Here is a 110,758-nt window from a genome sequence, read left to right as displayed (position 1 = left end):
CAAGGTGGACCATATTCTGCTGGGCGAAGGCCGCTTTCTGTATGCACTGGCACTGATGGAGGGCGCTGAGCCCTTGAAACGCATCGTGGGCTGGCAAGGCGAGCTGGCCTTTGCCGATCCCAATGGCTGGGCGGCCTACCAGCAGCGCTTTCCGCAGATCACGCAGATTCCGCTGATTGGCCGCAGCTCGGAAGACAGCGTCAGCTACGAAAAATCGGTGTCGACCCAGCCCGACATCGCCATCTTCGGCCTGGGTGGCCATGGCCCGGGCCGCCAAAGCAGCCTGGTGCAGGCACTGGAGAAGTCGGGCGTGCCGGTGGTGTTCATCGACTTTCGCGCCCAGCCGGTGCGCAACACCGCCAAGAGCATCCGCATCCTGGGCCAGGCAGTGCATCGCGAGGCGCAGGCCAATGCCTATGCCGATTTCTACGAGGCGCATCTGCTGCGGGTGCAGTCCCGGGTCAAGGACATCCCTGCGCAGCAGCGCCCGCTGGTGTTTGCCGAGCTGCTGGCCGGTGTCTGGGATGGCTGCTGCCACACGGCGGGCAAGGGCAACGTCGGGGAGTTCATTGACGCCGCTGGCGGCATCAACATCGCGGCAGGCAAGATCCCCGGCGCGATCGGCGACCTGAACCAGGAAGCACTGATCGCCCAGGACCCGGCCATCTACATCGCCACCGGCAGCCGGCCCCAAGGCAGCCGCCCCATGGTGCGGGCGGGCGAAGGGGTGAGCGCCGCGCAGCTGGGCAGCAGCCTGCGCGAACTGGCCCAGCGCCCCGGTTTTGAGATGCTGAGCGCCGTGCGCTCGGGCCGCGCCCATGGCCTGTGGCACAACTTCTACGATGCGCCCACCAATATTTTGGCGATCGAGGCCATGGCCAAGTGGTTCTACCCCGAGCGTTTTGCCGATGTGGACCCGCAGGCGACGATGGCCGAGATCAACCGGCGCTTCTTGCAGGCGCTGCCGATGCAAGGCGCGTACTGGGGCGATATCGCCCCCTTGAAGGCCAAGCCATGAGCGTGTCCCTGCCGCCGCTCGCAGCCACTTCGGCTGCGCTGGGCGTAGATGCAGGGCAGGCTGGCCAGCACGCCAAGGCCTACCGTCGCTTGACGGGCTGGCGCCTGCTGGTGCTGGCGCTGCTGGCTGGTGCCATTGTCGCGGCCCTGCTGTTTGACTTCACCACCGGCCCATCGGGCCTGGCGCTGCGGCAGCTGCTGCAGACCCTGTACACGCCCGATGCCGCGCCGCCGGCGCTGCGGGTGATTGTCTGGGATATCCGCCTGCCCTATGCCTTGATGGCGGTGGCCGTCGGCCTGGCGCTGGGCCTGGCGGGTGCCGAGATGCAGACCGTGCTGGCCAACCCGCTGGCCAGCCCTTTTACCTTGGGGCTGTCGTCGGCCGCCGCCTTTGGCGCAGCGCTGGCGATTGTGCTGGACTGGAGCCTGCCGGGCGTGCCTGCATCCTGGGCGGTGCCGGCCAATGCCTTTGTGTTTGCGATGGCCTCGGCCTTGCTGCTCGATCTGGTGGCCCGCTGGGGTGGCATGAGCGCCACCGGCGTGGTGCTGTTTGGCATTGCGCTGGTGTTCAGCTTCAATGCGCTGGTGTCCTTGCTGCAGTTTGTGGCCACGGCCGAGGCCTTGCAGGGTCTGGTGTTCTGGACCATGGGCAGCCTCTCGCGGGCGACCTGGCCCAAGCTGGGTGCGCTGGCATTGGCCTTGGCGGTGGTGCTGCCGCTGTCCATGCGCAATGCCTGGCGGCTGACGGCGCTGCGCCTGGGGGAGGACCGCGCGGCCAGCTTTGGTGTGGATGTGCGGCGCCTGCGCCTGGGTGCGCTGCTGCGCATCAGCCTGCTGGCGGCCCTGTCGGTGGCCTTTGTCGGCAGCATCGGCTTTATTGGCCTGGTCGCACCGCATATTGCGCGCCGGCTGGTGGGCGATGACCACCGCTTTTACCTGCCGGCCTCGGCCTTGACTGGCGCGCTGGTGCTGTCCTTGGCCTCGGTGGCATCCAAGGCGCTGGTGCCGGGCGTCATCGTGCCGGTGGGCATTGTCACCTCGCTGGTGGGCATTCCCTTCTTTCTGGCCATTGTGCTGCGCACCCGGGGGCGGGCATGAGCGGCGGCGGTTTGCAGATCAGCGGACTGCATGTGGCCTATGGCCGGCGCGTCGTCATTCCTTCGTTGTCGGTGGCCGATCTACAGCCGGGCACGGTCACCGTGGTGCTGGGCCCCAATGGCAGTGGCAAATCGACCTTTTTGCGGGCGCTTGCGGGGCTGACCCGTGCCAGCGGCCAGGTGCGCTTGCAAGGGCAGTCGCTGGACCAGGCCAGCCTGGCCGAGCGCGCCCGGCGCGTGGTCTACCAGCCCCAGGCCTTGCCGGCGGCGGTGCATTTGCGCGTGATCGAATCGCTGATGGCGGCGCGCAAGGCCTCGCCCCACAGCCTGCATGCAGGTGCCGAGCCAGCCCAGGATGCGGTCATGCAATGCGCTGCTGTGCTGCAGCAACTGGGCATTGACCACCTGGCGATGCGCCACCTCGATGAGCTATCGGGCGGCCAAGCGCAGCTGGCCGGCCTGGCGCAGGCGCTGGTCCGCCAGCCCCAGGTGCTGATGCTCGATGAGCCGCTGTCGGCGCTGGACCTGAACCACCAGTTCCATGTGATGGCGCTGGTGGGCGAGCAGACCCGGCGCAGCGGCATGGTCACCCTGGTGGTGCTGCATGACCTGGGCCTGGCGCTGCGCCATGCCGACCGCGTGCTGGTGCTGCAGAACGGCGAGCTGCAGGCCGATGGCCTCCCCAGCGATGCGATCAACCCCGAGCTGCTGGCCCGTGTCTATGGCGTGCAGGCCCGTGTCGAGCCCTGCTCGCGCGGCATTCCGCAGGTGATGGTGGACGGCCTGCTGGCCTGAACGGCTAGGCATGCACCGCCTCAGCGCTGATTTCCTCTTTCTCAACGACCCAAGCGACCAACCATGAAGATCTCTCTGCACCACCTCGCCCTTTGCGCCGCCACCCTGGGCGCCAGCAGCGCCGCCTTCACGCAGCCCGCCGCACCCGCATCGGCGCCAGTCTGTGAAGCTCATGTCAAAGGCCAGCCCGGCAAAAAGTTTGACCTGACCGAGCTGCGCGTGAGCAAGCGCTGCGCGCAGTTCACCGTGCACCTGCTGCACACCGGCAAAAAGCCTTGGCAGGAAGCGGGCCACAACTGGGTGCTGACGCGCAGCCAGGACACCGAGGCGGTGATCCGCGAAGGCCAACGCTCCGGCCCTGAGCGCGCCTGGCTCAGCCGGGGCGATGCCCGCGTGCTGGCTGCCACCCAGATGCTGTCGGGCGGTGAGCATGCCTCGGTGAGTTTCCCGGTCGAGCGCCTGAGCCAGGGCGAGGACTACACCTATTTCTGCTCCTTCCCCACCCATGCCGAGCCTATGCGCGGCAAGCTGGTCGTCATCGACTAAGAGCCGCTAACACAACCCTTGATACGTCGTTGCCTCGCCGGCCGCGCCCTGCCTTGTCGTACTACTGTACTGCCTGCGGCTTGACGCCTAGTCTCAACCGCAAACCTTCGGTTTGCTGGGTCGTGTTACCGGCTCTAAACCGCTGAAACAGCGGCCCAGCCTCAGCTGGGCATGCGGTAGGCCAGCACCTTGAGCGCCCGGTCGGGCGAGACATCGGCAAAGATCGCGGGGTTGGCCACCTGCTCGATGAACTCCAGCGCCGGCGCCAGCTCGGCCATCTGGTCCTGCAAGAAGGCCAGCGGCAGCTCGGGGGCGTTCAGACACAGCAGCGCAAAGCCGCCCGGCGCCAGCAGGTCGGGCAGACGCTTGATCAGGCGCGCGTAGTCCTTGGTGGCGACAAAGCTGCCCTTTTGGTAGCTGGGCGGGTCCATGATCACCAGCTGGTAAGGCCCGGTGCGGGTGATCTTGCCCCAGCTGCTGAAAATGTCATGGCCCCAGAACTGGCCGCCGGCCAGCTGGTTGAGCCGGTGGTTCTGCTGGCCGCTGGCCAGCGCAGCCTTGCTCATGTCGATATTGACCACCTGGCCGGCGCCCGCCTGCAGTGCTGCGACCGAGAACGCGCAGGTATAGGCAAACAGGTTGAGCACTTTGCAGCGCTCTGGGTCCGGCTGGCGCGCTATGAACTGGCGCACCCAGCGCCTGCCCTCGGCCATGTCCAGAAACAGGCCATGGTTTTGCCCGCGCAGCACATGCACCAGATAGCGGGCATCGTCCTCCTGCACGGTATGGGGCTCGGGCAGGCAGCCCTGGACCAGGCGGGTCTCGGCCGCGCCCAGCGCCCGGCATTGGTAGACCCAGGTGAGCGGCTCACCCGGGTAGAGCTGCTGCCAGCGCTGCTGCAGCGCCTCGCCCACGCTGTGCAGCGCCTCGTCGGCCAGCGGCGCAAAGCTGGTCAGCACCACGGCCGGCGGGTACAGGTCCAGCGACAGGTGTTCGCAGCCCGGAAACAGGCCGCCTCGGCCATGGAAGAAGCGTTGCGCCTGCTGGCTTGCGGGCATGGTGGCGATGGCCTCAAGTAATGCTTGCATGGATTCAAATGTCGGGAAGAGAAACGGGGGTGCAGTGCTGGACCAGAAATGTGGGCTGCGGGATACTTCTTACAAATATTCCCCGGCCCGCCCTCCAATTGTGCGGCTGCTCGGTTAGATTTCTTGGGTTATGAGTTTCGACAGATCACTGGTGGATCACCGCCAGGATTGAGGAGGAGGTTTTCATGTTCAGTAGCGCCAATGACATCAAGCCCCTGGTGACCGCCATCAACAACTGCCAGGACGAGGAAAGCATGATCAACCCGCTGACGGCAGCGCAGTGGGAGATCCTGGCCCCATATCTGACGCAGACCCAGCTGGCGGCATCCCAGGTGTTGTTTCAGCAAGGCACGCAGGAGCGCACCTTGTTCTTCGTCGAAAGCGGCAGCCTGAGCGTGCATTTCGAGGACGAAAAGCAGCGCATTCGCCTGGCCATCGTCGGCGCGGGCTCCATTGTCGGGGAAGGCGCGTTCTTCTCGCACCAGCCGCGCAATGCCACCGTGCAGGCGGTGGCCGGTTGCCGCCTCTGGGGGCTGTCCAGCATCCGCTTTACTGAGCTGTGCAACCGCCAGCCCACCGTGGCCGTCGCGCTGGCGATGGCCGCCGGATCGGTGCTGGCCAAGCGCCTGGGCAACCGCAAACGCCGCGTCGCCGCAACATAAAAGCTTGGCATGTGTCAAATGGCACGCGCTTTTCTGACAAGTGTATGCAATACTCCATCCCTACAATTACAAATGCCTGTTGCATGGTGAAACGGGTGACCGTTTTGCATTCTGATCAGGGTAGGGAGTGGCATGTCTATATTTGCCAAATGGTTCAGTCGACCAGAAAAAAAACCGGCCGTGGCTGCCTTTGGGCCGCAAACAATGTTCGCCGAGCCGTTGGGCCACAGCCAGCACGATATGCTGGCCGCCCAGAGCCCGTTGGTGGGCGCCAAGTCCATGGCTGCGGCGTCCCCGCACGACAGTGCCGCGCCGCGGCCCGGTGAGCGTTCGGCCCGGCGGGAAATGGTGTATTCGGCGGTGCGCGAGTCCATGGTGCGCTCGGGCATTCTGTCGGCAGCTTACAAATTCAAGGTGCTGGCGCTGGACAAGCGCGCGACGCAGTTCATTGTGATGGTGGACCTGGCGCAGCAGCACTGCGCCTCGCCGGACAAGCTCACCCAGATCGAAGCCTTGATCGCCTATTCGGCCAAGACCCGTTTCGAGATCGTCATCACCTCGGTGTACTGGCGCCTCAATGCCCAGCTCGGTGCCGTCAGCAGCAAGGCACCCCGTGTCGCCAGCGCTGGCGCCGCGCCGTCCCAGGCGCCGATGGCACCGGTGCCGCTGGGCATGGACCCGGTCGATGAGGCAGAGATTGCCGCCTTCAAGAAGGCCTTGCTCGACGCCGCGATGAACCCGGTGCCGGCGCTGGAGGGGGCACCGGCCAGCCAGCGCGCCGCGACCAGCACCGCGCCACGGCCGGCGCCGATTGTCCCGCCCGCACGCCGTGCCACTGATCCGACCCAGATCGCACGGGAAGCGGCCCGCCGGGGCGGCGCGCCTGCGCCCACCGCCGACACCAGTTTTGGCGGCCTGAGCAATACCCAGTACGGCGATCTGCACTGAGCGTCCACGCCGCTGCAGCGCTGCAGCGGAGGCTCAGTGGCCCGCGAAATCCACCAAGGTGAACAGCGGCAGGCCTGCGTCGGTCAGCCGCTTGGAGCCCCCCAGCTCGGGCAGGTCGACAATGGCAGCGCCCTCCATCACCTGGGCGCCGAGTTTCTCCAGCAGGTTCTTGCCGGCCATCATCGTGCCGCCGGTGGCGATCAGGTCATCGACCAGCAGCACCTTGTCGCCGGGCTTGACCGCATCGGCATGCAGCTCCACCGTGGCGCTGCCGTACTCCAGCTCATAGGTCTCCTCCACCGTGGTGAAGGGCAGCTTGCCTTTTTTGCGGATCGGCACAAAGCCCACCTTGAGCTGGTAGGCAATGACGGCGCCGAGGATGAAGCCCCGCGCATCGAGCCCGGCCACCACATCGGGGCGCATGTCGCGCGACATGTAGCGGTGCACAAAGGCGTCGATCAGCACATGGAAGACCTGCGGGTTCTGCAGCAGCGGGGTGATGTCCCGGAACTGCACGCCCGGCGCTGGCCAATCGGGGACGGTGCGGATGTGGTGACGCAAAAAGGCGTTGACGTCGGGAGCGTGCATGGTGGGGCCGGAGAAGGGGAGAGGACCCGCCATGGTAGTGCATGTGCGGTTGTTGCAGTCCAGCGGCGGTGCTTTGTTAAGCATGTTTGGCAATGACCTGCGTCCGCCGGGGCGCGGGCGCTCCGATAAAATCGGTCTCCATGAGCACCCTACAGCCCAAGCGCCCCCTCGAAGCGGCGCAGATTCTGCGCCTGGCGGCGTCCACCTTCGCGATCGAGGCCGAAGCCATTGCCGCGCTGACACAACGCCTGGACGACAACTTTGTCCAGGTCGTGCAGCGCATGCTGGAGATTCCCGGACGTGTGGTGGTCACCGGCATGGGCAAGAGCGGGCATGTCGGGCGCAAGATTGCCGCGACCTTGGCATCGACCGGTACGCCCGCATTCTTTGTGCACCCGGGTGAGGCCAGCCATGGCGACCTGGGCATGGTGACCGGCCAGGACCTGGTGCTGGCCATCTCCAACAGCGGTGAGAGTGGCGAGATTTCGGTGCTGCTGCCGGTGCTCAAGCGCCTAGGCGTGCCCATCGTGGCGATGACGGGCAACCTGCAGTCCTCGATGGCCCGCCACGCCGACTGGGTGCTCAACACCCAGGTGGACAAGGAAGCCTGCCCGCTGAACCTGGCCCCCACGGCCAGCACCACGGCGCAAATGGCGATGGGCGATGCGCTGGCCGTCGCGCTGCTGGATGCGCGCGGCTTCAAGGCCGAGGACTTTGCCCGCTCCCACCCCGGTGGCGCGCTGGGCCGCCGCCTGCTTACCCATGTGGCTGACGTGATGCGCAGCGGCGATGAACTGCCTACCGTATTGCCGAGCGCCAGCTTCAGCGATCTGATGCGCGAGATGAGTGCCAAGGGCATGGGCGCGGCTGCCATCGTCGATGCAAACGGGCTGCTGCAGGGCGTCTTCACCGATGGCGATCTGCGCCGCCGTATTGAGGCCGGTGCCGATTTGCGTGGCCTGACTGCGGCCGAGGTGATGCATGCGGCGCCGCGCCAGATATCGGCTGACGCGCTCGCGGCCGATGCCGCCGCGATGATGGAGGCCTACCGCATCACCAGCGTGCTGGTCACCGATGCGGCCCGGCGCCTGGTAGGCATCGTGCATGTGGGCGATCTGATGCGGGCCAAGGTGATCTGATGGCCAGCACCCTGACCTTGCCCCCCATCACCCCCGCCCAGCAGTGGCCCGCCGGGTTGCTGCTGCGTGCCCAGGGCATCAAGATCGTGTTTTTCGATGTGGATGGCGTGCTCACCGATGGCGGCCTGTACATCAGCGAGCAGGGTGAAACGCTCAAGCGCTTCCACACGCTCGACGGCCATGGCCTCAAGATGCTGCGCGAAGCCGGCATCGTGCCGGCGGTCATCACCGGGCGTGACTCGGCGCCGCTGCGCCACCGCCTCGCGGCATTGGGCATCGCGCATGTGCGCTATGGGACCGAGGACAAGCTGCCCGCCGCCCAGGCCATGCTGGAGGCGCTGGGCCTGGACTGGCACCAGGCCGCTGCCATTGGCGATGACTGGCCGGATCTGCCGGTATTGCGCCGCTGCCAGCTGGCCTGCGCCCCCGCCAATGCCCACCCCGAAGTGCTGGGCGTGGCACACTGGGTGACCACCCGCCACGGCGGCGCAGGCGCCGCGCGCGAGCTGTGCGATGCTGTGCTGGCCGCCAGCGGTGCCTATGTCAACCTGCTCGATCGGTACGGACAATGAAATCTCGTGTGCGACGCCTCATGGACCTGTCGTCCATCTACCTGCCGGTGATCCTGATGGGTCTGCTGGCGCTGGGCACCTGGTGGCTGGTGCGCAATGCCCCCAAGCCGCAGAGCGTGCGTGAGGCGGTGGTGCCCGGCCACGAGGTGGATTACTACATGAGCGATTTTTCAGTGCGCAACTTTGATGGCACCGGCGTGCTGACCAGCGAGATCCTGGGCAACAAGATGCGCCACTTCATCGACACCGACACGCTGGAGATCGATACGGCCACGATGCGCTCGCTGCGGCAGGATGGATCCACGACGGTGGCGACGGCCGACCGCGCGCTGTCCAATGCCGATGGCTCGGAAGTGCAGCTGTTCGGCAATGCCAAGGTGGTGCGCAGCAGCAACAAGCCGGGTGTGCCGCAGATGGAGTTCCGGGGCGAATTCCTGCACGCCTTTGTCAATGAAGAGCGTGTGAGCTCGAACAAGCCAGTCGAGATCATCCGGGGCAAGGACCGCTTCACGGCCGATTCCATGGTCTTCAACAACATCACCCAGGTGGCCGAACTCAAGGGCCGGGTCAAGGGTGTCCTGCAGCCCGCACGCTGAGCGCCCATGGCCACCCCCCTGAGCGACGCACCGCTGGTGCTGATCACCGGCGCCTCCAGCGGCATCGGCCAGGCGCTGGCCTGGCGCTACTACCAGGCCGGCTACCGGCTGGCGCTGGTGGCCCGCCGCAGCGCAGTGATGCAGGCATGGGCGCAGGCACAAGGCATGGACAGCAGCCGCTATGCCATCTATGGCGCCGACGTGGCCAATCAGGACCAGATCATTGCCGCCTGCGCGCAATGCCTGCAGCAGCAGGGCCTGCCCGATGTGGTGGTGGCCAATGCCGGGGTGAGTTACGGCATCGACACGGCAGAGCGCGAGGACCTGGACGTCATGGCCCAGACCTATGCCACCAACGTGATCGGCATGGCCGCGACCTTCCACGCCTTTGTGCGGCCCATGCAGGCGCGTGGCAGTGGCAAATTGGTGGGTATTGCCAGTGTGGCCGGCATACGCGGCCTGCCCGGCCACGGCGCCTACTGCGCCAGCAAGGCGGCGGTCATCAGCTACTGCGAGAGCCTGCGGGTGGAGCTGCAGCGCAGCGGCGTGCAGGTGGTCACGATCAGCCCGGGCTTTGTGGCCACGCCGCTCACCAGCCACAACCGCTACGGCATGCCGTTCCTGATGCAACCCGAGGCCTTCGCCGACAAGGCCTTCGCGGTGATTGCCAAGGCGCGCAGCTATGCCGTCATCCCCTGGCAGATGGGCTGGGTGGCCAAGCTGTTGCGCTGCCTGCCCAATGCGCTGTATGACCGCGCGCTCGCCAACCGTCCGCGCAAGCACCGCCACCGCGAACGGGTGCAAGAGCTGCCGCCAGGCCGGGATTGACGCAGGTCTGCGCCGGCCATGAAAAAAGCCCCTGGCGGGGCTTTGTCGTTGCTGGAGGCGCACCGCCAGGGTGTGCCTGCAGACATCAATAATCGTCGTTGTTGTCGTAGCCTTGGTTGCCGCCGCGGTTGCGCGAACCATTGCCGTAGGGGCTGCGGAAGCCGCCATCGCGGTCGCCGCCACGATCACCGCCACCAAAGCCACGGTCATTGCCGCCACGGCCGCCATCGCGACCGCCACGGTCGCCATAACCACCGCCGCCACCGCCGTAGCCGCCACGGTCACCGCCGCCGCCGTATCCACCACCACCGCCGCCGCCGTAGCCACCGCCACCACCGCCGCCGTAGCCACCACCGCCGCCACCGAAGCCGCCGCGGTTACCGCCGCCACCGAAGCCACCACCGCGTGGGCCGCCAAAGCCACCACCGCCGCTGCGGGGAGGACGGGGCTCCATCGGACGCGCTTCGTTCACGACCAGATTGCGGCCGCCCAGAGGCTGACCGTTCAGACCGTTGACCGCTGCTTGGGCTTCGTCATCGCTGCCCATTTCTACAAAACCGAAACCCTTGGAGCGACCCGTGTCGCGTTCCATCATCACCTTGGCGCTGGTTACGCTGCCAAACTGACCAAAGGCCTGTTCCAGATCGTTGTCGCGAACCTGGTATGGCAAATTACCGACGTAAAGCTTGTTGCCCATTTGAGGGACTCCTGATAACTCTTAAATAATGCGATAGCGCCCTGTAGAACACCGGTCATTCATCGCAGTAGCCCGATGGAGGAATACTCCATCCTTTATTTTCTGGCATAAAAACCGACAATGGCATAGTTCCGCCCCTCAGTTGTGGCGCGGAAGCTGCAACCAGATGCAAAAAAGGCCTCAAAGAGGCCTTTTTTTCGGGAAAACCCGTCATCTAACCGTCAAAACCCGTAAGAGGTTTTGGAGGTGAGGTGTTTAGTAGCTGCCGCCACCGTAGCCACCACGGCCACCGCCGCCGAAGCCACCGCGATCGCCGCCGCCGAAGCCGCCACGGTCACCGCCGCCGAAGCCGCCACGGTCACCGCCGCCGAAGCCGCCACGGTTGCCACCACCGAAACCACCGCTGCGTGGAGGACGGGCTTCCATGGGACGGGCTTCGTTCACAACCAGGTTACGGCCGCCGTAGCCTTGGCCGTTCACGCCTTCGATAGCAGCTTGTGCTTCAGCGTCCGAACCCATTTCCACAAAGCCGAAGCCCTTGGAGCGGCCGGTGTCACGTTCCATCATGACCTTGGCGCTGGAGACGGTACCGAACTGGCTGAAAGTGCTTTCCAGATCGCTGTCACGGAAAGAGTAGGGCAGGTTGCCCACGTAAAGTTTGTTGCCCATTTGAGGACTCCGAAAAAAGTAAAAAAAGCGATGGAGCCTGATGCAATCAACAAACCTGTGACAACTTCCAAGACGGATCACCGCGCGCTGTAGTGTACCCGGGGGCACATTGAGCTTCACCATTATGGGTGAATCGCCTTACGCTGTGTTGACAGTTCCCGCAAGCGGGGCTTGGTATTTTCCCTGGCGGCAGTGGGTGTTGCGGCGCAGCATCGCTTTTGGGCGTATGATGCGCCAGTCTTTGGGGAGTAGCCTGCCGGGCGTGCAATGCGCCGCGGAGTGTGCGTCAACAAACTTGGGCCTTCGCGGCCTATGGCGTACACGGCACCTTGTGATGAGGATGCTGGGCGAGACCATTGACCACGTTGCGATCCAATGCCGGAGTCGCGATGCGGTCAATGCTGTCTTGCTATATCCGGCTGCAATAACGATCCCCACTCATGGAAGCCTTTCTCCTCTCGACCGCTGTCGTCGCCCTTGCCGAAATGGGCGACAAGACACAGCTGCTATCGCTCGTCCTTGCTGCCAAATACCGCAAACCCTGGCCCATTGTGCTGGGCATCTTTGTCTCGACCCTGGTCAACCATGCGCTCGCCGGCGCCGTCGGTGCCTGGATCACGACAATGCTGGGCCCTGATGTGCTGCGCTGGATTCTGGGCGTGTCCTTCATCCTGATGGCCGGCTGGATGCTGATTCCCGACAAGATCGACGAGGACGAAGCGGGCAAGAGCAGCGGCCGCTGGGGCGTGTTCGGCACCACGGTGCTGCTGTTCTTCCTGGCCGAGATGGGCGACAAGACCCAGCTGGCCACCGTGGGGCTGGCCGCCAAGTACCCGGCTTCCTATTACTGGGTGGTCGCCGGCACCACGATCGGCATGATGCTGGCCAATGCGCCGGTGGTCTGGTTTGGCGACAAGATCACCAAGAAGCTGCCGATCCGCTGGATCCACCGTGTCTGTGCGGTGATCTTCCTGGTGCTGGGCGTGGCTGCGCTGTTCACCACGATGGACTGACGGCGCTGGCGGCGCCAGCAACACCGGCAACGCTCAAACGCAAAGGGCTGGGGATCCTGCGATCTCCAGCCCTTTTTGGATGGGGCGGCGCCCCAAGTCTCAGCCTCAGTCCAAGGTCATCAGGCTCGCATTGCCGCCCGCTGCTGCGGTGTTGATGCTGATCGCATGCTCGGCCAGCAGGCGGAACAGTGGCACGCTGCCATCGGCGGCCTGGGCGGTGATCGGCACAATGGCGCCGGGGCGGCCCGCCAGGCTGCTGCCGGTGGGCAGCCAGCCGCTGGCGGCATCGGCGATCAGCGCATCGAAGGCTTCGGACTGCAGGAAGGCCTGCGCGCTGTGCGCCGACAGTTGCACCGAGGCACGTACCGATGCGGGCAGCTGTGCCAGCAGGCTGGCGTACTGGCTGTTGGCGGGCCACACGGCGGTGGAGCCAGCCGCCAGCACGGCGGCGAGCTGGGCCAGCAGCAGGCTTGTGGTGCTGGCCACGCAGCCCACGCGCTCGCGGCCGCTCAGCACATACAGATTGCGCTCACCGGTCGGGCCGGGCAGCTCGGCCGCAAAGCCATTGCCGGTATGGGCAGCATAGCGCTGGCACAGCGCTGCCAGCTCGCCCTGGCCTTGCTGGCTGGCCCAGCTTTGCAGCGCATCCAGCGCAGCGGCCGGGGCGGCATCGGCCTGCTCCAGGCCATGGGCATGGCCGCGCTGGCCAGTGGCGGGCGCGGGCGCCTCATTGCCCGCCATGCGGGGCAGGTGGGCCAGCGCATCGACCGTGGCCGTGGCCGGCATGCGGCTGAGCAGGCGCAGCATGTACAGCGGGCCGCCGGCCTTGGGACCCGTGCCCGACAGGCCTTCGCCGCCAAAGGGCTGCACACCGACGACGGCGCCGACGATGTTGCGGTTCACATAGATATTGCCGGCATGCGCAGCAGTGACCACCTGGCTGATGGTCTCGTCAATGCGGGTGTGGAGGCCCAAGGTGAGGGCGTAGCCGGTGGCATTGATGTCGGCCAGCAGCTGGGGCAGGTTCTCGCGGCGGTAGCGCAGCACATGCAGCACCGGGCCGAAGACTTCGCGCTTGAGTTCGGACAGCTGGCGGATGGCGATCACCGTCGGCGGCACAAAGGTGCCCTGCGCGCTGGCGCCGCCGTTTTGCCAGACCTGGTGGCCGGCGGCCTGCATGCGGGCAATGTGCTGGTCGATGACGCCCTTGGCTTCGGCGTCGATGACGGGGCCTACATCGGTCTTGAGCTGGCAGGGGTTGCCGACCTGGAGCTCCTGCATCGCGCCGCGCAGCATGTGCAGCAGGCGATCGGCGGCCTCTTCCTGCACGCAGAGCACGCGCAGCGCCGAGCAGCGCTGGCCGGCCGAGTCAAAGGCCGAGGACAGCACATCGACCACCACCTGCTCGGCCAGCGCGGAGGAGTCCACGATCATCGCGTTCTGGCCGCCGGTCTCGGCCACCAGGGTCACGGGCTGGCCCTGGGCATCGAGGCGCTGGGCCAGGGTCTTTTGCAGAATGCGGGCCACTTCGGTCGAGCCGGTGAACATCACGGCCTGCACGCGGCTGTCGCCCACCAGGCGGGCACCCACGGTCTCGCCGGTGCCCGGCAGCAGCTGCAGCACATCGTGCGGCACGCCCGCCTGCCACAGCGCCTGCACGGCAGCGGCGGCGATCAGCGGGGTCTGCTCGGCCGGTTTGGCCAGCACGGTGTTGCCGGCAGCCAGCGCGGCAGCAATCTGGCCGCTGAAGATGGCCAGCGGGAAGTTCCAGGGGCTGATGCAGACCACCGGGCCCAGGGCCTGGTAATCCGCCTGGCCCCAGCTGCGCACCTGGGCGGCGTAGAAGCGCAGAAAGTCCACCGCTTCGCGCACTTCGGCAATCGCGTTGGAGCAGGTCTTGCCCGCCTCGCGCACCAGCACGCCCATCAAGGTGGGCATATGGGCTTCGAGCAGGTCACCGGCCTTGGCCAGGCAATCGGCGCGCTGGGCCGCCGGGGTGGCCTGCCAGCGGGCGGCGGCGGCCTGGGCAGCAGCCAGCGCAAACTCCACCTGATCGGCCGATGCCTGCGTGACCGTGCCGACCTGGTCGCTGTGGTCGGCCGGGTTCAGCACGGGCTCGCTCGGCTGGGTAGAGGCGGGGGCGCCGTCTGCCAGCAGGGGCTGGGCATGCCAGGCCATCTGTGCGCTGGCCTGCAGGTCGTGCTGCAGCGCGCGCAGGCGGTTGTCGTTGGACAGGTCCAGCCCGGCCGAATTGCTGCGGCTTGCGCCATACAGCGCGCGCGGCTGGGCAATGTGCGGGTTGGGCAGGCCGAGCTGGCCTTCGCTCTGTGCCCATTGCTGGGCGGTGGTCACGGGGTTTTCCACCAGCTTGGCCAGGGGGATGTCCTGGTCGGCGATGCGGTTCACAAAGCTGGTGTTGGCGCCGTTCTCGAGCAGGCGGCGCACCAGGTAGGCCAGCAGGGTTTCATGCGTGCCCACGGGGGCATAGATGCGGCAGGGGCGGCCCAGGTTTTCGCTGGCCGTGCGGCCCACCACCTGTTCGTACAGCGGCTCGCCCATGCCGTGCAGGCACTGGAACTCGTACTGGCCGGGCTGGTAGCGGGCCGGGTCGGCCAGGTGGTAGATGGTGGCCAGGGTGTGGGCATTGTGCGTGGCGAACTGGGGGTAGACCGCATCGGGCGCGGCCAGCAGCTGGCGCGCGCAGGCCAGGTAGGACACATCGGTATAGGCCTTGCGGGTGTAGACCGGGTAGCCTTCGAGACCGTCGATCTGGGCGCGCTTGATCTCGCTGTCCCAGTAGGCGCCCTTGACCAGGCGCACCATCAGGCGGTGCTGGCTGCGGCGGGCCAGGTCGATGATGAAGTCCAGCACATAGGGGCAACGCTTTTGGTAGGCCTGCACGACAAAGCCGATGCCGGCAAAACCGGCCAGCTCGGGCGCAAAGCAGAGCTTTTCCAGCAGGTCCAGCGACAGCTCCAGGCGGTCGGCCTCTTCGGCGTCGATATTGAGGCCGATGTTGTAGCTTTTGGCCAGCACGGCCAGCTGCAGCACCACCGGGTAGAGCTCGGCCATCACGCGGTCATACTGGGCGCGGCTGTAGCGCGGGTGCAGGGCCGACAGCTTGATCGAGATGCCCGGGCCTTCGTAGACGCCCCGGCCATTGCTGGCCTTGCCGATTGCATGGATCGCGTTTTCGTAGTCGCGCAGATAGCGCTTGGCGTCATCGCTGGTCATCGCCGCTTCGCCCAGCATGTCGTAGGAGTAGCGGAAGCCCTTGGCCTCCAGGCGCTCGGCGTTCTTCAGCGCTTCGCCAATCGTCTCGCCGGTGACGAACTGCTCGCCCATCATGCGCATGGCCATGTCCACGCCCTTGCGGATCAGCGGCTCGCCGCCCCGGCCGATCAGGCGGGTGAGCGACTGGCCCAGCGAGCCTTCGCTGTGCGTGGCCACCAGCTTGCCGGTCAGCACCAGGCCCCAGGCGGCGGCATTGACGAACATCGACGGGCTCTTGCCCACATGGGCCTTCCACTGGCCGTGGGCGATCTTGTCGCGGATCAGCACATCGCGCGTGGCCGTATCGGGGATACGCAGCAGCGCCTCGGCCAGGCACATCAGCGCAATGCCTTCTTGCGACGACAGTGCGAACTCCTGCAGCAGGCCTTGCACCAGGCCGGAGCGGCCGCTGTCGGCCTTGCGCTCGCGCAGCGTGCGGGCCAGCTGCAGCGCCAGCGCATCGCCGGCCTGGGCGATGGCGGCGGGTGGCGTGGCCTGGGGCAGCAGTGCTTGCAGCGCTTCGGTCTCGGGCTTGCGGTAGGCGGCAGTGATGGCCGCCCGCAGTGCCGAGGCGGGCTGCAAGGCCGACACCAGCTCATTAAAAACAGGAGCACTGGCACCAGATGGGCTGCTGCCCGTGGCCGAAAATGGCGAGTTGGTGGAGGGCTGGTTGTCAACAACGGCGTTGGCAGTCATGGCGGGCTCGTGTTCAGAGTAGATAGTGAATGCCGCCAGTGTGATCGTTTGTGGTTTGAATTTCTCTCCATAATGTGGCCCATTCTTAGTGAAAAATTCTGCCCATGACCGCCATCATCGACCCGCCGGACGACCTCGACCGCATCGATCTGCGCATTCTGGCCGTGCTGCAGCGGGACGGCCGCATCTCCAACCTGAAGCTGGCCGAGGCGGTATCGCTGTCGGCCACGGCCGTGCTGGCCCGGGTGCAGCGCCTGACCAAGGAGGGCTATATCACCGGCTACGAGGCGCGGCTGAACCCGCAAAAGCTGGGCGCGGCGATGCTGGTCTTCATCGAGGTGCTGCTGGACCGCACCACGCCCAATGTGTTTGACGAGTTCAAGGCGGCGGTGCAGGTGCGGCCCGAGATCATGGAGTGCCATATGGTGGCCGGCGGCTTTGACTACCTGGTGAAGATCCGCGTGGCCGACATGAACCACTACCGCCACTTTGCCGGTGAGGTCTTGTGGCAATTGCCCGGCGTGCGCGAGACCCGTACCTACGCGGTGATGGAAGAGGTCAAGAGCTCCAACCGGCTCTACCTGGGCGGCAGTTGACGCAGCCCATGCGCGGCCGATTTGCAGTACACTCAGATTTCACGGCGCCGATTTGCTTCAGCTTGCGGGCGCTTTATAAATCCAGCTAAAGACTCGGTAGGCGACTGCATTCCATCGACCCGGCCTCGTTTTTAGCGTTGCCGGGTTTTTTATGTCATTCGTTGCGACACCCCAATCAATGCATTTCCCGGAGGCGCTCCCTCTTCAAAGTGGCGCCTCCATCCGCGACTACCATCTGGCCTACGAGACCTACGGCCAGCTCAACGCCGACCGCTCCAACGCCATCCTGGTCTGCCATGCACTCAATGCCTCCCACCACGTGGCCGGCCACTACGAGGGCCAGGCCAAGAGCGAGGGCTGGTGGGACAACATGATCGGCCCGGGCAAGCCGGTCGATACCAACCATTTCTTTGTCATCGGCGTCAACAACCTGGGCTCCTGCTTTGGCTCTACCGGGCCCATGCACCTGAGTCCGGACACCGGTGCTGTCTACGGCGCCGATTTCCCGGTCGTGACGGTGGAGGACTGGGTCAACGCCCAGGCGCTGCTGCTGGACCGGCTGGGCATCCGCCAGCTGGCCGCCGTGCTGGGTGGCAGCCTGGGCGGCATGCAGGCGCTGTCCTGGACCTTGCAGTACCCCGACCGCATGCGCCATGCGGTGGTGGTGGCCAGCGCCCCCTGTCTGTCGGCCGAGAACATTGCGTTCAACGAGGTGGCGCGCCGCGCCATCGTGACCGACCCGGACTTCCATGGCGGCCACTTCTACAGAGAAGGCGTGGTTCCCAAGCGCGGCCTGCGCATTGCGCGCATGATCGGCCACATCACCTACCTGAGCGACGATGTGATGAACCAGAAGTTCGGCCGCCAGCTGCGCGAAGGCCTGGACTTGAAATACAGCACCCAGGATGTGGAGTTCCAGATCGAGAGCTATCTGCGCTACCAGGGCGACAAGTTCAGCGACTACTTCGATGCCAATACCTATTTGCTGATCACCCGCGCGCTCGACTACTTCGACCCGGCCAAGCCGTTTGGCGGCGACCTGACCCAGGCGCTGGCCGGCGCCAAGGCGCGCTTCATGCTGGTGAGCTTCAGCACCGACTGGCGCTTCTCGCCAGCGCGCAGCCGCGAGATCGTCAAGGCCTTGCTCGACAACCGCCGCACCGTCAGCTACGCCGAGATCGACGCGCCCCATGGCCACGATGCCTTCTTGCTCGACGATGCCCGCTACATGGGCGTGATGCGCTCCTATTTTGAAAACATGGCCCGCGAACTGAGCGCCGGCCTGCCCCGCAGCCAGGAGGCCGCATGACCGAGTCTTCTTCCACCTTCCAGGCGATTGCCAACCTGGTACCCAAGGGCGCCCGCGTGCTGGACCTGGGCTGCGGCGACGGCAGCCTGCTGGCCTACCTGCAGCGCGAGCGCGAATGCAGCGGCTATGGCATCGAGTTTGACGACGCCAATGTGCTGGCCTGCGTGCGCCGGGGCGTGAACGTGCTGCAGCTGAACCTGGAAGACGGCCTGGCCATCTTCGAGGACAACAGCTTTGATGTAGTGCTGCAGATCGACACCTTGCAGCATCTGCGCAATGCCGAGGTGATGCTGCGCGAGACTGCGCGCATCGGCAAGCAAGGCGTGGTCGCCTTCCCCAACTTTGCGCACTGGCCCAACCGCCTGTCGATCCTGCAAGGCCGCATGCCCGTGACCAAGCGCCTGCCCTACCAGTGGTACGACACGCCCAACATCCGCGTCGGCACCTTCAAGGATTTCGAGGTACTGGCGCTCAAGAACAAGCTGCACATTCTGGACAGCTTTGGCCTGCAAAACGGCGAGGTGCGGCGCTGGCTCCCCAATGCCCGCGCCGGCACGGCGGTGTTCCACTTCGAGCACGCCTGAGCCCACGGCGCGCCACGCGGCGGGCTCTGCGCTGTACAAAGGCAGCAGGGCTTTGCCGCAGGCGATAGCCGGGTGGCGCCTGCGCTGGTACGCTTATGCCTGCGGCTGCCCTTTTCGTGGCAGCACCTCCAGGAGATTCGCCCATGAACGCCCGCCTCGACGCCGCCCAGCTGCAAGCCGATGCTGCCCTCAGCCATATCAGCCAGCAGTGGGACCGCGATATTCTTCGCCAGCTGACCGACTACATCGCCATCCCCGCCAAGTCGCCGGGCTTCGATGGCAACTGGGAGCAGCATGGTTTCATCGACACCGTGGTGCGCAATGCCGCCAGCTGGATTGAGGCGCAGAAGGTTGAAGGGCTGAAACTGGAAGTGGTGCGCGTGCCGGGCCGCACGCCGGTGCTGTTCTTCGAGGTGCCTGCGACCCAGGCCCAGAGCGAGCAAACCGTGCTGATGTACGGACACCTGGACAAGCAGCCCGAGTTCTCCGGCTGGCGCAATGACCTGGGCCCCTGGACCCCCAAATACGAAGACGGCAAGCTCTACGGCCGGGGCGGCGCCGACGACGGCTATGCCACCTACGCCAGCGTGGCCGCCATCCAGGAACTCAAGCGCCAGAATGTGCCGCACCCGCGCATCGTCGGCCTGATCGAGACCTGCGAGGAAAGCGGCTCGGGCGATCTGCCGGTCTACATCGACATGCTCAAGCCCCGCCTGGGCGATGTGGGCCTGGTGATCTGTCTGGACAGCGGCGCCGGCAACTACGACCAGCTGTGGCTGACCACCAGCCTGCGCGGCATGGTCGCGGGTACCTTGAAGGTCGAGATCCTCACCGAAGGCGTGCACTCGGGCGATGCCTCGGGCGTCGTGCCCTCGTCCTTCCGCATCATGCGCCAGGTGCTCGACCGCCTGGAAGACAGCAAGACCGGCCGCCTGCTGCCCGAGAGCTTCCACTGCGCGGTGCCGGCAGAGCGCCTGGCCCAGGCGCAGGCCACGGCCGGCATTCTGGGCGATGAGCTGTACAAGCGCTTCCCCTGGGCGCATTTTGATTGCAATGGCTCCAGCCTGTTTGCGCTGCCCACCACCACCGACCCTACGCAGGCGCTGCTCAAGCGCACCTGGGAGCCGACCCTGTCCGTCACCGGTGCCGAGGGCCTGCCCGCGCTGCAGGATGCCGGCAATGTGCTGCGCCCCTATACCGCCTTCAAGCTGAGCCTGCGCCTGCCCCCGCTGGTCGATGCCACGCAGTGCATGCAGGAGCTCAAGACCCTGCTCGAAGACAACGCGCCCTACCAGGCCAAGGTCACCTGGGAAGGCGCCAGCGGCGCCAACGGCTGGAATGCCCCCAACACCAGCGACTGGTTCCTGAACGCGCTCAACCAATCGAGCCGTGCGCACTTTGGCGCGGACTGCGGCTTTATCGGCCAGGGCGGCTCGATCCCGCTGATGGGCATGCTCAGCGCCGGCTTCCCCAAAGCGCAGATGATGGTCTGCGGCGTGCTGGGCCCCAAGAGCAATGCGCACGGACCCAATGAGTTCCTGCATGTGCCGTATGCCAAGAAGCTCACCGCCGCCGTGGCCCAGGTGATTGCCAGCATGCCCACCAAGGCGGCCAGCGTATAACGGCCACCAGCCCACCGGGCAGCTGCCGCGTGCACCCGCGCACGCAGCGGCTGCCTTTTCTTTTTGACGACCACAACCACGACAGCGCGCCCGCCATGACCGAGCCCACCGCCCCCACCATCTTGTTTGACGGCACTGAACCGCTGGGTGCCAGCGCCGACCTGCAGGACAACGGCAAGCCCTTTTTCTTCCAGCTGCCCAACGGCCAGAAGGCCTTTGTGATCCGCTGGCAGGGCCAGCTGCACGGCTGGATCAACGAGTGCCAGCACGCCAGCGTGGCGATGGACTTTGATGGCGACATTCTGGAGAGTGGCCGCCAGTTCATTCTGTGCCCCTACCACGGGGCCATCTACCAGCCCGATACCGGCAAATGCGTCGGCGGCCCCTGCCGGGGTGCCAGCCTCGACGCGGTGGCGGTGGAAGAGCGCGATGGCGCGGTGTGGCTGAAGCAGGGCTGAGCGCCTGCCAGGTCACCATGCCCCAGCGCGCGCCCCAGACATCGCTTTGGCGCGATACTGGCGGCCTTCAAAAATGAGCGGCCGCGCCTGCCGGACCGCTCGCGCAGCGCCCCCGCCATGAAATCCCCGATCCGAATCGTTGATGTTGACCGCCTGGAGACCTGGACCAAGTACAAGGCCGGGCTCTGCGACAGCTGCGCAGCCAACTGCTGCACGATGCCGCTGGAGGTGCAGCTGCCCGACCTGGTGCGGCTGGGCCTGGTCGATGCCTTCGAGGTCGACAACATCGCGCACAAGCTGATCGCCAAGCGCCTGCTCAAGGCCCGGCTGATCGACCATTACAACCCCAAGCACAATATCTTCACGATGGCGCGCCGCGCCAGTGGCGATTGCCAGTTTCTCGATCCGGTGGCGCGGCGCTGCACCGTTTATGAAAAACGGCCAGAGACCTGCCGCCTGCATCCGAAAAAAGGGCCCAAACCGGGTTATTGTGCATATGGGCACAAAGATTTGCAATAAATGCCGCGCCCCTGATGATCCAGCGCTGTGCGGAGCGGACTGTTGGCTCAGCGCCCGGCCTGGCTTATACAGAGGCTTAATACTCCTCTAGAATGGCTCGCGCACCTGCCGCAGGTGCTGCCCGGTCCCTGCAAACGCAAGGCTGGGGCACTACTGAGCCAACTAGCCGATGCAAAAATCAAAAATTTTCTGGTCTTTGGGCGTGCTGGCGCTCCTGGCCGCCGTCTTCACGATTTATGGCCTGGGCCTGCACAACAGCCTGGTATTTGACGACGGACGGCTGTCAGACGGCACCATTTTTGGCCGTTATGGCAGCCTGATCGAGCCCAAGGTGCGGATGCTGTCCTATGGCAGCTTTGTCTGGATACAGTCGCTGTTCGGCGAGAGTATGGCCGTGCAGCGTGCCTTCAATATCGTTCTGCACCTGGCCACCTGCTATGCCATTTGGCTGCTGGTGACCGAACTGTTCAGGCACACCGCGTTTTCCGATGAAGCGCGGGCCGAGCCGGGTTTTGACACCCATATCCGCATCGCTATTTTTGCCGCCGTCGCGCTGTTTGCGGTGCATCCCGTGGGCGTCTACGCAGTAGGTTATCTGGTCCAGCGCAGCATGGTGATGATGACCTTGTTTTCCGCGCTGGCCTGCTGGGCCTATATCCGCGCGTTGGCCGGTGCAGGCCTGCAATGGGCGGCGCTGGCGGTGGTCTTCCTGCTCTGCGCACTGGTCAGCAAGGAGCATGCGGTGGTACTGCCGGCTCTGGCCTTGCCGCTCTATGTGTTTGTCAAACGGCCGTCCTGGCAAAAGCTGCTGGCGATTGGCGCGGCGATCGTGGTGCTCATCGGCGTGCTGACCGCGCTGCTGTGGACGCAGCTGGGCGCCTTTGTCGGCGCTGTGGCCACCGATGACACCTCCTGGGCCTATGTGCGCCAGCTCGAGCAGCTCTACCCGGGGATCACCGCGTCGATCTACCCGCTGAGCCTGCTCAACCAGGGCAAGCTGTTCTTCGAGTACGGCCTGCTGTGGCTGCTGCCCAATGTGCAATGGATGGCGTTGGACCTGCGCCCGGTCTTCCCGCTGGGCTTTGGCAGCCTGCCCCATCTGCTGGGGGGCTTGGGCTACGTGGCGCTGGTGATCGGCAGCGCGGTGCTGCTGCTGCGCAAGCGCGATGCCTGGGGCCTGGTGGGCCTGGTGCTGCTGTGTACGGCGCTGCTGTTCAGCACCGAGTTTGTCACCAGCTGGTTGCAAGACCCGTTTGTGCTGTACCGCAGCTACATCTGGGCGATGCTGCTGCCGGCCCTGCTGGCACTAGTGCTGCTGCTCTTTCCGCGCAAGCTGATGGTGGCGCTGGCCTGCGCGGCCGGTCTGGTGCTGACGGCGCTGGCGGTAGAGCGCAGCCTGAGCCTCAAGACCGAATACAGCGCCTGGAGCGATGCGGCCCAGAAGGTGGACCTGCAGGCGCCATTCAATGCCTTTGGCCGCTGGCGCCCGTTCATCAACCGGGGCGCCTACCTGCTCGAGAACCTGAACTACGAGCAGGCGCTGCAGGATTTCGAGAAGGCCGTTGCGCTGCAGGAGCCACTGGGCTCTGCGCAGTTCAACCGGGGCATGGCGCTGGAGCTGCTCAAGCGCTACCCAGAGGCCATCACTGCATTCGACAGCGCCCAGAAGCAGGGCTTTGACAATGCAGCGCTGGCCTACCACCAAGCGACAGCCTACAAGATGACGCAGCAGATGGAGCCCGCGTTCCAGGCTTACGCCAAGGCGCTGAGCATGCAGCCCGAAGCGGTGCTGTTGCCCAAGATTCTGCTCGAGCAGGCCGAGGTGGCCATCCCCTCGGGCCACTACGATGTGGCCATTGCCAATTACCAGCGCCTGCTGCAGATGTCGCCGGGCAACACCCGCCTGGAAGTGGGCCTGGGCATCGCATTCATCGGCAAGCGCGATTTTGCGCAGGCCCTGCAGATCTTTGATGCATCGCTGGCACGCCAGCCCAACCCGCCGGCCTACTACGGCAAGGCCCTGGCCTACCGCGAGCAGGGCGACCGGGCCCAGGCCATTGCCAACCTGCAACGCGCCAGCGCCATGGACCCGGCCAATCCGGTCTACCAGCGGCTGCTGCAGCAACTGCAAGGCGGCCAATAACATGCGGCGCAATTGGTGGCGCCGGCCTGGCGCCGAGCCCTTGCATGTACCGCCCGAGCAGACGCCGCAGCGGGTGCTGCATGTGGGCAAGTTCTATCCGCCTTACCGGGGCGGCATGGAATCGTTTCTGGCCGATCTGATCGAGCAGCAGCGTGCCAACGGCATCGATGCCCGCGCGGTGGTGCATGGCGACCCCTTGCCCGATGACCCGCCCTGGCTCATCCGTGTGCCGGTGCAGATCACCCTGGTGTTCGCGCCGATTGCGTTGGGCTTTCCGCTGGCGTTGCACCGGGCCATACGCGCCTTCAAGCCCGATGTACTGCATCTGCACATGCCCAATAACGCGGCATTCTGGGCCCTCATCATGCCGGCCGCGCGCCGCGTTGCCTGGGTGACGCACTGGCACTCGGATGTGCTGATCTCCCAATGGGACCGCGTGCTGCAGCTGTGCTACCAGATCTACCGGCCGTTCGAGACCAAGCTGTTGCGGCAAAGTGCGGCCATCCTGGCCACGTCGCCACCGTATATGGCCGCCAGCGTTCCACTGCAGCGCTGGTTGTTCAAGACACTGGCCATTCCGCTGGGCTTGAAGCCTTTGCACCAGGAGGTGCTGGAGCAGGCCCAGGCCGAGGCGCCGCAACTGCAGCTCTGGGGCGATGCGCGGCTGCGCGTGCTGTCGGTGGGCCGTTTGACCTACTACAAGGGCTTTGACACCCTGATCTCGGCGGTGGCCGGCTTTGCCGATGTGCAGCTGATCATTGCCGGAGAAGGCGAGCAGCGCAAGGAGCTCGAAGCGCTGATTGCGCGCGAGCGTGCGCAGCAAGGCTGCGCCCATGTCGAGCTGCTCGGCCAGGTCAGCGAAGCGCAAAAGCATGCGCTGTTCAACAGCTGCGACATCTTTGCGCTGGCCTCGCGCGAGCGCACCGAGGCCTTTGGCCTGGTGCTGATCGAAGCCATGCAGCATGGCAAGCCCTGCATTGCCTCCGACCTCGATGGCTCGGGCATGTCCTGGGTCGTGGGGCAGTCGGGCAGCGGGCAGTGCTATGCGCCCGACCAGGTCCAGGCCTGGAAAGAAGCGATCCGCCAGGCGCTGGCCGCCAAGGCGCAACTGGCCGAGCGGGGCCTGGCGGCGCAGCAGGCGGCGGACGCCTATTTCACGATCGGCCAGTGCGAGCGCCGCATTGCCGAGGTCTACGCCAGCATCCGGCCTGCCACGGAGGGGCTGCCCATTCTGCGCCCGCCAGCGGCAGCAGCCCGGCCCCTGCAGGTGGCCGTGGTGCAGCAGGCCGCGCAATGGCCGTTGCTGCAGCGGTGGCAGGCTGCCCATCCCGGAAGCCTGCTGCTCTGCGTCGATGCCAGCGGCCAGCGCAGCCCGGATCCGCAAGCGCTGGGCGGCCTGGCGTATGTGTCACTGGCCGAGCTGGGTTGGTCCGATGTGGTGGCACTGATCCAGCGGCTGGCCGGCGAGCAGGTGCTCAGTGCGCTGTCCATCCGGGCGGCTGCCGATCTGCTGGGCGAGACGGGCAGTGAGCCGCCCCAGGCAGCACCAGCGGGCATCTGGCAGCGCTGGCTGGCGCGGCGCGGTATCCGCCACCTGCAGTTGGGGCGCACCGCCTTGCTGCTGCGCGGTGAGGAAGTGGCCGCCTGGGCCCGCGCACGCCATGCGCTGGTCGGCCGGCATTTGTTTGTGCGTTAGGGGTGCCTGGGCGCTGCTGGCTCAGCAGCCCAGCAGCATCGGCGGGCGCACGACGGCCAGCACACTGGCGGCCATGCCCGCGCCCAGCAGCAAGCCCCGGCGCCAGCGCGGCCAAAGGCGGGTGACATGCTCCATGCCCAGCGCAGCGGGCGCCGCGGCAAAGAAGATACCGTAGTTCAGCACGCGCAGCATCCAGTTGGTGTCCAGCAGCCACCACGAGGCGGCAACGGCCAGCAGGCCCAGCAGCGCAATGCCCGCCAGCACACAGACCAGGAAACGCGCCATGCCGGGATCGATGCGGTGGTGGTGAAAGCCGCCCAGCCAGCGGCCGGCGCCCACCAGCAAGAACCCGGCAAACAGCAGATTGCCGGACTGGAACAGCACAAACCGCAGCCAGGAGCCGCCATAGGGCGCCCAGGCCGCAGGCGGCAGCAGATAGGCCTGCATCGTCAGCATCAGCAGCGCAGCGATGCACAGCGACCATCCCGCAGCGCGCTGGTGGCGCAGCAGGCCTGCCACTGCGGCCGTGGGCCAATGGATGTCGCCGTGCCACCAGCGGCGGCTGGCCCAGGCCGCTGCCGCCACGGCCACCAGCATGGCCAGGAAGGCCGGCAGGCTCAGCGGCCAGTGCTGGAAATGGGCCTGGCGCAGGTCGCGCAGCATATCGGTATAAGGCCCGCCGGGCCAGGCATAGACGGCAAAGCTGGCGATGCACAGCACGGCAACGGCCAGGTGGCGCAGGCTCCAGCGGCGCTGCGCCATGCCATGGGCTGCCACCAGCACCAGGCAGAGAAACACCAGCACCGCATGGCTCAGGATATGGGTGAAGGCCACCCCCGGCAGCGCCAGGAAGAAGGCCAGGCCGCCCCGGTGCTGCAGCCAGCGCCAGGCCGAGATGGTGCCCAGAAACACCGCCAGCTGCCCCCATTGCTGCGGGCGTGCCTCCATCAGCGGTGCCCAGAAGTAGCTTGACAGCGCCAACGTGGCAAACACCGGCACCAGGCTTTTGAGTCCCAGGCGGTAGTAGCCCCAGCTCAGGCCGCCGACGACGATAAACACGCCGCAGACCCCCATCCAGGGCATCACTTGCGCATGGCTGGAATTGGTCACCCATGCCGCCTGGCGCAGCGTGTTCACAAACGCAGGCCCGGAGACCGGCCAGGCAACGCCCTGGTCGAGCTGCTGGGCGATGCCGATCCAGTTGCGCTCGTCGTTGACGCACATGGGGTAGTTCAGCAGCATGCGCATCGCGCAGGCCAGCAGCGCAAACAGCGCCGCCCAGGCCAGCAGCGACCAGACCCGGGTGCGCAGTGCCAGATAGGGCAGAGGAGGGGCGCCGACGGGCGTTGTCAGGGGCTGGCTGGTCAAAGGCATCAGCGCTGCAGTGTAGAGCGCATCAGCCAATATGGGAGAAATCTGGGCGTTTTTGTTGCATTAATTGGTACAGCGCCTGCGCCACCAGCGACAGGCTGGGCTCGCGCCTGCGCACCATGTAGATCTGGCGGTCCCTGCCGGGCAGATCCAGGGGCCGGGTGACCAGGCCAGGCTGCACAAAGTGAAACAAGGTCAGGGCCGGCACCACGCTGATCCCCAGGCCGGCCTTGACCAGGCCCATCACGGTGGCCAGCTGCTCCACCTCCACCAGGGTCTGCATGGTCTGGGGGAAGAAGGCGGCATCCAGGTACTGGCGCACGCTGCTGTGCCGGGCCAGGTGCACAAAGGGCCAGGCGGCCAGGTCGGACAGCTGGACCTCGTCCCGCGCAGCCAACGGGTGGTCCACCGGGCAGACCAGGTGAAAGCGGTCGCTGCAAAAGGGCTCGGCGCGCAGATCGGGCGTGTCCGCACGGATGGCGGCCAGTGCAAAGTCTGCATCGCCATTGGCCACGGCGGCAATGCAGGGCTCGGACAGCACATCAAGCACCTGCAGTTGCACGCCTGGGTGCTGGCCCGCAAAGCTGCGCAGCACCGGGGGCAGCCAGCCCGCCGCCAGCGACGGCAGCAGCGCCACACTCACCCGGCCCTGGGCGAGCTGGGCGGTATCACGCATGGCTTGTTCGCAGGCAGCGAATTCGGCGGCCAGCCGCTGGGCCGACAGCAGGAACTGCTCGCCCTCAGGCGTCAGCAGCACATGCCGGGTGCTGCGCTCGAACAGGCGCAGGCCCACCGTGGCCTCCAGCGCGCGGATGAGCGCGCTGAACGCCGGTTGGGACAGGTGGCACAGGCTGGCTGCGCGGGTGAAGTTCTTCTGGCTGGCCAGCGCCAGAAAGGCCTGGATATCGCGGTGGGAGAGATTCATTTGCGTTGCAGATTAATCAATCGCAATTATCGATTTCACAACATAGAGCCTATTTTCTATAGTGGCCTGCAGGAGATGCTATGCAGACAGACAAGACACCGAGTGCGCCGATGCTGATTGGCTGCGCAGCCGGTTTTTCGGGGGACCGGGTGGATGCGGCAGCGCCGGTGGTGCAGGCGCTGATCGCGTTGCAGCAACCCGCGTTTCTGATTTTTGAAACCCTGGCCGAGCGCACCTTGGCGCTGGCCCAGCTCGCCCGGCGCGATGACCCCGATGCCGGCTATGAGCCGCTGCTGCTGGAGCTGCTGCGCCCGGTGCTGGCCGATTGCCTGGCGCACCGCATCCGTATCGTCAGCAATTTTGGCGCCGCCAACCCGCAGGGCGCTGCCCGCGCCATTGCCGCGCTGGCCCGCAGCCTGGGCCTGCGCGCGCCCCGTATTGCCGTGGTGCAGGGCGATGACCTGAGCGGCCCGGCCCACCGGCCCATGTTGGCCCAGGCCCTGGGTGCGCAAATGCCAGAGCAGCCGCTGGTCAGCGCCAATGCCTATATTGGCGCGCGGCCGATTGCTGAGGCCTTGCAGGCGGGCGCCGATATTGTGGTCTGTGGCCGCGTGGCCGATCCTTCACTGGTGCTGGGCCCGGCAATGGCGCATTTTGGCTGGGCCTGGGACGACTGGGACCGCCTGGCCCGCGCGACGATGGCTGGGCACCTGCTGGAATGCGGCACCCAGGTCAGCGGCGGCTATTTTGCCGACCCCGGCTACAAGGACGTGCCCGGCATGGACCAGCTGGGCTACCCGATCGCCGAGATCGACGACAGCGGCCACTGCAGCATCTTCAAGCCCGGGGGCACCGGCGGCTGCATCACCACCGCCACCGTCAAGGAGCAGCTGCTCTATGAGATCCACGACCCTCGCAGTTACCTGACCCCCGATGTGGTGGCCGACATCAGCCAGGCCCGGGTGTGGGCCGAGGGCGAGAACCGCGTGCGGCTGGAGGGCGTCGTCGGCCATCCGCGCCCGGAGGCACTCAAGGTCAACGCCTGCTATGCCTCGGGCTGGTTTGCCGAGGCCGAGATTTCCTACGCCGGCCCGCGTGCGGCCGAGCGTGCGCGGCTGGCCGCGCAGACCGTGGCCCAGCGCCTGCGGGGCATTGCGCCGCTGCGCAGCGACCTGATCGGTGTCACCAGCGTCTGGGGCAACGATGCCAGCGACTGGCTGGCGGGCGCCGACCTGTCGGCCGCATCGCCCGATGTGCGCCTGCGCATGGCCTGGCAGCATGCCGACAAGGCCACTGCTGCCCGCCTGCCGCGCGAGATCAATGCGCTGTACTGCTGCGGGCCCGCCGGTGGCGGCGGCGTGCGCAGCCATATGCGCCAGCGCCTGGGCATGGTCTCCTGCCTGGTGCCCCAGGCACTGATTGCCACGGGCTTCGTCTGGGCCGCACAAGAGGAGGCCGCCGCATGAACGACCACGTCACCGTCCCGCTGTACCGCCTGGCCCATGGGCGCACCGGCGACAAGGGCAACCGCTCCAACATCAGCGTGATCGCCTGGCACCCGGCGCTGTGGGATGTCCTCTGCGCGCAGGTCACCGAGGCCGCCGTTGCCGCGCTGTTTGCCGACCGGCACCCCCGCCAGGTGCAGCGCTATCTGCTGCCGCAGCTGCAGGCCATGAACCTGGTGCTCGACGAGGTGCTGGACGGCGGCGTCAACGACGCGCTGAACCTCGACAGCCATGGCAAGACCCTGTGCTTTCGCGTGCTGCAAATGCCGATCATGCTGCCGCTGCATTTGCAGACCCATCTGGTGGGGCCGGCCGATGCGGCCCTCCCAGCCCCCACGGAATAAGAAACCAACCGGAGACAAAAAGATGAAATTTTCCACCCGCCGCCACCTGCTGGCCTGTGCCTCGGCCCTGGCCATCAGCCCGCTGGCCTTCGCGCAAGCGAGCTTCCCGTCCAAGCCCATCACCTTTGTCGTGCCCTTTGCGGCCGGCAGCGCCACCGACCAGCTGGCCCGTGCGCTGGGCCAGGCGGTGACCGAGCAGACGCACCAGCCGGTGATTGTCGAGAACAAGGCCGGCGCCAGCGGCATGATTGCGGCGCAGGCGGTGGCCAAGGCCCCGGCCGATGGCTACACGGTGCTGATCACCACCAACACCACGCATGCGGCCAATATCCACCTCTACCGCAAGCTGTCCTATGACCCGGTCAAGGACTTCACGCCGATCACCGGCCTGGGCAAGGGCGGCCAGGTGCTGGTGGTGCCGGCCAATGCGCCTTACCAATCGGTGGGCGAGCTGCTGGCCTATGCCAAGGCCAACCCGGGCAAGCTCAGCTTTGGCAGCGGCAGCTCGTCCAGCCGGGTCGCTGGCGAGATGCTCAAGCAGCTGGCCGATGTGGACATCCTGCATGTGCCCTACAAGAGCAATCCGCTGGCCGTCACCGACCTGCTGGGCGGGCAGATCAACCTGATGATCACCGACGTCTCCACCGGCGTGCCGCAGATCAAGGCCGGCAAGCTGCGCGCGCTGGGCTACTCGACGCAAAAGCGCAGCGCCCAGCTGCCCGATGTGCCGACGATTGCCGAGGCCGGTGTGAAGGGCTATGACATGGGCTACTGGTTTGCCGCCTATGCGCCAGCCAACGTGCCCGCTGCCGTCAGCGCCAGGCTCAACCAATTGCTGGGCCAGGCGGTGGGCAGCGCCGCTGCCAAGTCCTTCTTCGAGATGTCGGGCTCGGACCCCTGGACCACCAGCCAGACCGAGCTGGCGCAGTTCCAGGCGACCGAGACCACCAAATGGGGGCAGGTGATCAAGGCGGCAGGTATTACGCCGGAGTAACCCGCGCTTCATAGAGCCACTAACCCGGCCCAGCAAACCGAAGGTTTGCGGTTAAGGCTTGGCGCCCCCGACGAGGCGCACTGCCGCAGACAGTACGGTAGTACGGCAAGGCAGGGCGCGGCCGGCGAGGCAACGACGTATCAAGGGTAGTGTTAGTGGCTCTCAGAGAATCCAGCGTTTGGGCAGCATGCGTTTGATTTCTGCCTTAGCCAGGTCGATGAAGGGCTTGAGCACCAGGGTAGAGGCATGGCGGTTGGAGACCACCATCGAGTATTCGCAGGGCACGGCGGGCTCGAACAGCACAAACTTCACATCGGGCCCGTGGTAGCTGCAGGCGGTCAACGGGTCGATGATCGCCAGCCCGGCGCCGGCCTCGACCAGCTTGATGGCAGCGTACGAGATCTGGGTCTCGATGTTCACGCGGCGCTGCACGCGGTTGACGAGGAACAGGCTGTCGAGCTTGGTACGCGTCTCCATCATCGTCGGCAGCGACACCAGGGGTTCATCGACAAAGTCGACCGGTGACAGGCTGCTTCTGCGGGCCAGCTTGTGGCCGGCGGGCACGGCGACCACCAGCTTGCCGATCACCAGGGTCTCCAGCCCCTTGAAGCGGGTGTGGTCGGGCGAGAGCATCACAAAGCCGATGTCGCAGCGCTCGGCCTGCACCATGTCCAGTGCGGCCGGCGAGGCCTGCATGTGCAAGGTGACCAGGGTCTCGGGGAACTGGGCGCTGAACTTGGCAATGGCGCTGGGCAGGAACGAGGTCGCCATCGCCGGTGCGGCTGTCACCTCCAGCCGCTGCAGACGCCGAAAGCGCACGTTCTCGGAGATGTTGCGGATGCGCTCGATGCCCATCAAGGCCTGGTGCACGTCTTCCAGCAGCAAGGTCGCAGCCGACGTCGGCTGCAGCCGGCTCTTGACCCGCTCGAACAGCGGCATGCCGATGCGCGCCTCGAATTCGGCGATCAGCCGTGTCACCACGGGCTGGGTCACTTCCAGCGACTGGGCCGCTGCGGTGACCGAGCGGCGCAGCATCAGTGCGCGAAACGCCTCCAGATGGCGAAGTGTGATCTTCTTATCCATGTTGTAAAGACATGAGTTAATGGCCTAATGCAATCGAATAGTCTACAAAATTACTAATTTTGTCGTTATTTCAATGGCTTATCGATTGAGAAATTTCCATCCCATTAAGGCATTGAAGCAGGAATCCACCGATTCAATTTTGCCTGCAGATGCCTATCATTGGCTACCAGACAGATTGAATTCCACTTGGTTCCCATCTACTTTCTGGAGGTAATTTCGATGACTGCATCCCGTCTGGCTCTCTCCCTGGCCGCAGCCTTTGCTGCCACCGCTGGCATCGCCCATGCTGAAGACATTTATGTCGGTGGTTATGGCGGCTCTACCGAGACCGCTTTCAAGCAAAAGATCATTCCGGCCTATGAGAAGCTGACCGGCAACAAGGTCATCTATGTGCCCGGCAACTCCACCGACACCCTCGCCAAACTGCAGGCCGAAAAGAACAACCCGCAGTACGACGTGGCGCTGATGGACGACGGCCCGATGGAGCAGGCGGTGCAGTTCGGTTTCTGCGGCGACATCGAGGCCGCACCGGTCTACAACGACCTCTACCCGATGGCCAAGACGGCGGGCAACAAGTCGCTGAACCTGGGCGTCATCGCCACCGGCCTGTTCTACAACGAAGAGGCCTTCAAGAAGGCCGGCTGGGCCGCTCCCAGCTCGTGGAACGACCTCAAGGACAAGAAGTTCAAGAGCAAGACCGTGATCCCGCCGATCAACAACGGCTACGGTCTGCAGACCCTGCTGATGTTTGCCGAAATGAACGGTGGCGGCGCCAACAACATCGACCCCGGCTTCCAGGCGCTGATCAAGGAGGTGGGCCCGAATGTGCTGGCCTGGGAACCGTCGCCGGGCAAGATGACCGAGCTGTTCCAGAACGGCGATGCCGTCATCGGCGTCTGGGGCAGCGGCCGTGTCAAGGCGCTGGCCGATACCGGCTTCCCGGTGAAGTTCGTCTACCCCAAGGAAGGCGCGTTTGCGCTGTTCACCTCCGTCTGCCCTGTCGCCAAGAAGCAGCCCAAGGCGGGCGCGCAGAAGTTCGTGCAGTTCCTCTACACCCCTGAGGCACAAACCGCGCTGGCCGAGACCCAGGCCTGGGGCCCCATGAACAGCAAGGTCAAGCTCGACGACAAGGTCGCCAAGCAAGTGCCTTACGGCCCCGAGCAGATCGCCCAGTTGAAGACCGTGGACTACAAGATCGTCAACGTCAAGCGCTCCGAATGGACCAACCGCTGGAACCGTACGGTAGAGCGTTAAACCTTCATCCCTGGCCCCACTCAGGACGTCAGGGATAGGCGTTCACCCGCCAGCAGTCATACACAGGCCTGCCGCGCCGCCCCACGCGGGCTGCAGGCCCCGGAGTTTCACATGAGTTTTCTACGTATCGAGGGCCTCGCCAAGAGGTTCGGGGATTTTGTTGCCGTCAAGGACTTCCACCTGGACGTTCATCGCGGTGAGTTCGTATCGCTGCTCGGCCCTTCGGGCTGCGGCAAGACGACCACGTTGCAGATGATTGCCGGCTTTCTGGATCCCAGCCAGGGCCGCATCGTGCTCGACGGCAAGGACATCACCCAGCTGCGCCCCGAGCAGCGCGGCATGGGCGTGGTGTTCCAGAGCTATGCGCTCTTCCCCCACATGACGGTGGAGCAGAACATCTCCTTCGGTCTGGAGATGCGCAAGCTCAGCCGTGACGTGATGCAAAAGCGCATCCAGGACGCGCTGGCGCTGGTGCGCCTGCATGGCCTCGGTGCCCGTTACCCGCGTGAACTCTCCGGCGGCCAGCGCCAGCGTGTGGCCATTGCCCGTGCGTTGGCGATCCAGCCCGAGGTGCTGCTGCTGGACGAACCCATGTCCAACCTGGACGCCAAGCTGCGCCAGGAAATGCATGTCGAGATGCGCGCCATCCAGCGCCAGTTGGGCATCACCACCATCCTGGTGACGCATGACCAGGTCGAAGCGATGACGATGAGCGACCGCATTGCGGTGATGCACAACGGCCAGATCGCCCAGGTCGATACGCCGCAGAACATCTACGACAAGCCGAGCTGCGACTTTGCCTCGGTGTTCCTGGGCAAGACCAACCGCTTCGAAGGCCGGGCCCAAAGCCGCGAGACCGTGAAGATTGCCGACATGGTGCTGGGCGCGCCCAGCCCGGTGGACAGCGGCCCGGTCGTGGTCTACCTGCGGCCCGAGCGCATCGCGGTGGCCCCGGCCGGCGAAGGCGGCCTGCCCGGCACGATCAAGACCTTGCTGTTCCTGGGCAGCCAGTGGGTGGTCAATGTCAGCACCGCGCTGGGCGACATCCACATCAGTCTGCCCAATGCGCGCCGCGCTGCGTTGCATGAGGGCGATGAGGTGGGCCTGAACTGGTCGCCCGACGATGTGCGCGTGCTGACCCAGCAGGAGGCCAGCCGTGGATAGCAAGAACCGCTGGAAACCCTGGGCCATGTCCGGGCCCGGTCTGCTGGTCTTTGTGACCATGCTGCTGGCGCCGCTGGCATTGACGGCCATACTGTCGCTGAATGTCTTCAATGGCATGGAAGGCATCCAGAAGGTCTATTCGCTGAAGAACTACCTGGAGATCTTCAGCGACAGTTATTACCTGGAGATCTTTGGCCGCACCGCGCTGATGTCGGCCATCGTCACCGTGCTGTGCGTGGCGCTGGGGGTGCCCGAGACCCTCATCATCTCCCGCATGCGGGGCCGCTGGCGTGGTGTGTTTCTGCTGATCATCCTGGCACCGCTGCTGATCTCGGTGGTGGTGCGCACCCTGGGCTGGTCCATCCTGATGGGCAACAACGGCCTCATCAACAAGGGGCTGATGCTGTTCCACATCATCGATGAGCCGCTGCGCCTGGCCTTCACGATGACCGGCGTGACCATCGCAATGGTGCATGTGATGGTGCCCTTCATGGTGATCTCCGTCTGGGCCTCGCTGCAAAAGCTCGACCCCCAGGTCGAGAACGCCGGCCTCTCACTGGGTGCCAGCCCGCGCACCGTGTTCCGCCGTGTGGTGCTGCCCCAGCTGCTGCCGGGCATCCTCTCGGGCAGCATCATCGTCTTCGCGCTGTCGGCATCGGCCTTTGCCACGCCGGCACTGCTGGGCGGGCGCCGCCTCAAGGTGGTGGCCACGGCCGCCTACGACGAGTTCCTCAACACCCTGAACTGGCCGCTGGGCGCTGCCATTGCCGTGGTGCTGCTGGTCGCCAATGTCGTCATCATCGTGGGCTGCAATCGCTGGATCGAGCGCCGCTTCAAAGCTGTTTTCGAGGGTTGAGCCATGCAAAAAAACAGTCCTCTGGCGCTGGTCTACCACGCGCTGTTCATCACCTTCATCCTGGCGCCGCTGGCCGTCGTGGTGGCGGTGGCCTTTACCGACAAGGGCTTCATCTCCTTCCCCACCGATGGCCTGTCCTTGCGCTGGTTCCGCGCCATCCTCGACGCGACCGAGATCAAGTCGGCCTTCTGGTTCTCGGCCAAGCTGGGCCTGGCGTCGGCATCGATCGCCATCGCGCTGGCGGTGCCCGCTGCGCTGGCCATCACCCGCTACCGCTTTGCCGGCCGCGAGGTGCTGATGGCCTTCTTCATGTCGCCGCTGATGATCCCCCACGTCGTGCTGGGTGCAGCCTTCCTGCGCTTTTTCAACATCGCCGGGCTGTCGGGCTCGTTCTTCTGGCTCATGTTCACCCATGTGATCTGCATCATGCCCTATGCGTTGCGCATGGTGCTGGCTGCGGCCACCGGCATGAACCGCGAGATCGAGCATGCCGGCCTGTCGCTGGGCGCATCGCGCAGCACCGTCTTCATGCGCATCACCGTGCCGATGCTGATGGCCGGTATCGCCGGCGGCTGGATGCTGTCCTTCATCCAGAGCTTTGACGAGCTGACCATGACGGTGTTCGTGGCCACCCCCGGCACGATGACCTTGCCGGTGGCCATGTACAACCACATCGCGCAGACCATCGACCCGCTGGTGACCTCGGTCTCCACCGTGCTGATTGTTGGCACGCTGGTACTGATGGTCATCCTGGACAAGCTGGTCGGCCTGGAGAAGGTCCTGATTGGCAAAGGTTGAGAGACAACAATGAACAACAACACACATAGCAGCGATGTCATTGTGATCGGCGGTGGCCTGGTGGGCAGTTCCGTGGCTTACGGGCTGCTGCGCCAGGGTCTGTCGGTCACGGTCCTCGATGGTGCGGACGACACGATTCGCCCTTCGCGCGGCAATTTCGGCCTGGTCTGGGTGCAGGGCAAGGGCCACGGCATGGCGGACTACGCCCGCTGGAGTTTCGGCTCGGCCCGCCAGTGGCCTGCGCTGCGCGATGCGCTGCAGGCGCAGACCGGCATCGACGTCGAGCTGATGCAGCCCGGCGGCCTGCACATCTGCCTGAGCGAGGAAGAAATGGCCCAGCGCGTGGCCAAGCTCCAGTGGCTGGAGTCCGAGGTGGGCGACCCCGGCTACCGCACGACGGTGCTGAGCCGCGACGAGGCCGCGCAGCACCTGCCGGGCCTGGGCCCGGAGGTCGTGGGCGCCACCTACTCGGCGATGGACGGCCACTGCAACCCCTTGAAGCTGCTGCGCGCGCTCTACAGTGCCAACATCGCCAACGGCGCACGCATCCACAACCGCATGCAGGTCAGTGCGATCCGGCAGGAAGGGGGCATCTTCCATGTCAGCGCGGGCGCGCATGTGTGGCAGGCGCCGCGCATCGTGATTGCCGCCGGCCATGCCACGCAACAGCTGTCGGCGATGGTGGGCATGTTCGTGCCGGTGCGGCCCAACAAAGGCCAGGTCTTCATCACCGAGCGGGTGCAGCCCTTTTTGCCGCACCCCACCAACTATGTGCGCCAGACCGATGAGGGTACGGTGCAGATCGGCGACTCAATGGAAGAGCTGGGCTTTGACGACATGGTGCGCGTGCCGGTGAACGCCAGGATTGCGGCGCGCGCGGTCAAGTGCTTCCCGGCGCTGGCCAACGCCCGCGTGGTGCGTACCTGGGCCGCGCTGCGGGTGATGTCGCCCGATGGCTTCCCGATGTACCAGGAGTCCGAGAGCCACCCGGGCGCGTTTGCCGTGACCTGCCACAGCGGCGTCACCCTGGCGGCCCAACACGTCTTTTGCATCGCCCCCTGGGTGGCCACGGGCCTGCGGCCGGCCGCCATCGAGGCATTCCCGGCAACCCGATTTACGCCGGAAACGGAAGTGAAACCCTATGGCATCTAAAGCCCTTTTCAAATACCTCCCTGGCCACCAGGCCGGGGCCGCTGGCACGGTGTCGGTGCTGGTCAACGGCACCGTGGTGCGCATGTCGCCGGCCGCCAGCCTGGCCGCTGGCCTGTTGGCGGCCGGCATCACCGCGGTGCGCGTCTCGCCGGTGGGCCAGGGCGCCCGCGCGCCGTACTGCATGATGGGCGTGTGCTTTGAGTGCATGGTAGGCGTCAATGGCCGGCCCACCCAGCAGGCGTGCCTGATCACCCCCGCAGACGGCATGGAAGTGACCACCATGCAGGCGGCGCCCAGCCTGCTGGACGCGCAGGAGGCCAAGCATGTCTAACCCCGCTATCCCTTTGAACGACGCGCCCGGCCAGGTACGCGACCTGGTCGTGATCGGCGCCGGCCCTGCCGGCATGGCCGCCGCGCTGGCGGCCCAGCGGCGCGGCCTGGATGTGCTGCTGCTCGACGAGCAACCCCAGGTGGGCGGCCAGATCTACCGCAGCATCACCGAGACCGATGGCCAGCGCGAGCGCATCCTGGGCGCGGACTATGTCTACGGCAAATCGCTGGCCGGGCAGGTCCGCGCCAGTGGCCTGGCGCACTGGGCGGGCGCATCGGTCTGGCAGATCGACCCCGACAAGACCGTGCATGTGCTGCGCAATGACCGCACCATCCGCATCGAGACCCGGTCGCTGGTGATCGCCACCGGTGCGATGGAGCGGCCCTTCCCGGTGCCGGGCTGGACCCTGCCCGGCGTGATGACCGCCGGCGCCGGCCAGATCCTGCTGAAGAACGCCGCCGTCGTGCCCCAGGTGCCGGTGGTGCTGGCCGGCTGCGGCCCCTTGCTCTATCTGCTGGCGGCGCAGTACCTGCGCGCCGGTGTGGACATCCGCGCGGTGCTCGACACCTCGGCGGGCACCGACTGGCGTTTGGCGATCCGCCATGCCTCGTCGCTGCTGGCCGGCTGGGGCTATGTGCGCAAGGGCCTGGGCCTGCTGCGCGAGATCAAGTCGGCCGGCATTCCCTTCTTCAAGGATGTGGGTGGCTTGCGCATCGACGGGGATGACGCGGTGCGGCAGGTGGGCTTTACCAGCGCCGGCCGCGCCCAGCAGATCGACTGCGAGCTGGTGCTGCTGCACCAGGGCGTGGTGCCCAACACCCAGGTGTCCTGGTCCTTGCGGGCCGAGCACCGCTGGGACGATGAACAGCTGTGCTGGGTGCCCGTGCTCGATGGCTGGGGCCAGACCAGCCTGCCCGGCATCTATATCGCCGGTGACGGCGCCGGCATTGGCGGCGCGCTGGTGGCCGAGCTGCAGGGTGCGTTGGCCGGCATAGCCGTGGCCAACAGCCTGGGCTTTGGTGCGAGCGAAGACGGTGCCCAGCAGCGCGCCCAGATTGCGCAGCACCTGCGCATCCGCCCCTTCCTGAACCAGCAGTACCGGCCCAAGGACGAGTTCCGCATCCCGGCCGACGAGGTCGTGGTCTGCCGCTGCGAAGAGGTGACCGCCGGCGCGATCCGCGAGCAGGTGCAGCTGGGCTGTGTGGGCCCGAACCAGACCAAGTCCTTCAGCCGCTGCGGCATGGGCCCCTGCCAGGGCCGCCAATGCGGTTTGACGGTGACCGAAATCATCGCCAGGGAAGCGAAGCTCTCGCCGCAGGACGTGGGCTACTACCGCATCCGTCCGCCCCTCAAGTCGCTGTCGCTGGCCCAGCTGGCCGCAGGCGTGTGACATGGGCGGCATAGCCAGCCCGGCATCGGGCAGCAGCGATGTGCTGGTGATCGGGGGCGGCCTGCAAGGCCTCTCCAGCGCCTTCCAGCTGGCCAAGGCAGGTTTGCGCGTGCGCCTGCTGGAGGCCGAGTACTGCGGCCGCCATGCCTCCGGCGTCAATGCCGGTGGCGTGCGCACCCTGGGCCGCCATGTGGCCGAGATTCCGCTGGCTTTGGCCGCGCGTGAGCAGCTCTGGCATGGTCTGGCCGACATCATCGGCAGCGACGGTGGTTTTGTGCCCTCGGGCCAGCTGCAGGTGGCCGAGAACGAGGCCGATGCCATCAAGGCCAAGGCACGCGTGGCCATGCTCAACGGCCTGGGCTTTTTCCACGAGCAATGGGTGGACCAGCAGCAGGTGCGCGAGCTGGTGCCCAGCATCTCGCCCCATGTGGTGGGCGGCATCTGGGCCGACCGCGATGGCTATGCGCTGCCTTACAAGGTGGCCACGGCCTACCGCCTGGCGGCAGAAAAACGGGGCGTGCAGATCGCCGAGCAGGCGCCGGTGCTGCGGGTGGACCACCAAAGCGGCATGTGGCAGGCCAGCACCGCGCAGGGCGCGTTCCATGCGCCCTGGCTGGTCAACACGGCGGGCGCCTGGGCGGCCGATTTTGCCGCGCAGGTGGGCGACCCGGTACCGATGGTGGCGGGCGGCCTGATGCTGATGGTGACCCAGCGTGTGGCCCCTTTCGTCAAACCCGTGCTGGGCGCGATGGGCCGGCCGCTGTCGTTCAAGCAGTTCGACAATGGCACGGTGGTGATTGGTGGCGGCCTGCGCTGCGAGGCCGATGCCAGCCAGCGCCATGCGATGGTCGACCTCAACCGCATGCCCAAGAGCGCGCAGACGGTGATCGACCTGTTCCCGCATCTGCGCGATGTGAGCATTGCACGGGCCTGGACCGGTATCGAGGGCTTCATGCCCGACGAGATTCCGGTCATCAGCCCGAGTGCCGGGGCTGATAACCTCGTGCACGCCTTTGGCTTCTCTGCCCATGGCTTTGAGCTCAGTCCGATTACCGGCTGCATTGTGGCCGAGCTGGTGACCCAGGGCACCAGCACCTTGCCGATTTCGGCGTTTCGTGTGGACCGCTTTGCTACTGCCTAGCTGCAGCGGTCGTATTTTTATCTCAGGGAGTAAATGATGAGCAACGACATCCAACGTATCGACAGCAATGAACGCCTCAGCCGCATCGTTGTGCACGGCGGCGTGGTCTATGTGGCGGGCGTGACTGCGGGCGATATCTCGGGCGACATTGGCGCCCAGACCCGCGACGTGCTGGCCAAGATCGACGGCTACCTGCAGCAAGCCGGCACCAGCAAGTCGCGCCTGCTGACCGTGCAGATCTGGCTCAAGGACATCGACAAGGACTTCGCCGGCATGAACCAGGTCTGGGGCGAATGGGCCGACAAGGCCAACATGCCCACCCGCGCGACCTGCGAAGCCAAGCTGGCCCGCCCGGAACTGCTGGTCGAGATCATCGTGAGCGCAGCCGTCTAAGAGTCGCTAACACAGCCCTTGATACGTCGTTGCCTGGCCGGCCGCGCCAAGCCTTGTCGTACTACTGTACTGCCTGCGGCTTGGCGCCTCGTCGGGGGCGCCTAGTCTCAACCGCAAACCTTCGGTTTGCTGGGCTGTGTGAGCGCCTCCTGGCTGCCACACAGCAAAATGCCAGCCCTCGGGCTGGCATTTTTTTGCTTAAAAACAAAGCAGATCAGGGGATCAGCAAACCGCGCTGCACGGCCGGACGCTGCAGCCAGTGGCTGAGCACGCGGCTGACTTCGGGGTACTGGCCCCAGCCGATCAGGGCCTCGGCGTTGTAGCGCACGATCATGTTGCGGATCCAGGGGAAGATGGCCATATCGGCAATCGTGTAGGTATCGCCGGCCACCCATTCCTTGCCCGCCAGGTGCTTGTTCAGCACGGTCAGCAGGCGCTTGGATTCGTCCACATAGCGGGTCAGCGGGCGCTTGTCCTCAAAATCCTTGCCGGCAAAGATGTTGAAGAAACCGACCTGGCCAAACATCGGGCCGATGCCGCCCATCTGGAACATCAGCCACTGCAGCGTCTCGTAGCGCAGCACCGGGTCCTGCGGCAGGAACATGCCGGTCTTCTCGGCCAGGTAAATCATGATGGCACCGGACTCGAACAGTGCAATCGCCTGGCCGCCCGGGCCGTTGGGGTCGATGATGGCCGGAATCTTGTTGTTCGGGAAGGTGCCGACAAACTCGGGCGAGGTCTGGTCGCTGCTCTCGAAGCTGATCTTGTGCACTTCATAGGGCATGCCCAGCTCTTCGAGCAGGATGGAGACTTTGACGCCATTGGGCGTGGGCAGCGAATACAGCTGCAGCAGGTCGGGCCGGGTGGCCGGCCATTTGCGGGTGATACTGAAATCGGCAAGGGTGCTCATGGGGGAATCTCCAGACGATAGGCAGGCGGTTGGCAGGTGTGCGCCCTGCCAGCAGCATAAAGCAGATTGTGCGCGGACCTGTCGGCCTACTTCGCGTCCTGGGGCTTCACAAATTCGATGCGCAGGCCTTCGGCGGTGACCTGGAAGGTGGCAGGCAGATCGGCCGCCTTGTCCAGCCGGTCGAGGTCTTCCTGGCGCAAGGTGTGCACGACCACATCCTCCATCGCATGCTCGGCTGCGCGGGGCGCATAGGCATGCAGCATCGCTTCCATGGCCTCGGGCAGGCCGTTCATCTGCAGCGACTGGACCTGCACCTGGGTGGCGCGCAGGCTGTGGTCGGCGGGCGAGTAGCGCAGTGCAAAGTCCAGCACCATCGTGCCATCGAGCCGGTGGGGCAGCACCTTGCCCGACATCTCGGCGCGCATCGTCGCCTGGATGCGGTTGGTCTCGGGCAGCAGCTGCAGGCTGGGCGCCTGCACATCAAGCTGCAACAGGCCGAGCAACGGATAGGAGCGGGGGAAGGACTTGGCCACAATCGTCTGCAGCTCGGCGGCAGACAGCGTGTAGCTCGGAGGGGCAAGCAGGGAGCAGGCGGCCAGCAGGCTGGCGGCGAGCAGGCTGGAGGCCAGAAAAAGGCGGCGGCGCATAGGGAGTGGAAAGCGTATTGGCAGAGGTCGGGTGGAGCGCATCGTACCTATCGGAGGCCGGGCGCTGGGCTGGATTTTCCCACCCACAGGGATCGCATTGTTGCGCAGCTTGCATAACATTGTGTGTTGCACGAACAATAAGCTTTGATTAATTCCCATCTCCTTGTTTTATTGGGGTAAATGCCCACTTTTCGCAGTCTGCGTGCGCGTGAGTCGATGTAATTTTCGTGTGAGAATTCGCAGGCTTTCCGGCTGCGGACGATGGCGCACGCGGGTGCGCCATCGTCCTGCCTTCCGGCTCGAAAGCGCTGCCTGCGGGCAGTGCTAGCCAAGATCCCAAGGACAGACATGAATTTCGCATTGAACAAGCGCGCCCTGGCGCTGGTGGGTGCCTCGCTCATTGGCGCAGCCCACGCCCAACACCTGACCATCGCCCTGGCCTCCGAGCCGACAGCGGCCGATCCCCACTACCACAAGATGACGACGAACGACTCGTTCTCGGCGCATGTCTATGACTCGCTGGTGGGCCGTACCGCGAGCATGGAGCTGGTGCCGTCGCTGGCCACCTCGTGGAAGAACCTGGACGACCTGACCTGGGAGTTCAAGCTGCGCAAGGATGTGAAGTTCTCCAACGGCGCGCCTTTCACGTCGCAGGACGTGCTGTTCACCATCTGCCGCACGTTGAACAACGAGACCAATGTCTCGCAGTCGTACATGGATACGACCAAGCTGATCACCGATGTGCAGACCCCCGATGACCTGACGGTGATCGTCAAGACCGCCGAGCCGGTGCCGCTGATCCCGGCCGAATTTGCACGCAACCTGCCCATCATCTCCAGCAGCATCGTCAAGCACGACAAGCTCAGGTTCGCGCCCAAGGAAGGCTGCGGCTACAAGGGCCCCTGGCCCACGGTGGCCGACTTCAACAGCGGCAAGATGGCCATCGGCACCGGCCCGTTCAAGCTCAAGTCCTATGTGAAGGGCAATGCCATCACCCTGGAGCGCAATGACGGCTACTGGGGCGCCAAGCCTGCCTGGCAGACCGTCAAGATGGTGGCCGTGCCCAATGCGGGCCCGCGCCTGACGGGTCTGATGTCCGGTGACTACGACCTGATCGAGAACCCGGCCGCCCGCGACCTGGCCCGCATCAAGGACGACAAGAAGCTGGCCTTTGTTGCCACGCCGTCGACCCGCCTGGTGTTCTTCCAGCCCGATATCGGCCGCGACAAGTCGCCGTTCGTGACCGCCCCCGATGGCAAGAACCCGCTGCAGGACCTGCGCGTGCGCAAGGCCATCAACATGGCGATCGACCGCAAGGCCATCGTGCAGCGCCTGATGGACGGCATGGCCACCCCCGCCTACCAGTACATGCCCGATGGCATGTTTGGCAGCGTGAAGGCCCCCGAGATCAAGTTCGACCCCGAAGGCGCCAAGAAGCTGCTGGCCGAAGCCGGCTATCCCAATGGCTTCGAGATGACCCTGTCGTCGACGAACGACCGCTACATGAACGATGCGCAGATTGCGCAAGCGGTCGCGCAGTACCTGACCCGCATCGGCATCAAGACCAAGGTCGATGCGATGACCGCGTCGATCTACTTCCCCAAGCGCGCCAAGCGTGAGTTCAGCTTCCCCATCGGCGGCTGGCCTTCGGAGAACGGCGAGGCCTCGGGCCTGTTCCAGCTGTGGGTGGCCAGCACCGATTCGCCCAAGGGCCTGGGCACCAGCAACTACGGCGCGTTCAGCAATGCCGAGTTCGACAAGGTCTACATTCCGGCTGCCAAGACGGTGGATCCGGTCAAGCGCAAGGCCATGCTCGAGCAGGCCACGCAGATCGCGCTGGACAACGTACCGCTGATCCCGCTGCACTTTGAAAGCAGCATCTGGGCCTTCAAGAAAGAGCTGAGCTACGAAGGCCGCCGCGACCAGTACACGCTGGCAACGTCGGTCAAGCCGGCGAAGTAAGAGGGCGCTGAAGCAGCCGGGGGCGCAGTCCCCGGCCTGTGGAGCGGATGGGTTGCTGTGGCATGGCATTTGCATGGCCTGACCGCAGAGGCTTTTCACCAAGGAGGAACGACCTGTGTCTATCAAGAAGATCTCGCGCCGCACACCCTTGTCGCTGGCCAGCCTGGCTGCGTTGGCCCTGCCTGCGGGCATGGCCGCCGCCCAGTCGCTGACCATCGGTCTCGCCTCCGAGCCCACCGCCGCTGACCCGCATTACCACAAGGTCACCACCAACGACGCGTTCTCGGCCCATGTCTTCGAGTCGCTGATCAACCGCAATGCGCAGATGGAGCTGGTCCCGGGCCTGGCCCAGTCCTGGCGCGCCATCGATGACAACACCTGGGAGCTGAAACTGCGCCAGGGTGTGAAGTTCTCCAATGGCGAGCCCTTCACCTCCAAGGATGTGCTGTTCACCCTGTGCCGCGTGCTGAACAACGAGACCAATGTTTCGCGCTCCTACATGGAGCCGGCCCAGAGCTTCAGCGATGTGCAGACGCCCGATGACTACACCGTCATCATCAAGAGCGAGCGGCCCATCCCGACAATGCCCAATGAGCTGGCGCGTTCGCTGCCCATCATCTGGAGCGGCATCGCCAAGTTCGACAAGCTGCGCTTTGCGCCCAAGGAAGGCTGCGGCGTCACCTCGCCCTGGCCCACGGTGGCTGATTTCAACACCGGCAAGCTGTCCATCGGCACGGGTCCGTACAAGCTCAAGTCCTATGTCAAGGGCACTGGCATCGAGTTGGAGCGCAATGAAGGCTACTGGGGCAGCAAACCGCACTGGAAGACGGTCAAGATGGTGCCCGTGCCCAATGCCGGCCCGCGCCTGACAGGCCTGATGTCCGGCGACTACGACATCATCGAAAGCCCCGCTGCGCGCGACCTGCCGCGCATCAAGGACAACAGCAAGCTCGACTTTGTCGCCACGCCATCGACCCGGCTGGTCTTCTTCCAGCCGGACGCCGGCCGCGCGCAAAGCCCGTTTGCCAAGGCTGCCGATGGCAAGAACCCGCTGCAGGACCTGCGTGTGCGCCAGGCTATCAACATGGCCATTGACCGCAAGGCGATCGTGCAGCGGCTGATGGATGGCATGGCCACCGTCGCCAACCAGTACATGCCCACCGGCATGTTCGGCAGCCTCGACCAGCCGACCGAGATCAAGTTCGATCCCGAAGGCGCCAAGAAGCTGCTGGCCGAGGCCGGCTACCCGCAAGGCTTCGAGCTGACTCTGACCACCACCAATGACCGCTACATCAACGACGGCCAGATCGCGCAGGCGGTGGCCCAGTACCTGACGCGGATCGGCATCAAGACCACGGTGGATGCGCAGGCGGCAGCCATCTATTTCCCCAAGCGCGCCAAGCGTGAGTTCAGTTTCGCGATCGGCGGCTGGCCCTCGGAGAACGGTGAGGCCTCGGGCCTGTTCCAGTACTGGGTGGCCACCACCGACAAGGACAAGGGCCTGGGCACCAGCAACTACGGCGGCTTTAGCCTGCCCGCGTTTGACCAGGTGTTTGTGCCGGCGATGTCGCAGATGGACGCGAACGCACGCAAGGCCGCCTACCAGCAGGCCACGCAGATTGCGCTGGCCAACGTACCGCTGATTCCGCTGCACTTCGAGAGCAGCATCTGGGCATTCAAGAAAGGGTTGAGCTACGAAGGCCGACGCGACCAGTACACGCTGGCCATGTCGGTCAAACCGAAATAGCAAGTTGATGCCACACCGGGCGCAACGCAAGGCCCGGTCCCTGGCATGGCCCGCATCCAGCTCCAGTGGTGGGGCCATGCGGGCTTTGTGATTTTGTACGCCCCCCGATGAAAAGACTCCACAGAGGGCGACAACCATGCAGGTGACAGCGCATGGCATTCTAATTTTGAGGACGTAATGTGATCGTCTATATCCTGCGCCGCATGGTGCAAAGTTTTCTGGTGCTGCTGGCGGTCTCGCTGGTGGTGTTCATGGCGGTCTACGCGGTGGGCGACCCCATCGAGCTGCTGGTGAGCGCCGAGGCCAGCGATGCAGACCGCCAGGCGATGATCCAGCGCCTGGGCCTGGACCTGCCGGTCTGGCTGCAGTACTGGAGTTTTCTGACCCGCGCCTTCCAGGGTGACCTGGGCACCTCGTTTGTGCATGGCATTCCTGCGATCGAGCTGATCGTGCAGCGCTTTCCGGCCACTTTCGAGCTGGTCGTGGTGGCCATTGGCCTGACCTGCCTGATCGGCATTCCGCTGGGCCTGGTGGCCGGCCTCTTCAACGACAAGCCACTGGGCCGCAGCCTGATGGGCGGCTCGGTGCTGGGCTTTTCGTTGCCCAACTTCTGGCAGGGCATGATGCTGATATTGATGTTCGCCGTCTGGTTGCAATGGCTGCCGTCGTCGGGCCGGGGTGACACGGTGAATGTGCTGGGTGTGCCGCTGTCGCTGTTCACCGCCGATGGCTGGAGCCATGTGATGCTGCCGGCCATCAACCTGGCGCTGGGCAATATCGCGCTGGTGCTGCGGCTCACCGCCACCGGCGTGATGGAGGCCAAGACCCAGGAGTATGTGAAGTTCGCGCGCGCCAAGGGCATCAGCGAGCGCCGCATCCTGACCCGCCACATCCTGCGCAACATCCTGATCCCCGTGGTCACCGTGATCGGCATGGAGTTCGGCACCCTGATCGCCTACTCGACTATCACCGAGACCGTCTTCGCCTGGCCCGGAATGGGCAAGCTTTTGATTGACAGCATCTACAAGCTCGACCGCCCGGTGGTGGTGGCCTATGTGATGCTGGTCACCTTCATCTTCGTGATGATCAACCTCCTGGTGGACCTGGCCTATGCCGTGCTGGATCCGCGCGTACAGCTGCAGGAGGCCCCATGATGCAGCCCGACAAATCCCTGATGACCATCGATCCCAGCAAGCGGGCCCAGCCCCTGCAAGACACGCCCCAGCGGCGTGCCATCCTGAAGAAACTGCGCAGCAAGCCCTCCGTCAAGGGTGCGGTGATTGCCCTCGTGCTGCTGCTGGCCGTGGTGCTGCTGGCGCCGTTTCTGTCGCCGCAAAACCCCTATGACCTGGGCGCGCTCGACCTGATGGACGGCCGCCTCAAGCCGATGTCCGAAGCCGCTTCGGGCATGACCTACTGGCTGGGCACCGATGACCAGGGCCGCGACATGCTCTCGGCCATTCTGCATGGCCTGCGCATCAGCCTGATGGTGGGCCTGAGCGCCGTGGTGCTCGCCACCATCATCGGCAGCCTGGTGGGCCTGGTCGCCGCCTATTTTGGCGGCTGGGTCGATACGGTGCTGATGCGCATCGTCGACTTCATCCTCGGCTTTCCCACCATCCTGGTGGCGCTGGTGCTGCTGGCCATTCTGGGCCGGGGCGTGGATAAGGTGGTGATCGCCATCGTGATGGTGCAGTGGGCGCATTACGCGCGCATCATGCGCGGCCGTGCCCTGCAGGAGCGCAAGAAGGAATACATCGAGGCAGCCAAGAACCTGGGCTTCCCCGGCTGGCGCATCATGACGCGCCACCTGCTGCCCAACTGCATGGGCCCGGTGATGGTGTTTGCCACCATCCAGATTGCCAATGCCATCGTGCTCGAAGCCACCCTGTCCTTCCTGGGCGTGGGGGTGCCGATCACCGAGCCCTCGCTGGGTCTGCTGATTGCCAACGGCTTTCAGTACCTGATGTCGGGTGACTACTGGATCAGCATGTTCCCCGGCCTGGCGCTGCTGGCCCTGATCCTGTCGATCAACCTGATCGGCGACCGCCTGCGTGAAGCTCTGGACCCGAGGAAGTAATGACTATCCCTTTGCTTGAAGTACAAGATCTGCAGACGGTGTTCCACACCGAAGAGGGCGCATGGCCCGCCGTCAGCGACATCGATATCCGCCTGGAGGCGGGTGAAATCCTGGGCCTGGTCGGTGAATCCGGCTCGGGCAAGTCGGTCACCGGCTTCTCCATCTTCGGCATGATCGATGCGCCCGGCGAAGTCACCCAGGGCAAGGTGCTGTTCAAGGGCCAGGACCTGCGCGTGCTGTCGGCCGAGTCCATGCGCCAGCTGCGCGGCGACCGCATCGCGATGATCTTTCAGGATCCGCTGATGACGCTCAACCCGGTGCTGCGCATCGAAGAGCAGATGCTCGAGGCCATCGACGCGCACCAGAAGCTGCCCAAGGCGCAGGCGCTGCAGCGCTGCGTGGAGGCGCTGGCGATGGTCGGCATCCCCGCGCCGGAGAAGCGCCTGCGCAGTTACCCCCATGAGTTCTCGGGCGGCATGCGCCAGCGCGTGGCGATTGCGATTGCGATGCTCAACCGCCCCGACCTGATCATCTGCGACGAGCCCACGACGGCGCTGGATGTCACCATCCAGGGCCAGATCCTCTACCGCATGCAGCAGATCTGCCAGGCCCAGGGCACGGCACTGATCTGGATCACCCACGACCTGGGCGTGATCGCCGAGCTGGCCGACCGGGTGGCCGTGATGTATGGCGGCCGCATTGTCGAGACCGGCACCGTTGCCGAGGTGCTGGATGCACCGCGCCACCCCTACACCCAGGGCCTGCTCAATTCGCTGCCCGCCCAGGCCACGCCAGGCGAGCGCCTGACGCAGATCAATGGCATGGCGCCCAGCCTGTCGGGCCGCGTGCCCGGCTGCGCCTTTGCGCCGCGCTGCAGCCGTGCCATCCCGCGCTGCGTCGATGAGCAGCCCCCCGTCACTACCATTCCCGGCCGCGCATTCCGCTGCTTTGTACCGCTGGAGGCACCTGCCGCATGACCGCGATGACTACCCCTGTGATTGAACTGCGCGATGTGCACAAGCGCTTTGTCAGCGCGCCCGATCTGCTGCAGAAAATCGTCGGCGCCGTCGCCCGGCAGCCCGCGCAGACGCGCACCGTGCATGCCGTCAACGGCGTCAACCTGCAGATCGCCAAGGGCGAGGTGCTGGGCCTGGTGGGCGAATCCGGCTGCGGCAAGTCCACCTTGGGCCGCGTTGTGGCCGGCCTGCACCCTGCGACCGAAGGCCAGCTGCTCTACCAGGGCCAGGACGTGAGCCAGCTGGGCGGCCAGGACAAGCTGGCCTACACCCTGGGTGTGCAAATGGTGTTCCAGGACCCGCAGGCCTCGCTCAACCCGCGCCAGAAGCTGCACCAGATCCTGGGCGAGGCACTGCATGTGCACAAGCTGGCCCCTGCGGCCGAGGTGCCCGCCAAGGTCGATGCCGCGCTGGCCGAAGTGGGCTTGGCCAGCGAGTACCGCGCCCGCCTGCCGCACCAGATATCGGGCGGCCAGCGCCAGCGCATCGGCATTGCCCGCGCGCTGATGGTGACGCCGGAGTTCCTGGTCTGCGACGAGCCGGTGGCCGCACTCGATGTGTCCATCCAGGCGCAGGTGATCAACCTGTTCATGGACCTGCGCGCCCAGCGCGGCCTGACCTACCTGTTCATCAGCCATGACCTGGGCGTGGTGCGCCACATCTCCGACAAGGTGGCCATCATGTACCTGGGCAAGATCGTCGAGATGGCGCCCACCGCCGAGATCTTTGGCCAGGCCCAGCATCCCTACACCCAGGCGCTGCTGGCCGAGGTGCCCGATGTGGGCCGGCGCAAGCGCGTGTTCACCCCTATCAAGGGCGAGATCCCCTCGCCGCTGAACCCGCCCTCGGGCTGCACCTTCCACCCGCGCTGCCCGCATGCGATGGAGCGCTGCAAGCAGGAGGTGCCACGCCTGCGCGAGACGGCAGCCGGCCATGTGACCGCCTGCCATTTGTTGGACTGACCGCCTGGACGGCTACAAGGAACACCACCGCATGGACTGGCAACGTTTTACCCGGCAGCACGGCCGTTTTGCAATCGACTGGCAAGCCGGCGACGGCGCGCTCTATCTGCCGATCACCCTGAACTGCTACCGCCCCGAAGGCGTGGCCGCCGATGCGCCGGTGGTGCTGGTGCAGCACGGCGTGCTGCGCAATGGCGACGACTACCGCGACTTCTGGATGCCCGCTGCGGACCGCTATGGCCTGCAGATCATCGCGCCGACCTTTGGCAACGCGCACTGGCCGGGGGTGGAGAGCTACAACAACGGCAGCGTCTGGAGCGAAGAGGGCGACCTGCAGCCGCGTGACTACTGGGCCTACCAGGCGGTAGTGAACCTGGCCCGGCAGCTGCGCGATGCCGGGGTGGTGCAGCAGCAGCCGCTCTACCTGTTTGGCCATTCGGCCGGCGGCCAGTTTGTGCACCGCCTGGTCAGCACCCTGGGCGCCGACGGTTTTGCCGGCGTGGCGGCGGGCAACCCGGGCTGGTACACCTTGCCCGATGCCCAGCAGGACTTTCCGCAAGGCCTGGCCGGCATTGGTCTGGCCGATGGGGCGCTGGCCCGGCTGCTGCGCACCCCGCTGGTCATTTTGGCGGGCGACCGCGACACCGACACCCAGGACCCCAACCTGCCGGCCGAGCCCGCCGCGCTGCGCCAGGGCCCGCACCGCTTTGCCCGCGCCCGCCACTACTACGCTGCCGGCCTGCAGGCAGCGGCCCGGCTGGGCATGCCGCTGGCCTGGCAGCTGCATGAGGTCGCAGGCATCGGCCACGATGGCGAGGCCATGAGCCATGTCTGCGCCCATCTCTGGTTTGAAGGGCGCATGCCCGATGCGGACTGGCTGGCCCCCTGGGCCGGCCGCGTGACCGCCTGACTCCCACCGATCACTTTTCGACAAGACCCAAGGAACAAGGATGCAAGCAACAACGCAACAACTGGTGGACGGCATCTCGGAATGGATGCGCTGCGAATCGCCATCGAACAACCCCGCATCGATCGCCCGCATGGTCGAGATGATGCGCGCCCAGGCCGCAGCGGCGGGCCTGCGTGCCACGGTGATCGAGACCCAGGCCGAGGGCAAGCATGCGCCCGGCCCGGTGCTGCCCGTGCTGCACATCACCAACCGCGCCGAGGGCGATACCCGTGAAGGCCTGCTGATCCTGGGCCACGCGGACACCGTGCACCCCATCGGCATGCTGGCCGACAACCCGATCCGCATCGAAGGCGACCGCCTCTACGGCCCCGGCGGCTACGACATGAAGGCGGGCATCTACCTGGCACTGACCGCACTGAGCGCGGTGGCCACGCCGGGCAGCACCCCGCTGCCGGTGGACCTGCTGATCGTGCCGGACGAGGAAACCGGCAGCCACGCATCGCGCAAGCACATCGAGGCCTTTGCCCGCCATGCGCGCTACTGCCTGGTGGCCGAGCCCGCACGCGCCAACGGCGGCCGCTGCGTGACCGCGCGCAAGGGCACCGGCATGCTGCGCCTGGGCGTCAAGGGCCTGGCATCGCATGCCGGCGTCGCCCATGACAAGGGCCGCAGCGCGATCCGCGAAATGGCGCACCAGATCCTGGCGCTGGAAGCGATGACCGACTACCAGCGTGGCGTGACCGTGAGCGTGGGCACCATCGAAGGCGGCACCACCACCAACACCGTGCCCGCCTTCTGCAAGTGCGTGGTCGATTTCCGCCTGCCCGATTTGCAGGCTGCCGATGAGCTGGTGGGCAAGATGCGCGCACTGCGCCCTGTCGGCGAAGGCCTGGCGCTGGATATCGATGTGGAGGTGAACCGCCCGCCAATGGTCAAGGACGCGCGCGCCGAAGCGCTGCTGGCCAAGGCCCAACAATCGGCCCGCGAGGCCGGCTTTGCACTGGAAGAAGCGCCCCCTACCGGCGGCGGCAGCGATGCCAACTTCACCTCGGCCATGGGCGTGCCATCGCTGGACGGCCTGGGTGCCGACGGCGACGGCGCCCACACGGTGTACGAGCACATCCTGGTGTCGACTCTAGAGATGCGGGCGCGCTTCTGGCTGCACCTGCTGACCCACCTGGATTAAGACCAGGGGCTGGCCCCAGTTGCAGTTCAGTCGGGGTCGCGCGGCGATCCCTTGAACTGCACGGGCTGGGTGCGCCCACCCTTGCGGCGCACCACCACGGTGCCCGCGATCTTGTCGTGCCAGCCCTGCTTGCGCGGGTCAAAGGCCACCCAGATGAGGCCCAGGCAGAGCGGGATGATGGACACAAAATAGCCGAGGTAGCGGACCACTGATTGGCCCAGGCTCATCGCCTCGCCAGTCCCGGCATCCACAATCTCGGCCCCAATCAGCATCTTGCCTGGTGTGGCCCGCAGCTTGTGCCACAGCCAGATGCAGGCCACAGCGGGCAGCACCCAGCTGATCAGCACATCGGCCGGGCCCTGCACCAGGCCTTCCGCCATGAAGTACTCCCAGCCGTAGATGGCCACCAAGGCCGGGGTGATGATGACGAGCAACACCACGGTGTCGATCAAGGCCGCACCGACGCGCGCCCAAAAGCCTACATATTCCAGATCGCTGTTGTCCATTTTTTGCTCCCACGGGATGGCGCCATCTTAGGCCGCGCAGGTAAAGCTTGCGTAAGCCGGACCTCGCGTTGCCATGGCAAGATGCGGCTTTCTCCACTGCCCGAGAGCGCACCATGGCACCCCCCAATCCCGAGCTCCGCATGGCCCCCGATATGTGGGCCTTTGAAGCGCTGTACGCCCAGCCCGCAATGCTGGATGGCGAAACCCTGCGCGCCGCGCTGGCAGAGCGCCTGGGCGCGGTAGATTTGGTCGCAGACGGCGACACCATCTTGCTGGCGCTGCGCGACTACTGCGTGGACTACAGCGACAAAAAGGGCGTGCCCAGCGAGATCGCGATCATCCGCGCAGGCGAGCCGATGGACCCCACAGACTACGCCAGCGCGCTGGAGCAGACCTGGGACTGGCCCGAGAAGGAGAGTGCGCTGGCCCAGTGCCAGCACTGCGTGCTGGTGAGCGAGTTCATGGGTAGAGGTCTTTCAGCGCCCGAGCGGCTGGAGATTCTGCAAGCGGTCATGCATGTGCTGATCGAGAACGGGGGCGTCACGGCGATCAGCCAGACCAATGCCGGCTGCCTGCTGAACCCGCAGCGCTACCTGCAGGCCCATGCCGAAGGCTTTGTCTACTACGGCGTCGTCAATGTGCGCTTTTTCAACATCAGCAACCGCCCCGGCGAGATGCTGATGGACAGCCTGGGCGGCGCCACCTTTGGCGTGCCCGATGTGCAGCTGCTGTTCTCCGAGCTGGACCCTGCCGAAGTCTCGCGCTTTGTGTTCAATACCAGCGTCTACCTGGTCGAGCACGGCGATGTGATCGCCGACGGCCACACGGTGGCCGGCATCGATGGCCACAGCAAATGGGCCTGCAAGCACCTCGATGCGCTGGTCGAGCCGGAGCGGCTGGTGGTCGATATCGATCCACGGCCTGCTGACGGGGCCAACCAAGCGAACTGAGGTTTAGAGTCGCTAACACAACCCAGCAATCCGAAGGTCTGCGGTTGAGACTAGGCGTCCCCGACTAGGCGCCGAGCCGCAGGCAGTACAGTAGTACGACAAGGCTTGGCGCGGCCGGCCAGGCAACGACGTATCAAGGGTTGTGTTAGCGACTCTCAGACCGGTGCGTAGCTGCCGGTGCCGTTGGGCCAGGTCGTCAGCACCTCATGGCCATCGGGCGTCACGGCCACCATGTGCTCCCACTGTGCCGACAGCGAATGGTCCTGGGTCACGACGGTCCAGCCATCGGCGAGGGTCTTGACCTGGCGCTTGCCGGCATTGAGCATGGGCTCGATCGTGAACAGCATGCCGGCCTCCAGCACCAGGCCCTCGCCCGGGTTGCCGTAGTGCAGCACATTCGGGGCATCGTGGTAGGTCTGGCCAATGCCATGGCCGCAGAACTCGCGCACCACGCCAAAGCCCGCGCGCTTGGCCACCGTCTCGATCGCATGGCCGATATCGCCCAAGGTGGCGCCCGGCCGCACCTGGGCAATGCCGGCACGCAGCGCCTCGTAGGTGGTCTCGACCAGGCGCTTGGCCAGAATGCTGGGCGTGCCGACAAAGTACATGCGGCTGGTGTCGCCAAACCAGCCATCCTTGATGACGGCGACATCGATGTTGACGATGTCGCCCTTTTTCAGCACCCGGTCCTCGGACGGAATGCCGTGGCAGACGACATGGTTCACCGAGGTGAGGATGGTCTTGGGGTAGCCCTGGTAGCCCAGATTGGCCGGCACCGCCTTTTGCACGTTCACGATGTAGTCGTGGCAGATGGCATCGAGCGCCGCGGTGCTGACCCCCGGCACCACATGGGGTGCAATCATCTCCAGCACCTCGGCCGCCAGCTGCGCCGCCTGGCGCGCACTGGCCAGCTCGCTGGCGGTATGCACAGGCGTGATGCGCTGCGTCATGCCGCCATCCTTGCCTTGGCCACCAGCGAATGGATATCCAGGCCGCCGTCCAGCTCCGCCTGCACCAGCACCTGGCAGATTGCCCGGTGGTCCATATCGGGGTACATCTCGGCGAGCATGCCGACCCGCATCCAGTGCTCGGCCTGCGCATTGATCGAACGGCTCAGCGCCGCGCCCGCGACCCGCAGGTTCTCATGCATCGGGTCGGAAATTTTGACGATGCCCATGGTTATCCTCTATAAAACATATGCGAATTGTATATGTTTTATATATTTTTCGTTGACGCGCGGTCTGTGTGGCGCTGTCGGCAACGGCAGTAAAGATATATCTTTACAAAAACCGGCTTGAAATCTTTGATTGAAAGATATATCTTAGATGCATCTTAGTAAAGGAACACAGATGCCACATCCCCATCACCACTTTCAGCACCACCACCACCTGCACAGCCCCCGTGGCCGCCATATGGGCGAAGAGGGCGGCCCCGGCCGGGGCCCACGCCACCATGGCGATGGTCCGGGCCACGGTCCGCACGGCCATGGCCACGGGCCGGACGCTGCGCGCCACCTGGCGCACAAGCGTGAGCGCATGTTCGAGGCTGGCGGCCTCAAGCTGCTGGCGCTGCATTTGATTGGCCAGCAACCCAGCCATGGCTACGACGTGATCCGCGCCGTGGGCGAGCTGGTCGGCGGCGACTACCAGCCCAGCCCCGGCACGATCTACCCCACCTTGAGCTACCTGGTGGACATGGGCCATGCCACGGCCAGCGAATCCGAAGGCGGCCGCAAGCGCTACACCATCACTGCCGAAGGCGAGCAGGCCCTGGCCGAGCAAGCCGATGCGCTGCAGCTGCTGCTGACGCGCCTGGCCCGTGGCAAGGACCGCGATGCCCGCCAGCGCCCGCCGCAGCTGGTGCGTGCGATCGAGAACTTCAAGATGGCCCTGCGCCTGAAGATGGCGGGCGACGGCGAGACGGCGCTGTCGGCCGAGCAGATCGACAAGATCGCTGCGCTGCTCGACGAGGTCGCTCTGAAGATCGAAAAGGCCTAGGCTGTTGCGCTGCCGCAGCAAAGCTTGCGCCATCGCCTGGCGCAGGCTTGGGGCCAAGGTATGCTTGGTGGATCGCCACAGCCGTGGCCCCCTTCAGCGAGCAAAACCATGCAACGACGCCACTTTGTAGCCGCCACCCTGGTCATGGGTAGCGGCTCCGTTTTTGGCCTGGCCGGATGCGCATCCCGCCAGTCTGCCCATCCCCGTGCCGACCGTGCGCTGCACAAGGCGCTGACCCTGATCGAAGCCCAGAGCGGTGGCCGCCTGGGCGTTTATGCGTTTGATGCCGAGACCGGTGGCGAGGCCGGTTACCGCAGCGATGAACGCTTTCCGATGTGCAGCACCTTCAAGACTTTGCTGGCCGCCCATGTGCTGTACCTGGGGCAGACCGGTGCGCTCGACCTGGGCCAGCAGGTGCTGGTGACCTCGGCCGACATGGTGCCCTATGCGCCGGTGACGGAAAAGTACAAGGACCAGCCTGGCGGCATCAGCCTGCTGGAGCTGAGCGAGGCGATTGTGGTGCTGAGCGACAACGTCGCCGCCAACCTGCTGCTGCGCGCCAGCGGCGGGCCCGAAGCCTTGACGGCCTGGCTGCGCACCCTGGGCGACAAGGCGACACGCCTGGACCGCATCGAGCCCCTGCTCAACACGGCCGAGCCCGGCGACCCGCGCGACACCACGACGCCGCGTGCGATGCAGGCGACCCTGCAGGCACTGCTGCTGGGCGATGTGCTCAAGGGCTATGGCCGCGCGATGCTGCAGCAATGGCTGAGCGACAGCCGCACCGGCGACAAGCGCGTGCGCGCGGGCCTGCCATCGGAGTGGCGCGTGGGCGGCAAGACCGGTGCCGGTGCCCACAGCACCGCCAACGACTGCCTGATCGCCTGGCCCCATGCGGCCTCGGAAGGCCTGATCATCACCGCCTACCTGACCGGCGGCGAGCGCACGACCGCGCAAAGCGACGAGGTGATGGCCAAGGTGGGCGCAGCGATTGCGCAATGGCACGCCGCGCTGTAAGCGAGCCTGCTCCTACGATTTGGCAACTGGCTGGCGTGGCCCGGCCAGCAAGCCCTTGCACAGCTGCAGCAGCGCCCAGACCAGCACCAGCGGTATCACCAGGGTCTGCAGCGCAAACACCACCATCAATGTCACGAGCCGTTCCACCTGCTGGTCGAGTTGCTGCTGCAGCTCGCCGAGCTTGTCGCGCAGCGCATCGCCCGGGTTGCGCACGAGATCCTGCACCCCCGATGCCGCCTGGCTGGCCGATTGCTGGGCCTGCTGCCCCCATAGTTTGAAGCGCTCCCAGAGGCTGGATGACGGCGCCACGGCGGGGCTGGCCGGCGGGGTGGGCGTGGCTGCGTCCGCAGCTGGCGCCTTGGCCGGGGCGCGCACATCAAACTGCTGCAGCTGGCCCACCGCACCTTCGGTGGCGATCTGGTTTTCCTGGTAGGTCTGCGCGATGAAGTGCTGGAACAGCGCCTCGCTGCCGATGATGGTGACGGGCATCACCAGCCGGGTGAACAGCAGCACCACCAGCAAGCGGCTGAGCCAGGTCGGCACCGCCTGCTGGCGCCAGCGCAGCAGCAGCCAGGCCAGTGCGATGAGGCTGAGCAGCCCCGTCACGCCATAGCTGCCACCCATCGACAGCAGCAGCTTTTGCAGCCCAAACGCAATGCTGGCCCAGAGCATCCAGTCGGCAAACTGGGCGACCAGGTCGCTAATGGGGGCCAGCACCTGGCCCAGGGTCAAGGTCAGGCCCACGCCCATGGGCTGCACGGCCAGCTCGGTGCCCTGCAGCACCGAGACGACGCTGTGCAGCGCACGGGCAGTGGCAAAACTGAGCAGGGAGCGTTGCAGGCCGTCGTCCACATAGCGGTCGGCCATGGTCTGAAAGGCCGGCAGCCAGCACAGCAGCACGGCCAGCACCAACAGGCTGGCCAGTGTGATCTGGCGGGGTGTCCAACGGAAGGCGCCCGGCGGGCGAGGGGAGGAGGGAAGATTGTTCATCGGCTGGCGGCTCATAGTGGAGCCTTAGGTCGAAGGAACAACCGATTATTCCAGATACATCTGCGCGAGCTTTTGCTGGGCTTTTGCATCTACGCCCAGCACCTTTTCCACATAGTTGGGGATGCTGCCGTAGTCTTGCAGCACCGGCTGGATCGCGGCGGTCAGGAAGGGCTCCTGCACCCGCCACAGCACCTGCAGCACGTCCTCGGGGATGTGGGCGGCAGCGGCCACGGCTTCGGCCGGGCGGTGGTAGTAGTCGTTGGTCAGCAGGTAGTCCTGCAGCACGACATCCTGGGGCACGCCCAGGGTGGTCAGCAGCAAGGTGGCGGCCCAGCCGGTGCGGTCCTTGCCGGCGGTGCAGTGGAAGACGATGGGCGCATCGCTGTCGAGCAGCATCTCGAAGAACTGCGCAAACGGGGCCGCATGGTCGTGGATGAAGCTGCGGTAGGTGTCCTGCATCAGCTCCACCGTGTGGGCCGGGGTCAGACGCTGGCCTTGCTGCATCAGGCTAAAGGCGCGCTGCACCAGGGTCGGCTCGATGGCCAGCGAGTGGTGCTGGAGGCCGTCGATCGCATAGTGGTCCACCGTCTGCTCGCGCTGGCCACGAAAATCGGCCGAGCGGGCCACGCCCAGCTCGCGCAGCAGCTGCAGTTGGGATTCGGGGCTGAGCAAGGCCAGGTGGTCGGAGCGGAACAGCTTGCGCCAGCGCACCGTGCGGCCGTCCAAGCCCTGGTAGCCGCCCAGGTCGCGGAAATTGGTGGTGCCCGCCAGCGGCAGGTGGCGGGTGTAGGCCTCAGCGGTGGCCTCGGGGGTAAGCGCTGCAGATTCGGCTTGGATGGGCATCCTTTGTTTATAGCCCATCTGCAAGACCGGGGTACGACGCCAGGGCGTCTTGGGCAGGCGCTGTTGTGCAGGGCCGGGCCGCTCTGTCTCAACTGTGACGGCCTGGCACGCGGCGCATGGCACCATTTGCGGGCCCCCTTACCCGAAGACCGCACCATGGATTTTTCCCTGACCCCCGAACTGCTGGCGCTGCGCGACAAAACCCGCGCCTTTATCGCCGAGCAGGTGATTCCGCTGGAGAGCGATGCCCGGCAAAGCCGCCATGGCCCCGATGAGGCGCTGCGCCGCGAGCTGGTCGGGCGCGCCCGCGCGGCCGGCCTGCTCACGCCCCATGCGTCGCGCGAGCTGGGCGGGCTGGGCCTCACCCATGTCGAGAAGGCGGTGGTGTTTGAAGAGGCCGGCTACTCCTGGCTGGGCCCGACGGCGCTGAACATCCATGCGCCCGATGAAGGCAATATCCACCTGATGGAGGCGGTCGCCACCCCGGCCCAGCAGGCGCGCTGGCTGCGCCCGCAGGTCGCGGGCCAGCTGCGATCCTGCTTTGCGATGACCGAACCCGCACCGGGTGCCGGCTCCGATCCGGCGGCGCTGGCCACGGTGGCGGTGCGCGATGGCGATGACTACCTGATCAGCGGGCAGAAATGGTTCATCACCGGCGCCGAAGGGGCGGACTACGCGATCATCATGGCCCGCACCGAAGACGGTGGCGCCACGATGTTTCTGAGCGATATGGACCAGCCCGGCATCACGCTGGAGCGCTCGATGGATGCGATGGATGCCTGCTTTACCGGCGGCCACGGCGTGCTGCGTTTTGACAAGTTGCGTGTGCCCGCCAGCGCCATTCTGGGCGAGGTCGGCAAGGGCTTTCGCTATGCCCAGGTGCGCCTGGCGCCCGCGCGGCTGACGCACTGCATGCGCTGGCTGGGCCAGGCCCGGCGCGCGCAGGATGTGGCGCTGGCCTATGCCCGCCGCCGCACGGCCTTTGGCAAGCCGCTGTCATCGCACGAGGGCGTCGGTTTTATGCTCGCCGACAACGACATGGACCTGCACACCGCGCGCCTGCATATCTGGCACACCGCCTGGCTGCTGGACCAGGGCGAGCAGGGCAGCTATGAATCGAGCCGCGCCAAGGTGGTCTGCTCCGAGGCCGAATGGCGCGTGGTGGACCGCTGCGTGCAGATCCTGGGCGGCCAGGGCGTGACCATGGAGACCCCGGTGATGCGCATCTTCATGGACATGCGCGCCTTCCGCATCTACGACGGCCCCAGCGAGGTGCACCGCTTCAGCATGGCGCGCAAGCTGGTGCAGGCGGCCGAGAAGGATGCGCAGGCCGAGCGCGGCGTGCCCGCGATTATCCAGGCGGTGCCCGCAGCACCGCGCCCGCTGTGAACGCCGCCAGCCACAGCCCGCAGGCGCTGGCGCAGCGGCTGCAGCCCTATCTGCACGGCCTGGGCCTGTCGAAGGGTGAGCCGGTTGCCGTCAGCGTGCTGGCGGGCGGCCAGTCCAACCCCACCTACAAGCTGCAGGTGGGCGGGCGGCAGATGGTGCTGCGCAAGCAGCCTGCTGGCAGCCTGGTGGCCGGTGCGCATGCGATTGACCGCGAGCACCAGGTGATGCAGGCCTTGGCCGGCACAGCCGTGCCCGTGCCCCGCATGCTGGCCTATTGCGACGATGCCGGGCTGCTGGGCACGCCGTTCTACCTAATGGATTTTCTGGACGGCCGGGTGCTGGTGGACCCGGCGTTGCCCGGGATGGAACCTGCCGAGCGCGGCGCGTTGTATGGCGAGATGAACCGCGTGATTGCCGCGCTGCACCAGCTGGACCCGGCTGCGCTGGGCCTGGGCAGCTATGGCCGCCCGGGCGGCTATGTGGCACGCCAGACCAGGCGCTGGAGCCAGCAGACCCAGCAGTTGCGGGTGCCGGTAGACCCTGCGATGCAGCAGCTGATGGACTGGCTGCCCCGGCATCTGCCGCAGGCCGAGGAGACCACCCTGGTGCATGGTGACTACCGGCTGGACAACCTCGTCTGGCACCCCAGCGAGCCGCAGATCATCGGCGTGCTGGACTGGGAGCTGTCTACCCTGGGCGATCCGCTGGCCGACCTGGCCTACCACGGCATGGCTTGGCGCGTGCCGCCCGCGCTGTGGCGCGGCATGGGCGGCTGCGATCTGGCGGCGCTGGGCATCCCCGACGAGCGCCAGTACCTGGCGCTGTATGCCGAGCGCACGGGCCGCGACCCAGGGCCTCTGTGGGAGTACTACCTGGCCTTCAACCTGTTCCGCATGGCCGCCATCCTCTACGGCATTGCGCAGCGCGCTGCCGATGGCACGGCCGCTGCTGCCGATGCCGTGGCAACGGGCGCCAAGGCCGGCCCGCTGGCAGCGCTGGGCTGGCAATGTGCACAGGCTTTTGAGCGCGGCTGATCAGCTTTGAGGCGGCTGCACGCCCGGCGGCAGCGGCGGGCGTGCAGGCCCCTTTCAAACGCAGCACCCAGGCGGCCGGTGGGCAGCCTGGGTGGCCAGGTTCAATGCTCAGGCATGGCCTTGGGCGGGGTGGTTCACCGACAGGAAATGCTGGACCACCGGGGGTTCACTGCCTTGGTGGTACTGCGCCACTTCGCTTTGCACATCGGCATCGCTATGGGTCACCCGCTTGTGCTGGCGCAGGTGCTCGGCCCAGGATTCCACCTGGAACCACTCCATGAAGTGGTCCTCGGAAGCGGTGTCTTGCACGATGCCCCAGGCATAGGCGCCATCGCGGCGGCGGGCGGCAGACAGGCGGGCGAGGGCCTTGAGGAAGGGGGCGTGGTTGTCCTTGGCCACGTGGTAGCGGATCTGGATCATCACCGGGCCCCGGTCCTTGTCGACCGGGTGGGCGGTCAGCGGCTCGGGCCAGTGGTTGGACGGCACCAGGTCGGCCTCGCCTTCGGGCAGCTTGATGCGGTGGGCAATGAGCCCCATCACGACCAGGCCGGCAGCACCCACCAGCAAGGTGTTGGGCACTCCCAGGGCCTTGGCGGTAAAGCCCCAGCTCAGGCTGCCGAAAGTCATTGCGCCGTTGAACACGGTCAGGTAGACGGCCAGCGCACGGCCCCGCACCCAGTTGGGCAGAATGGCCTGGGCGGCACCGTTGAGCGTGGTGAGCGCGGTGATCCAGGACTGGCCCAGCAGCAGCAGCGCCAGCACAGCAGCCCATTGGGGCGGCGACACCGCCAGGAAGGCCATCACGGCAGCCGAGACCAGGGCCGACATCAGCAGCAGGCCATCGGACGACAGGCGGGCACGCAGCTTGGGCAGCAGGAAGGCACCGCCAATGGCACCGACACCAACGGCGCCCAGCAGCACACCGTAGAAGCCGGCACCACCGCCCAGCAGCTGGCGGGCCACCAGGGGCAGCAGCGCCCAGACCGAGCTGGCCAGTGCAAAGAACAGGAAGGCACGCAGCAGCACCACATGCAGCTCGCGGCTGGAGCGGGCATAGCGCAAGCCGGCACGGAAGGCGCCTGCAAAGCGTTCGCTCAGGTCGTCCTGCTCGGCCTTGGGCCGGGGCCACCACAGCAGCGCCGCAATCACAAAGGCGTAGCTGATCACATCCACCCCGTAGGTGACCGAGGCACCCAGGCCGGCCAGCACCACACCACCCAAAGCCGGGCCGATGGCGCGGGCAATGTTGATGCCCAGCGAGTTGAGTGCCACCGCTGATTTGAGGTCGCGCTTGGCAACCAGCTCGGGCACGATGGCCTGCCAGGTCGGGCCCATCAGCGCGGCACCAATGCCACCCAGAAAGGTCAGTGCCACGAGCGAGCCCACCGTCTGCATGCCCATCGCCGACAGGGTCATCAAGCTGATGCTGACGCAGGCCAGCAGCACCTGGATGGCAATCAGAAACTTGCGGCGGTCCAGGATATCGGACAGCACGCCTGCCGGGATGGCCAGCAAAAAGGCCGGTGCCGAGGCTGCCGCCTGCACCAGCGCGACGGCCGTTGGCGAGGGCGAGAGGTCGGTCATCAGCCAGGCGCTGGCCACATCGCGCACAAAGCTGCCGGTGTTGCCAACGACGGTGGCGATCCACAGCACGGCAAACAGCTTTTGCTGCAAGGGGGCAAAGCTGCCGCCGGCAGGCGGGGCCGGGGCAGCGGGCTGCGCCGGGGGATGGTCGGGGTGGGAGTGGTTCATGGCGGGTCTCGGATCAGCAGAAATGGATAGGGTGGGCAGACCGCTCAGGACATCCAGCAGGAGCAGCCCAGCGCGCCAAAGAAACCTTGCATGTCGGAGGCCGGCACCTTGGAAGCCCAGGCATCGGCATGCTGGTGGCCGTGCATGCCGCAGTGGCTGCCGCAGCCGCAGGCAGCAGCCAGGCTGCGGTAGCGGGCGGGGTTCAGCGAGTGTTTGCCGGCACCTTCGGGCTCGCCCCAGGCGCCATAGCCACCAAAGCGGCGCACGGGCGACCAGTCGGGCATCGCTGGGGGCAGCGGGTTGGCGTCATGGTGGGCAAAGCTGCCTGCGCCGTACACCACCCGGCCACCGACCACGGTCAGGTCCGAGGTGAGGAAGGAGATTTCATCCTCGGGCACCTGGAAATAGTCCTTGCTCGGCACGATCAGGTCGGCAAACTGGCCCACCTGGATGCGGCCACGCGCACCTTCCTCGTTGGAGAACCAGGCCACGTTCTCGGTCCACATGCGCAGCGCGGTTTCGCGGTCGAGCAGGTTGCGCTCGGGGTACATCTGCATGCCGCCGACGGTCTTGCCGGTCACCATCCAGGACAGCGACACCCAGGGGTTGTACGAGGCCACGCGGGTGGCATCGGTACCGGCGGAGACCTTGACGCCTTTTTCCAGCATCTTCTTCACGGGCGGCGTGGCTTCCATCGCCTGGTGGCCATAGCGTTCGGCAAAGTACTCGCCCTGGTAGGCCATGCGGTGCTGCACGGCAATGCCGCCACCGAGCGCGGCGATGCGGTCGATCGAGCGGTCGGAGATGGTTTCGGCATGGTCAAAGAACCAGTTCAGGCCGTTGATGGGCGTTTCCTGGTGCACCTTTTCGAAGACATCGAGCGCGCGGCTGATGGTCTCGTCATAGGTGGCATGCAGGCGCCAGGGCCATTGGTTCTGCACCAGCACGCGCACCACGTCTTCGAGCTCGGTCTCCATCTGCGGGGGCATGTCGGGGCGGGGCTGGCGAAAGTCTTCAAAGTCGGCCGCCGAGTACACCAGCATCTCGCCAGCGCCGTTGTGGCGGAAGTAGTCGTTGCCCTGCTTGTACTTGACCGACTGCGTCCACTGCAGAAAGTCGTCCTTTTCTTCCTTGGGCTTTTGCGTGAACAGGTTGTAGGCCAGGCGCACGGTGATCTGGCCTTGTTTGTTGAGTTCTTCGATGACCTGGTAGTCATCGGGGTAGTTCTGCGAGCCGCCACCGGCGTCGATGACCCCGGTCACGCCCAGGCGGTTGAGCTCGCGCATGAAGTGGCGCGTGGAGTTGACCTGGTACTCGAAGGGCAGCTTGGGGCCCTTGGCCAAGGTGGAATAGAGGATGGTGGCATTGGGCTTGGCCAGCAGCAGGCCCTGCGGGTTGCCCTGGCTGTCGCGCACGATTTCGCCACCTGGTGGCTGGGGCGTGTCGCGGTGGTAGCCCACGGCACGCAGCGCCGCGGCGTTGAGCAGGGCGCGGTCATACAGGTGCAGCAGGAACACGGGGGTGTCCGGCGCAATCGCATTGATCTCGGCCAGGGTCGGCAGGCGCTTTTCGACAAACTGGTGCTCGGTAAAACCGCCCACCACGCGCACCCACTGCGGTGCGGGTGTGATCGCCACCTGCTGGCGCAGCATCTCCAGCGCATCGGCGAGCGAGCGCACGCCGTCCCAGCGCAGCTCCATGTTGAAGTTCAGACCGCCGCGAATCACATGGGTGTGGTTGTCAAACAGGCCGGGCAGCGCACTGCGGCCTTGCAGGTCGACCTTGCGGGTGCCGCTGCTGGCCAGCGCCAGCACCTCGGCATCACTGCCCACCGCGACAAACTTGCCATCGCGGATGGCCACGGCGCTGGCCGTGGGCTGGGCCTTGTTCAACGTAGTGAAGCGGCCGTTGTGAAAAATGGTGTCGGGGCTGGAGGTGGTCATGGCAGTGGCGTGCTGGGTGGGTGGTGAGGGGTGGCGGCGGTGGGAGTCTGGGCCTGCGTGCGAAGACGCCAGCCCCCACCTGGAAGCAATTAAACAGCAGGCTTGGGGCCGATGGTGTTGCCGTGCTGTGCACGCTCGGGCGCCTTGTGCACCATCGTGTAGGCATAGTCCACGCCCATGCCGTAGGCACCGGAGTGTTCGCGCACGATGTCCATCACCGCGTCATAGGTCTCGCGCTTGGCCCAGTCGCGCTGCCATTCCAGCAGCACCTGCTGCCAGGTGACGGGCACCACACCGGCCTGCACCATGCGCTGCATGGCCTGGTTGTGCGCTTCGAGCGAGGTGCCGCCCGAGGCGTCGGCCACCATGTAGATCTCGTAGCCGGCGTCGTGCATGGCGCTCAGTGCAAAGGTGGTGTTGCAGACCTCGGTCCACAGGCCGGAGACGATGATCTTCTTGTGGCCCTTGGCGACGTTGGCGGCCAGCGCATCACGCACATTCTGGTCGTCCCAGGAGTTCATCGAGGTGCGCTCCAGGATGGGGTTGCCGGGGAACACATTCAGCAGCTCGGGGTAGGTGTGGCCGGAGAAGCTGTGGGTCTCGACCGTGGTGATGGTGGTCGGCACGCCGAACACCTTGGCCGCCTTGGCCAGGCCCACCACATTGTTCTTCAGAGTCTGGCGGTCGATGGACTGCACACCGAACGCCATCTGTGGCTGCTGGTCGATGAAGATCATCTGGCTGTTGGCGGGGGTCAGGACTTCGAGGAATCGTTTGTTGGTCATGGTGCGTGCTCCTGGAAAAGTGAAAACGGGAAAGGCGTGTGTTTAAAAAAGGAATCTGGGCTGACTTAGTTCAGAGCCGGTGCATCCACCAGCACGATTTCGGTCTCTTCGGTGGCAGTGATGCGGATCGTGGTTTCGCCATGGATCGCGGCACCATCGCGGCTGGACAGCGCCACACCATTGACCGAGGCACTGCCCTTGGCAAGGACCAGGTAGCCATAGCGGTCGGCATGCGCAAAACCGTAGTCCAGGCTTTCGCCGGCCTTGATCGTGGCACCCAGCACCCGGGCATTGGCACGGATGGGCAGCGCATCGCCATCACCGTCCATGCCGCTGGCCAGGGTCACAAACTTGCCGCTGCGGTCGCCCTTGGGGAAGGGCTTGGCGCCCCAGCTGGGCTTGTCGCCCTGGCGGTCGGGCAGGATCCAGATCTGGAAGATGCGGGTCGTCGTGGACTCCAGGTTGTATTCCGAGTGGCGCACGCCGCTGCCGGCGCTCATCACCTGCACATCACCGGCTTCGGTGCGGCCCCGGTTGCCCAGGCTGTCTTCGTGGGTGATGGCACCTTCACGGACATAGGTGATGATTTCCATGTCGGCATGGCCGTGCGGTGGGAAGCCGGTTTGCGGCGCGATGGTGTCATCGTTCCAGACCCGCAGAGCGCCCCAGTTCACGCGCTGGGCGTCACGGTAGTCGGCAAAAGAGAAGTGGTGCTTGGCATCGAGCCAACCGTGGTTGGCACCGCCCAGGCTGTCAAAGCTGCGTCGTTCAATCATGTCTTTCTCCAGGTGTTTGTCGTCGATGAAGAAAGTGTAGGCCGCGTTGAATATGATTAAAATAGAAAATATAGAAAAGCATTCATTCCATATTTGATGTGATCGAGAAAGCGATGAAGCAATGAGCAAGCTGCCTGACCTGGAGGCCTGGGCCATTTTTGCGAAGGTGGCCGAGACCGGATCGTTCGCGCGCACCGCTGCCGAGCTGGCGCTGTCGCAGGCAACGGTGTCCAAGGCCATCACGCGGCTGGAGGGCCGCATGAAGACCAGCCTGTTCCACCGCACCTCGCGCCGCATGGCACTGACGGACGCCGGCAGTAGCGCGCTGGAGCGGGCCACGCGCATCCTGCAGGAAGGCGAGGCGGTGGAGGCCGATATCACCGACCGATCCACCAGCCTGCGCGGCCAGATCCGCATTGCCGCGCCGATGTCGTTCGGCATTGCGCGGCTGTCGCCGATCCTGCCCCGGTTCATGGCGATGCACCCGGATGTGGAGCTGAACCTGCACTTTGCCGACGAGCAGGTGGACCTGATCCGCGACCGTTTCGACCTGGCGCTGCGCATTGCCAACCTGAGCGATTCGAGCCTGATTGCGCGCACCTTGTGCAAGGTGCGCATCTTGCTGGTGGGGTCGCCGGCCTACTTCGAGCGCTATGGCCGCCCGGTGCACCCGCGTGATCTCGCCAGGCACAAGGGCCTGCAGTACAGCCTGGCGCGCTATGGCACCAGCTGGCGCTTTCGCCATGCAAGGCATGGCGAGTACACGCAGGTGATGCCGATACAGATGCAGGTGAACAATGCCGAGGCGCTGCAACCGGCGCTGCTGGCCGGCATGGGCCTGGCCTTGCAGCCCTCGTTTCTGGTGTGGCAGGAGCTGCGCGATGGCAGCCTGCAGACGGCCATGCCGGGCTGGGAGGCGGATGTGCTGTCGCTCAACATCGTCACCCCGCCGGGCCGCAGCCGGCCCGCGCGCGTGCAGGCCTTCATGGACTATGCGGCCCAGCAGTTCATCAACGAGCCCTGGGCGGAGCTGCCGCCGCAGCTCAACGAGGATCCGCTGGCCGTGTGACGCCGGCTTGGACCTTTAGCGCGCTGCCGCTGCAACCGCCACCGCACGCGGTGTGCGCCGGCCCCAGTTCATCACCACGGTGCCGGCGATGGCCATCGCGCCACCCAGCAGCATCGAGGCATCGATCTGCTCGCCCAGCCACAGGGCCGAGCAGGCCACGCCAATCACCGGCACCAGCGTGATGTAGCCGGATGCGGCACCGGCGCCCAGCGCCTTGACGCCATCAAAGTACCAGGCGTAAGCCAGCGCCGTGGAGCCCCAGGCCAGGAACAGCAGCGCGCCCCAGGCGGGCAGGCCGGCATCGAAGGCCCGGGCCATGCCCTGCGGCCCTTCGGCGACCAGGCTTGCGGCCAGCAGCATGACCGCGCCGATGGTGGCGGTGACCGCAGTGGTGGACAGCGCATCAACCCCGGCCAGTATCGCCCGGCCCAGCAGGGTGTAGCTGACCCAGCAGGCCACGCAGCCCAGGATCAGCAGCTCGCCCTGGCCCAGGCCGCCGGCCAGCAGCTGGGCCGGATCGCCGTGCGAGATGACCAGCACGGCCCCCAGCGCTGCCAGCGCCATGCCCAGCGCGATGGTGCGGTTGATGCGCTCACGAAAGATCCAGGCGGCCAGCAGCAAGGTGAGCACCGGGTTGAGCGTGATGACGAGCGCCGCCTTGCTGGCGGGCAGGTACTGCAGACCGCTCAAAAAGCAGGCGGCATAGCCAAACACGCCGGTGGCTGCAGCGGCCACCATGCCGAGCCAGCGCTTGGGCGACCATTGCCTGAGCCCGCGCATGCCGCCTGCGGCATAGAGCCAGACCAGCAGCACCACGGCGGCCAGCACAAAACGCAGGCCTGACGCCGCCAGCGGCGGCATGTGCTGGGCGACGATGCGGCCGCTGGGCCAGGAGGCGCCCCAGAGCAAGGCCATGCCGATCAAACGCAGGTGCGAGGCGGCCTGCGGGCCGAAGGTATTTTGTAAATTCATGTGTGGATTGCCCGGCCGAACCCGGCACGCACAACGCACCCCAGCAGGCCCGGGGGCGACTATAGCGACTGTGCGGGCTGGGGGGGTGGCAGGCCGGCGACAGGTGACCAGAGCGAGGGGCTAAGCAGTGGCGCTGGCACAGCCCGGCACTGTTGTGTGTTGGCTGCAAACCGGCAGCGATGATGGTGGATACTGCGCGACAAGCGTGCGTTTTCTGCCGCCTGGCAGCGCCGCTATAGTGGCGGCTGCCCGACCGACCCCCTTCTTTTCCCACCCCTGCAAGGAGACTTTCATGTTCAGCCACATCATGCTCGGCACCAGCGATCTGGAGAAATCACGCCAGTTCTACGATGCCTTCCTCGCCGAGCTGGGCGTGTCCCCGGGTGCTGCCAACAAGAACCGCTATTTCTGGCGCGGCAATGGCGGCACCTTCAGCGTCAGCACCCCCATCAATGGCGAGGCAGCCAGCATCGGCAATGGCAGCACCACCGGCTTTGCCGCCAGCAGCACCGAGCAGGTCGACAAGGCCCATGCGGTGGGCGTGGCCCATGGCGGCGTGGCCTGTGAAGACCCACCGGGCTGGCGCGGCGAGGGCCCTGCAGCCCTGTACCTGGCCTACCTGCGCGACCCGGATGGCAACAAGCTCTGCCTGGCCTACCGCCAGCCCAAGGTTTAATCCGCCCCCCGTAAAAACGCCCCGCAGCTGCGGGGCGTTTTTCGTTGGCGGGTGTCAGACCTTTGCGCCGCGCCGCCCGCCCAAGGTGATCCAGGTCAGCAGCACGCCACACAGCGCGCCGGTGGCCATGCCCACCACCATGGGCAGCGGTTTGCCGCTGGAGAACACGCCCACAATCTGCATCGCCACCGCACCGGTCAGCATCTGCAAGGTACCCAGCAAGGCCGACGCGGTGCCGGCGATCTGGCCATGCGCCTCCAGTGCCAGCACCGAGGTCGTCGGGATCACCAGGCCCATCAAGCCGCTGGCAACAAAGTACAGGCCAATCAACACGGCGAGCTGGTCGCCGCCCATCAGGTAATAGGCCAGCAGGCAGCACATCACCACGCCGCTGGCGGTGGCGGCCAGTTTGACAACGGGCACCAGCCCAAAGCGTTTGCCCAGCATGCCGGTGAACTGCGCCGCACCAATGAACGCAATCGCATTGAACGCAAAGGCCATGCTGTACTGCGTGGTGCTGAGGCCATAGTGGTTGATCAGCACAAAGGGCGAGCCCGCCAGGTAGACGAAGAAGCCGGCCATCGCGCAGGCGCCGATGAACACCAGCCCCAGGTAGTGCCAGTCACGCAGCAGCAGGCCATAGGCTTTGAGCACGCCGCCGAGGCTGCTGTCCACCCCATGGCTGGCCGCGCGGGTCTCGGGCAGGCCACGTGCCATCGCGACCATGCCGATGAGGGCGGCAGCGGCCACCACCCAGAAAACCATGCGCCAGCCGCCGACCGCAATCACCCCGCTGCCGGCCAGCGGCGCGAGGATTGGCGAGACGCTGAAGACCAGCATCAGCAGCGACATCATGCGGGCGGCTTCATGGCCGGTGTGCAGGTCACGCACCACTGCACGCGGAATGGCCATGCCCGCTGCCGCGCCCAGCCCCTGGATAAAGCGCAGCACCACCAGGGTGTGAATATCCTGCGCCAGCGCGCAGCCGACACTGGCCAGCACGAAAATGGCCAGGCCCAGGTAGAGCGGCTTCTTGCGGCCCCACATGTCGGCCAGGGTGCCAAACAGCGGCTGGCCCACGCCCAGCGCCAGGAAGAAGGCCGTCAGGCTGGCTTGCACGGCACCGACGGGCGCTTGCAGGCTGGCGCCAATCTGCGGCAGCGCCGGCAGGTACATGTCGATGGCAAAAGGGCCAATGGCCGATAGCAGGCCCAGGATGAAAACCAGGCGCAGGGAGATGGCTGAAGACATACGCGTTACAGACACGCAGGCCGTGGGCCTGCGGTCGTTCATAGGGTTCGGTGTCGGAAAAGGCCTGTGGGTGCGGAACGCGAGGGTTCAGGCACCCAGGCCGGATGCAGCGTGTGCATCGAGAAGGATCTGCATTATTGCACCAGGCCGCCGCCATCGTCCGTTGCAAGGCTGCTTGGCAGCACCTGCCTCTGCCCCCATGCCGGCTAGGGGGTGGCGGTCTGCGCGCTGTGCTGTGCCAGATGCCGGGCGGCATAGGCCTCGTACCAGGGCAGGCAGCCAGGGTTGGCCATGGTCTGGGGGTTCAGCACCTTGCCCGCAGGCTGGCCCAGGAGCAACTTCTTGATCGGCAGCTCCAGCTTTTTGCCGGTGAGGGTGCGCGGCACTTCGGCCACCTGCACGATGGTGTCGGGGATAAAGCGGGGCGACAGCGCGGTGCGTATCGCCTGCGCGATGCGGTCCTGGAGGGCGGCATCGAGCACCAGGCCCTCGCGCAGCACGACAAACAGCGGCATATAGCTGTCGCGGCCCAGGTACTCCAGGTCGATGACCATCGAATCCTGCACCTCGGGCAGCGCCTCGATCGCGTTGTAGATTTCGCTGGTGCCCATGCGCAGGCCCTGGCGGTTGATGGTGGCATCGCTGCGGCCATAGATCACGCAGCTGCCGTCGCTGTTGATCTGAATCCAGTCGCCGTGGCGCCAGATGCCGGGCCAGTGGTCGAAATAGCTGTCCAGGTAGCGCTGCTTGCCCGGGTCGTTCCAGAAGTACAGCGGCATCGACGGAATGGGCCGGGTGCAGACCAGCTCGCCCACCTCGTCGCGCACGGGCTGGCCCTGCTCGTTCCAGGCCTCGACCGCATGGCCCAGCCAGCGGCATTGCATGCGCCCGGGTGCCTGGGGCAGGCTGCGGTTGCCGCCGATGAAGGCGCCGCAGAAATCGGTGCCGCCCGAGATATTGCACCAGAACACCTCGGCAGCCCCCGCAGCCGCCAGCTGGGCGCTGCCCCAGCGCTGCACTTCGGGGGCGAGCGGCGAGCCGGTGCTGCCCAACGTGCGCACCTGTTGCAGGCCGGCGATGGCGCTGACGTCCAGACCGGCTTTCATGCAGTTGCTGTAATAGGCGGCCCCTGCGCCAAAGATGGTGGTGCGATGCCGGGCCGCAAAACGCCACAGCACCCCCCAGTCGGGCTGGCTGCTGCTGCCTGCCGGATGCCCGTCGAAGATGGTGATCGTGGTGCCAAACAGCAGGCCGCTGACCTGGATGTTCCACATCACCCAGCCGGTGGAGCTGTACCAGAGAAAGCGCTCGCCGGCATGGCTGTCGCTGTAACTGGCGCCCAGGTCGTTGTGCAGGCCCGCCACATGCAAGGCGAGCAGGATGCCGCCAGTGCCGTGCACGATGGGTTTGGGCAGGCCGGTGGTGCCGCTGGAGTAGACGATCCAGATCGGGTGGTCAAAGGGCAGCCATTCGGGCTCGAAGCCGGCCACAGCCTGCGCATCCTGGCCGGTGGTGGCCCAGTCCCAGTGGTGGCTGCCCACGGGGGCGGCCGCATAAGGGGTCTGCACGGTCAGGCAGTGCTGCACCGTGGGCAGCTCGGCCAGCAAGGACTGCACCACGGCACTGCGGTCCAGCGGCTTGCCGCCGTAGTACACACCGTCGACGGCGATCAAGGCCTTGGGCTCGATCTGCTTGAAGCGGTCCACCACGGCAGCCACGCCCATGTCGGGGGCGCAGACGCTCCAGACCGCGCCGAGGCTGACGCAGGCCAGCATCGCGACCACTGTCTCGGGGATATTGGGCATGTAGGCGGCCACGCGGTCGCCCCGGCCAATGCCCAGGCTGCGCAGCGCCACTGCCACCGAGGCCACCTGGCGCTGCAGCTCGGGCCAGGCCATCTCGCGCACCTGGCCCAGCTCGTTGTCGCTGACGATCGCCGGCACCCCGGCTTGATGGGCTGCTGCCGCATGGCGCAGCAGCTGGCGCGGCAGGCTGACCTGGGCACCGCTGAACCAGCGCGCATCGGGCATCGGATCGGCGCTCAGTACCTCGGTGATCGGCGTAGGCGATTCGAGTTGGTAGTAGTCCCAGATGCTGCGCCAGAAATCGGCCAGATGCGCCACGGACCAGGCGTGCAGGGCCTCGTAGTCCTCAAACTGCAGGCCATGCTGCTGGCTGAGCCATTGTTCGTAGTGCTGGATCTGGGGCAGGGGGGAGGAAGCAGAGGTGGTCATGGCAGATGAGAAAGCTTTTGCCGAGCGTACGCAAAGCGGGGCCCGCTTGCACGAGGGGAAGCACGCAAGCTGTCACCCTGGCAGCAGGGACTGTTTTTCACAGGGATGGACCCGCCGCTGCTGCTTTGCAATGTTATTTTTTGTCAGCCTGCTCAAGCCCTTTGCCGGCGCAGCAATTGGCTTGCTGGCACAATTCGCGCCCGGGTGCTGACGGGCGCCTTTCGTTTTTTCCTACACAGTGCTGACCTGCCTGCAAGCGATCATCACCACGCAGGCGCTGCATGTCGTGCAGCGCAGGCAGAGGCCCCGGGCGCAGACCCCGGGAGCCAGGCAAGGCAGAGGGGATGGAAGGCGAGGAGCCCGCGTGCTGCGTCCGAGGACGCAAGCGCTGCACGGTGACTGCAAGATGCATGCAATTGCACTGCATTGGTCACAAAATAAAGCATCCACGCTGGAACTTACTCGATAGGCTCGGGTTCTCAATCGTCGCGCTTTGGCGCATGGTTGGTCTTCCCTGCATGCCCTGGAAACCAGCGGCAACGCGGGAACCGCAAAGCCCGATGGGTCAGCTTTCGTGCCGCTTGGCGCGTTAAGCACAGATGTTTAATTCCCAGCAAGCACTGCTGGGGGCGGCCTTCGGGCCTGGCCCCGGCAGCGCAAAGAAACGACACCCAGTCTGGGAGCGCAGCAACGGCCATGGGGCCTGCTGCGGTTAGATGGAGATCATTGGTTTTGTCTGGATTCCGTATGAAATACAACCCTGCGCTGGACGGTATGCGCGCAGTGGCAATCGTCCTGGTGTTTCTGTCGCACGCCCATGCGCCGATGTTTGATGGCGCTTTCTTTGGCGTGGATCTGTTCTTTGTGCTCAGCGGTTTCCTGATCACCTCGCTGCTGCTCAAGGAGCACCAGCAATCGGGCCGCCTCGACTTCTGGCGCTTTTACAAGCGCCGCTTCCTGCGCCTGGGCCCGGCGCTGCTGCTGTTCCTGGCTGCCTACTGGCTGTTTGCGCCGCTGATCTGGCCGGGCCTCGATGATGTAAACCAGGATGTGGTGGTCTCGGCGCTGTACCTGGCCGACTACGGCATCGCCTTCTTTGACAGCCCGGACACCCTGCTGCACATGTGGTCGCTGTCGGTGGAAGAGCACTTCTACCTGATCTGGCCACCGCTCCTGGTGCTGCTGCTGGCGCATACCGCGCGCAAGCAGCTGTGGCGCCCGGTGCTGCTGCTGGTGGTGCTGATGTTTGTCTGGCGCGCCTACTGGGTGGCCCAGGGCCAGCACTTCTATGAAATCTTCTTCCGCTTCGACACCCGCGCCACCGGCATGCTGCTGGGCAGCGCGCTGGCCGCTGTCGCCGTGCACCGCCCCGAGTGGATGGATGCCCTGCATGCCCGCCAGAAATACCTGCTGTGGCTGCTGCCGGTGCTGCCCTTTGCGGTGATTGGCTACGGCTGGGACGACGCCGGTGCGCTGCTCTGGGGTTTTGCGCTAGTCGAACTGGTCGCCGCCGCCATCATTGTTGCGGTGAGCAAGCAAAAGGGTGTGTTGTTTGACATGCTGAGCCTGCCGGCGCTGGTCTGGGTCGGCAAGATGTCCTACGGTATCTACCTGTGGCACTACCCTGTGGTGCGCCTGCTGCGCGCCCATACCGACTGGCAGTGGGTGGTGATTTTGGGCCTGCCGATCTCGGCTGCCTTTGCTGCGCTGTCCTTCTACACGATCGAGCGCTGGGCACTGGGCCTGCGTGACCGCTCCGGCAGCAGCAAACCGGTGGCGCAGCCAGCGGGCTCGCGCACCGCATAAGCGGCCGTCTCTCCCCACAAAGCCGGGCCTTGCCCGGCTTTGTGGTTCTTGCAAGGCACTCCTGCATGGTAAAAAAGCGGGGTTTGATTTACACAGGCCTTGCCATGACCTCAGCGTCCCCCTCAGCACCCATCGCCTCATCCGACGAGGTACTGCAATTCTGGTTGGGCAGCACCCGCCCCAGCAACGGCGAGGCCTTGCAGCACAAGCAGCAATGGTTCAGCAAGTCCGATGCATTCGATGCGCGCATTCGCGAACGCTTTGGCACGACCGTGCAGGCGGCGTTGAGCGGCGAGCTGCCTGGCTGGACCGATGGCGTCTGGGACACGCTGGCCCGCATCCTCTTGCTCGACCAGTTCACGCGCAATATCTACCGGGGCACGCCGCAATCCTTTGCCGGGGATCCGCAGGCGCTGCAGCTGGCCCTGGGCTTGTGCGACAGCGGCCTGGACCAGCAACTGCCGGCAGTGGTGCGGGTATTTGTTTATCTGCCACTCGAGCATGCCGAGGATGCGGTATTGCAGCAGCGCAGCGTGGATCTGTTCACCCGATTGCGGGACAGCCACCCCGAACCTGCCGAGCTGCAGACCTACCTGCAGGGCACCTGGGACTATGCGCTGCGCCACCAGGACGTCATCGCCCGGTTTGGGCGTTTTCCACACCGCAATGCGGTCCTGGGCCGCAGCAGCACCGCCCAGGAGCAGGCCTATCTGGCCCAGCCCGGCGCCGGCTTCTGAACTTTTTGCGCAAGCACTGTAGACCTTGTCTCACAGACGCGGACGGTGTGGGCGCGTACCTTGTCAGGGTAGTGTTCAATAACAGCCACCCCCAAAGGAAGCCGCGATGCTAGACAAAACCCGCACCCCGCTGGCGCTTGATACCAAGCGTCTCGACGCCGCCAAGAACAGCCTGGAAGAAGGCGCCGTGCTGCCGGATGACACGCCTTTCCGCGAGGACATCATTCGCCTGCTCAACGATTCTCTCGCCACCGAGCTGGTCTGCGTGCTGCGCTACAAGCGCCACCACTTCACCGCCACCGGTCTGGAATCGCCTGCGATTGCAGAGGAGTTTCTGGTGCATGCGCAAGAAGAGCAGGCCCATGCCGACCGCATTGCCACGCGTATCGTGCAACTGGGCGGCGAGCCGGACTTCAATCCTGACAGCCTGAGCGGCCGCAGCCATGCCGACTACAACGACGACATGGACCTGCATTCGATGATCCGCTCCAACCTGGTGGCCGAGCGCGTCGCCATTGAGGCCTACACCCAGATGGTCGATCTGATCGGCGACAAGGACCACACCACGCGCCGCCTGATCGAGCAGATCCTTGAGCAGGAACAGGAACATGCCGATGAGCTGTCCGACTGGATGAAAAAGGCCCAATAAGGACCACCACCCGAGCCGCAACCGAGTTGCGGTTTTTTTATGCGATGGAAAACGACAGGGATGACCGATACCGAAGCAACACGCAAGAATGCCAAGCACCTGCTCTACCTGATGGTCAATGAGGAACTGCTGCGCGCAGGCGATGGTCTGGACGCGGAGTCATTGGGCAACGTGCTGGAACGCCATGGCGTCGGCGCCGCCGAGCAGCAACCTGCACTGGACTATGCCTGTGAGCAAGGCTGGTTGCAGAAAGGCGAGGACGGCCAGCTGCAGATCACCGAAACCGGTTTTGCATTGGATTGAAAGCCGTGAGCGCAGCCCAGCAAACCGCAGGTTTGCGGTTGAAGCTGGGCGTCCCCAATGAGGCGCCCCTACTAGGCGTCCCCGACTAGGCGTCCCCGACCAGGCACCGAGCCGCAGACCGTACGGGCGTACGACAAGGTGAGGTGCGGCCGGCCAGGCAACCACGTGCCGAGGCTGGTGGTCGCGGCGCGAGACGTAAAAAGACCACTGCCGGCGAACCGGCAGTGGCTACCAAGAGCACGGCCCAGACACAATGGGACAAGGTCTGGCCGGGCTACGCACTAAATGCGTTTCTGTTGTGTGGCGGGCGATGCCCGCTGTCATCCTTCTCCAGGCCTCAGCTTCTACAGAGAGCCTGGAATCTGACCGCTCTGCCAGCATCTGCCTGGCAGAGCGATTTTTTCACTTATTCGCCGAAGGACTCGCCTTCAGGCAAGGTGCCAGCAACCAGGGCGTCATGGGCTTGCTGTTGCACCTGGGCGCGGCTCAGGGTGGAGGGGGCGCTTTCCGCACGGAAGGTGTTCATGCGGTCACCGATCACGGCCATCGAGCCATTGCGCTGGGCTTCGGTTACCTTGGCCTGCACTTCGGCGCGGGTCAGGGTGCTTTGGGCGGCAGGGTAGGCGGGGTAGTCCGAGCCATTGCCCACAGGGGCAGTTGTGGCGGCGCTGGCAGCACCGGCAAACACCAGGCCAGCGGCCATCATCAAAGCGGACATATTGTGTGCAAACATGGTTTCTCTCCACGGACCCGCGCTGCTGGCAAATCGCTGATTTGCGCTGTGGGAGCGGCGGCGTCCAAAAAATAGGTTGTTGATTCGGAATTCGGGGGTTGGATGCGAGAGCGGCCTGCGGCCCACTCTCAGCGCGGTTGCCTGGGCTTATTCGCCGAAGCTTTCGCCTTCAGGCAAGGTGCCGGCAACGCGGGCGTCGTGGGCGGCTTTCACCACTTCGGCGCGGGACAGGTTGCTGCTGCCCTTTTCAAAGGCATTGGCCTGCAGCTGGTCACCCTTGAACAGCAAGGTGCCGTTCTTTTGGGCTTCGACGAACTGTGCTTGCACATCGGCGCGGCTCACGGCGCTGGTGGCAGCCACGGGGGGCGCAATCGAGCGGTCACCTTCAAAGGGGTTGGCCTGGGCAACACCGGCACCCAACATCAGAGCAGCTACACCGGCGATCGAGAAAATACGTGCGTTCATTTTTAACTCCTGGAGAACTCCAGCGACTCACCATGAGGGGCTGGTTCGCTCAACGGGTGGTGCGGTGCACCTTGTGTGGTTCTCGTTGATCGATGTAGTCAGTGTATGCAGTGGGCCGCCGCCGATAAATAGCCTAAATCGGAATAGATTGTTCTGAAATACGATCTAATTTTTTTGGCGCTGTGTAATCGCCCCTAGCGGCTGGAGTGTGCCGTCTCCATGCCGGAGAGCCGCTCACGTAGGAGGATTCCGGCAGATATGGGATTTTGCGGGGCGGGAGAACCCAACGGCAAACCCTGTCAGGGTTGACCCGAGATGCTGGCTGCCATAGCAACCAGATTAGCTTGTTTTATACGACAGTGACAGCGCTGTCACAGCCCGTTTTTGCAGGCGCTGGAGCTGCTGGTGGGCCGCGCTGTGCCAGTCGGGCGGCAGCTGGTGCTTGGCCTGCAGGTAGTGGTGGGTGTAGATGTCCAGGTAGGTTTCCAGGGTCTGCGCTGCCCGCTGGTCGCCGGCGAGATCCAGGCACAGAGCAGCGACCTCGGCGGTGCAGAAATGGTCGTCGCGGCGCGAGCGCCGCAGCTGGTAGCGCGAGATCTGCTCGGGGTGCAGGCTGAGCACCGGAAGGCGGTCCAGGTAGGGGCTCTTGCGGAACATCTTGCGCGCCTCGGGCCAGGTGGCGTCCAGCAGGATGAACAGCGGCCTGCGATCCGTGCCCTGCTGCGCGGAGGGCGCCAGTTGCTGCACGGCGCGGCCGGGCTCATGCACAAACTCCTGCGGAAAGACGACATAGGGCTGCCATTGCGGATCGGCCAGCACGGCCTCCAGCCCGGCATCCATCTCCGTGCGCGACCAGCCAAAGGCCCAGGTCTGCGCCACCACGTCGGCGATCAGCCAGCCGGTGTTGCTGGGCTTGAGCGGCTCGGCATCGTGCATCAGCAGGCACATGCCTGCCGTTGTGGCCTGCGTGGGCCGCAGCGCGCAAAGGCAGTGGCTCGGGCGCAGGCGGCAGCCTTCGCAGCGCTCGCCCTTGGGGCCGCCCCGCGCCAGAAAAGGGCGGGTGCTGCGCTGCAGCCGTTCGGCGCGCAGGCGTGAGACGGCATGGGGGACAACGGCGCCAGCGGTGCTGGCAGCGGCAGAAGATGGGGAAGAAGACACGGGCGCTATTGTCGTCGCCCTGCCCAACCCAGCAGCGCAGCGGGTTTAGCGCTGCCCTTGGCGCGGCTCAGTGCTGCAGTGCTTCGAGCGCGAACAGCGGCACATCGGCGCGTTGGCTCAGCCAGACGCCGCCGCCCAGCTCGGTAAAGCCCTGGGCCAGACCGCGGCGGTAGAGCTCGGCGCGGTGGCGGTACAGGCGCGGGTCGGTCAGCTCGTCGTCGATGATGTCGCGCTCATAGTCTTCGCGGGCAACGGCTTCCACATAGAGCGCGCCCCGGCTCAGCCGCGCCAGATTCGCCAGCGCCAGCTTCAGGTCGGCGGGGCTCAGATACGGCAGCACGCCTTGGCAGATCACCAGGTCAAAGGGCTGGCCATCGGCCGGCGCATAGTCCACGACCGAGCCCCGCTCCCAGCCGTAGCGCTGGCACAGGTAGTCGCTGTACTCCACGCCGTGGTAGCTGGCCTGCGGAAAATGCTGCGCAATCGCATCGCGCCACAGGCCGATGCCGCAGCCGACATCCAGCACACGCTGCACCGGCACGCGCACATACTGCAGATAGCTGCAGACAAAGGCGCCCAGGCGCGCGGCATGGGCAGGGTCGACCACGCTGGTTTTCTTGTCGAAATAAAAGCGCTGGTAGTACGCCTCGTCAAACCATTGCCTGTCCGCTGATTGCACGCATGTCCTTTATCGATGCCATGCAGCACCACGCTGCATTGCGCAGGCAGTATCGCGCAGATGCTGCGCACCGGTGAGGCGCTGCGGTATTGCGGCGGGCCGTTTCAGCGCGGGATGACGGACAGGTTCTCCGGCACGAGCTGCTCCTGGCTGCCTGCCGGGCAGGGGCCGTCGGTGTAGATGGTCTGGCCGTTCAGCTGGCATTTGCGCGGCACGGCAGCGGGGTGTGTGTGGCCGGTGCCGCCGTCGGGTGCCGCACGCCGTGCCTGGCCGCGTTGCAGCGCTTCGTCGCTGGGGGGTGGAGGGGCCGAGGCCTTGCGCCACAGGGCGCTGGCGGCCTGCTCGGCGTCGCCAATGATCGCCGGGCCACGCCAAGCGTATAGCGCAGCAGCGCAGGCAGCCACCAGGGCCAGCCAGATCAGCCGGCGGTAGGCAGGGCGCAGGTACATGGCGGTGGTAAAGGGCGTTGGGGCATTCCAGGCACTGTATCAGCCTCCTTGGTAGAAGCGCACATCCAGGTACAGCAGCAGGAAAGCCAGCAGGCTGATGCCCCTGTTCAGGCGCCGGGCCAGCGGCAGGTAGGCCGCGCTGAAATACCACTGCCGGTGCGCGGGCAGGTGGCGCAGGATGTAGAGCAGCTCCATCTCCTGCATATTGCTGAAATGCGGATGGCTGTCCTTCTTGAGCTTCTGGATGATGGAGGCATCGCAGAGCATCACCACCGACAGCACGGTAGCGATGAGGACCGCGCCGAGCAACCACTGCTGCCAGGGCTGCGCATGCGGGCCATTCAAGCCGAGGCTGAACCAGTGGCTCAGCATCAGCACCGCAAGCACTGCAAACAAGCGGTAGAAGATGGCCCGCCAATGCGCAGGGCTGGGCTCGGCCGGTTGGCCTTGGCGGCGCGCCTCGCGGTCAATGATGCGGGCGAGCAGCCAGGCCATGCCATGAAAGCTGGCCTCCAGCAGCAGGTAGATGCCCAAGGCCAGCGCGAGCAACTGCAGCGGCTCGCCCTTGGCCATGCTCAGCACGTCTGGCAGGTCCGGCGGGCGGTGCGGTGGTGCTGCATCCCGGCGCTCAGCTCACATGCTTGCCAACAATGCCGGCGATCTCGAACATGCTGATCTGGTCCTTGCCAAACAGCGGCTGCAGCTTGGCGTCGGCGTTGATCGCGCGCTTGTCCTTGGCATCCTGCAGACCGTGGGCCTTGATGTAGTCCCACAGCTTTTTGATGACCTCGGGGCGCGAGGTGGCCTCGCTGCCGATCACCGCTGCCAGTGCGGGGCTGGGGGTCAGCGTCGCGGCGACCTTGCGGGGCGTTTTGGCGGCGGTCTTGGTGGCCGACTTGGTAGCGGTTTTGGCCGCCGTCTTCGTGGCCTTGGCAGCGGTCTTGCTTGCGGTCTTCGTGGCAGTCTTGGCCGCCGTCTTGGCGGCCGCGCCCTTGCGCGGCGGGAACTTGCTGTCGCGCGGCTCGAACTCGAAGTTCACCTTGCCGGCCTCCTTGTCCCAGGCCAGGAAGGCCTTGAAGCTGCGGCGCGTGCGGTTGGAGACGAACTTGTCGAGCAGGTCGGTCTTGCCGGTCGCCAGCAGCTTGGCCATCTGGTCGCGCTCGATGGGCTGCTGCAGGATGATCTGGCCGCTCTTGAAGTCGCAACTGGGTGTGGGCTGCTGGGCCGTGGGCACGGCTTTGCTGCAGACATAGTTGGCGCCGTGCTCGAACACCGGAGCGCCGCATTTGGGGCAGGCGCCCAGAGTGTTCTGGCTGCCAAAGTCCACCAGCTCGCCCGATTCCTCATCGGACTTGTTGTCTTCGAACAGGAACTCGAACTTGAAGTTGTTGTTGTCCTCGTCGCGCACGATGGCCACTTCGGCAGCAAACGGCCAGCCGGCCTTGGAGCGGAAGCCGTCGAGCGGGCCCAGCTTGCGGTCGCGCAGCAGCTGGTCGGCCTCGGCGGTCTCGAAGGTGCGGCCCGCAGGCGATTTGGTGAACGAGAAGCCGCAGCCCTCGCCATTGCCGCCCACGCCGGTGCAGGCATAGCGGCGGTAGTTTTCCTTGACGACGCCGCCGCAGTTCGGGCAGGGCGCGGACAAGGTGGCGTAGTCGCCCGGAATGGTGTCGCGGTCGTATTCCTTGGCCTTCTTCACCAGGCGTTCGGTCATCGACTGGATCTCGGCCATGAAGGCTTCGCGCGAGAGCTGGCCCTTTTCCATCTGTGCGAGCTTGTACTCCCACTCGCCAGTCAGGTCGGCGCGCGAGAGCTCTTCCACCTGCAGACCGCGCAGCAAGGTCATCAGCTGGAAGGCCTTGGCCGTGGGGATCAACTCGCGGCCTTCGCGCAGCATGTATTTCTCGGTCAGCAGGCCTTCAATGATGGCTGCGCGCGTCGCAGGCGTGCCCAGGCCTTTTTCCTGCATGGCTTCGCGCAGTTCGTCGTCGTCGATCTGCTTGCCGGCGCTCTCCATCGCGCCCAGCAGGGTCGCTTCCGAGTAGCGGGCGGGCGGCTTGGTCTTGAGGCCCTTGGGGTCGACCGGGTCGGCCACCGGCTTCTCGCCAGGCTGCACCGGCACCAGGTTCTGGCCCTTGTCGCCTTCCTTGGCGTCTTCCACTTCGTGGGCCGCTTCCTTGCCGTAGATGGCCAGCCAGCCGGGCTTGACCAGCACCTTGCCTTCGGTCTTGAAGTGGTGCTCATCGACTTGACTAATACGGGTGGTGACCTGGTACTCGGCGCTGGGGAAGAACACCGCCATGAAGCGGCGCACCACCAAGGTGTAGAGCTTGTGCTCGGCCTCGCTCAGCGCGCCGGGCGCCTGCGTGGTCGGGATGATGGCAAAGTGGTCCGACACCTTGCTGTTGTCGAAGATGCGCTTGTTCGCGCGGATGTAGTTGGCGCCAATGGCCTGCTGCGCAAACGGCGCGAGCTGCTGCATGCTGCTGTGGGCCAGCATCTCGAAGGTCTGGCGGGCGACCGGCAGGTAGTCTTCGGGCAGCGCGCGCGAATCGGTACGCGGGTAGGTCAGCGCCTTGTGGCGTTCGTACAGCGCCTGGGCCAGTGCCAACGTGGTCTTGGCCGAGAAGCCGAACTTGCTGTTGGCCTCACGCTGCAAGCTGGTCAGGTCAAACAGCAGCGGCGATGCCTGGGTGGTGGGCTTGGACTCTTCGGTCACCGTGGCGGGCTTGCGGCGCACGGCATCTGCAATGGCTTGGGCCTCTTGCTGGGTCCAGACGCGGTCGGCCTTGGCCTCGGCGTCGTCGCTCTTCTTCCAGCCCGGGTTGAACCACTTGGCCGGGTAGGCGCCCGCCTGGGCGTTGAACTCGGCGTGGATTTCCCAGTAGTTGCGGCTGACGAACTTGCGGATCTTTTCCTCGCGCTCGACCACCAGCGACAACGTGGGCGTCTGCACGCGGCCCACGGTAGTCAGGAAGAAACCACCATCGCGCGAGTTGAACGCGGTCATCGCCCGCGTGCCGTTGATGCCGACGAGCCAGTCTGCTTCGGAGCGGCTGCGGGCGGCATCGGCCAGGCCCAGCATCTGGTTGTCCGAACGCAGCTTGTTGAAGCCGTCGCGGATGGCTTGCGGCGTCATCGACTGCAACCACAGGCGCTGGATCGGCTTGCCCAGGCCACCCTTGGCACCGCCGGCATATTGCTCGATCAGGCGGAAGATCAGTTCACCTTCGCGGCCCGCGTCACAGGCGTTGATCAGCGCCGTGACATCCTTGCGCTTGGCCAGCTTGACGACGGCATTCAGGCGCGTCTTGGTCTTGTCGACCGGCTTGAGTTCAAAGTAGGGCGGGATGACCGGCAGATGGGCAAAGCTCCATTTGCCGCGTTTGACATCGAATTCTTCGGGGGCCTGGATCTCCACAAGGTGACCCACCGCGCTCGTCACGATGAAGTTCTCGGCTTCAAAGTAGTCGTCGTGTTTGGCAAATTGGCCTGCCACCGGCGTCAGTGCACGGACGATGTCCTGTGCAACGGACGGCTTTTCTGCAATGACCAGGGTCTTGGACATGGGTTCACTCTCATCAAACTGGGGTCTGCCAGCACTGTGGGTTGCTGGCTCTCTGAGCACGCTCTTACAATGCACGCTTTACGCGCATGTGCGCGGGCGCCTGCATGTGTACGTGTGCGCACATGCGCATGTGCTTATTTTTAAAGTAGCAGAAAAAATCCCATGCCGAACCATGTTCCCCATTTTTCAACAGGTCGTCGTATCCAGGTACGGCGTTCGGGCGTGCACGGCAGGGGCGTTTTTGCGTTGCAGGATATCGCAGAAGGCGAAGTCATTGTCGAATATGCGGGCAAGGTCATCAGCTACGAAGAAAGCCAGCGCCGCCACCCGCACGACCCGGACCACCCCAACCACACCTTCTTTTTCCAGATCGATGGCGACCGCGTCATCGACGGCGGTGATGGCGGCAACTCGGCCCGCTGGATCAACCACAGCTGCGCCCCCAACTGCTTTGCCGAAGAAGTGGATGACCGCATCTTCATCAGCGCGCTGCGCAATATCAACGCCGGCGAGGAACTGGGTTATGACTATGGCCTGATCATCGAAGAGCGCTACACCGCCCAGCTCAAGGCCGACTACGCCTGTCACTGCGGCGCGGCCGAATGCCGGGGCACAATGCTGGCGCCCAAGCGCGGCTGGAAGCCCAAGGTGCCTGCATCGGATTTGCCCGAGCCGGTGCTGCCCAAAAAGCGCAAGGCCAAGGCGGCCGCCGATGGCGCAAAGCCCGCCAAGCCTGCCAAAGCGGAAAAGCCCAAGGCCAAGGCAGCAGACAAGGCACTGAGCAAAGCCAAGGACAAGAAAAAGAGCGGCCAGAAAGCCAAGACCGGCAACAAGACCAAGGGCCAGAAGACGGCCAAGGCGGGCGCATGAGCGACACACCGAACATGCCCATCCGCTGGCCGGCCGAAGCCATCTGGGAAGCGGTCGAGCCGCAGTTGCCGGGCTTCACGATCGAGGTGCTGCCCAGTATCGACTCGACCAACACCGAGCTGATGCGCCGCGCCCGTGCGGGCCGCCAGGAGCCCATCTTGCTGGTGGCCGAGCAGCAGACCGCAGGCCGTGGCCGCATGGGCAAGCCCTGGCGCAGCGAGGCCGGTGATTCGCTGCTGATGTCGCTGGGCCTGCCGCTGGCGCCGGCCGACTGGTCGGGCCTGTCGCTGGCTGTTGGCGTGTCGGTGGCGCAAAGCCTGCAGCCGCAGCTGCCCGAGCCCGGCTCCAGCACGCCTACCATCGGCCTCAAGTGGCCCAACGACCTGTGGCTGACCGGCGACCACAAGCTGGCCGGCATCCTGGTCGAGACCGCGAGCTTTGTTTCGGCCCGCACGCATGCGGGCGATGGCCAGCAGCAGGCCGAGCGCTATGTAGTGATTGGCATCGGCATCAATGTGCGGGCGCCGCAGGCCGAAGGCCTGTCGACCATCCCGGGCAGCCTGCAGATGCTCGACAGCCGCTGGGACGCGCCGCAGGCGCTGCAGGCCGTGGTGCCGCCGCTGGTCGCTGCGATCCTGGCTTTTGCGCAGCAGGGCTTTGCGCCGCTGCAGGCGGCCTATGCGGAGCGCGATGCGCTGGCTTGCCGCGAGGTCGGCCTGAGTGACGGTACGGCCGGCCTGGCCATGGGTGTAGGCGCCGATGGCGCGTTGCGCGTGCAGACCGCTGCGGGTGTGGTGGATGTGACCAGCTCGGAAGTCAGCGTGCGGCCCAAGGCCGGCGCGGCCTGAGTGCGCTGCAGGACCAGAGAATGAAGAGACAGGAGCGGAGATGATTCGTTTTGCCATCGTGCTGCTGCTGCTGGCCAACGCCGGCTACTACGCGTTCTCGCAAGGCATGCTGCGCAGCCTGGGCTGGGGCCCGGAGGACCCGTCCGAGCCGGAGCGGGTGCAGCAGCAGGTCAAGCCCGATGCGCTGCGCATTCTGACCCCGCAAGAGGCCCAGCAGGCCCAGCAGCAGCCGGCGCGTACCGTGCCTGCCGAGCCCGCCCCGGCACCGGTGGCGGAGCCGGCTGCCCCGGCCGCTGCCGAGCAGCCCGCAGACCCTGCCGACAAAACCTCCGCCGATGCGGACAAGCTGGCTGCCAAACCAGCGGACAAGCCCCAGGACAAGCCAGCCGAAAAGCCGACTGAAAAGCCGGAAAAACTGGAGAAGGCGGAAAAACCGGAGAAAAAGGAATGCCTGGTCGCCGGCAGCTTTGATGCCAAGCAGGTCGAGGCGCTGCGCCTGCAACTGGCCAAGCTGCCCGAAGGCAGCTGGCGCCTGGACAGCAGCACCAGCGCGGGCCGCTGGATGGTCTATGTGGGCAAGTTCAGCAGCCAGGAGGCGCTGGATACGCGGCGCGACGAGCTGCGCGCGCTCGATATCAGCACGGACCGCGCCCGCATTGCCAGCCTGGAGCCAGGCATCTCGCTGGGGCGCTTTTCCAGCGAGGAGGCGGCCGAGCGCCATTTGGCCACTATCGGCAAAAAAGGCGTGAGCGGCGCCAAGGTGGTGGTCGAGCGCCCCGAGACCGTCAGCTACACCGTGCGCCTGCCCAAGCTCGATGCGGCGACCAAGAAGCGTGTGCAAAGCTGGCATGTGATGGACGGCAAGGACCTGCGCAGCTGCTCCTAGACCTGGGGCTGCGGGGCCCGTGTGGTCGGAAAGCAGACGCTGAACACCACGCCGCGCTGGGCCTGGCGCGGGTGGGCATCTTCCAGCCCCACGGTGGCGCCATGCTGGCGCGCAATTTCCTGCACGATGGGCAGGCCCAGCCCCGAGCCATCGACCTCGCTGCCCAGCACGCGGTAGAAGGGCTGAAAAATACGTTCGCGCTCTTCTTCGGGAATGCCGGGGCCGGAGTTTTCCACCTGCAGCACGATCACATGGCCAAAGGGGTCGGCCATCAGCCGCACATTGATGATGCCCGGCGCGCCGGCGCTGGAGGGCGTGTAGTTGATGGCATTGTCCAGCAGGTTGCGCACCAGCTCGCCCAGCAAGGTGGCATTGCCGTTGACCCATACCTCGCGGTCATCCACCTGCATGCCGTCGTAGCCCATGTCGATGTGCTTGGCCAGCGCCCGGTCGATGCCGTCATGCATGGCATCGAGCACGATCTCGGCCAGGTTGCAGGGCGTGCGCTGCAGCAGCGCGCTGGGGCCTTCGGCGCGCGCCAGTGACAGCAGCTGGTTGACGGTGTGGGTGGCGCGCATGCTCGAGCGCCCGATCTGCTGCAAAGACAGCTTGAGGTCGTCCTCCTTGGCATCGGCGCGCTGGGCCATCTCGGCCTGCATGCGCAGGCCGGCCAGCGGTGTCTTGAGCTGGTGCGCGGCATCGGCGAGAAAGCGCTTTTGCGTCGCCAGCGAGTGGTTGAGGCGCTCCAGCAGGCCATTGACCGAGTCGACCAGCGGCACCACTTCCAGTGGCACATCCTTGTGGTGGATGGGCGAGAGGTCTTCGGACTTGCGCGCGCGGATGCGCTCTTCCAACAGGTGCAGCGGCTTGATGCCGCGTGCCAGCGCCAGCCATACGAGCAGCACCGCCAGCGGCAGGATGACGAACTGCGGCAGCATCACGCCCTTGATGATTTCGGTGGCCAGCACGCTGCGTTTCTCGCGCGTCTCTGCGACCTGGATCAGCGCCAGATTCGGCTCGGGCAGCGACAGCTGCACCCAGATCCAGGCGATGCGCACATCCATGCCGCGCAACTCGCCATCGCGTAACTGCACGACGCCGATGCTGCGCTCGAGGTCCTTGGCAGGCATCGGCAGCGCCGATTCACCGGCGAGAAACATGCCCGCCGGCGTCGTGACCTGGTAGTAAACCGTGTCGGCATCGTCGGCCCGCAGGATCTCGCTGGCTGGCTGGGGCAGGTTGAAATAGGTCTTGCCGCCCTGCACGCCGACGAGCTGCGCCAGTGCATGGGCGTTGTATTCCAGCGCGCGGTCGAAAGGCTTGTTGGCCAGGTCCTGGGCCACCAGCCAGGTCAATGCCAGCGATACCGGCCACAAAAGCAGCAGCGGCGTGAGCATCCAGTCAAGGATCTCACCGAATAAAGATCGCTGCTCGCTGCGAAACAGGGCCAAGGCTGTCCTTGCGTGATGGGGGCCGGGGGCGGCCATCGCCCCGCAGTCGCCCGGTGGTGGATGCTCAGTGTGCTGCGGGCGGGTGGATTTTTTCCAGGCAGTAACCCAGGCCGCGCACCGTGGCTATGCGGATGGGGCCCTTCTCTATCTTCTTGCGCAGGCGGTGGATATAGACCTCGATCGCATTGGTGCTGACCTCTTCGCCCCATTCGCAGAGGCGCTCGACCAGCTGGTCCTTGCTGACCAGGCGGCCCGAGCGCTGCAGCAGCACTTCCAGCAGGCCCAGCTCGCGCGCCGACAACTCCAGCATGCGGCCGTCGAAGGTGGCCACCCGCCCGGCCTGGTCGTAGGCCAGCGGGCCGTGCTGGATCAGGCTGGTGCTCATGCCCACGCCCCGGCGCGTGAGGGCACGCACCCGCGCTTCCAGCTCGGACAGCGCAAACGGCTTGGCCATGTAGTCGTCGGCGCCCAGATCCAGGCCTTGGACCCGGTCGTCCACACTTTCGGCGGCGGTGAGGATCAGCACGGGAATGGCCGAACCCCGGGCGCGCAGCTTTTTCAGCACCTCCAGACCATGCATGCGGGGCAGGCCCAGGTCGAGGATCAGCAGGTCAAACGCATTGTTGGCCATCAGCGCCGCATCGGCTTCGGTGCCGCTGGCGACATGGTCGACCACGGCGCCGGAGTTGCGGAGACTGCGCAGCAGGCCATCGGCCAGCACCTGGTCGTCTTCGGCAATCAGTATTCGCATGCGGTCTCCTATCGCTGTTGTAGTGGTGATACGTGCTGTGCCAATGATTCTAGGACAGGCCATGACCCTGATGGCGGCACTGGGATAGATCACTGCCAGAAGGCGCCAGCGCGGGGGCATGCCGCTGGTGAGCGCCGTCATTTTTGTTGCAGAGACGTAAAACACCCGCAGACGTCACCAAAGTGCCGCATCGCTCACGTAGGATAACGCCTCGTCTTGACGGCGTCGCAAGGGCAGCAGGCCCGTGGCTGGGGGCGGCGTTTGGCAACCCATCGTGATGAAAGCAGGTTCAACAGTGCGCAAAGGATCGCAGTCTTCGGTACGGCAACGCCGCTGGGTGGTGGTGGCGGCCCTGGTCGTGCTGACGGCGCTGTACCTGCAATGGCACCACATCGTCGCGATGCCCGGCCATGCCCATGCCTGGCAATCGCCACCCCCGTCGGCGCCGGCGGCCCACTTGCCGCACTACCTGGCCAGCATCGATGCCAAGGCGGTCAGCGGCATTGCCGACAACCTCTCGGGCCTGACCTACAACCCGGAAACCAAGACCTTGTTTGCGGTGACCAACCGGCCGCCCCAGATTGCCGAGCTGACGACCGATGGCGCGCTGCTGCGCCTGGCCTCGCTGCACGGCGCCAGGGATACCGAAGGCATCGCCCATATCCAGGGAGACTGGTTCGCGATTGCCGATGAGCGCAACAACCGCATCCACTGGGTGCAGTTTGGCAAGGGCGTGACGGAGGTCTCGCTGGACAACAGCCCCTATGTGCAGCTGGGCGATATCGCCATCAAGAATTTTGCACTGGAAGGCCTGGGCTGGGATGCTAAGCGCCAGCAACTGGTGGCGGTGACCGAGAAATGGCCGATGCAGGTGCTGATGATGGAGGCGCCGCTGTCCAGGCTCAAGCCGGGCCCGGTCGATCTGAAGGTCAGCGTCTGGGACGTGCCGGCCGTGGAGGACATGCCCAGCACCGACCTGGCTGCCGTCGAGGTCGACCCGCGCAGCGGCAACCTGTTGCTGCTCGGGGAAGAGTCTTCGGTGCTCTACGAATACAGCCGTGCCGGTGACCTGCTCAGCGTGATGCCGCTGTGGGCCGATATGGCCGGGCTGGCCAACCGCATCCCGCAGCCCGAGGGGCTGGCCATGGACAACGGCGGCAATATCTACATCGTCTCCGAGCCCAACCTGTTCTACAAGTTCGAGCGCAAGCGCGGCTGAATGCTGCACATGCAGCCGCTCAGCTGTCGGCCCCATACACTTCCAGCCCGAGTTTGACCACGGTAGCGACCTGCTCGCCCACTTCAGCGCGGAACTCCGCCTCGGCCTGGGTGACCGCCCGCTCGAATGCCTGCAGCCACAGCAGGCCCGTCTCGGTAAAGCGCACGATGCGGGCGCGTGCATCGCGGGGGTCGCGCTCGCGGGTCACCAGGTTCCAGGCTTCGCACTGGTCCACCAGCTGGGCCATCGCCTGCTTGCTCATGCCCGCACGCTCGGCCAGGTCCACCAGGCGGTCGCCTGCCAAGGACAGGTGCCGGGTGATATGGATATGGGCGGCGCTGACCTGGTCGCGCTCGGCCAGATGCGACAGCGCCAGCGGCACGGCGTCATCCCGCACCATCAGGTGCAGCACGCGGGCGTCGAAGCGGCGCATCGCATGGCCCAGCAGCCGGCCCATGTGGGTCAGGCGCCAGCTGTCATCGGGCAAATGGGGCAGAAGTGTCGGCATGATGGGCGCTCCCGAGGGTGTTGTGCAGCTTTTTCAGTATGCTGCATTTAGTCAAGCAAACTGACTAAAAAAATGCTTTTATAAAATATACCCATCCCCTAAACTACTGTTCAAGCATCCAGGCTGTATATGCAAACAGCAGGATCCCAGACCCAAGACATGACTATCAAACGCAAGGAGAAATCCATGAACGCCACCGCAACCAAGCCCGAAGCCAACAGCGAAAAAGCCAAGGCGCTGGCCGCCGCACTGGCCCAGATCGAAAAGCAGTTTGGCAAGGGCACCATCATGAAACTCGGCGAAGGCGAGGCCGTCTCGGACATCCAGGTGGTGTCCACCGGCTCGCTCGGCCTGGACATTGCGCTGGGCGTTGGCGGCCTGCCGCGCGGCCGCGTCATCGAGATCTACGGCCCTGAATCCTCGGGCAAGACCACGCTGACCCTGCAGGTGATTGCCGAGATGCAGAAACTGGGCGGCACCTGCGCCTTCATCGATGCAGAACACGCACTCGATACCGGCTATGCCCAAAAGCTGGGCGTGAACCTGGGCGATATTCTGATCAGCCAGCCCGACACCGGAGAGCAGGCGCTCGAGATCGTTGACAGCCTGGTGCGCTCCGGCGCGGTGGACCTGATCGTTGTCGACTCGGTGGCGGCCCTGACCCCGAAGGCCGAAATCGAAGGCGAAATGGGCGACCAGCTGCCCGGCTTGCAGGCCCGCCTGATGAGCCAGGCGCTGCGCAAGCTCACCGCCACGATCAAGAAGACCAACTGCATGGTCATCTTCATCAACCAGATCCGCATGAAGATCGGCGTGATGTTCGGCAGCCCAGAAACCACCACCGGCGGTAACGCGCTGAAGTTCTACGCCTCGGTGCGCCTCGATATCCGCCGTACCGGCACCATCAAGCGCGGCGACGAAGCCATCGGCAACGAAACCAAGGTCAAGGTGGTCAAGAACAAGGTATCGCCTCCGTTCAAGACGGCCGAGTTCGACATTCTGTTTGGCGAAGGCATCTCGCGCGAAGGCGAAATCCTGGACATGGGCGTCAATGCCCGCATCATCGAGAAAAGCGGTGCCTGGTATGCCTACAACGGCGAGAAGATCGGCCAGGGCCGTGACAACTCGCGCGAGTTCCTGCGTGAAAACGCCGACCTGGCGATCGAGATCGAGAATAAGGTGCGCGAGAGCCTGAACATCAGCCTGCGCCCCGCTGAAGACGGCGTGGTCGATGGCCCTGCGGCCAACGGCACCGAGGGCTGACCGCTTCTGAAGCGAGAACGCTGAGATAGCTGCTTGTGCACAGATGCTGTGCGCAAGCAGCTATTTGTTTTATAGCAATGAGGATGAATGTCTTTTAGCAAACTCTCCCTCAAAGGCCGTGCGCTGCGCTATCTGGCGCAGCGCGAGCATTCGCGCGCTGAACTGCAGGGCAAGCTTGCCCCCCATGTGGAAGAGGGCGAGGACCTGGCGGCCATCCTCGACGAGCTCGAAGCCAAGGGTTTCATCAGCGCTGAGCGTTTCGTCGACAGCGTGATCCACACCAAGGCCGCCCGCTATGGCGCCAGCCGGGTGCTGCAGGAGCTGCGCCACAAGGGCGTGGATGCCGAGCTGATAGCAGATGCCCGGGAGCGCTTGCGCAGCACCGAGTTGCAGCGGGCCCGCGAGGTCTGGCAACGCCGTTTTGGCACACCGCCCGACAGCCCGCAGGAGCGCGCCCGGCAGATGCGCTTTCTGGCCAGCCGGGGCTTTGGCGGCGATGTGGTGCGTAAGGTGCTGCGCGGCGGGGACGGGGACTAGCCCGGCGCTATGCCGGTTTGTTATAGCTGTTAGTGGCGTGTGGCACTGCCTCACAGCGCGGCGTTGGCCCATAGTCGGTCTCCTCAGGAGACCCATGATGCAAAGACGACAGTGCAGCGCCGCGCTGCTGGCGCTGGGCGCGCTACCGTATACAAGCGCGGCGCAGCCGCGGCTGCCTTCACGTCCGATCCGCCTGGTGGTGCCGTTTGGCCCCGGCGGTGTTGCCGATCTGATGGTGCGTATCGTGTCGCGGACCCTGAGCGAGATGCTCGGCGGCCCGCCCATCGTGGTGGACAACCGGCCTGGTGCCGGTGGGGTGCTGGCGGCCGAGCAGGTGGCCCGCGCCGCGCCGGATGGCCAGGTACTGCTGCTGATGTCCAACGCCAATGCGGTGGCCGAATCCTTGTTCGCATCGCTGACCTACAGCACCGTCCGCGATTTTGCGCCGATCTCGCTGCTGGGGCGCTTTGACCTGGCCATGGTGGTCGCACACACCAGCCCGCTGCTATCGTTCCAGGGGCTGCTGGCACAGGCCCGGGCCCGGCCAGGGCAGCTCAACATCGGTACGTTGTACAGCGGCAGCACACCCCATCTGGCGGCAGAACTGCTCAAGAGCACGCTGGGTCTGGATGTGCAACTAGTGCCCTACAACAGCTCCGCCGCGCTGTTCCATGCGCTGCGGGGCCAGCAGGTGGATGCCGCGGTAGACATGCTCGCGCCGGTGCTGGCGCATGTCGAAGGCCGGTTGCTCCGGGCGCTGGTGGTCATGGGCGGCAGGCGTGCAGCGGCCTTGCCTGGCGTTCCGACGGTGAGCGAAAGCGATCCAGCGGCCAGCGGCTTTGATGTGACCTCGTGGAATGGACTGGCGGCACCCGCCAATACCGCCCCTGCGACCATTGCCAGGCTCAGCGCGGCTGCCAATGCAGCGCTGGCCTCGGCCGATGTCGCTCAGCGGCTGCAGCGTCTGGGCGTGGTGCCAGAAGGCAGCACCCCGGCGGAGCTGGCAACGCTGCTGCAGCGCGACATACAGCGCTGGGCGGGCGTGATCGCGCGTGCCGGTATTGCCAGGCCCTGAGCGCCCAACGGCCCTGCCGGGATCGCCGCAAAAGGCCCGCTAGGCCTGCTGCCGGTGCGTGCTCGGCGACAATGGCGGCCATGAGCAATGCCGAACAGCCCAACAATCCTCTCCATGGCCTTACGTTGGAGAACCTCCTGAACGAGCTGGTCGCGTACTTTGGCTGGGAAGAGCTGGGCGAGCGCATACCGATCCGTTGCTTTTGCCTGGACCCGAGCATCAGCTCCAGCCTGCGGTTTTTGCGCAAAACGCCCTGGGCGCGTGAGAAGGTCGAGAGCCTGTACCTGTTCATGCTGCGCGAGAAAAGGCGCAGCGGCGGCTAAGGCCTGACCGCCGGCAGCGGGCTGCCCGTCGCCGTGCAGCGCTGTCCTACTTGCAGGCGGGCCGTGAGCCGCTAGGCTGGTCGTCTGTGCAAACAGGAGACCGATGATGACCGCGAAAAATACCGTATGCCTCTGGTACCGGGGTGATGCGCTGGAGGCCGCGCAGTTCTACGCCCAGACTTTTCCCGACAGCTCGGTAGGCGCCGTGCACCGCGCGCCGGGCGATTACCCCGATGGCAAGCAGGGCGATGTGCTGGTCGTGGCGTTCCATGTGGCCGGTGTGCCGTGCATAGGGCTCAACGGCGGCCCGCATTTTCAGCACAACGAGTCCTTTTCCTTCCAGATCGCCACCGACGACCAGGCCGAGACCGACCGCCTGTGGAACGCCATCGTCGGCCATGGCGGGCAGGAAAGTGCCTGCGGCTGGTGCAAGGACCGCTGGGGCATCTCCTGGCAAATCACCCCGCGCATGCTGACCGCTGCACTGTCCGACCCCGACCGCGCAGCCGCCAAGCGCGTCTTTGAGGCGATGATGGGCATGACCAAGATCGATATCGCCGCGCTGGAGGCAGCGCGCACAGGCTGAACGCGCAAGCGCGCAGCCGTTTTACTTGCTGCGGGTACACCACCAGCAGATCAGCGAGCCGGCGGTCACCAGCACCACCCCTTGCCAAAAGCTCCAGGAGGGCTGCACCTGCAGCCAGACGGTGCCGACCAGCGCCGACAGCACGGGGGTGAAGTAGGAACCCACGGCCATCACCGTGAGGTTGCCGGCGCGCAGGCCGTGGTCCCAGCAGCTGTAGCCCAGGGCGGTGAGGCCGCTGAGCATGCACAGCTGAGCGGCGGCGGGCAGCGAGAACTGCAGCGCCGGCTCTGCGCTGAGTGCGTACTTGACCCACAGTACCGCCCCGACGGCCCAGAGAAATGCAGGCAGCGCATTGGCGCCATGGGCATAGCGCTTGGCCATGACCGAGTAGCAGGGCCAGAGCCAGGCGGCCGAAAACGCCAGGCCATAGGCGAGCGGGTTGCTTTGCACATTGGCCCACAGGCTGGCGATGGACAGCGCGCTGTCCCCCTTGAGCACCAGCACAATGCCGGCCATGGCCAGCAAGACCCCCGGCACCAGGCCGGCGCGAAAGCGCTGCAGCCCAAAGGCGGTCGCCAGCACGATCGTCAGGCTCGGCCAGAGGTAGTTGATCATCCCCAGCTCCAGGGTCTGGCTGCGGTTGCTGGCAAAACCCAGCGACAGCGACAGCGCGATCTCATAGAGCACAAACAGCAGGCCGCAGCCCCAGAGGTAGGCCGGGTGCATGGCGCGCAGCTGGGCCAGGCGCGGCCGGCCAAAACGCAGGGTGACCAGCAAGGCCCCCAAGCTAAACACCGCCGCGGCCCCGCCAATGGGGCCCAGGTGCTCGGCCACGCTGCGGAACAGGCCCACCGACGTGGACCAGCACAGCACGGCCGACAGGCCAATCAGGGTGGCGCGCTGCGAAGGGGCCTGGGGAGCGGGAATCGGAGAGGAAGACATGGATGCGGGCAGGTGCAGAGGGAGCGGAAGGCGCCCTGCATCCTAGCCGGAAAAGCGCAGCGCTGCAGCCATGCTACCGCACCGCGGTGCCAGGCGGGCGGGCGCAGTGGGGCGTTGGGCTGCGGTGTCTTTAAACGATGTGGCTGCCAAAGACCAGGGCGGCGGCGATGGTGGCTACGACGGTCAGCGCCGCAAATGCGATCAGGCCGCGCAGCTCCAGGCGCTTTTCGGCCTCTTGCTCGGCGGTGGTGGGGATATGGTTGGGGCGGGTGTAGTCCATGGGCAGTCCGGAAAAAACGCGGGCAACCCGCCCACTATAGTGCGGTGCCCGCCGTTGGCGATGGGGCGCCGCCTAGGTGTTTGCATGTGTATACAAGGGCTGGCGATGCTGCCCGGCCCGGGTGATGTGCGCGCAGTGCTGGACGGCGCGGGGCCCTCAGCCCGCCAGCTTTTTGATGTCGGCCGGCGCCGGGCTGCGGGTGGTCCACCAGCAGACCAGCGAGCCCAGTGTGACCAGCAGCACGCCTTGCCAAAAGCTCCACGATGGCTGCACCTGCAGCCAGAGGGTTCCCACCAACGCAGACAGCACCGGCGTGAAGTAGGAGCCCACGGCCATCACCGTGAGGTTGCCGGCGCGCAGGCCGTGGTCCCAGCAGCTGTAGCCCAGGGCTGTCAGGCCGCTGAGCAAGCCCAGTTGCAGCAGTGCCGGCAGCGTAAAGCGCAGCGGTGGTTCAGGGCTGAGCGCGTATTTAATCCAGAGCACGGCGGCCACGGCCCAGAGGAAGGCCGGCAGCGCATTGGCGCCCTGGGTGTAGCGCTTGGACACCACCGAATAGCAGGGCCAGAGGCAGGCTGCACACAAGGCCAGCGCATAGGCCAGCGGGTTGCTTTGCACATTGGCCCAGAGGCTGGCCAGCGACAGCGCATTGTCGCCCTTGACCACCAGCACAATGCCCGCCATCGACAGCAGCACCCCCGGCACCAGGCCGGCGCGAAAACGTTGCAGGCCCATCACGGTGGCCATCACCAGGGTCAGGCTGGGCCAGAGGTAGTTGATCATGCCCAGCTCCAGGGTCTGGCCCCGGTGGCTGGCCCAGCCCAGCGACAGCGAAAAAGCGATTTCGTTAAGCACAAACAGCAGGCCGCAGCCCAGCAGGTAGGCCGGGTGCATGGCCTTGAGCTGCGCGGCGCGCGGCAGGCCAAAGCGCCAGGTGACGAGAAAGGCGCTGAGCGAGAACACGCAGGCGGCCCCGCCTATCGCCCCCAGGTGCTCCGCAACACTGCGGAACAGGCTTACCAATGCAGACCAGCAGAGCACGGCAGAAAGCCCAATCAGCGTCGCGCGCTGGCTGGGCACAAGAGGAGGGGTGGACATGGGAGGAGGGGGATGCAGACGAGGGCGGCTCGCATCCTAGCGGCTATTGCGCAGCCCTGGTTTTGCTGAGGGCTTGGCACTGCAAAACGCTCGGATATGCGGCCAGCGGCTGCGCTGCACCGGCCCGGCTAGAGGCGCCCTGGCCGGCTTCCTTTATCGGCCTGGATCAGTAACCGCGCGCCCGGTCAAAGCAGTTGTCCAGCGCCTGCCCGGCCTGCCACTGCGCCATCGACAGGGCCACCTGGCGTGCCTTGGCGCGGCGGCTGGCGCTGGCGGCGATGTGCGGCGTGAGGATGACGCGGGGATGCGTCCACAGCGGCGAATCGGCTGGCAGCGGCTCCGGCTCGGTCACGTCCAGCAGTGCGCCGGCCAATTGGCCGCTGTCGAGCGCGGCCACCAGATCAGTACTGTTGAGCTGGGTGCCCCGGCCCGCATTGACCAGCTGGGCGCCGGCCGGCAGCTGGGCAAACAGCGCGGCATTCAGAATGCCCCGGGTCGAGGGCGTATCGGGCAGCAGGCAGATGAGCACCTGGCTGCTGCGCAGAAATTCTGGCAGCTCGTCCTGGCCGCAGTAGCTGGTCACGCCCTCGATTTGCTTGCGTGTTTGCGACCAGCCTTGCACCGGGTAGCCGACGGCGCGCAGCATCTGCGCGGCTGCAGCGCCCAGGGTGCCCAGGCCCAGAATGCCCACGCGCAGCTCGCTGGCCACATAGGGCGGGTTGAACTCGATCCACTGCTGCTGGCGGTGCTGGGCCAGTGCGCGGGGCATGTTCTTTTGCAGCATCAGGGTGGCCATCAGGCAGAACTCGGCCATGCGCTGCTGTGATTCGCCCGTCACCATGCGCACGATGGGCAGGTGGGCTGGCAGGTCGCCGTCGGCCAGGATATGGTCCACGCCGGCCGCCGAGCTGAAGATGGCCTTGAGCTGCGGAAAGCTGGCCAGCACGCCGGTATCGGGCTCCCAGACCATCGCAAAATCCACCAGGCTGCGGTCGGCGGGCGGCGTGTTCCAGTCATGCACGACCACATGGGGCGCGAACTCGGCAAACAGCGCCGTCCATTCCGGAATGGCGGCGCTGCCGCCGCTTTTGATGATGAGGTGCAAGGGGGTGCTGGGGTCCATGGCGTGGGATGCGTTGAAGTGCAGAAAGACGGAAGGTGGCAGGGCCGGGCTCACATCGAGCGGGTGCGGTCCCCGGTGGAGATCGCATGCATCGGGTGGCGCAGGGTCGGGTCAAAGGGGTTGATCTGCGCGCTCAAGGTCTTGGCTTCGCGCAGCAGCATGTCGCGCACGATGGGCAGGCGCTCGTCGCTCAGGCGCGCGGTGTGCGTGCCGATCGACAGCGCGGCCACCACCTGGCCATTGCGGTCAAACACCGGCACCGCCAGGCCGGCCATGCCTTCGAGCAGGCCGGAGTTCTTCGCGGTATAGCCCTGGCGGTGCGCCTTGTCGATCTCGGTGCGCATGTAGACCTCGTCATAGACGTTGTAGTGCTGCATGCGCGGCAGGTTGAAGCGCAGCACCTCCTCGCGCTCGGCCTCGGGCAGGTTGGCCAGGATGACCAGCGAGCCCTGGCCCACGCCCAGCGCCACACGCCCACCGATATCGCCGGTAAAGGTGCGGATGGGGAACTGGCCTTCGATGCGGTCCAGGCAGACCGCGTCAAAGCCCGAGCGCACCATCAGGATCACCGTGTCATTGAGGCTGGCGCACAGCCGCAGCAGCACCGGGCGCGCCAGGCTGCGCAGGTCGCTCACCGCACCGGCCTGGGCGGCCAGCGAGAACAGATCCAGGCTCAGCCGGTAGAGCTTGTGCACCTGGTCCTGCTCGACCATGCCTTCCTGGATCAGGCCCTGCAGCAGCCGGTGGGTGGTGGCCTGGGTCAGGCCGATTTCCTTGGCCAGGTGGGTGACCCGCACACCTTCGTTCTGGTGCGCGGCCAGCGCGCGCATCACCAGGAAGCTGCGATGCAGGGTGCCGCGCTGGTGGCTGTTGTCCTCAGAGGTGTCTGTGCTCATGGTTTTCCGGAATAAAAATTCTGCGACACTCATTTTTATTCCATTTATCGGAATAAATCAAATTTATCTTCCATTATCAGTGTTTACACCGTGTATGGATTCAAACCACATTCCGAAAATAGATAAATAGTTGCAAATGTCGTTCATCCCAGCGACATGGCCGACGGGCCCTGCAACCCTGTGCCACCGAGGTGATTTCCATGAGTTTTCTGCGTCTCCACAACGTCTCCAAACAGTACGGCCCCAACCGGGTGGTCAGCCAGTTCAACCTGGATGTGCAAAAGGGCGAGTTCGTCTCCTTGCTCGGCCCCTCGGGCTGCGGCAAGACCACGAGCCTGCAGATGATTGCCGGCTTTGTGGATGTGACCGAAGGCCGCATCGAGCTGGACGGCAAGGACATCACCCGCGCCAAGGCCAATGAGCGCGGCCTGGGCATCGTGTTCCAGACCTATGCGCTGTTTCCGCACATGACCGTGCGCGAGAACGTCGAGTTCGGTCTGGAGATGCGCAAGGTGGCGCAGCCCGAGCGCAGCGAGCGCGCCACCGAGGCACTGGCCCTGGTGCACCTGGGCCCCTATGCCGACCGTTACCCGCGTGAACTGTCGGGCGGCCAGCGCCAGCGCGTGGCGCTGGCCCGGGCGCTGGTCATCAAGCCCCCGGTGCTGCTGCTCGACGAACCGCTGTCCAACCTGGATGCCAAGCTGCGCGAGGAGATGCAGTTCGAGCTGCGCGAGATCCAGCGCAAGGTGGGCACGACCACCATCATGGTGACCCATGACCAGAGCGAAGCCATGTCGATCAGCGACCGCGTGGTGGTGATGGAGGCTGGCCGCATCACCCAGGTGGACACGCCGCACACGGTGTACGAGCATCCGCACAACGCCTTTATCTCCACCTTTGTCGGCAAGGCCAACCTGCTGCAGGCCACCGTGCATGCCCAGGGCAACCAGTGGCTGGCGCATGTGGGCGATGTGCAGATGGCGGTGCAGGATGTGCCGGCCGCAGCCGCCAGCCATGGCACGCGTTTGCTGCTGGGCCTGCGCCCCGAGAAAATCCAGCTCTCGGCCACCTCGGCCGGCCGCACCCAGGGCACCGTGCGCGAGCGCTTCTTCCTGGGCAACCTCTGGCTCTACACGGTGGAATGCCCGCTGGGCAGCATTACCGTGACGGCAGCCAACGATGGCGAGGCGCCCCACCAGGTGGGCAGCCAGGTGGGCATCGACTGGTCCGACCGCAATGTGCGCCTGATCGCCGGTGACGGGGTGGCCGCATGAGCGAGCGCCGCACCTGGGCCCCCTGGGCCATGAGCGCGCCGGCGCTGCTGCTGTTTGCGGTGATGCTGGCGGTGCCGCTGCTGCTGACGACCATCCTGTCCTTCAATGCCTACAACGTGGACACCGGTCCGGTAGCGGGCAGCTTCACGGTCGAGCACTATGTGCATATCGTCACCGACAGCTACTACTACGAGATCTTCTGGCGCACCCTGTGGATCTCGGGCCTGGTCACCTTGATCTGCATCGCCATCGGCGCGCCCGAGGCCTACATCCTGAGCAAGATGCGCGCGCCGTGGCGCTCCATCTTCTTGCTGATCATCCTGGCGCCGCTGCTGATTTCGGTGGTGGTGCGGGCCTTTGGCTGGAGCATGCTGCTCGGCCCCGAGGGGCTGATCAACGACATCTTCCGCCTCGTGGGCATCGGCCCGGTCAAGCTGCTCTACAACGAGACGGCCATCGTCATTGCACTGGTGCATGTGATGCTGCCCTTCATGGTGATCCCCGTCTGGACCTCGCTGCAAAAGCTCGATCCGTCGGTCGAGAGCGCCTCGCTGTCGCTGGGGGCCTCGCACTTCACCACCCTGCGCCGCGTGGTGTTTCCGCAGGTACTGCCCGGCATTCTGTCGGGCAGCCTGATCGTGTTCGGCCTGGCGGCCAGCTCGTTTGCGATTCCCGGCCTGCTGGGCGGGCGCCGGGTCAAGATGGTTGCCACCCTGATCTATGACGAGTACCTGCACGAGCTGAACTGGCCGCTGGGCGCGGCCATCGCCTTTGTGCTGCTGGCTGCCAATCTGGTGATCATGCTGGGCTGGAACCGCATGGTTGAAGGCCGCTATAAGAAGACCCTGGGCTGAGAGGCGAGGTGACTGACATGCAAAAAAACGGACCCATTGCCCTCATCTTCAACGCGCTGGTCATCATTTTCATGCTGGCGCCGCTGGTCGTCGTCTGCCTGGTGGCCTTCACCCCGGCTGAAACCTTGACCCTGCCGACCACCAGCTTCTCGCTGCGCTGGTTCGAGCAGGTGCTGCACCATGCCGACTTTGTCCAGTCGTTCTGGAACAGCCTGGGCCTGGCCGTCGCCGCCGCGTCCATCTCCACCGCGCTGGCTGTGCCCGCCGCCATTGCGCTGGTGCGCTATGAGATCCCCGGCCGTGGCGCGCTGCAGGCGCTGTTCCTGTCGCCGCTGATCATTCCCCACCTGGTGCTGGGTGTTGCCATGCTGCGCATGTTCTCGCTCGTGGGCGGCCAGGGCAGCTTTGGCTGGCTGATCTTTGCGCATGCGCTGGTGGTGATGCCCTACACCATGCGCTTGGTGATGGCCGCGCTGATCGGCTTTGACCGCAGCGCCGAGCAGGCCGCCTACTCGCTGGGCGCCAGCAATGCCACGGTGTTCAAGCGCATCACCTTGCCGATGATCCTGCCCGGTATCACCGGCGGCTGGCTGCTGGCCTTCATCAACAGCTTTGATGAGCTGACCATGTCGATCTTTGTGGTCTCGCCCAGCACGGTGACCTTGCCGGTGCGCATGTACATGTATGCCACCGAGTCGCTGGACCCGATGATGGCAGCGGTATCGGCGCTGATCGTGTTCATCACCCTGGGGTTGATGCTCCTGCTCGACAAGGTCTATGGTCTGGACCGCATCCTGATTGGCAAGCACTGATGGCACACGCAATCCCTCTTTTGCCGGCCGGCCAGCTGCAGCGCCTCAAGGAGCAGGGCCGCCAACCGCTGCAGTTTGTGCTCAACGGCCAGCCTGCCCAGGCGCTGCAGGGCGACACGGTGCTGACGGCGGTGCTGACCCAGTCGGCCCAGCTGCGCAGCCATGAGTTTGCCCATAGCCCGCGCGCCGGCTTTTGCATGATGGGCGCCTGCCAGGACTGCTGGGTCACCCTCGGCGGCGAGCAGGCCGGCCGCAAGCTGCGCGCCTGCTCCACCTTGCTGCAGCCGGGCATGCAGATCTGCACCACGGCAGAGGCCGTGGCCCAAGCTACCGCCACCCAGGTGCAACCATGATTGCCAGCGATTTCTACCTGGACGACCCCCGGCCCGCAGACGGCCCGCCCGTCATCGTGGGCGCCGGGCCTGCCGGCATCCGTGCCGCGCAAACCCTGCTGGCCCACGGCCTGCGCCCGGTTGTCATTGACGAGGCGCCCAAGGCCGGTGGCCAGATCTACCGCCGCCAGCCCGATGGCTTCAGCCGCAAGCCCAAGGACCTGTATGGCTTTGAGCACGGCCGCGCCAGCGACCTGCACCAGACCTTTGACCGCCTGCGCCCGCAGCTGGACTACCGGCCCGACACCCTGGTCTGGAACGCCCAGGGCCACAGCCTGGACCTGTTGCAAACGGCGCAGCGCACGGCAGACAGCCTGCGCTGGCGCGATCTGATCGTGGCCACCGGTGCCACTGACCGTGTATTGCCGTTGCCAGGCTGGACCCTGCCCGGTGTCTACACCTTGGGCGGCGCCCAGGTGGCCCTCAAGTACCAGGGCTGTGCGATTGGCGATGCGGTGGTGTTTGCCGGCACCGGCCCCTTGCTCTACCTGGTGGCCTACCAATATGCCAAGGCGGGCGGCCGGGTGCTGGCGGTGCTGGACACCGCCCCGGCCGTGCAGCGCTACAAGGCTGCGCCCGCGATGCTGGCCCAGCCGGCAGTGGCCGCCAAGGGCCTGTACTTGGTGAGCTGGCTGATGTTCCACGATGTGCCGGTGCACCATGGCGTGCAGCTGCTGCGCGCCGAAGGCGCCGACCGGGTGCAGGCGCTGGTGTGGAAGGATGCACAGGGCGCCGAGCAGCGCACTGCCTGCAGCGCCATCGGCCTGGGCTATGCGCTGCGGCCCGAGACGCAGTTGGCCGACCTGCTGGGCTGCGAATTCGCCTTTGCACCGCTGCACCGCTGCTATGTGCCGCAGATCGATGCCGACCGGCGCAGCAGTGTGCCCGGTGTCTATTTGGCCGGCGATGGCGCCGGCATCATGGGCGCCGATGCGGCCGAGCTGTCGGGCGAGCTGGCTGCGCTGGCTTTGCTGCAGGACCGGGGCATTGCGACCGATACAGCGCGCCAGGCCAGGCTGCGCGAGCAGCTGGACAAGACGCAGCAGTTCCGCCAGGCGCTGGAGGTGGCGTTTCCCTTTCCCGACGACTGGGCCGCGCGTGCACCTGACGAGCTGGTGGTCTGCCGCTGCGAAAACATCACCGCTGGCGAGCTGCGCGCCACTGCGGCGACCCAGCCGCAGGGCGATATCAACCGCATCAAGGCGCTGTGCCGGGTGGGCATGGGCCGCTGCCAGGGCCGCATGTGCGGCGTGGCGGCAACCGAGATCCTGGCCGACACCTTGAAGGTGCCGGTGGCGCAGATCGGCCGCATCCGGGGCCAGGCGCCGATCAAGCCGCTGCCGCTGGACATGACGGTGCTGCCGCAGGACCAGGAGGCCTCCCATGGTTAAGCAACTGGCCACCGAGGTGGTGGTGATCGGCGGCGGCATCATGGGTGCGAGCACGGCGCTCTTTCTGCGCCAGCGCGGCATCCAGGTGGTGATGCTCGAGCGCGATCTTTGCGGCTCCCGCTCCAGCGGCGTCAACTTTGGCGGTGTGCGCCGCCAGGGCCGCTCGTTGGCGATGCTGCCGCTGTCCCAGCGCGCCCACCAGCACTGGGGGCAGCTGACCGAGCTGATCGGCACCGAGGCCGAGTACGAGCGCTCGGGCCACTTCAAGATTGCCCGCTCGCAGGCGGACATGGAGTCCCTCGTGCGCTATGCCGAGAAGACACGCGACTGCGGGCTGGATCTGCAACTGCTCGACGGTGCGGCGCTGCACAAGCGCTTTCCGGTCGGTGGCGCCAAGGTGGTGGGCGGCTCCTTCTGCCCGGATGACGGCCAGGCCAATCCGCGCCTGCTGTCCCCGGCCTTTGCCACGGCGGCCGCGCGGGCCGGTGCCCAGGTGTTCGAGCACACGCCGGTGCTGGAAGTGGCGCACAATGGCCAGCGCTTTGTGGTGCGCACGCCGGAGATGGAGATCCGCGCGAATGTGGTGGTCAACGCTGCAGGGGCCTGGGCCGGCCAGTTTGCCGAGCAGTGCGGCGAGCCGGTGCCCATGCGCATCCGGCCACCGGCGATGGGAGTGACCGAGCCCTTGCCGTTCTTCTTGCACTGGAGCCTGGGCGTGGAAGGCGGCAGCATCTACTGCCGCCAGGTGCGCCGGGGCAATGTGGTGTTTGGCGGCGGGCCCGGCCTGGTGCTGGACGACACCCGCGCCCGCAACCGCCACACCACCGTCTGGGCACAGCTGCCGCAGCTGGTGGAGCTGCTGCCCCAGTTGAAGAACGCCCAGCTGATCCGCACCTGGAGCGGCAATGAGGGCGCCTTGCCCGACCACGAACCCATCATCAGTGCCAGCAGCCGCCAGGCCGGCCTCTACCATGCCTTTGGTTTTGCCGGCGGTGGCTTCCAGCTGGGGCCGGGCGTGGGCGATGTGATGGCCGAGCTGATCGCCGAGGGCCGCAGCAGCACGCCGATTGACGCTTTCCGCATAGACCGATTTACCGACCCCGCATGTTCTACCTGAAAGGAATCCACATGTCTTCTTGGACGACGACCCTCAAAACCCCTGTGCGCGCCATCGCCCTGTTGGCCTCTGTGGTGGCTGCGGCCAGCGCGGTGCAGGCGCAGACCAAAACCATTTACATCGGCATGAATGGCGGCAACATGGAGCGCACCTACTCGCAGTTCGTGTTCCCCGCATTCGAGAAGGCCAACAACGTCAAGGTGGTGGTGGTGCCGGGCACCTCGACCGACATCCTGGCCAAGGCCCAGGCCTCCAAGGACAAGGCCCAGATGCAGGTCATGACCCTGGATGACGGCGTGATGTACCGCGCCATCAGCATGGGTCTGTGCGAAAAGCTCAAGCCCGCTGTCAGCTACGGCGACATTCCGGCCATCGCCAAGATCAAGGACAGCGCGATTGGCCTGTCGATGGGCCTGACCGGCCTGGCCTACAACACCAAGATGTTTGCCGACAAGGGCTGGGCGGCGCCCACTTCCTGGAACGACCTGGCGGACCCCAAGCTCAAGGGCAAGGTGGTCGTGCAATCGATGCCGGCATCGTCGTTTGGCCTGCATGCCTTCCTGATGTTCAACCGCCTGAAGGGCGGCACCGAGAAGAATGTGGACCCGGCCTTCAAGGCCTGGCCGACGACGATCGGCCCGAACGTGGTGGAGTACATCCCCAATTCGTCCAAGGTGGTGGAGATGATGCAGGCCGGCGATGCGGCCATCTTCCCCTACACGCTGACGCAGGCCGAGCTGATGAAGTCCAAGGGCATCCCGATGGAATATGTGGCGCCCAAGGAAGGCGCGGTGGTGCTGATGACCGCCATGTGCGTGCTCAACAACAACCCCGAGTCCGATCTGGCGCAAAAGCTGGTGGAGTACCTGGTGAGCCCTGAAGCCCAGGCGCTGGCGATGGAAAATGGCAGCTACAACCCGGTGAACCCCAAGACCAAGCTGCAGGGCAAGCCGGCCGAAGAGCAGAACAAGATGAACGCCATCTTGAAGAACGCCGTGGCTGTGGACTGGGATGTGGTCAACGCCGACCGCCCTGAATGGAACAAACGCTGGAACCGCACGGTGGAGCGCTGACAGCCGGCAGGTGCCTGGCGCGATAGCACCCGGCATCTGGCGGGACCGATAGCAAAAGCGGCCAACGCATGCCCGGGTCTGGGCGGCGTTGGCCGTTTTTTATCGCGTGCCCTGGCCCAGTGGCTGGCCGTTGACGGTCTGGCCGTAGAGCGAGAACGCGCTGTCGTGGAAACGCTTGCGCGTCTCTGCAATATTGCCGGTGAAGCGCGGATCCTGCGGGCGCTCGTGGCTGTTGATGTAGGTGGCCACATCCCAGGCATCCTGGTCGCTGAGCGTATGGCCCTTGCCCAGCGGCATATTGGCCTGGATGAAGCCGGCCGCCTTGTCCACCTCATGCATGCCGGCGCCCCAGTTGTACGACTGCTTGCCCCACAGCGGCGGGAAGACCTGCACATCGCCGCTGCGCTGGCCCTGGCCGTCATCGCCATGGCACAGCGCGCACTGGGCGTTGAACACCTTCTGGCCGCGTGCATAGTCAGGCGCCTGGGCGGGTTTGGCCAGCTTGGGGTAGCTGGCGCCGGGCAGCTTCTCGCCCACCGGCGCGCCCTTGGACATCCAATAGGCATAGGCCTCCAGTGCCACCAGCACCTCATCACCAGGGGGCGGGGCCTTGCCGTTCATGCTGTACATGAAGCAGCCGCGCAGCCGCTCGGAGAAGGTATCGACGCTCTTAGTCTTGCTGCGGTAGGCAGGGTATTGCGTGTAGGCGCCCCACAGCGGCGCGGAGTCGGCAGCGCGCCCTGCATCCAGGTGGCAGTTGACGCAGTTGAGCGTATTGCCGACAAAAGCCTTGGCCTGGGTGCTGGTGTGCAGAAAGATCTGCTCGCCCCGGCGGATCACATCGCCCATCGGGCCTTCGGGAATCGCATCGGCAGCGGGTAGGGCGAAGGCGGCAGTGCTGGCTGCAGTTGGCGCTTTGGCTGCGCTGGCGGCGGGCGTGGCAGCTGCTGGGGCTGGCTTGGGTGCATCCGCTGCGGCAGTAGCGGGTGCCGGGTTGGGGCTGCCGGGAGTTGCTGCTGGTTTTTGCGCGGTCTGGGCGGGTGCTGCGGCGGGCCGCTCATCGGCCAGCTCGCCCATGCTTTTGTTCACCTGCACCCCAAAGCTGATGGCGGCCACGAGCACGATGGCGACGACGACCACCACAAAGATCTTGAGGTACTGCCACTCGCTGTGCTGGACGCGGGCCTGCTCCTCGGGGGTTTCCAGATGGTTGGGGCGCTGGTAATCCATGCTGTTCTCCGCTCAAGGCTTGGCGGCGCCCGAGGCGCCGGCGTAGTACTGGGCGATGGCGTTGACATCATCGCTGCTGAGCTTTTGGGCAATGCCTTCCATCAGGCCCAGCGGCCCGGGAGGGCGGCTGCCTTTTTTCCAGGCATCGATCTGCGCTTGCATATAACCGGCGCTGAGCTTGGCAATGGCGGGGAAATGTGCACCCACGCCAGCCCCACCGGGCCCGTGGCAGCTGTTGCAGGCGGGGATGCCCTCTTGCATGCGGCCACGCTCCACCAGCCAGGCGCCCTTGTCTTTGGCACCGGCCTGGCCGGCTGTGGCGGCGATGCCCGAAGGCAGGCTGGCAAAGTAAGCGGCGACATCGGCGCGCTGCTGCGAGGTCAAACCCTTGGCAATGGGCGCCATGATGGGGTTGCCGCGCGAGCCATCGGCAAAGGCTTCCAACTGGCTGCGCAGATAGCTGCTGCCCTGGCCGGCCAGCGGCGGGAAGGCGGCCATGCCCTGGCCTTTGGCGCCATGGCAGCTGGCGCAGGAGGCCACGCTGGGCGGCAAGCCGTTGTTGGCGATCTGCTCGCCTTGCTGGGGGTTGGCGGTTTGGGCCTGGGCTGCGGCGCACAGCAGCAGCGCCCAGGGCCAGACTGCGCCAAGCCGGCGCATAAGGCGTGTGGGGGTGTGTCTCATCGTGTTATGGCTGTAGTTTGGACACATGGTAGGCAGGGATGGCCTGGGGCAGTGTCGGCCAATGCCGATGGTGCTGCACGCGCTGCGCACATGAAAAAAGCCGCTGGCAAGCGGCTTGGTGGGGGGAGGCGGTCTGGGAACTCAGAGGCCCAGCATCAACTTGAGGTTTTGCACCGCTGCGCCGCTGGCGCCCTTGCCCAGGTTGTCCAGGCGGGCGATGACCACGGCCTGGCGCAGCTGTTCATTGCCGAACACGCGGATTTCGAGCTTGTTGGTCCCCGCCAGGGTATCGGCGGCCAGCTTGTTGTCGTCGGTAGGCGGCAGCACCTGCACCCATTGTTCGTCCTGGTTGGTTTGGGCGTAGTGGGCGGCCAGGGCGTTGTGCAGGTCGCTCAGCAGAGGCTTGCCGGGCAATTCATCGAGGTGCAGCGGCAGTTGCACCAGCATGCCCTGGGCGAAGTTGCCGACCGCAGGGATGAACACCGGGCGGCGGGTCAGTCCGGTGTATTTCAGGATTTCGGGGATGTGCTTGTGCGTCAGGCCCAGCGCATAGGCCTCATAAGGCGCGGCACCACCGGCCTCGTAGGCTTCCATCATTGTGCGGCCGCCACCGGAGTAGCCGGATACCGAAGGCAGTGCCAGCGCAGCATCGGCAGGAATAAGGCCGGCATCGATCAGCGGGCGCAGAATGGCGATGGCACCAGTGGCATAGCAGCCGGGGTTGGAGACGCGCTTGGCCGCTTGCACGGCGGCTTTCTGGCCTGCGCTCAGCTCGGGGAAGCCATAGACCCACTGGTCGTTGACGCGGTGGGCGGTGGAGGCATCGATGATACGAATAGTGCGGCCGGTTTCCTGCTCGATGGCATCGACCATGGCTGTGGTGTCCTTGGCTGCATCGTCGTGCAGGCACAAGATGACCAGGTCGACGCCGGCCATCAGCGCGCGCTTGGCGGCAGGGTCCTTGCGCAGCTCGGGGGCAATGCTTACCAACTCCACGCCGGGCATATCCACCAGGCGTTCGCGAATCTGCAGACCGGTGGTGCCAGCTTCGCCGTCGATAAACACTTTTGCCATTGCCATCACTCCTGCTGTGCGTTGGCCCCCTGCACGGGCAGCGGGCACTTGGGTTCGGGAAAGTGCTTATTGTCATACAAAGCTGCGCAAGACGTGCAGGACGATGGCAAATTTGCCTGTGCGCAAGGCCGGGGCGCGAGTTGCGCTGGGTATGCCGTTGTGGCGTCTGCGATGGCCAGATGCCGGGCTCCAGCGCAGTGCGCACTAGCGCAAAAAGGGGTCAGCGCTGGGCGGTTGTGCCAAAAATCCTGCACTGCCGAGGTTTTTACAGACAAGTTTTGCGCCCGCCTCCGACATGCGTTGACTGCAGTGGCTGACAGACGCATTGGACGGAGATGGCTGCTGAATCTGGCTGGCTAGCTATACAAATAATAGCTATATGCATTCCAACGGCTGCCAAACCCCGGAAGCGCGTTAGGGCTCCTGCAGGCGCTGCCGCCCATGGCGCAGTGCAGCATGGTAAATTCGCGGACTGCCAGGCCTTCTGCCTTGTTTGCGAGTTCTTTGTTCTGCGCGCTCGGCCGCCGGGTTTTTTTCCCATTTTGTTTTACTGAGAGACATCATGAAAATTCATGAATACCAAGGCAAGGAAATCTTGCGTCAGTTCGGCGTGCCCGTTCCGCGCGGTATCCCCGCCTTCACTGTGCAAGAAGCAGTGGAAGCAGCACAGAAGCTGGGCGGCCCCGTGTGGGTGGTGAAGGCACAGATTCACGCAGGCGGCCGCGGCAAGGGCGGTGGCGTGAAGGTTGCCAAGACCATCGACGACGTGAAGGCGCTGTCCGAGCAAATCCTCGGCATGCAACTGGTGACCCACCAGACCGGCCCTGAAGGCCAGAAGGTGCGCCGCCTGTACATCGAAGACGGTGCCGACATCCAGCAGGAATACTACCTGTCTGCCGTGACCGACCGTGGCACGCAGAAGGTGGCCTTCATCGCTTCGAGCGAAGGCGGCATGGACATCGAGGAAGTGGCGCACAGCACCCCTGAAAAGATCATCACCGTGCTGGTCGATCCCATTGCTGGCTTCACGCAAGCCAATGGTGAAGAGCTGGCCAAGGGCATCGGCATGCCTGCTGATTCGGTGGCCCAGTTCATCGATATCTGCCAAAAGCTGTACAAGTGCTACATGGACACGGACGCTTCGCTGGTGGAAATCAACCCGCTGAACCGTGACTCCAAGGGCAACGTGATTGCACTGGACTCCAAGTTCAACTTCGATCCCAACGCGCTGTTCCGTCACCCAGAACTGGTGGCCCTGCGCGATCTGGACGAAGAAGATCCTGCTGAAGTGGAAGCTTCGAAGTTCGACCTGGCCTACATCAGCCTGGATGGCAATATCGGCTGCCTGGTGAACGGCGCTGGCCTGGCCATGGCCACGATGGACACCATCAAGCTGTTCGGCGGCGAGCCTGCCAACTTCCTGGACGTGGGCGGCGGTGCCACCCCCGAGAAGGTCACCGAAGCCTTCAAGATCATGCTCAAGAACCCCAAGGTCAAGGGCATTCTGGTCAATATCTTCGGCGGCATCATGAAGTGCGACACCATCGCTACCGGCGTGATCACCGCTTGCAAGGCGGTGAACCTGAGCGTGCCACTGGTCGTGCGCATGAAGGGTACCAACGAAGAGCTGGGCAAGAAGATGCTGGCCGAATCGGGCCTGCCCATCATCTCGGCCGACACCATGGCCGAAGCCGCCACCAAGATCGTTGCCGCAGTGAAGTAAGCCCTGGAGAACACACATGTCTATCTATATCAATAAAGACACCAAAGTCATTACCCAAGGCATCACCGGCAAGACCGGCCAGTTCCACACTGAAAAGTGCCAGGAATACGCGAACGGCAAGAACTGCTTCGTCGCTGGCGTGAACCCCAAGAAGGCTGGCGAAAAGATTTTCGACATCCCCATCTACGGTTCGGTCAAGGATGCTGCCAAGGACACCGGTGCCACCGTGTCCGTGATCTATGTGCCACCTGCAGGCGCTGCTGCTGCGATCTGGGAAGCGGTGGAAGCCGATCTGGACCTGGCCATCTGCATCACCGAAGGCATCCCAGTGCGCGACATGCTGGAAGTGCGCAACAAGATGAAGGCCAAGGAAGCGGCTGGCGGCAAGAAGACCTTGCTGCTGGGCCCTAACTGCCCTGGTCTGATCACCCCCGGTGAAATCAAGATCGGCATCATGCCCGGTCACATCCACAAGCCAGGCCGCATCGGCGTGGTGAGCCGTTCGGGCACCTTGACCTATGAAGCCGTGGCGCAGCTGACCGAGCTGGGCATTGGCCAGTCGTCGGCAGTCGGTATCGGTGGTGACCCTATCAACGGCCTGAAGCACATCGACGTGATGAAGGCGTTCAACGACGACCCGAACACCGATGCTGTGATCATGATCGGCGAAATCGGCGGTCCAGACGAAGCGGAAGCCGCGCTCTGGTGCAAGGCCAACATGAAGAAGCCTGTGGTGGGCTTCATCGCTGGTGTGACTGCCCCTCCCGGCAAGCGCATGGGCCACGCTGGCGCACTGATCTCCGGCGGCGCCGACACGGCAGATGCCAAGCTGGCCATCATGGAAGAGTGCGGTTTCACCATCACCCGCAACCCATCCGAAATGGGCCGCCTGCTGCAAGGCCTGCTGAAATAAGCAAAATTACGCATGCCAGGGGCTGCGCGCCCCGCTAAACTGCGTACTCCATAAAAAGAAGACGCCAGATCGTTCAGGTCTGGCGTCTTTATTCATAACTACGGAGCGCAACATGGATTACGTCAATCATCCCGACTTCTGGATCGGGCTGGTCAAGATCATCTGGATCAACATCATTCTCTCGGGCGACAACGCCGTCGTCATCGCGCTTGCAGCGCGCTCCCTGCCCCCTGAACAACAAAGAAAAGCCATCATGTTCGGCTCCGGGGCCGCCGTGGTGCTGCGCATCGTGCTGACCGTGGTGGCGGCCAAGCTGCTGGAGCTGTCCTTCCTGCAGATCGTTGGCGGCTGCCTGCTGCTGTGGATTGGCCTGCAGCTGCTGACCAGCCACGACGAAGAAGAGGGCGCGGGCAAGGGCACCGGCACGATGATGGCCGCCATTCGCACCATCCTGATCGCCGACCTGGTGATGAGCCTGGACAATGTGATAGCCGTGGCGGCTGCTGCGGGCGGCAATATGCTGCTGCTGATCCTGGGCCTGGCGATCTCGATCCCGCTGGTGATCTTTGGCTCCACGTTGATGATCAAGCTGATGGAGCGCTTCCCGGTCATCGTGATTCTGGGTGCCGGCCTCATCGGCTGGGTGGGTGGCGAGACCATCATGAACGACAAGCTGCTGCACGGCTTTGTCGAAGCCAATCCTGCACTGCACTACCTGGCTGCCGCTGCTGGCGCAGCGCTGGTGGTGGGCTTGGGCCTGTGGCTGCAAAAGCGCAATACAGCGCCTGCACACTGACCGGGTCTGCATTTCTCTCTCGCTAAAGCGCCTTAGGGCGCTTTTTGCTTTTCAGGGCTTCGGTTTTGCACGGGCCACGTGTACTGCCCCGGTGCGCCCCTGCGGCAGCTACGGCGTGAGCAGCGCAACGCCCGCGAACCCATTGCAGGCATCAAGATAAACCGCTGCTGCGCTTGGCGATGTGCTTCAGGGGGCGCATCGATCAAGGGTATTTATAGGGTTAACCATTAGCTAAATCACGGGAGTCCGCAACACATCGTGATCCTTTGTCAACAGCGTATCGCCAACGTCATTTGTATAGCTTATTTGCATATAATCGCGCTGAGGTTTATCAATATGCCAAGACTCATAGTTTCGATAGATGGTGTGGTGATACAGGACTACGTACTGACCGAGTCCAGGGTCACCTTGGGGCGCCGTTCCACCAATGACATCGTGCTGACCGACATGGCGGTCAGCGGCGAGCATGTGGCGTTCACCTATGAGAAGAAGATCGGCATCGTCGTCGTCGAAGATCTGGGCAGCACCAACGGTACCAAGGTCAACGGCTTGAAAGTGCGCCGCCAGGTACTGCAAAGCGGCGACCTGCTGGACGTCGGCAAATGCCGCATCCGCTTTTTGATGAACTCTTTGGTGCCCGAGAGCCATTACCTGCATGCCAGCGAAGCCGGCAGCCTGACCGCCAAGCCCGCGCATGCCGATGACGGCGAAGACAGCCCCACCGTCCCCGCAGACTTCCCCCCCGCCGAAGGGCAGCCCTACACCCCCAGCCCCT

Annotated in this window: 110 protein-coding genes and 1 riboswitch (2 of these 111 running past the window's edge); of the genes, 70 read left to right on the top strand and 40 right to left on the bottom strand. The window is 65.4% G+C overall.

The genetic code is table 11. The features are described from left to right. The 4 genes from MJ205_RS19250 to azu form a co-directional block, all read left to right on the top strand. Positions 1-1,018 carry the 3' portion of an ABC transporter substrate-binding protein gene (locus MJ205_RS19250; RefSeq protein ID WP_409450148.1) on the top strand. Its footprint begins 149 nt before the window's first position, so only the last 1,018 of its 1,167 coding nucleotides appear in the window; the start codon falls outside the window, past its left edge; it ends in the stop codon at positions 1,016-1,018. Beyond that, positions 1,015-2,115: a FecCD family ABC transporter permease gene (locus MJ205_RS19245; protein WP_239809921.1), complete on the top strand. Its 1,101-nt coding sequence runs from the start codon at positions 1,015-1,017 to the stop codon at positions 2,113-2,115. Before MJ205_RS19250 ends, MJ205_RS19245 begins: the two co-directional genes overlap by 4 nt. Continuing rightward, positions 2,112-2,909 (top strand): ABC transporter ATP-binding protein, encoded by a 798-nt coding sequence (locus MJ205_RS19240; protein ID WP_239809920.1) that lies wholly within the window; start codon positions 2,112-2,114, stop codon positions 2,907-2,909. The genes MJ205_RS19245 and MJ205_RS19240 overlap by 4 nt, the downstream gene beginning before the upstream one ends. Positions 2,910-2,972: 63 nt before the next feature. Then, entirely contained in the window at positions 2,973-3,455 is a 483-nt protein-coding gene (gene azu, locus MJ205_RS19235; protein ID WP_239809919.1) for an azurin, read from the top strand. 161 nt (positions 3,456-3,616) lie between these two features. Here the strand turns inward: azu and MJ205_RS19230 are convergent, their stop codons facing one another. Further along, positions 3,617-4,543: a class I SAM-dependent methyltransferase gene (locus MJ205_RS19230; RefSeq protein ID WP_239809918.1), complete on the bottom strand. Its 927-nt coding sequence runs from the start codon at positions 4,541-4,543 to the stop codon at positions 3,617-3,619. 185 nt (positions 4,544-4,728) lie between these two features. Between MJ205_RS19230 and MJ205_RS19225 the strand changes: the two genes are divergently transcribed. Next, positions 4,729-5,205 (top strand): Crp/Fnr family transcriptional regulator, encoded by a 477-nt coding sequence (locus MJ205_RS19225; RefSeq protein ID WP_021024746.1) that lies wholly within the window; start codon positions 4,729-4,731, stop codon positions 5,203-5,205. 204 nt (positions 5,206-5,409) lie between these two features. Continuing rightward, positions 5,410-6,153, top strand: coding sequence for a hypothetical protein (locus tag MJ205_RS19220; protein WP_239809917.1), 744 nt, complete (start codon positions 5,410-5,412; stop codon positions 6,151-6,153). 33 nt (positions 6,154-6,186) lie between these two features. Here MJ205_RS19220 and MJ205_RS19215 read toward each other — a convergent pair whose 3' ends face one another. Continuing rightward, a complete protein-coding gene (locus tag MJ205_RS19215; RefSeq protein ID WP_133856207.1) occupies positions 6,187-6,741 on the bottom strand; it encodes an adenine phosphoribosyltransferase in 555 nt (184 codons plus the stop codon). A 140-nt stretch (positions 6,742-6,881) separates the two neighbouring features. Here MJ205_RS19215 and MJ205_RS19210 point away from each other — a divergent pair, with 140 nt between their 5' ends. Genes MJ205_RS19210 through MJ205_RS19195 form a run of 4 tightly spaced genes read left to right on the top strand, consistent with a single transcriptional unit; the run spans position 6,882 to position 9,876 of the window. Continuing rightward, on the top strand, positions 6,882-7,880 hold the full coding sequence (locus MJ205_RS19210; protein ID WP_239809916.1) for a KpsF/GutQ family sugar-phosphate isomerase: 999 nt from the start codon (positions 6,882-6,884) through the stop codon (positions 7,878-7,880). Continuing rightward, a complete protein-coding gene (locus MJ205_RS19205) occupies positions 7,880-8,452 on the top strand; it encodes a KdsC family phosphatase (RefSeq protein ID WP_239809915.1) in 573 nt (190 codons plus the stop codon). Before MJ205_RS19210 ends, MJ205_RS19205 begins: the two co-directional genes overlap by 1 nt. Further along, entirely contained in the window at positions 8,449-9,048 is a 600-nt protein-coding gene (lptC, locus tag MJ205_RS19200; protein WP_239809914.1) for an LPS export ABC transporter periplasmic protein LptC, read from the top strand. Before MJ205_RS19205 ends, lptC begins: the two co-directional genes overlap by 4 nt. 6 nt (positions 9,049-9,054) lie before the next feature. Next, positions 9,055-9,876 carry an SDR family oxidoreductase gene (locus tag MJ205_RS19195; protein WP_239809913.1) on the top strand — a complete coding sequence of 274 codons (822 nt, stop codon included), beginning with the start codon at positions 9,055-9,057 and terminating at the stop codon, positions 9,874-9,876. 85 nt (positions 9,877-9,961) lie between these two features. On the opposite strand, the gene MJ205_RS19190 is transcribed toward MJ205_RS19195, so the two are convergent. Together MJ205_RS19190 and MJ205_RS23700 are read right to left on the bottom strand one after the other, a co-directional pair. Beyond that, a complete protein-coding gene (locus tag MJ205_RS19190) occupies positions 9,962-10,573 on the bottom strand; it encodes an RNA recognition motif domain-containing protein (protein WP_239809912.1) in 612 nt (203 codons plus the stop codon). Between the two features lie 255 nt (positions 10,574-10,828). Beyond that, positions 10,829-11,242: an RNA recognition motif domain-containing protein gene (locus tag MJ205_RS23700; protein ID WP_256460942.1), complete on the bottom strand. Its 414-nt coding sequence runs from the start codon at positions 11,240-11,242 to the stop codon at positions 10,829-10,831. A 231-nt stretch (positions 11,243-11,473) separates the two neighbouring features. After that, positions 11,474-11,587: riboswitch (yybP-ykoY riboswitch) on the top strand. Between the two features lie 95 nt (positions 11,588-11,682). On the opposite strand from MJ205_RS23700, the gene MJ205_RS19180 reads away from it, so the two are divergent. Beyond that, entirely contained in the window at positions 11,683-12,255 is a 573-nt protein-coding gene (locus tag MJ205_RS19180; protein WP_021025439.1) for a TMEM165/GDT1 family protein, read from the top strand. A 105-nt stretch (positions 12,256-12,360) separates the two neighbouring features. Here MJ205_RS19180 and putA read toward each other — a convergent pair whose 3' ends face one another. Further along, positions 12,361-16,224: a trifunctional transcriptional regulator/proline dehydrogenase/L-glutamate gamma-semialdehyde dehydrogenase gene (gene putA, locus MJ205_RS19175; RefSeq protein ID WP_239809911.1), complete on the bottom strand. Its 3,864-nt coding sequence runs from the start codon at positions 16,222-16,224 to the stop codon at positions 12,361-12,363. Between the two features lie 104 nt (positions 16,225-16,328). Here putA and MJ205_RS19170 point away from each other — a divergent pair, with 104 nt between their 5' ends. The 8 genes from MJ205_RS19170 to MJ205_RS19135 all read left to right on the top strand — a co-directional run bounded on the left by MJ205_RS19170 (position 16,329) and on the right by MJ205_RS19135 (position 25,151). Then, a complete protein-coding gene (locus MJ205_RS19170; RefSeq protein ID WP_230780145.1) occupies positions 16,329-16,820 on the top strand; it encodes an Lrp/AsnC ligand binding domain-containing protein in 492 nt (163 codons plus the stop codon). Between the two features lie 151 nt (positions 16,821-16,971). Next, positions 16,972-18,129 carry a homoserine O-succinyltransferase MetX gene (gene metX / locus MJ205_RS19165; RefSeq protein WP_239809910.1) on the top strand — a complete coding sequence of 386 codons (1,158 nt, stop codon included), beginning with the start codon at positions 16,972-16,974 and terminating at the stop codon, positions 18,127-18,129. Continuing rightward, positions 18,126-18,713, top strand: coding sequence for a methionine biosynthesis protein MetW (gene metW, locus MJ205_RS19160; protein ID WP_239809909.1), 588 nt, complete (start codon positions 18,126-18,128; stop codon positions 18,711-18,713). The genes metX and metW overlap by 4 nt, the downstream gene beginning before the upstream one ends. 143 nt (positions 18,714-18,856) lie before the next feature. Further along, complete coding sequence (locus tag MJ205_RS19155; RefSeq protein WP_239809908.1) at positions 18,857-20,335, top strand: M20 family metallopeptidase; 1,479 nt, start codon at positions 18,857-18,859, stop codon at positions 20,333-20,335. Positions 20,336-20,430: 95 nt separating this feature from the next. Next, positions 20,431-20,793, top strand: a complete 363-nt coding sequence (locus tag MJ205_RS19150) for a Rieske (2Fe-2S) protein (RefSeq protein WP_239809907.1) — start codon at positions 20,431-20,433, stop codon at positions 20,791-20,793. A 117-nt stretch (positions 20,794-20,910) separates the two neighbouring features. Beyond that, positions 20,911-21,312, top strand: coding sequence for a YkgJ family cysteine cluster protein (locus MJ205_RS19145; protein ID WP_239809906.1), 402 nt, complete (start codon positions 20,911-20,913; stop codon positions 21,310-21,312). A gap of 169 nt (positions 21,313-21,481) precedes the next feature. After that, positions 21,482-23,455, top strand: coding sequence for a tetratricopeptide repeat protein (locus MJ205_RS19140; RefSeq protein WP_239809905.1), 1,974 nt, complete (start codon positions 21,482-21,484; stop codon positions 23,453-23,455). 1 nt (position 23,456) lies between these two features. Further along, on the top strand, positions 23,457-25,151 hold the full coding sequence (locus tag MJ205_RS19135) for a glycosyltransferase (RefSeq protein WP_239809904.1): 1,695 nt from the start codon (positions 23,457-23,459) through the stop codon (positions 25,149-25,151). Positions 25,152-25,172: 21 nt separating this feature from the next. On the opposite strand, the gene MJ205_RS19130 is transcribed toward MJ205_RS19135, so the two are convergent. Continuing rightward, positions 25,173-26,525 carry a hypothetical protein gene (locus tag MJ205_RS19130; protein WP_239809903.1) on the bottom strand — a complete coding sequence of 451 codons (1,353 nt, stop codon included), beginning with the start codon at positions 26,523-26,525 and terminating at the stop codon, positions 25,173-25,175. A 22-nt stretch (positions 26,526-26,547) separates the two neighbouring features. Continuing rightward, the gene (locus MJ205_RS19125; RefSeq protein WP_239809902.1) at positions 26,548-27,447 is read right to left on the bottom strand and encodes a LysR family transcriptional regulator; all 900 of its coding nucleotides are present in this window, start codon (positions 27,445-27,447) and stop codon (positions 26,548-26,550) included. An 80-nt stretch (positions 27,448-27,527) separates the two neighbouring features. Between MJ205_RS19125 and MJ205_RS19120 the strand changes: the two genes are divergently transcribed. From MJ205_RS19120 to MJ205_RS19110, 3 genes are read left to right on the top strand one after another with little or no spacing between them, the layout of a single operon-like run. Beyond that, positions 27,528-28,913 carry an acyclic terpene utilization AtuA family protein gene (locus MJ205_RS19120; RefSeq protein ID WP_239809901.1) on the top strand — a complete coding sequence of 462 codons (1,386 nt, stop codon included), beginning with the start codon at positions 27,528-27,530 and terminating at the stop codon, positions 28,911-28,913. After that, positions 28,910-29,296 carry an AtuA-related protein gene (locus MJ205_RS19115; RefSeq protein ID WP_239809900.1) on the top strand — a complete coding sequence of 129 codons (387 nt, stop codon included), beginning with the start codon at positions 28,910-28,912 and terminating at the stop codon, positions 29,294-29,296. The genes MJ205_RS19120 and MJ205_RS19115 overlap by 4 nt, the downstream gene beginning before the upstream one ends. A gap of 22 nt (positions 29,297-29,318) precedes the next feature. Continuing rightward, positions 29,319-30,290 (top strand): Bug family tripartite tricarboxylate transporter substrate binding protein, encoded by a 972-nt coding sequence (locus tag MJ205_RS19110; protein ID WP_239809899.1) that lies wholly within the window; start codon positions 29,319-29,321, stop codon positions 30,288-30,290. Positions 30,291-30,452: 162 nt separating this feature from the next. Here MJ205_RS19110 and MJ205_RS19105 read toward each other — a convergent pair whose 3' ends face one another. Continuing rightward, positions 30,453-31,373 carry a LysR substrate-binding domain-containing protein gene (locus MJ205_RS19105; protein ID WP_021028161.1) on the bottom strand — a complete coding sequence of 307 codons (921 nt, stop codon included), beginning with the start codon at positions 31,371-31,373 and terminating at the stop codon, positions 30,453-30,455. Between the two features lie 219 nt (positions 31,374-31,592). On the opposite strand from MJ205_RS19105, the gene MJ205_RS19100 reads away from it, so the two are divergent. The 9 genes from MJ205_RS19100 (at position 31,593) to MJ205_RS19060 (ending at position 39,852) form a co-directional block, all read left to right on the top strand. Next, a complete protein-coding gene (locus MJ205_RS19100) occupies positions 31,593-32,627 on the top strand; it encodes an ABC transporter substrate-binding protein (RefSeq protein ID WP_239809898.1) in 1,035 nt (344 codons plus the stop codon). A 111-nt stretch (positions 32,628-32,738) separates the two neighbouring features. Beyond that, entirely contained in the window at positions 32,739-33,791 is a 1,053-nt protein-coding gene (locus MJ205_RS19095; protein WP_239809897.1) for an ABC transporter ATP-binding protein, read from the top strand. A gap of 25 nt (positions 33,792-33,816) precedes the next feature. Beyond that, on the top strand, positions 33,817-34,647 hold the full coding sequence (locus MJ205_RS19090; protein WP_239812799.1) for an ABC transporter permease: 831 nt from the start codon (positions 33,817-33,819) through the stop codon (positions 34,645-34,647). 3 nt (positions 34,648-34,650) lie between these two features. Continuing rightward, entirely contained in the window at positions 34,651-35,445 is a 795-nt protein-coding gene (locus MJ205_RS19085; RefSeq protein ID WP_230780082.1) for an ABC transporter permease, read from the top strand. Positions 35,446-35,454: 9 nt separating this feature from the next. Beyond that, a complete protein-coding gene (locus MJ205_RS19080) occupies positions 35,455-36,597 on the top strand; it encodes an NAD(P)/FAD-dependent oxidoreductase (RefSeq protein ID WP_239809896.1) in 1,143 nt (380 codons plus the stop codon). Further along, positions 36,587-36,928, top strand: a complete 342-nt coding sequence (locus MJ205_RS19075) for a 2Fe-2S iron-sulfur cluster-binding protein (protein ID WP_239809895.1) — start codon at positions 36,587-36,589, stop codon at positions 36,926-36,928. Before MJ205_RS19080 ends, MJ205_RS19075 begins: the two co-directional genes overlap by 11 nt. Continuing rightward, on the top strand, positions 36,921-38,318 hold the full coding sequence (locus MJ205_RS19070) for an FAD/NAD(P)-dependent oxidoreductase (RefSeq protein WP_239809894.1): 1,398 nt from the start codon (positions 36,921-36,923) through the stop codon (positions 38,316-38,318). Before MJ205_RS19075 ends, MJ205_RS19070 begins: the two co-directional genes overlap by 8 nt. Before the next feature lies 1 nt (position 38,319). Then, a complete protein-coding gene (locus tag MJ205_RS19065) occupies positions 38,320-39,459 on the top strand; it encodes an NAD(P)/FAD-dependent oxidoreductase (RefSeq protein ID WP_239809893.1) in 1,140 nt (379 codons plus the stop codon). A 36-nt stretch (positions 39,460-39,495) separates the two neighbouring features. Then, positions 39,496-39,852: a RidA family protein gene (locus MJ205_RS19060; protein WP_230780068.1), complete on the top strand. Its 357-nt coding sequence runs from the start codon at positions 39,496-39,498 to the stop codon at positions 39,850-39,852. Between the two features lie 214 nt (positions 39,853-40,066). Here the strand turns inward: MJ205_RS19060 and MJ205_RS19055 are convergent, their stop codons facing one another. Together MJ205_RS19055 and MJ205_RS19050 are read right to left on the bottom strand one after the other, a co-directional pair. Further along, complete coding sequence (locus MJ205_RS19055) at positions 40,067-40,762, bottom strand: glutathione S-transferase N-terminal domain-containing protein (protein ID WP_239809892.1); 696 nt, start codon at positions 40,760-40,762, stop codon at positions 40,067-40,069. 86 nt (positions 40,763-40,848) lie between these two features. After that, a complete protein-coding gene (locus tag MJ205_RS19050; protein ID WP_239809891.1) occupies positions 40,849-41,409 on the bottom strand; it encodes a DUF1439 domain-containing protein in 561 nt (186 codons plus the stop codon). Positions 41,410-41,757: 348 nt separating this feature from the next. Here MJ205_RS19050 and MJ205_RS19045 point away from each other — a divergent pair, with 348 nt between their 5' ends. The 8 genes from MJ205_RS19045 (at position 41,758) to MJ205_RS19010 (ending at position 51,272) form a co-directional block, all read left to right on the top strand. Then, positions 41,758-43,371, top strand: a complete 1,614-nt coding sequence (locus MJ205_RS19045) for an ABC transporter substrate-binding protein (protein WP_239809890.1) — start codon at positions 41,758-41,760, stop codon at positions 43,369-43,371. 130 nt (positions 43,372-43,501) lie between these two features. Then, complete coding sequence (locus MJ205_RS19040; RefSeq protein ID WP_239812798.1) at positions 43,502-45,118, top strand: ABC transporter substrate-binding protein; 1,617 nt, start codon at positions 43,502-43,504, stop codon at positions 45,116-45,118. Positions 45,119-45,297: 179 nt separating this feature from the next. Then, entirely contained in the window at positions 45,298-46,272 is a 975-nt protein-coding gene (locus MJ205_RS19035; protein ID WP_239809889.1) for an ABC transporter permease, read from the top strand. Next, complete coding sequence (locus MJ205_RS19030; protein ID WP_239812797.1) at positions 46,272-47,198, top strand: ABC transporter permease; 927 nt, start codon at positions 46,272-46,274, stop codon at positions 47,196-47,198. The genes MJ205_RS19035 and MJ205_RS19030 overlap by 1 nt, the downstream gene beginning before the upstream one ends. Next, positions 47,198-48,175, top strand: coding sequence for an ABC transporter ATP-binding protein (locus MJ205_RS19025; RefSeq protein WP_239809888.1), 978 nt, complete (start codon positions 47,198-47,200; stop codon positions 48,173-48,175). The genes MJ205_RS19030 and MJ205_RS19025 overlap by 1 nt, the downstream gene beginning before the upstream one ends. Next, the gene (locus MJ205_RS19020; RefSeq protein ID WP_239809887.1) at positions 48,172-49,176 is read left to right on the top strand and encodes an ABC transporter ATP-binding protein; all 1,005 of its coding nucleotides are present in this window, start codon (positions 48,172-48,174) and stop codon (positions 49,174-49,176) included. Before MJ205_RS19025 ends, MJ205_RS19020 begins: the two co-directional genes overlap by 4 nt. A gap of 31 nt (positions 49,177-49,207) precedes the next feature. Then, positions 49,208-50,086, top strand: coding sequence for an alpha/beta hydrolase (locus MJ205_RS19015; protein ID WP_239809886.1), 879 nt, complete (start codon positions 49,208-49,210; stop codon positions 50,084-50,086). A gap of 40 nt (positions 50,087-50,126) precedes the next feature. After that, a complete protein-coding gene (locus MJ205_RS19010) occupies positions 50,127-51,272 on the top strand; it encodes a M20 family metallopeptidase (RefSeq protein WP_239809885.1) in 1,146 nt (381 codons plus the stop codon). Between the two features lie 26 nt (positions 51,273-51,298). On the opposite strand, the gene MJ205_RS19005 is transcribed toward MJ205_RS19010, so the two are convergent. Beyond that, complete coding sequence (locus tag MJ205_RS19005; protein WP_239809884.1) at positions 51,299-51,778, bottom strand: RDD family protein; 480 nt, start codon at positions 51,776-51,778, stop codon at positions 51,299-51,301. Between the two features lie 113 nt (positions 51,779-51,891). Between MJ205_RS19005 and MJ205_RS19000 the strand changes: the two genes are divergently transcribed. Next, the gene (locus MJ205_RS19000; RefSeq protein WP_239809883.1) at positions 51,892-52,728 is read left to right on the top strand and encodes a DUF4261 domain-containing protein; all 837 of its coding nucleotides are present in this window, start codon (positions 51,892-51,894) and stop codon (positions 52,726-52,728) included. A gap of 155 nt (positions 52,729-52,883) precedes the next feature. On the opposite strand, the gene map is transcribed toward MJ205_RS19000, so the two are convergent. Both map and MJ205_RS18990 read right to left on the bottom strand, forming a co-directional pair. After that, entirely contained in the window at positions 52,884-53,678 is a 795-nt protein-coding gene (gene map, locus MJ205_RS18995) for a type I methionyl aminopeptidase (protein ID WP_239809882.1), read from the bottom strand. Next, positions 53,675-53,905 (bottom strand): ParD-like family protein, encoded by a 231-nt coding sequence (locus MJ205_RS18990; protein ID WP_182326383.1) that lies wholly within the window; start codon positions 53,903-53,905, stop codon positions 53,675-53,677. Before MJ205_RS18990 ends, map begins: the two co-directional genes overlap by 4 nt. Before the next feature lie 172 nt (positions 53,906-54,077). Between MJ205_RS18990 and MJ205_RS18985 the strand changes: the two genes are divergently transcribed. Both MJ205_RS18985 and bla read left to right on the top strand, forming a co-directional pair. After that, complete coding sequence (locus MJ205_RS18985) at positions 54,078-54,725, top strand: PadR family transcriptional regulator (RefSeq protein WP_239809881.1); 648 nt, start codon at positions 54,078-54,080, stop codon at positions 54,723-54,725. A gap of 108 nt (positions 54,726-54,833) precedes the next feature. Further along, on the top strand, positions 54,834-55,742 hold the full coding sequence (bla, locus tag MJ205_RS18980; protein WP_239809880.1) for a class A beta-lactamase: 909 nt from the start codon (positions 54,834-54,836) through the stop codon (positions 55,740-55,742). Positions 55,743-55,754: 12 nt separating this feature from the next. Here bla and MJ205_RS18975 read toward each other — a convergent pair whose 3' ends face one another. Further along, positions 55,755-56,747: a hypothetical protein gene (locus tag MJ205_RS18975; RefSeq protein WP_239809879.1), complete on the bottom strand. Its 993-nt coding sequence runs from the start codon at positions 56,745-56,747 to the stop codon at positions 55,755-55,757. 30 nt (positions 56,748-56,777) lie between these two features. Further along, a complete protein-coding gene (locus MJ205_RS18970) occupies positions 56,778-57,575 on the bottom strand; it encodes a tyrosine-protein phosphatase (protein ID WP_239809878.1) in 798 nt (265 codons plus the stop codon). Between the two features lie 156 nt (positions 57,576-57,731). Between MJ205_RS18970 and MJ205_RS18965 the strand changes: the two genes are divergently transcribed. Then, complete coding sequence (locus tag MJ205_RS18965; protein WP_239809877.1) at positions 57,732-58,964, top strand: acyl-CoA dehydrogenase family protein; 1,233 nt, start codon at positions 57,732-57,734, stop codon at positions 58,962-58,964. Continuing rightward, the gene (locus MJ205_RS18960; protein WP_446715036.1) at positions 58,961-59,998 is read left to right on the top strand and encodes a phosphotransferase family protein; all 1,038 of its coding nucleotides are present in this window, start codon (positions 58,961-58,963) and stop codon (positions 59,996-59,998) included. The genes MJ205_RS18965 and MJ205_RS18960 overlap by 4 nt, the downstream gene beginning before the upstream one ends. A 108-nt stretch (positions 59,999-60,106) precedes the next feature. Here the strand turns inward: MJ205_RS18960 and MJ205_RS18955 are convergent, their stop codons facing one another. From MJ205_RS18955 to MJ205_RS18940, 4 genes are all read right to left on the bottom strand, one after another. Next, positions 60,107-61,750, bottom strand: a complete 1,644-nt coding sequence (locus MJ205_RS18955; RefSeq protein ID WP_239809876.1) for an MFS transporter — start codon at positions 61,748-61,750, stop codon at positions 60,107-60,109. A 44-nt stretch (positions 61,751-61,794) separates the two neighbouring features. Next, positions 61,795-63,693: an amidohydrolase gene (locus tag MJ205_RS18950; RefSeq protein ID WP_239809875.1), complete on the bottom strand. Its 1,899-nt coding sequence runs from the start codon at positions 63,691-63,693 to the stop codon at positions 61,795-61,797. A gap of 89 nt (positions 63,694-63,782) precedes the next feature. After that, positions 63,783-64,478, bottom strand: coding sequence for a hydrolase (locus tag MJ205_RS18945; RefSeq protein ID WP_239809874.1), 696 nt, complete (start codon positions 64,476-64,478; stop codon positions 63,783-63,785). A 65-nt stretch (positions 64,479-64,543) separates the two neighbouring features. Then, a complete protein-coding gene (locus tag MJ205_RS18940) occupies positions 64,544-65,254 on the bottom strand; it encodes a pirin family protein (RefSeq protein ID WP_239809873.1) in 711 nt (236 codons plus the stop codon). 121 nt (positions 65,255-65,375) lie between these two features. On the opposite strand from MJ205_RS18940, the gene MJ205_RS18935 reads away from it, so the two are divergent. Next, positions 65,376-66,323: a LysR family transcriptional regulator gene (locus MJ205_RS18935; RefSeq protein WP_239809872.1), complete on the top strand. Its 948-nt coding sequence runs from the start codon at positions 65,376-65,378 to the stop codon at positions 66,321-66,323. Positions 66,324-66,338: 15 nt separating this feature from the next. Here MJ205_RS18935 and MJ205_RS18930 read toward each other — a convergent pair whose 3' ends face one another. Beyond that, positions 66,339-67,295 (bottom strand): DMT family transporter, encoded by a 957-nt coding sequence (locus tag MJ205_RS18930; RefSeq protein WP_239809871.1) that lies wholly within the window; start codon positions 67,293-67,295, stop codon positions 66,339-66,341. A gap of 292 nt (positions 67,296-67,587) precedes the next feature. On the opposite strand from MJ205_RS18930, the gene MJ205_RS18925 reads away from it, so the two are divergent. Continuing rightward, positions 67,588-67,971 carry a VOC family protein gene (locus MJ205_RS18925; protein ID WP_239809870.1) on the top strand — a complete coding sequence of 128 codons (384 nt, stop codon included), beginning with the start codon at positions 67,588-67,590 and terminating at the stop codon, positions 67,969-67,971. 54 nt (positions 67,972-68,025) lie between these two features. Here the strand turns inward: MJ205_RS18925 and MJ205_RS18920 are convergent, their stop codons facing one another. Together MJ205_RS18920 and MJ205_RS18915 are read right to left on the bottom strand one after the other, a co-directional pair. Next, positions 68,026-69,222, bottom strand: a complete 1,197-nt coding sequence (locus tag MJ205_RS18920; protein WP_239809869.1) for a multidrug effflux MFS transporter — start codon at positions 69,220-69,222, stop codon at positions 68,026-68,028. A 206-nt stretch (positions 69,223-69,428) separates the two neighbouring features. After that, positions 69,429-71,456 (bottom strand): acetoacetate--CoA ligase, encoded by a 2,028-nt coding sequence (locus MJ205_RS18915; protein WP_239809868.1) that lies wholly within the window; start codon positions 71,454-71,456, stop codon positions 69,429-69,431. Positions 71,457-72,203: 747 nt separating this feature from the next. On the opposite strand from MJ205_RS18915, the gene MJ205_RS18910 reads away from it, so the two are divergent. The 4 genes from MJ205_RS18910 to MJ205_RS18895 all read left to right on the top strand — a co-directional run bounded on the left by MJ205_RS18910 (position 72,204) and on the right by MJ205_RS18895 (position 74,951). Next, entirely contained in the window at positions 72,204-73,262 is a 1,059-nt protein-coding gene (locus MJ205_RS18910; protein ID WP_429948639.1) for an acyltransferase family protein, read from the top strand. 104 nt (positions 73,263-73,366) lie between these two features. After that, on the top strand, positions 73,367-73,999 hold the full coding sequence (locus MJ205_RS18905) for a DUF924 family protein (protein ID WP_239809866.1): 633 nt from the start codon (positions 73,367-73,369) through the stop codon (positions 73,997-73,999). 106 nt (positions 74,000-74,105) lie between these two features. Further along, complete coding sequence (locus MJ205_RS18900; RefSeq protein ID WP_239809865.1) at positions 74,106-74,648, top strand: ferritin-like domain-containing protein; 543 nt, start codon at positions 74,106-74,108, stop codon at positions 74,646-74,648. A gap of 60 nt (positions 74,649-74,708) precedes the next feature. Next, the gene (locus tag MJ205_RS18895; protein WP_239809864.1) at positions 74,709-74,951 is read left to right on the top strand and encodes a hypothetical protein; all 243 of its coding nucleotides are present in this window, start codon (positions 74,709-74,711) and stop codon (positions 74,949-74,951) included. 406 nt (positions 74,952-75,357) lie between these two features. Here MJ205_RS18895 and MJ205_RS18890 read toward each other — a convergent pair whose 3' ends face one another. The 7 genes from MJ205_RS18890 to MJ205_RS18860 form a co-directional block, all read right to left on the bottom strand. Beyond that, positions 75,358-75,684 (bottom strand): DUF4148 domain-containing protein, encoded by a 327-nt coding sequence (locus tag MJ205_RS18890; protein WP_239809863.1) that lies wholly within the window; start codon positions 75,682-75,684, stop codon positions 75,358-75,360. Between the two features lie 147 nt (positions 75,685-75,831). Next, positions 75,832-76,149, bottom strand: a complete 318-nt coding sequence (locus MJ205_RS18885; RefSeq protein WP_239809862.1) for a DUF4148 domain-containing protein — start codon at positions 76,147-76,149, stop codon at positions 75,832-75,834. 339 nt (positions 76,150-76,488) lie between these two features. Beyond that, positions 76,489-77,307 (bottom strand): tRNA-uridine aminocarboxypropyltransferase, encoded by an 819-nt coding sequence (locus MJ205_RS18880; RefSeq protein WP_239809861.1) that lies wholly within the window; start codon positions 77,305-77,307, stop codon positions 76,489-76,491. A gap of 67 nt (positions 77,308-77,374) precedes the next feature. Next, entirely contained in the window at positions 77,375-77,986 is a 612-nt protein-coding gene (locus MJ205_RS18875; protein ID WP_239809860.1) for a class I SAM-dependent methyltransferase, read from the bottom strand. Between the two features lie 104 nt (positions 77,987-78,090). Continuing rightward, positions 78,091-78,435, bottom strand: a complete 345-nt coding sequence (locus tag MJ205_RS18870) for a hypothetical protein (protein ID WP_239809859.1) — start codon at positions 78,433-78,435, stop codon at positions 78,091-78,093. Between the two features lie 39 nt (positions 78,436-78,474). Beyond that, on the bottom strand, positions 78,475-79,017 hold the full coding sequence (locus tag MJ205_RS18865) for a hypothetical protein (RefSeq protein WP_239809858.1): 543 nt from the start codon (positions 79,015-79,017) through the stop codon (positions 78,475-78,477). Positions 79,018-79,063: 46 nt separating this feature from the next. Then, complete coding sequence (locus tag MJ205_RS18860; RefSeq protein WP_239809857.1) at positions 79,064-82,000, bottom strand: DNA topoisomerase III; 2,937 nt, start codon at positions 81,998-82,000, stop codon at positions 79,064-79,066. 162 nt (positions 82,001-82,162) lie between these two features. On the opposite strand from MJ205_RS18860, the gene MJ205_RS18855 reads away from it, so the two are divergent. Genes MJ205_RS18855 through MJ205_RS18845 form a run of 3 tightly spaced genes read left to right on the top strand, consistent with a single transcriptional unit; the run spans position 82,163 to position 84,604 of the window. Beyond that, positions 82,163-82,870 carry an SET domain-containing protein gene (locus MJ205_RS18855; RefSeq protein WP_239809856.1) on the top strand — a complete coding sequence of 236 codons (708 nt, stop codon included), beginning with the start codon at positions 82,163-82,165 and terminating at the stop codon, positions 82,868-82,870. Then, a complete protein-coding gene (locus MJ205_RS18850) occupies positions 82,867-83,718 on the top strand; it encodes a biotin--[acetyl-CoA-carboxylase] ligase (protein WP_239809855.1) in 852 nt (283 codons plus the stop codon). Before MJ205_RS18855 ends, MJ205_RS18850 begins: the two co-directional genes overlap by 4 nt. 40 nt (positions 83,719-83,758) lie before the next feature. Beyond that, positions 83,759-84,604 (top strand): SPOR domain-containing protein, encoded by an 846-nt coding sequence (locus tag MJ205_RS18845; protein WP_239809854.1) that lies wholly within the window; start codon positions 83,759-83,761, stop codon positions 84,602-84,604. Here MJ205_RS18845 and MJ205_RS18840 read toward each other — a convergent pair. Together MJ205_RS18840 and MJ205_RS18835 are read right to left on the bottom strand one after the other, a co-directional pair. Beyond that, positions 84,601-86,055: a sensor histidine kinase gene (locus MJ205_RS18840; RefSeq protein ID WP_239809853.1), complete on the bottom strand. Its 1,455-nt coding sequence runs from the start codon at positions 86,053-86,055 to the stop codon at positions 84,601-84,603. The two genes, MJ205_RS18845 and MJ205_RS18840, sit on opposite strands and share 4 nt — an antisense overlap. Positions 86,056-86,119: 64 nt before the next feature. After that, positions 86,120-86,806 (bottom strand): response regulator, encoded by a 687-nt coding sequence (locus tag MJ205_RS18835; RefSeq protein ID WP_239809852.1) that lies wholly within the window; start codon positions 86,804-86,806, stop codon positions 86,120-86,122. A gap of 295 nt (positions 86,807-87,101) precedes the next feature. On the opposite strand from MJ205_RS18835, the gene MJ205_RS18830 reads away from it, so the two are divergent. Further along, positions 87,102-88,025 carry an SdiA-regulated domain-containing protein gene (locus MJ205_RS18830; RefSeq protein WP_239809851.1) on the top strand — a complete coding sequence of 308 codons (924 nt, stop codon included), beginning with the start codon at positions 87,102-87,104 and terminating at the stop codon, positions 88,023-88,025. Positions 88,026-88,044: 19 nt separating this feature from the next. On the opposite strand, the gene MJ205_RS18825 is transcribed toward MJ205_RS18830, so the two are convergent. Beyond that, a complete protein-coding gene (locus tag MJ205_RS18825; RefSeq protein ID WP_239809850.1) occupies positions 88,045-88,533 on the bottom strand; it encodes a MarR family winged helix-turn-helix transcriptional regulator in 489 nt (162 codons plus the stop codon). 186 nt (positions 88,534-88,719) lie between these two features. Here MJ205_RS18825 and recA point away from each other — a divergent pair, with 186 nt between their 5' ends. The 5 genes from recA (at position 88,720) to MJ205_RS18800 (ending at position 92,317) form a co-directional block, all read left to right on the top strand. After that, a complete protein-coding gene (gene recA / locus MJ205_RS18820) occupies positions 88,720-89,796 on the top strand; it encodes a recombinase RecA (RefSeq protein ID WP_239809849.1) in 1,077 nt (358 codons plus the stop codon). 87 nt (positions 89,797-89,883) lie between these two features. After that, positions 89,884-90,333, top strand: a complete 450-nt coding sequence (gene recX / locus MJ205_RS18815) for a recombination regulator RecX (protein ID WP_239809848.1) — start codon at positions 89,884-89,886, stop codon at positions 90,331-90,333. 97 nt (positions 90,334-90,430) lie between these two features. Next, positions 90,431-91,408 carry a tripartite tricarboxylate transporter substrate-binding protein gene (locus tag MJ205_RS18810; protein ID WP_239809847.1) on the top strand — a complete coding sequence of 326 codons (978 nt, stop codon included), beginning with the start codon at positions 90,431-90,433 and terminating at the stop codon, positions 91,406-91,408. A gap of 71 nt (positions 91,409-91,479) precedes the next feature. After that, the gene (locus MJ205_RS18805) at positions 91,480-91,731 is read left to right on the top strand and encodes a VF530 family protein (protein WP_239809846.1); all 252 of its coding nucleotides are present in this window, start codon (positions 91,480-91,482) and stop codon (positions 91,729-91,731) included. Positions 91,732-91,837: 106 nt separating this feature from the next. Beyond that, positions 91,838-92,317: a VOC family protein gene (locus MJ205_RS18800; RefSeq protein ID WP_239809845.1), complete on the top strand. Its 480-nt coding sequence runs from the start codon at positions 91,838-91,840 to the stop codon at positions 92,315-92,317. Between the two features lie 21 nt (positions 92,318-92,338). Here the strand turns inward: MJ205_RS18800 and yddG (MJ205_RS18795) are convergent, their stop codons facing one another. From yddG (MJ205_RS18795) to MJ205_RS18775, 5 genes are all read right to left on the bottom strand, one after another. Beyond that, a complete protein-coding gene (gene yddG / locus MJ205_RS18795) occupies positions 92,339-93,259 on the bottom strand; it encodes an aromatic amino acid DMT transporter YddG (RefSeq protein WP_239809844.1) in 921 nt (306 codons plus the stop codon). A 130-nt stretch (positions 93,260-93,389) separates the two neighbouring features. Next, positions 93,390-93,539 carry a hypothetical protein gene (locus tag MJ205_RS18790; RefSeq protein WP_239809843.1) on the bottom strand — a complete coding sequence of 50 codons (150 nt, stop codon included), beginning with the start codon at positions 93,537-93,539 and terminating at the stop codon, positions 93,390-93,392. Positions 93,540-93,695: 156 nt separating this feature from the next. After that, positions 93,696-94,634, bottom strand: coding sequence for an aromatic amino acid DMT transporter YddG (gene yddG, locus MJ205_RS18785; protein WP_239809842.1), 939 nt, complete (start codon positions 94,632-94,634; stop codon positions 93,696-93,698). 166 nt (positions 94,635-94,800) lie between these two features. Beyond that, on the bottom strand, positions 94,801-95,757 hold the full coding sequence (locus MJ205_RS18780) for a 2-hydroxyacid dehydrogenase (protein WP_239809841.1): 957 nt from the start codon (positions 95,755-95,757) through the stop codon (positions 94,801-94,803). A gap of 50 nt (positions 95,758-95,807) precedes the next feature. Further along, entirely contained in the window at positions 95,808-96,653 is an 846-nt protein-coding gene (locus tag MJ205_RS18775) for an IclR family transcriptional regulator (RefSeq protein ID WP_239809840.1), read from the bottom strand. A 200-nt stretch (positions 96,654-96,853) separates the two neighbouring features. On the opposite strand from MJ205_RS18775, the gene MJ205_RS18770 reads away from it, so the two are divergent. The 7 genes from MJ205_RS18770 to MJ205_RS18740 are packed head-to-tail and all read left to right on the top strand — an operon-like array spanning position 96,854 to position 103,566. Further along, the gene (locus MJ205_RS18770) at positions 96,854-97,927 is read left to right on the top strand and encodes an ABC transporter ATP-binding protein (RefSeq protein ID WP_239809839.1); all 1,074 of its coding nucleotides are present in this window, start codon (positions 96,854-96,856) and stop codon (positions 97,925-97,927) included. Further along, positions 97,924-98,781, top strand: a complete 858-nt coding sequence (locus tag MJ205_RS18765; RefSeq protein ID WP_239809838.1) for an ABC transporter permease — start codon at positions 97,924-97,926, stop codon at positions 98,779-98,781. Before MJ205_RS18770 ends, MJ205_RS18765 begins: the two co-directional genes overlap by 4 nt. 17 nt (positions 98,782-98,798) lie before the next feature. Beyond that, on the top strand, positions 98,799-99,593 hold the full coding sequence (locus tag MJ205_RS18760) for an ABC transporter permease (protein ID WP_239809837.1): 795 nt from the start codon (positions 98,799-98,801) through the stop codon (positions 99,591-99,593). Continuing rightward, positions 99,593-99,946 carry a (2Fe-2S)-binding protein gene (locus MJ205_RS18755; RefSeq protein ID WP_230779845.1) on the top strand — a complete coding sequence of 118 codons (354 nt, stop codon included), beginning with the start codon at positions 99,593-99,595 and terminating at the stop codon, positions 99,944-99,946. Before MJ205_RS18760 ends, MJ205_RS18755 begins: the two co-directional genes overlap by 1 nt. Then, on the top strand, positions 99,943-101,376 hold the full coding sequence (locus MJ205_RS18750) for an FAD/NAD(P)-dependent oxidoreductase (RefSeq protein ID WP_239809836.1): 1,434 nt from the start codon (positions 99,943-99,945) through the stop codon (positions 101,374-101,376). The genes MJ205_RS18755 and MJ205_RS18750 overlap by 4 nt, the downstream gene beginning before the upstream one ends. After that, the gene (locus tag MJ205_RS18745) at positions 101,369-102,493 is read left to right on the top strand and encodes an NAD(P)/FAD-dependent oxidoreductase (protein ID WP_239809835.1); all 1,125 of its coding nucleotides are present in this window, start codon (positions 101,369-101,371) and stop codon (positions 102,491-102,493) included. The genes MJ205_RS18750 and MJ205_RS18745 overlap by 8 nt, the downstream gene beginning before the upstream one ends. 11 nt (positions 102,494-102,504) lie before the next feature. Next, a complete protein-coding gene (locus tag MJ205_RS18740; protein ID WP_239809834.1) occupies positions 102,505-103,566 on the top strand; it encodes an ABC transporter substrate-binding protein in 1,062 nt (353 codons plus the stop codon). Positions 103,567-103,665: 99 nt separating this feature from the next. Here MJ205_RS18740 and MJ205_RS18735 read toward each other — a convergent pair whose 3' ends face one another. The 3 genes from MJ205_RS18735 to argC all read right to left on the bottom strand — a co-directional run bounded on the left by MJ205_RS18735 (position 103,666) and on the right by argC (position 106,551). Continuing rightward, positions 103,666-104,643 (bottom strand): c-type cytochrome, encoded by a 978-nt coding sequence (locus tag MJ205_RS18735; RefSeq protein WP_446715094.1) that lies wholly within the window; start codon positions 104,641-104,643, stop codon positions 103,666-103,668. A 165-nt stretch (positions 104,644-104,808) separates the two neighbouring features. Then, on the bottom strand, positions 104,809-105,477 hold the full coding sequence (locus MJ205_RS18730) for a c-type cytochrome (RefSeq protein ID WP_239809832.1): 669 nt from the start codon (positions 105,475-105,477) through the stop codon (positions 104,809-104,811). Positions 105,478-105,618: 141 nt separating this feature from the next. Beyond that, positions 105,619-106,551: an N-acetyl-gamma-glutamyl-phosphate reductase gene (gene argC / locus MJ205_RS18725; RefSeq protein WP_239809831.1), complete on the bottom strand. Its 933-nt coding sequence runs from the start codon at positions 106,549-106,551 to the stop codon at positions 105,619-105,621. A 562-nt stretch (positions 106,552-107,113) separates the two neighbouring features. Between argC and sucC the strand changes: the two genes are divergently transcribed. The 4 genes from sucC to MJ205_RS18705 form a co-directional block, all read left to right on the top strand. Continuing rightward, positions 107,114-108,274 (top strand): ADP-forming succinate--CoA ligase subunit beta, encoded by a 1,161-nt coding sequence (gene sucC / locus MJ205_RS18720; protein ID WP_021026617.1) that lies wholly within the window; start codon positions 107,114-107,116, stop codon positions 108,272-108,274. Between the two features lie 16 nt (positions 108,275-108,290). After that, positions 108,291-109,187, top strand: a complete 897-nt coding sequence (gene sucD, locus MJ205_RS18715; RefSeq protein WP_021026616.1) for a succinate--CoA ligase subunit alpha — start codon at positions 108,291-108,293, stop codon at positions 109,185-109,187. A gap of 112 nt (positions 109,188-109,299) precedes the next feature. After that, complete coding sequence (locus tag MJ205_RS18710) at positions 109,300-109,983, top strand: TerC family protein (RefSeq protein ID WP_239809830.1); 684 nt, start codon at positions 109,300-109,302, stop codon at positions 109,981-109,983. Positions 109,984-110,319: 336 nt separating this feature from the next. Further along, positions 110,320-110,758, top strand: partial view of an FHA domain-containing protein gene (locus MJ205_RS18705; RefSeq protein WP_239809829.1) — the 5' portion only. The gene runs 242 nt beyond the window's last position; the window shows 439 of its 681 coding nt (coding positions 1-439); the start codon lies at positions 110,320-110,322; its stop codon lies beyond the right edge, outside the window.

Origin of the sequence: Comamonas sp. B21-038 (assembly GCF_022387135.1) — a bacterium.
Classification (GTDB): Bacteria; Pseudomonadota; Gammaproteobacteria; order Burkholderiales; family Burkholderiaceae_C; genus Comamonas; species Comamonas sediminis.
The sequence above is the reverse complement of the archived record's forward strand: the minus strand, read 5'-3'. Positions and strand labels throughout refer to the sequence as shown.

Excerpts from the sequence above, each read along its gene's own strand:
- MJ205_RS18915 (WP_239809868.1), bottom strand. The coding sequence starts at position 71,456 with ATGACCACCTCTGCTTCCTCCCCCCTGCCCCAGATCCAGCACTACGAA.
- recA (WP_239809849.1), top strand. The coding sequence starts at position 88,720 with ATGAACGCCACCGCAACCAAGCCCGAAGCCAACAGCGAAAAAGCCAAG.
- MJ205_RS19080 (WP_239809896.1), top strand. The coding sequence starts at position 35,455 with ATGAACAACAACACACATAGCAGCGATGTCATTGTGATCGGCGGTGGC.
- MJ205_RS19225 (WP_021024746.1), top strand. The coding sequence starts at position 4,729 with ATGTTCAGTAGCGCCAATGACATCAAGCCCCTGGTGACCGCCATCAAC.
- MJ205_RS18955 (WP_239809876.1), bottom strand. The coding sequence starts at position 61,750 with ATGAACCACTCCCACCCCGACCATCCCCCGGCGCAGCCCGCTGCCCCG.
- MJ205_RS18710 (WP_239809830.1), top strand. The coding sequence starts at position 109,300 with ATGGATTACGTCAATCATCCCGACTTCTGGATCGGGCTGGTCAAGATC.
- MJ205_RS19000 (WP_239809883.1), top strand. The coding sequence starts at position 51,892 with ATGGCACCCCCCAATCCCGAGCTCCGCATGGCCCCCGATATGTGGGCC.
- MJ205_RS18735 (WP_446715094.1), bottom strand. The coding sequence starts at position 104,643 with ATGGGCGAGCTGGCCGATGAGCGGCCCGCCGCAGCACCCGCCCAGACC.
- yddG (WP_239809844.1), bottom strand. The coding sequence starts at position 93,259 with ATGTCTTCCTCTCCGATTCCCGCTCCCCAGGCCCCTTCGCAGCGCGCC.
- MJ205_RS19070 (WP_239809894.1), top strand. The coding sequence starts at position 36,921 with ATGTCTAACCCCGCTATCCCTTTGAACGACGCGCCCGGCCAGGTACGC.
- MJ205_RS18775 (WP_239809840.1), bottom strand. The coding sequence starts at position 96,653 with ATGAGCACAGACACCTCTGAGGACAACAGCCACCAGCGCGGCACCCTG.
- MJ205_RS19065 (WP_239809893.1), top strand. The coding sequence starts at position 38,320 with ATGGGCGGCATAGCCAGCCCGGCATCGGGCAGCAGCGATGTGCTGGTG.
- MJ205_RS18890 (WP_239809863.1), bottom strand. The coding sequence starts at position 75,684 with ATGTTTGCACACAATATGTCCGCTTTGATGATGGCCGCTGGCCTGGTG.
- MJ205_RS19140 (WP_239809905.1), top strand. The coding sequence starts at position 21,482 with ATGCAAAAATCAAAAATTTTCTGGTCTTTGGGCGTGCTGGCGCTCCTG.
- MJ205_RS19210 (WP_239809916.1), top strand. The coding sequence starts at position 6,882 with ATGAGCACCCTACAGCCCAAGCGCCCCCTCGAAGCGGCGCAGATTCTG.
- MJ205_RS19155 (WP_239809908.1), top strand. The coding sequence starts at position 18,857 with ATGAACGCCCGCCTCGACGCCGCCCAGCTGCAAGCCGATGCTGCCCTC.
- MJ205_RS18900 (WP_239809865.1), top strand. The coding sequence starts at position 74,106 with ATGCTAGACAAAACCCGCACCCCGCTGGCGCTTGATACCAAGCGTCTC.
- MJ205_RS18835 (WP_239809852.1), bottom strand. The coding sequence starts at position 86,806 with ATGCGAATACTGATTGCCGAAGACGACCAGGTGCTGGCCGATGGCCTG.
- MJ205_RS18760 (WP_239809837.1), top strand. The coding sequence starts at position 98,799 with ATGCAAAAAAACGGACCCATTGCCCTCATCTTCAACGCGCTGGTCATC.
- MJ205_RS19020 (WP_239809887.1), top strand. The coding sequence starts at position 48,172 with ATGACCGCGATGACTACCCCTGTGATTGAACTGCGCGATGTGCACAAG.
- MJ205_RS18810 (WP_239809847.1), top strand. The coding sequence starts at position 90,431 with ATGCAAAGACGACAGTGCAGCGCCGCGCTGCTGGCGCTGGGCGCGCTA.
- MJ205_RS18935 (WP_239809872.1), top strand. The coding sequence starts at position 65,376 with ATGAGCAAGCTGCCTGACCTGGAGGCCTGGGCCATTTTTGCGAAGGTG.
- MJ205_RS19120 (WP_239809901.1), top strand. The coding sequence starts at position 27,528 with ATGCAGACAGACAAGACACCGAGTGCGCCGATGCTGATTGGCTGCGCA.
- MJ205_RS19195 (WP_239809913.1), top strand. The coding sequence starts at position 9,055 with ATGGCCACCCCCCTGAGCGACGCACCGCTGGTGCTGATCACCGGCGCC.
- MJ205_RS18750 (WP_239809836.1), top strand. The coding sequence starts at position 99,943 with ATGATTGCCAGCGATTTCTACCTGGACGACCCCCGGCCCGCAGACGGC.
- MJ205_RS19085 (WP_230780082.1), top strand. The coding sequence starts at position 34,651 with ATGCAAAAAAACAGTCCTCTGGCGCTGGTCTACCACGCGCTGTTCATC.
- MJ205_RS18910 (WP_429948639.1), top strand. The coding sequence starts at position 72,204 with ATGAAATACAACCCTGCGCTGGACGGTATGCGCGCAGTGGCAATCGTC.
- MJ205_RS18945 (WP_239809874.1), bottom strand. The coding sequence starts at position 64,478 with ATGACCAACAAACGATTCCTCGAAGTCCTGACCCCCGCCAACAGCCAG.
- MJ205_RS18765 (WP_239809838.1), top strand. The coding sequence starts at position 97,924 with ATGAGCGAGCGCCGCACCTGGGCCCCCTGGGCCATGAGCGCGCCGGCG.
- MJ205_RS19015 (WP_239809886.1), top strand. The coding sequence starts at position 49,208 with ATGGACTGGCAACGTTTTACCCGGCAGCACGGCCGTTTTGCAATCGAC.
- MJ205_RS18870 (WP_239809859.1), bottom strand. The coding sequence starts at position 78,435 with ATGTACCTGCGCCCTGCCTACCGCCGGCTGATCTGGCTGGCCCTGGTG.
- MJ205_RS18755 (WP_230779845.1), top strand. The coding sequence starts at position 99,593 with ATGGCACACGCAATCCCTCTTTTGCCGGCCGGCCAGCTGCAGCGCCTC.
- MJ205_RS18860 (WP_239809857.1), bottom strand. The coding sequence starts at position 82,000 with ATGTCCAAGACCCTGGTCATTGCAGAAAAGCCGTCCGTTGCACAGGAC.
- MJ205_RS18930 (WP_239809871.1), bottom strand. The coding sequence starts at position 67,295 with ATGAATTTACAAAATACCTTCGGCCCGCAGGCCGCCTCGCACCTGCGT.
- MJ205_RS19170 (WP_230780145.1), top strand. The coding sequence starts at position 16,329 with ATGACCGCCATCATCGACCCGCCGGACGACCTCGACCGCATCGATCTG.
- yddG (WP_239809842.1), bottom strand. The coding sequence starts at position 94,634 with ATGTCCACCCCTCCTCTTGTGCCCAGCCAGCGCGCGACGCTGATTGGG.
- metW (WP_239809909.1), top strand. The coding sequence starts at position 18,126 with ATGACCGAGTCTTCTTCCACCTTCCAGGCGATTGCCAACCTGGTACCC.
- MJ205_RS19220 (WP_239809917.1), top strand. The coding sequence starts at position 5,410 with ATGTTCGCCGAGCCGTTGGGCCACAGCCAGCACGATATGCTGGCCGCC.
- MJ205_RS19110 (WP_239809899.1), top strand. The coding sequence starts at position 29,319 with ATGAAATTTTCCACCCGCCGCCACCTGCTGGCCTGTGCCTCGGCCCTG.
- MJ205_RS19135 (WP_239809904.1), top strand. The coding sequence starts at position 23,457 with ATGCGGCGCAATTGGTGGCGCCGGCCTGGCGCCGAGCCCTTGCATGTA.
- MJ205_RS18925 (WP_239809870.1), top strand. The coding sequence starts at position 67,588 with ATGTTCAGCCACATCATGCTCGGCACCAGCGATCTGGAGAAATCACGC.
- azu (WP_239809919.1), top strand. The coding sequence starts at position 2,973 with ATGAAGATCTCTCTGCACCACCTCGCCCTTTGCGCCGCCACCCTGGGC.
- MJ205_RS19150 (WP_239809907.1), top strand. The coding sequence starts at position 20,431 with ATGACCGAGCCCACCGCCCCCACCATCTTGTTTGACGGCACTGAACCG.
- argC (WP_239809831.1), bottom strand. The coding sequence starts at position 106,551 with ATGGCAAAAGTGTTTATCGACGGCGAAGCTGGCACCACCGGTCTGCAG.
- MJ205_RS19010 (WP_239809885.1), top strand. The coding sequence starts at position 50,127 with ATGCAAGCAACAACGCAACAACTGGTGGACGGCATCTCGGAATGGATG.
- lptC (WP_239809914.1), top strand. The coding sequence starts at position 8,449 with ATGAAATCTCGTGTGCGACGCCTCATGGACCTGTCGTCCATCTACCTG.
- MJ205_RS18970 (WP_239809878.1), bottom strand. The coding sequence starts at position 57,575 with ATGCCCATCCAAGCCGAATCTGCAGCGCTTACCCCCGAGGCCACCGCT.
- MJ205_RS19045 (WP_239809890.1), top strand. The coding sequence starts at position 41,758 with ATGAATTTCGCATTGAACAAGCGCGCCCTGGCGCTGGTGGGTGCCTCG.
- MJ205_RS18850 (WP_239809855.1), top strand. The coding sequence starts at position 82,867 with ATGAGCGACACACCGAACATGCCCATCCGCTGGCCGGCCGAAGCCATC.
- MJ205_RS18985 (WP_239809881.1), top strand. The coding sequence starts at position 54,078 with ATGCCACATCCCCATCACCACTTTCAGCACCACCACCACCTGCACAGC.
- MJ205_RS18740 (WP_239809834.1), top strand. The coding sequence starts at position 102,505 with ATGTCTTCTTGGACGACGACCCTCAAAACCCCTGTGCGCGCCATCGCC.
- MJ205_RS19190 (WP_239809912.1), bottom strand. The coding sequence starts at position 10,573 with ATGGGCAACAAGCTTTACGTCGGTAATTTGCCATACCAGGTTCGCGAC.
- MJ205_RS18905 (WP_239809866.1), top strand. The coding sequence starts at position 73,367 with ATGACCTCAGCGTCCCCCTCAGCACCCATCGCCTCATCCGACGAGGTA.
- MJ205_RS18975 (WP_239809879.1), bottom strand. The coding sequence starts at position 56,747 with ATGAGCCGCCAGCCGATGAACAATCTTCCCTCCTCCCCTCGCCCGCCG.
- MJ205_RS18825 (WP_239809850.1), bottom strand. The coding sequence starts at position 88,533 with ATGCCGACACTTCTGCCCCATTTGCCCGATGACAGCTGGCGCCTGACC.
- MJ205_RS18920 (WP_239809869.1), bottom strand. The coding sequence starts at position 69,222 with ATGTCTTCAGCCATCTCCCTGCGCCTGGTTTTCATCCTGGGCCTGCTA.
- MJ205_RS18845 (WP_239809854.1), top strand. The coding sequence starts at position 83,759 with ATGATTCGTTTTGCCATCGTGCTGCTGCTGCTGGCCAACGCCGGCTAC.
- MJ205_RS19090 (WP_239812799.1), top strand. The coding sequence starts at position 33,817 with ATGTCCGGGCCCGGTCTGCTGGTCTTTGTGACCATGCTGCTGGCGCCG.
- MJ205_RS19205 (WP_239809915.1), top strand. The coding sequence starts at position 7,880 with ATGGCCAGCACCCTGACCTTGCCCCCCATCACCCCCGCCCAGCAGTGG.
- MJ205_RS19055 (WP_239809892.1), bottom strand. The coding sequence starts at position 40,762 with ATGAGCACCCTTGCCGATTTCAGTATCACCCGCAAATGGCCGGCCACC.
- MJ205_RS18745 (WP_239809835.1), top strand. The coding sequence starts at position 101,369 with ATGGTTAAGCAACTGGCCACCGAGGTGGTGGTGATCGGCGGCGGCATC.
- MJ205_RS19005 (WP_239809884.1), bottom strand. The coding sequence starts at position 51,778 with ATGGACAACAGCGATCTGGAATATGTAGGCTTTTGGGCGCGCGTCGGT.
- metX (WP_239809910.1), top strand. The coding sequence starts at position 16,972 with ATGTCATTCGTTGCGACACCCCAATCAATGCATTTCCCGGAGGCGCTC.
- MJ205_RS23700 (WP_256460942.1), bottom strand. The coding sequence starts at position 11,242 with ATGGGCAACAAACTTTACGTGGGCAACCTGCCCTACTCTTTCCGTGAC.
- MJ205_RS19125 (WP_239809902.1), bottom strand. The coding sequence starts at position 27,447 with ATGAATCTCTCCCACCGCGATATCCAGGCCTTTCTGGCGCTGGCCAGC.
- MJ205_RS19115 (WP_239809900.1), top strand. The coding sequence starts at position 28,910 with ATGAACGACCACGTCACCGTCCCGCTGTACCGCCTGGCCCATGGGCGC.
- MJ205_RS19240 (WP_239809920.1), top strand. The coding sequence starts at position 2,112 with ATGAGCGGCGGCGGTTTGCAGATCAGCGGACTGCATGTGGCCTATGGC.
- MJ205_RS18895 (WP_239809864.1), top strand. The coding sequence starts at position 74,709 with ATGACCGATACCGAAGCAACACGCAAGAATGCCAAGCACCTGCTCTAC.
- sucD (WP_021026616.1), top strand. The coding sequence starts at position 108,291 with ATGTCTATCTATATCAATAAAGACACCAAAGTCATTACCCAAGGCATC.
- MJ205_RS18965 (WP_239809877.1), top strand. The coding sequence starts at position 57,732 with ATGGATTTTTCCCTGACCCCCGAACTGCTGGCGCTGCGCGACAAAACC.
- MJ205_RS18855 (WP_239809856.1), top strand. The coding sequence starts at position 82,163 with ATGCCGAACCATGTTCCCCATTTTTCAACAGGTCGTCGTATCCAGGTA.
- MJ205_RS19215 (WP_133856207.1), bottom strand. The coding sequence starts at position 6,741 with ATGCACGCTCCCGACGTCAACGCCTTTTTGCGTCACCACATCCGCACC.
- MJ205_RS18730 (WP_239809832.1), bottom strand. The coding sequence starts at position 105,477 with ATGAGACACACCCCCACACGCCTTATGCGCCGGCTTGGCGCAGTCTGG.
- recX (WP_239809848.1), top strand. The coding sequence starts at position 89,884 with ATGTCTTTTAGCAAACTCTCCCTCAAAGGCCGTGCGCTGCGCTATCTG.
- MJ205_RS19030 (WP_239812797.1), top strand. The coding sequence starts at position 46,272 with ATGCAGCCCGACAAATCCCTGATGACCATCGATCCCAGCAAGCGGGCC.
- MJ205_RS19095 (WP_239809897.1), top strand. The coding sequence starts at position 32,739 with ATGAGTTTTCTACGTATCGAGGGCCTCGCCAAGAGGTTCGGGGATTTT.
- sucC (WP_021026617.1), top strand. The coding sequence starts at position 107,114 with ATGAAAATTCATGAATACCAAGGCAAGGAAATCTTGCGTCAGTTCGGC.
- MJ205_RS18885 (WP_239809862.1), bottom strand. The coding sequence starts at position 76,149 with ATGAACGCACGTATTTTCTCGATCGCCGGTGTAGCTGCTCTGATGTTG.
- putA (WP_239809911.1), bottom strand. The coding sequence starts at position 16,224 with ATGACTGCCAACGCCGTTGTTGACAACCAGCCCTCCACCAACTCGCCA.
- MJ205_RS18950 (WP_239809875.1), bottom strand. The coding sequence starts at position 63,693 with ATGACCACCTCCAGCCCCGACACCATTTTTCACAACGGCCGCTTCACT.
- MJ205_RS19130 (WP_239809903.1), bottom strand. The coding sequence starts at position 26,525 with ATGCCTTTGACCAGCCAGCCCCTGACAACGCCCGTCGGCGCCCCTCCT.
- MJ205_RS19025 (WP_239809888.1), top strand. The coding sequence starts at position 47,198 with ATGACTATCCCTTTGCTTGAAGTACAAGATCTGCAGACGGTGTTCCAC.
- MJ205_RS18790 (WP_239809843.1), bottom strand. The coding sequence starts at position 93,539 with ATGGACTACACCCGCCCCAACCATATCCCCACCACCGCCGAGCAAGAG.
- MJ205_RS19075 (WP_239809895.1), top strand. The coding sequence starts at position 36,587 with ATGGCATCTAAAGCCCTTTTCAAATACCTCCCTGGCCACCAGGCCGGG.
- MJ205_RS19245 (WP_239809921.1), top strand. The coding sequence starts at position 1,015 with ATGAGCGTGTCCCTGCCGCCGCTCGCAGCCACTTCGGCTGCGCTGGGC.
- MJ205_RS18780 (WP_239809841.1), bottom strand. The coding sequence starts at position 95,757 with ATGGACCCCAGCACCCCCTTGCACCTCATCATCAAAAGCGGCGGCAGC.
- MJ205_RS19100 (WP_239809898.1), top strand. The coding sequence starts at position 31,593 with ATGACTGCATCCCGTCTGGCTCTCTCCCTGGCCGCAGCCTTTGCTGCC.
- MJ205_RS19180 (WP_021025439.1), top strand. The coding sequence starts at position 11,683 with ATGGAAGCCTTTCTCCTCTCGACCGCTGTCGTCGCCCTTGCCGAAATG.
- MJ205_RS19105 (WP_021028161.1), bottom strand. The coding sequence starts at position 31,373 with ATGGATAAGAAGATCACACTTCGCCATCTGGAGGCGTTTCGCGCACTG.
- bla (WP_239809880.1), top strand. The coding sequence starts at position 54,834 with ATGCAACGACGCCACTTTGTAGCCGCCACCCTGGTCATGGGTAGCGGC.
- MJ205_RS18805 (WP_239809846.1), top strand. The coding sequence starts at position 91,480 with ATGGCGGCCATGAGCAATGCCGAACAGCCCAACAATCCTCTCCATGGC.
- MJ205_RS18990 (WP_182326383.1), bottom strand. The coding sequence starts at position 53,905 with ATGGGCATCGTCAAAATTTCCGACCCGATGCATGAGAACCTGCGGGTC.
- MJ205_RS18800 (WP_239809845.1), top strand. The coding sequence starts at position 91,838 with ATGACCGCGAAAAATACCGTATGCCTCTGGTACCGGGGTGATGCGCTG.
- MJ205_RS18770 (WP_239809839.1), top strand. The coding sequence starts at position 96,854 with ATGAGTTTTCTGCGTCTCCACAACGTCTCCAAACAGTACGGCCCCAAC.
- MJ205_RS19060 (WP_230780068.1), top strand. The coding sequence starts at position 39,496 with ATGAGCAACGACATCCAACGTATCGACAGCAATGAACGCCTCAGCCGC.
- MJ205_RS19230 (WP_239809918.1), bottom strand. The coding sequence starts at position 4,543 with ATGCAAGCATTACTTGAGGCCATCGCCACCATGCCCGCAAGCCAGCAG.
- MJ205_RS18940 (WP_239809873.1), bottom strand. The coding sequence starts at position 65,254 with ATGATTGAACGACGCAGCTTTGACAGCCTGGGCGGTGCCAACCACGGT.
- MJ205_RS19050 (WP_239809891.1), bottom strand. The coding sequence starts at position 41,409 with ATGCGCCGCCGCCTTTTTCTGGCCTCCAGCCTGCTCGCCGCCAGCCTG.
- MJ205_RS19145 (WP_239809906.1), top strand. The coding sequence starts at position 20,911 with ATGAAATCCCCGATCCGAATCGTTGATGTTGACCGCCTGGAGACCTGG.
- map (WP_239809882.1), bottom strand. The coding sequence starts at position 53,678 with ATGACGCAGCGCATCACGCCTGTGCATACCGCCAGCGAGCTGGCCAGT.